This is a genomic window from Clostridium sp. 'White wine YQ', from assembly GCF_028728205.1.
Taxonomy (GTDB): Bacteria; Bacillota; Clostridia; order Clostridiales; family Clostridiaceae; genus Clostridium_T.
This window is the reverse complement of record NZ_JAQYUU010000009.1, coordinates 57,672-173,014: the sequence shown is the minus strand read 5'-3', so window position 1 is coordinate 173,014 and position 115,343 is coordinate 57,672. Positions and strand designations below refer to the sequence as shown.

At 30.6% G+C, this 115,343-nt stretch carries 115 protein-coding genes, 2 tRNA genes and 1 other RNA gene (2 of these 118 cut by a window edge); 35 read left to right on the top strand and 83 right to left on the bottom strand.

Annotated features, from left to right (window positions below; all coding sequences use genetic code 11):
- Positions 1-33 carry the 5' portion of a C40 family peptidase gene (locus PTZ02_RS18145; RefSeq protein WP_274229165.1) on the bottom strand. 1,305 nt of this gene lie to the left of the window's left edge, so 33 of the gene's 1,338 nt are visible here — the first part of the coding sequence; it begins with the start codon at positions 31-33; its stop codon lies off the left edge, out of view.
- Between the two features lie 414 nt (positions 34-447).
- On the opposite strand from PTZ02_RS18145, the gene PTZ02_RS18140 reads away from it, so the two are divergent.
- Complete coding sequence (locus PTZ02_RS18140; protein WP_274229164.1) at positions 448-582, top strand: hypothetical protein; 135 nt, start codon at positions 448-450, stop codon at positions 580-582.
- Positions 583-617: 35 nt separating this feature from the next.
- Here the strand turns inward: PTZ02_RS18140 and PTZ02_RS18135 are convergent, their stop codons facing one another.
- Positions 618-2,021, bottom strand: coding sequence for an MATE family efflux transporter (locus PTZ02_RS18135; RefSeq protein WP_274229163.1), 1,404 nt, complete (start codon positions 2,019-2,021; stop codon positions 618-620).
- 149 nt (positions 2,022-2,170) lie between these two features.
- Here PTZ02_RS18135 and PTZ02_RS18130 point away from each other — a divergent pair, with 149 nt between their 5' ends.
- Positions 2,171-2,602, top strand: coding sequence for a MarR family winged helix-turn-helix transcriptional regulator (locus PTZ02_RS18130; protein ID WP_274229162.1), 432 nt, complete (start codon positions 2,171-2,173; stop codon positions 2,600-2,602).
- Positions 2,603-2,643: 41 nt separating this feature from the next.
- Here the strand turns inward: PTZ02_RS18130 and PTZ02_RS18125 are convergent, their stop codons facing one another.
- From PTZ02_RS18125 to PTZ02_RS18100, 6 genes are all read right to left on the bottom strand, one after another.
- Positions 2,644-3,456 carry a MurR/RpiR family transcriptional regulator gene (locus tag PTZ02_RS18125; protein WP_274229161.1) on the bottom strand — a complete coding sequence of 271 codons (813 nt, stop codon included), beginning with the start codon at positions 3,454-3,456 and terminating at the stop codon, positions 2,644-2,646.
- 156 nt (positions 3,457-3,612) lie between these two features.
- Positions 3,613-5,046 carry a 6-phospho-beta-glucosidase gene (locus tag PTZ02_RS18120; protein ID WP_274229160.1) on the bottom strand — a complete coding sequence of 478 codons (1,434 nt, stop codon included), beginning with the start codon at positions 5,044-5,046 and terminating at the stop codon, positions 3,613-3,615.
- Positions 5,047-5,172: 126 nt separating this feature from the next.
- A complete protein-coding gene (locus PTZ02_RS18115) occupies positions 5,173-6,909 on the bottom strand; it encodes a methyl-accepting chemotaxis protein (RefSeq protein WP_274229159.1) in 1,737 nt (578 codons plus the stop codon).
- 62 nt (positions 6,910-6,971) lie between these two features.
- Entirely contained in the window at positions 6,972-9,197 is a 2,226-nt protein-coding gene (locus PTZ02_RS18110) for a glycosyltransferase family 39 protein (protein WP_274229158.1), read from the bottom strand.
- A gap of 26 nt (positions 9,198-9,223) precedes the next feature.
- Positions 9,224-10,204, bottom strand: coding sequence for a glycosyltransferase family 2 protein (locus PTZ02_RS18105; RefSeq protein ID WP_274229157.1), 981 nt, complete (start codon positions 10,202-10,204; stop codon positions 9,224-9,226).
- Positions 10,205-10,346: 142 nt separating this feature from the next.
- The gene (locus PTZ02_RS18100) at positions 10,347-11,360 is read right to left on the bottom strand and encodes an SDR family oxidoreductase (protein ID WP_274229156.1); all 1,014 of its coding nucleotides are present in this window, start codon (positions 11,358-11,360) and stop codon (positions 10,347-10,349) included.
- Positions 11,361-11,536: 176 nt separating this feature from the next.
- Between PTZ02_RS18100 and PTZ02_RS18095 the strand changes: the two genes are divergently transcribed.
- A complete protein-coding gene (locus PTZ02_RS18095) occupies positions 11,537-11,776 on the top strand; it encodes a DUF2164 domain-containing protein (protein WP_274229155.1) in 240 nt (79 codons plus the stop codon).
- Positions 11,777-11,817: 41 nt separating this feature from the next.
- On the opposite strand, the gene PTZ02_RS18090 is transcribed toward PTZ02_RS18095, so the two are convergent.
- The 3 genes from PTZ02_RS18090 to PTZ02_RS18080 all read right to left on the bottom strand — a co-directional run bounded on the left by PTZ02_RS18090 (position 11,818) and on the right by PTZ02_RS18080 (position 15,424).
- The gene (locus PTZ02_RS18090; RefSeq protein WP_274229154.1) at positions 11,818-13,206 is read right to left on the bottom strand and encodes a sensor histidine kinase; all 1,389 of its coding nucleotides are present in this window, start codon (positions 13,204-13,206) and stop codon (positions 11,818-11,820) included.
- The gene (locus PTZ02_RS18085) at positions 13,203-13,883 is read right to left on the bottom strand and encodes a response regulator transcription factor (protein ID WP_274229153.1); all 681 of its coding nucleotides are present in this window, start codon (positions 13,881-13,883) and stop codon (positions 13,203-13,205) included. Before PTZ02_RS18085 ends, PTZ02_RS18090 begins: the two co-directional genes overlap by 4 nt.
- Before the next feature lie 158 nt (positions 13,884-14,041).
- Positions 14,042-15,424 (bottom strand): amino acid permease, encoded by a 1,383-nt coding sequence (locus PTZ02_RS18080; RefSeq protein WP_274229152.1) that lies wholly within the window; start codon positions 15,422-15,424, stop codon positions 14,042-14,044.
- A gap of 405 nt (positions 15,425-15,829) precedes the next feature.
- Between PTZ02_RS18080 and PTZ02_RS18075 the strand changes: the two genes are divergently transcribed.
- The gene (locus PTZ02_RS18075; protein WP_274229151.1) at positions 15,830-16,210 is read left to right on the top strand and encodes a hypothetical protein; all 381 of its coding nucleotides are present in this window, start codon (positions 15,830-15,832) and stop codon (positions 16,208-16,210) included.
- 54 nt (positions 16,211-16,264) lie between these two features.
- Here PTZ02_RS18075 and PTZ02_RS18070 read toward each other — a convergent pair whose 3' ends face one another.
- From PTZ02_RS18070 to PTZ02_RS18025, 10 genes are all read right to left on the bottom strand, one after another.
- On the bottom strand, positions 16,265-17,617 hold the full coding sequence (locus tag PTZ02_RS18070) for a 6-phospho-beta-glucosidase (RefSeq protein WP_274229150.1): 1,353 nt from the start codon (positions 17,615-17,617) through the stop codon (positions 16,265-16,267).
- Positions 17,618-17,743: 126 nt separating this feature from the next.
- Positions 17,744-18,055: a PTS sugar transporter subunit IIB gene (locus PTZ02_RS18065; RefSeq protein ID WP_274229149.1), complete on the bottom strand. Its 312-nt coding sequence runs from the start codon at positions 18,053-18,055 to the stop codon at positions 17,744-17,746.
- A gap of 17 nt (positions 18,056-18,072) precedes the next feature.
- Positions 18,073-19,515: a glycoside hydrolase family 1 protein gene (locus PTZ02_RS18060; protein ID WP_274229148.1), complete on the bottom strand. Its 1,443-nt coding sequence runs from the start codon at positions 19,513-19,515 to the stop codon at positions 18,073-18,075.
- A 27-nt stretch (positions 19,516-19,542) separates the two neighbouring features.
- Positions 19,543-20,580, bottom strand: coding sequence for a mannonate dehydratase (uxuA, locus tag PTZ02_RS18055; protein ID WP_274229147.1), 1,038 nt, complete (start codon positions 20,578-20,580; stop codon positions 19,543-19,545).
- A 49-nt stretch (positions 20,581-20,629) separates the two neighbouring features.
- The gene (gene celB, locus PTZ02_RS18050) at positions 20,630-21,961 is read right to left on the bottom strand and encodes a PTS cellobiose transporter subunit IIC (protein WP_274229146.1); all 1,332 of its coding nucleotides are present in this window, start codon (positions 21,959-21,961) and stop codon (positions 20,630-20,632) included.
- Positions 21,962-21,989: 28 nt separating this feature from the next.
- The gene (ilvD, locus tag PTZ02_RS18045) at positions 21,990-23,702 is read right to left on the bottom strand and encodes a dihydroxy-acid dehydratase (protein WP_274229145.1); all 1,713 of its coding nucleotides are present in this window, start codon (positions 23,700-23,702) and stop codon (positions 21,990-21,992) included.
- A 13-nt stretch (positions 23,703-23,715) separates the two neighbouring features.
- Positions 23,716-24,717: a sugar kinase gene (locus PTZ02_RS18040; protein WP_274229144.1), complete on the bottom strand. Its 1,002-nt coding sequence runs from the start codon at positions 24,715-24,717 to the stop codon at positions 23,716-23,718.
- Between the two features lie 31 nt (positions 24,718-24,748).
- On the bottom strand, positions 24,749-25,369 hold the full coding sequence (locus PTZ02_RS18035; protein WP_274229143.1) for a bifunctional 4-hydroxy-2-oxoglutarate aldolase/2-dehydro-3-deoxy-phosphogluconate aldolase: 621 nt from the start codon (positions 25,367-25,369) through the stop codon (positions 24,749-24,751).
- 54 nt (positions 25,370-25,423) lie between these two features.
- The gene (locus PTZ02_RS18030; protein WP_202769170.1) at positions 25,424-25,756 is read right to left on the bottom strand and encodes a PTS lactose/cellobiose transporter subunit IIA; all 333 of its coding nucleotides are present in this window, start codon (positions 25,754-25,756) and stop codon (positions 25,424-25,426) included.
- A 136-nt stretch (positions 25,757-25,892) separates the two neighbouring features.
- Positions 25,893-28,556, bottom strand: a complete 2,664-nt coding sequence (locus PTZ02_RS18025; RefSeq protein ID WP_274229142.1) for a sigma-54-dependent transcriptional regulator — start codon at positions 28,554-28,556, stop codon at positions 25,893-25,895.
- 241 nt (positions 28,557-28,797) lie between these two features.
- On the opposite strand from PTZ02_RS18025, the gene PTZ02_RS18020 reads away from it, so the two are divergent.
- On the top strand, positions 28,798-31,308 hold the full coding sequence (locus tag PTZ02_RS18020; RefSeq protein ID WP_274229141.1) for a vitamin B12-dependent ribonucleotide reductase: 2,511 nt from the start codon (positions 28,798-28,800) through the stop codon (positions 31,306-31,308).
- A gap of 59 nt (positions 31,309-31,367) precedes the next feature.
- Here the strand turns inward: PTZ02_RS18020 and PTZ02_RS18015 are convergent, their stop codons facing one another.
- On the bottom strand, positions 31,368-31,973 hold the full coding sequence (locus PTZ02_RS18015; protein ID WP_274229140.1) for an HAD family hydrolase: 606 nt from the start codon (positions 31,971-31,973) through the stop codon (positions 31,368-31,370).
- Between the two features lie 81 nt (positions 31,974-32,054).
- Here PTZ02_RS18015 and PTZ02_RS18010 point away from each other — a divergent pair, with 81 nt between their 5' ends.
- Positions 32,055-32,744: an HD family phosphohydrolase gene (locus PTZ02_RS18010; protein WP_274229139.1), complete on the top strand. Its 690-nt coding sequence runs from the start codon at positions 32,055-32,057 to the stop codon at positions 32,742-32,744.
- A gap of 47 nt (positions 32,745-32,791) precedes the next feature.
- Here the strand turns inward: PTZ02_RS18010 and PTZ02_RS18005 are convergent, their stop codons facing one another.
- Positions 32,792-33,229 (bottom strand): hypothetical protein, encoded by a 438-nt coding sequence (locus PTZ02_RS18005; protein WP_274229138.1) that lies wholly within the window; start codon positions 33,227-33,229, stop codon positions 32,792-32,794.
- Between the two features lie 184 nt (positions 33,230-33,413).
- On the opposite strand from PTZ02_RS18005, the gene PTZ02_RS18000 reads away from it, so the two are divergent.
- The 4 genes from PTZ02_RS18000 to PTZ02_RS17985 are packed head-to-tail and all read left to right on the top strand — an operon-like array spanning position 33,414 to position 36,833.
- A complete protein-coding gene (locus PTZ02_RS18000) occupies positions 33,414-34,382 on the top strand; it encodes a CobW family GTP-binding protein (protein WP_274229137.1) in 969 nt (322 codons plus the stop codon).
- Between the two features lie 2 nt (positions 34,383-34,384).
- Entirely contained in the window at positions 34,385-35,029 is a 645-nt protein-coding gene (locus tag PTZ02_RS17995) for a GTP-binding protein (protein ID WP_274229136.1), read from the top strand.
- A 25-nt stretch (positions 35,030-35,054) separates the two neighbouring features.
- Positions 35,055-36,092: a permease gene (locus tag PTZ02_RS17990; protein WP_274229135.1), complete on the top strand. Its 1,038-nt coding sequence runs from the start codon at positions 35,055-35,057 to the stop codon at positions 36,090-36,092.
- Positions 36,093-36,833 (top strand): TIGR03943 family putative permease subunit, encoded by a 741-nt coding sequence (locus tag PTZ02_RS17985; RefSeq protein WP_274229134.1) that lies wholly within the window; start codon positions 36,093-36,095, stop codon positions 36,831-36,833.
- Positions 36,834-36,921: 88 nt separating this feature from the next.
- Here the strand turns inward: PTZ02_RS17985 and PTZ02_RS17980 are convergent, their stop codons facing one another.
- Positions 36,922-37,476, bottom strand: coding sequence for a rubrerythrin family protein (locus tag PTZ02_RS17980; protein ID WP_274229133.1), 555 nt, complete (start codon positions 37,474-37,476; stop codon positions 36,922-36,924).
- Between the two features lie 235 nt (positions 37,477-37,711).
- On the opposite strand from PTZ02_RS17980, the gene PTZ02_RS17975 reads away from it, so the two are divergent.
- Positions 37,712-38,827 carry a DUF4932 domain-containing protein gene (locus PTZ02_RS17975; RefSeq protein WP_274229132.1) on the top strand — a complete coding sequence of 372 codons (1,116 nt, stop codon included), beginning with the start codon at positions 37,712-37,714 and terminating at the stop codon, positions 38,825-38,827.
- Between the two features lie 9 nt (positions 38,828-38,836).
- On the opposite strand, the gene PTZ02_RS17970 is transcribed toward PTZ02_RS17975, so the two are convergent.
- From PTZ02_RS17970 to dnaX, 12 genes are all read right to left on the bottom strand, one after another.
- Entirely contained in the window at positions 38,837-39,904 is a 1,068-nt protein-coding gene (locus tag PTZ02_RS17970) for a DMT family transporter (RefSeq protein ID WP_274229131.1), read from the bottom strand.
- A 101-nt stretch (positions 39,905-40,005) separates the two neighbouring features.
- Positions 40,006-41,244 (bottom strand): DUF1015 domain-containing protein, encoded by a 1,239-nt coding sequence (locus tag PTZ02_RS17965; protein WP_274229130.1) that lies wholly within the window; start codon positions 41,242-41,244, stop codon positions 40,006-40,008.
- 58 nt (positions 41,245-41,302) lie between these two features.
- The gene (locus PTZ02_RS17960) at positions 41,303-42,466 is read right to left on the bottom strand and encodes a phosphoglycerate dehydrogenase (RefSeq protein ID WP_274229129.1); all 1,164 of its coding nucleotides are present in this window, start codon (positions 42,464-42,466) and stop codon (positions 41,303-41,305) included.
- Between the two features lie 20 nt (positions 42,467-42,486).
- Positions 42,487-43,569: a 3-phosphoserine/phosphohydroxythreonine transaminase gene (gene serC, locus PTZ02_RS17955; RefSeq protein ID WP_274229128.1), complete on the bottom strand. Its 1,083-nt coding sequence runs from the start codon at positions 43,567-43,569 to the stop codon at positions 42,487-42,489.
- Positions 43,570-43,941: 372 nt separating this feature from the next.
- Positions 43,942-44,127 (bottom strand): hypothetical protein, encoded by a 186-nt coding sequence (locus PTZ02_RS17950; RefSeq protein WP_274229127.1) that lies wholly within the window; start codon positions 44,125-44,127, stop codon positions 43,942-43,944.
- A gap of 255 nt (positions 44,128-44,382) precedes the next feature.
- Positions 44,383-45,894 carry a carboxypeptidase M32 gene (locus tag PTZ02_RS17945; protein WP_274229126.1) on the bottom strand — a complete coding sequence of 504 codons (1,512 nt, stop codon included), beginning with the start codon at positions 45,892-45,894 and terminating at the stop codon, positions 44,383-44,385.
- A 768-nt stretch (positions 45,895-46,662) separates the two neighbouring features.
- Positions 46,663-47,676 (bottom strand): hypothetical protein, encoded by a 1,014-nt coding sequence (locus PTZ02_RS17940; protein WP_274229125.1) that lies wholly within the window; start codon positions 47,674-47,676, stop codon positions 46,663-46,665.
- Between the two features lie 303 nt (positions 47,677-47,979).
- Positions 47,980-48,240, bottom strand: a complete 261-nt coding sequence (locus PTZ02_RS17935) for a pro-sigmaK processing inhibitor BofA family protein (protein ID WP_274229124.1) — start codon at positions 48,238-48,240, stop codon at positions 47,980-47,982.
- Between the two features lie 19 nt (positions 48,241-48,259).
- A complete protein-coding gene (locus tag PTZ02_RS17930; protein WP_274229123.1) occupies positions 48,260-48,532 on the bottom strand; it encodes a DUF2508 family protein in 273 nt (90 codons plus the stop codon).
- Between the two features lie 71 nt (positions 48,533-48,603).
- Positions 48,604-49,200: a recombination mediator RecR gene (gene recR, locus PTZ02_RS17925; RefSeq protein ID WP_202769148.1), complete on the bottom strand. Its 597-nt coding sequence runs from the start codon at positions 49,198-49,200 to the stop codon at positions 48,604-48,606.
- Between the two features lie 335 nt (positions 49,201-49,535).
- Positions 49,536-49,877 (bottom strand): YbaB/EbfC family nucleoid-associated protein, encoded by a 342-nt coding sequence (locus PTZ02_RS17920; RefSeq protein ID WP_202769147.1) that lies wholly within the window; start codon positions 49,875-49,877, stop codon positions 49,536-49,538.
- 428 nt (positions 49,878-50,305) lie between these two features.
- Positions 50,306-51,928 carry a DNA polymerase III subunit gamma/tau gene (gene dnaX, locus PTZ02_RS17915; RefSeq protein ID WP_274229122.1) on the bottom strand — a complete coding sequence of 541 codons (1,623 nt, stop codon included), beginning with the start codon at positions 51,926-51,928 and terminating at the stop codon, positions 50,306-50,308.
- A gap of 129 nt (positions 51,929-52,057) precedes the next feature.
- Between dnaX and PTZ02_RS17910 the strand changes: the two genes are divergently transcribed.
- Entirely contained in the window at positions 52,058-52,900 is an 843-nt protein-coding gene (locus tag PTZ02_RS17910) for a thymidylate synthase (protein WP_274229121.1), read from the top strand.
- A 140-nt stretch (positions 52,901-53,040) separates the two neighbouring features.
- Complete coding sequence (locus tag PTZ02_RS17905; RefSeq protein ID WP_274229120.1) at positions 53,041-53,526, top strand: dihydrofolate reductase; 486 nt, start codon at positions 53,041-53,043, stop codon at positions 53,524-53,526.
- A gap of 79 nt (positions 53,527-53,605) precedes the next feature.
- Here PTZ02_RS17905 and PTZ02_RS17900 read toward each other — a convergent pair whose 3' ends face one another.
- On the bottom strand, positions 53,606-54,205 hold the full coding sequence (locus PTZ02_RS17900) for a TetR/AcrR family transcriptional regulator (protein WP_274229119.1): 600 nt from the start codon (positions 54,203-54,205) through the stop codon (positions 53,606-53,608).
- Between the two features lie 192 nt (positions 54,206-54,397).
- On the opposite strand from PTZ02_RS17900, the gene PTZ02_RS17895 reads away from it, so the two are divergent.
- Both PTZ02_RS17895 and PTZ02_RS17890 read left to right on the top strand, forming a co-directional pair.
- Positions 54,398-55,096, top strand: coding sequence for an ABC transporter ATP-binding protein (locus PTZ02_RS17895; protein ID WP_274229118.1), 699 nt, complete (start codon positions 54,398-54,400; stop codon positions 55,094-55,096).
- Between the two features lie 14 nt (positions 55,097-55,110).
- Positions 55,111-56,190 carry an ABC transporter permease gene (locus PTZ02_RS17890; RefSeq protein ID WP_274229117.1) on the top strand — a complete coding sequence of 360 codons (1,080 nt, stop codon included), beginning with the start codon at positions 55,111-55,113 and terminating at the stop codon, positions 56,188-56,190.
- Positions 56,191-56,266: 76 nt separating this feature from the next.
- Here the strand turns inward: PTZ02_RS17890 and PTZ02_RS17885 are convergent, their stop codons facing one another.
- From PTZ02_RS17885 to PTZ02_RS17800, 18 genes are all read right to left on the bottom strand, one after another.
- Positions 56,267-57,343 (bottom strand): DUF4179 domain-containing protein, encoded by a 1,077-nt coding sequence (locus PTZ02_RS17885; protein WP_274229116.1) that lies wholly within the window; start codon positions 57,341-57,343, stop codon positions 56,267-56,269.
- Positions 57,333-57,869 (bottom strand): sigma-70 family RNA polymerase sigma factor, encoded by a 537-nt coding sequence (locus PTZ02_RS17880; RefSeq protein WP_274229115.1) that lies wholly within the window; start codon positions 57,867-57,869, stop codon positions 57,333-57,335. The genes PTZ02_RS17885 and PTZ02_RS17880 overlap by 11 nt, the downstream gene beginning before the upstream one ends.
- 369 nt (positions 57,870-58,238) lie before the next feature.
- On the bottom strand, positions 58,239-58,805 hold the full coding sequence (locus PTZ02_RS17875; RefSeq protein ID WP_274229114.1) for a glycerol-3-phosphate responsive antiterminator: 567 nt from the start codon (positions 58,803-58,805) through the stop codon (positions 58,239-58,241).
- Positions 58,806-58,923: 118 nt separating this feature from the next.
- Positions 58,924-60,420 carry a glycerol kinase GlpK gene (gene glpK / locus PTZ02_RS17870; protein WP_274229113.1) on the bottom strand — a complete coding sequence of 499 codons (1,497 nt, stop codon included), beginning with the start codon at positions 60,418-60,420 and terminating at the stop codon, positions 58,924-58,926.
- Positions 60,421-60,485: 65 nt separating this feature from the next.
- On the bottom strand, positions 60,486-61,190 hold the full coding sequence (locus PTZ02_RS17865) for an MIP/aquaporin family protein (protein WP_274229112.1): 705 nt from the start codon (positions 61,188-61,190) through the stop codon (positions 60,486-60,488).
- Between the two features lie 264 nt (positions 61,191-61,454).
- Positions 61,455-61,826, bottom strand: coding sequence for a DUF1667 domain-containing protein (locus tag PTZ02_RS17860; protein ID WP_274229111.1), 372 nt, complete (start codon positions 61,824-61,826; stop codon positions 61,455-61,457).
- A 5-nt stretch (positions 61,827-61,831) separates the two neighbouring features.
- Complete coding sequence (locus tag PTZ02_RS17855) at positions 61,832-63,091, bottom strand: NAD(P)/FAD-dependent oxidoreductase (RefSeq protein ID WP_274229110.1); 1,260 nt, start codon at positions 63,089-63,091, stop codon at positions 61,832-61,834.
- Positions 63,092-63,135: 44 nt separating this feature from the next.
- Complete coding sequence (locus PTZ02_RS17850; RefSeq protein WP_274229109.1) at positions 63,136-64,569, bottom strand: NAD(P)/FAD-dependent oxidoreductase; 1,434 nt, start codon at positions 64,567-64,569, stop codon at positions 63,136-63,138.
- A gap of 219 nt (positions 64,570-64,788) precedes the next feature.
- The gene (locus tag PTZ02_RS17845) at positions 64,789-65,595 is read right to left on the bottom strand and encodes a YitT family protein (protein WP_274229209.1); all 807 of its coding nucleotides are present in this window, start codon (positions 65,593-65,595) and stop codon (positions 64,789-64,791) included.
- A gap of 184 nt (positions 65,596-65,779) precedes the next feature.
- Complete coding sequence (locus PTZ02_RS17840; RefSeq protein WP_443112629.1) at positions 65,780-66,514, bottom strand: superoxide dismutase; 735 nt, start codon at positions 66,512-66,514, stop codon at positions 65,780-65,782.
- Positions 66,515-66,772: 258 nt separating this feature from the next.
- Positions 66,773-67,037: signal recognition particle sRNA large type (gene ffs / locus PTZ02_RS17835), an RNA gene on the bottom strand.
- Positions 67,038-67,040: 3 nt separating this feature from the next.
- Positions 67,041-67,130 (bottom strand) — tRNA-Ser (locus PTZ02_RS17830).
- A gap of 198 nt (positions 67,131-67,328) precedes the next feature.
- A complete protein-coding gene (locus tag PTZ02_RS17825; protein ID WP_274229108.1) occupies positions 67,329-68,366 on the bottom strand; it encodes a PocR ligand-binding domain-containing protein in 1,038 nt (345 codons plus the stop codon).
- A 209-nt stretch (positions 68,367-68,575) separates the two neighbouring features.
- Positions 68,576-69,352, bottom strand: coding sequence for a prolipoprotein diacylglyceryl transferase (lgt, locus tag PTZ02_RS17820; RefSeq protein ID WP_274229107.1), 777 nt, complete (start codon positions 69,350-69,352; stop codon positions 68,576-68,578).
- A 136-nt stretch (positions 69,353-69,488) separates the two neighbouring features.
- The gene (locus tag PTZ02_RS17815) at positions 69,489-70,202 is read right to left on the bottom strand and encodes a TIGR03943 family putative permease subunit (protein WP_274229106.1); all 714 of its coding nucleotides are present in this window, start codon (positions 70,200-70,202) and stop codon (positions 69,489-69,491) included.
- A gap of 11 nt (positions 70,203-70,213) precedes the next feature.
- The gene (locus tag PTZ02_RS17810) at positions 70,214-71,104 is read right to left on the bottom strand and encodes a permease (protein ID WP_274229105.1); all 891 of its coding nucleotides are present in this window, start codon (positions 71,102-71,104) and stop codon (positions 70,214-70,216) included.
- Positions 71,105-71,108: 4 nt separating this feature from the next.
- Positions 71,109-71,729, bottom strand: coding sequence for a GTP-binding protein (locus PTZ02_RS17805; protein ID WP_274229104.1), 621 nt, complete (start codon positions 71,727-71,729; stop codon positions 71,109-71,111).
- A 1-nt stretch (position 71,730) separates the two neighbouring features.
- Complete coding sequence (locus tag PTZ02_RS17800) at positions 71,731-72,696, bottom strand: CobW family GTP-binding protein (protein WP_274229103.1); 966 nt, start codon at positions 72,694-72,696, stop codon at positions 71,731-71,733.
- 174 nt (positions 72,697-72,870) lie between these two features.
- Between PTZ02_RS17800 and PTZ02_RS17795 the strand changes: the two genes are divergently transcribed.
- Positions 72,871-74,448 carry a hypothetical protein gene (locus PTZ02_RS17795; RefSeq protein WP_274229102.1) on the top strand — a complete coding sequence of 526 codons (1,578 nt, stop codon included), beginning with the start codon at positions 72,871-72,873 and terminating at the stop codon, positions 74,446-74,448.
- A gap of 59 nt (positions 74,449-74,507) precedes the next feature.
- On the opposite strand, the gene PTZ02_RS17790 is transcribed toward PTZ02_RS17795, so the two are convergent.
- Together PTZ02_RS17790 and PTZ02_RS17785 are read right to left on the bottom strand one after the other, a co-directional pair.
- Positions 74,508-75,650, bottom strand: coding sequence for an aminotransferase class V-fold PLP-dependent enzyme (locus PTZ02_RS17790; protein WP_274229101.1), 1,143 nt, complete (start codon positions 75,648-75,650; stop codon positions 74,508-74,510).
- An 11-nt stretch (positions 75,651-75,661) separates the two neighbouring features.
- Positions 75,662-75,925 (bottom strand): DUF3343 domain-containing protein, encoded by a 264-nt coding sequence (locus tag PTZ02_RS17785; protein WP_274229100.1) that lies wholly within the window; start codon positions 75,923-75,925, stop codon positions 75,662-75,664.
- 172 nt (positions 75,926-76,097) lie between these two features.
- On the opposite strand from PTZ02_RS17785, the gene PTZ02_RS17780 reads away from it, so the two are divergent.
- Entirely contained in the window at positions 76,098-76,694 is a 597-nt protein-coding gene (locus PTZ02_RS17780; RefSeq protein ID WP_274229099.1) for a hypothetical protein, read from the top strand.
- Positions 76,695-76,899: 205 nt separating this feature from the next.
- Here PTZ02_RS17780 and PTZ02_RS17775 read toward each other — a convergent pair whose 3' ends face one another.
- The gene (locus tag PTZ02_RS17775; protein WP_274229098.1) at positions 76,900-77,796 is read right to left on the bottom strand and encodes a hypothetical protein; all 897 of its coding nucleotides are present in this window, start codon (positions 77,794-77,796) and stop codon (positions 76,900-76,902) included.
- 121 nt (positions 77,797-77,917) lie between these two features.
- Positions 77,918-78,928 carry a homoserine dehydrogenase gene (locus tag PTZ02_RS17770; protein ID WP_274229097.1) on the bottom strand — a complete coding sequence of 337 codons (1,011 nt, stop codon included), beginning with the start codon at positions 78,926-78,928 and terminating at the stop codon, positions 77,918-77,920.
- Between the two features lie 162 nt (positions 78,929-79,090).
- Between PTZ02_RS17770 and PTZ02_RS17765 the strand changes: the two genes are divergently transcribed.
- A complete protein-coding gene (locus tag PTZ02_RS17765) occupies positions 79,091-79,633 on the top strand; it encodes a hypothetical protein (RefSeq protein ID WP_274229096.1) in 543 nt (180 codons plus the stop codon).
- Between the two features lie 48 nt (positions 79,634-79,681).
- On the opposite strand, the gene PTZ02_RS17760 is transcribed toward PTZ02_RS17765, so the two are convergent.
- Positions 79,682-80,122 (bottom strand): nucleoside deaminase, encoded by a 441-nt coding sequence (locus PTZ02_RS17760; RefSeq protein WP_274229095.1) that lies wholly within the window; start codon positions 80,120-80,122, stop codon positions 79,682-79,684.
- Positions 80,123-80,417: 295 nt separating this feature from the next.
- Here PTZ02_RS17760 and PTZ02_RS17755 point away from each other — a divergent pair, with 295 nt between their 5' ends.
- The 3 genes from PTZ02_RS17755 to PTZ02_RS17745 all read left to right on the top strand — a co-directional run bounded on the left by PTZ02_RS17755 (position 80,418) and on the right by PTZ02_RS17745 (position 84,497).
- Entirely contained in the window at positions 80,418-81,836 is a 1,419-nt protein-coding gene (locus PTZ02_RS17755) for an MATE family efflux transporter (RefSeq protein WP_274229094.1), read from the top strand.
- 239 nt (positions 81,837-82,075) lie between these two features.
- The gene (locus PTZ02_RS17750; protein WP_274229093.1) at positions 82,076-83,035 is read left to right on the top strand and encodes a glycosyltransferase family 2 protein; all 960 of its coding nucleotides are present in this window, start codon (positions 82,076-82,078) and stop codon (positions 83,033-83,035) included.
- 16 nt (positions 83,036-83,051) lie between these two features.
- On the top strand, positions 83,052-84,497 hold the full coding sequence (locus PTZ02_RS17745) for a hypothetical protein (RefSeq protein ID WP_274229092.1): 1,446 nt from the start codon (positions 83,052-83,054) through the stop codon (positions 84,495-84,497).
- A gap of 40 nt (positions 84,498-84,537) precedes the next feature.
- Here the strand turns inward: PTZ02_RS17745 and plsY are convergent, their stop codons facing one another.
- Positions 84,538-85,131 carry a glycerol-3-phosphate 1-O-acyltransferase PlsY gene (gene plsY / locus PTZ02_RS17740; protein WP_274229091.1) on the bottom strand — a complete coding sequence of 198 codons (594 nt, stop codon included), beginning with the start codon at positions 85,129-85,131 and terminating at the stop codon, positions 84,538-84,540.
- A gap of 203 nt (positions 85,132-85,334) precedes the next feature.
- Here plsY and PTZ02_RS17735 point away from each other — a divergent pair, with 203 nt between their 5' ends.
- Both PTZ02_RS17735 and PTZ02_RS17730 read left to right on the top strand, forming a co-directional pair.
- Positions 85,335-85,925, top strand: a complete 591-nt coding sequence (locus PTZ02_RS17735; RefSeq protein WP_274229090.1) for a hypothetical protein — start codon at positions 85,335-85,337, stop codon at positions 85,923-85,925.
- A 252-nt stretch (positions 85,926-86,177) separates the two neighbouring features.
- The gene (locus PTZ02_RS17730; protein ID WP_274229089.1) at positions 86,178-86,504 is read left to right on the top strand and encodes a YcxB family protein; all 327 of its coding nucleotides are present in this window, start codon (positions 86,178-86,180) and stop codon (positions 86,502-86,504) included.
- A gap of 17 nt (positions 86,505-86,521) precedes the next feature.
- Here the strand turns inward: PTZ02_RS17730 and PTZ02_RS17725 are convergent, their stop codons facing one another.
- Positions 86,522-87,547, bottom strand: a complete 1,026-nt coding sequence (locus PTZ02_RS17725) for a phosphodiester glycosidase family protein (protein ID WP_274229088.1) — start codon at positions 87,545-87,547, stop codon at positions 86,522-86,524.
- A gap of 147 nt (positions 87,548-87,694) precedes the next feature.
- Between PTZ02_RS17725 and PTZ02_RS17720 the strand changes: the two genes are divergently transcribed.
- Both PTZ02_RS17720 and PTZ02_RS17715 read left to right on the top strand, forming a co-directional pair.
- On the top strand, positions 87,695-88,222 hold the full coding sequence (locus PTZ02_RS17720) for a TetR/AcrR family transcriptional regulator (RefSeq protein WP_274229087.1): 528 nt from the start codon (positions 87,695-87,697) through the stop codon (positions 88,220-88,222).
- 55 nt (positions 88,223-88,277) lie between these two features.
- On the top strand, positions 88,278-90,011 hold the full coding sequence (locus PTZ02_RS17715; protein ID WP_274229086.1) for an MFS transporter: 1,734 nt from the start codon (positions 88,278-88,280) through the stop codon (positions 90,009-90,011).
- A 46-nt stretch (positions 90,012-90,057) separates the two neighbouring features.
- On the opposite strand, the gene PTZ02_RS17710 is transcribed toward PTZ02_RS17715, so the two are convergent.
- The 5 genes from PTZ02_RS17710 to PTZ02_RS17690 all read right to left on the bottom strand — a co-directional run bounded on the left by PTZ02_RS17710 (position 90,058) and on the right by PTZ02_RS17690 (position 95,310).
- Positions 90,058-90,333: an ArsR/SmtB family transcription factor gene (locus PTZ02_RS17710; protein ID WP_274229085.1), complete on the bottom strand. Its 276-nt coding sequence runs from the start codon at positions 90,331-90,333 to the stop codon at positions 90,058-90,060.
- Positions 90,334-90,353: 20 nt separating this feature from the next.
- Positions 90,354-92,696 (bottom strand): bifunctional glutamate--cysteine ligase GshA/glutathione synthetase GshB, encoded by a 2,343-nt coding sequence (gshAB, locus tag PTZ02_RS17705; RefSeq protein ID WP_274229084.1) that lies wholly within the window; start codon positions 92,694-92,696, stop codon positions 90,354-90,356.
- Entirely contained in the window at positions 92,683-94,053 is a 1,371-nt protein-coding gene (locus PTZ02_RS17700; RefSeq protein ID WP_274229083.1) for an MATE family efflux transporter, read from the bottom strand. Before PTZ02_RS17700 ends, gshAB begins: the two co-directional genes overlap by 14 nt.
- A 178-nt stretch (positions 94,054-94,231) precedes the next feature.
- Entirely contained in the window at positions 94,232-94,393 is a 162-nt protein-coding gene (locus tag PTZ02_RS17695) for a hypothetical protein (RefSeq protein WP_274229082.1), read from the bottom strand.
- 194 nt (positions 94,394-94,587) lie between these two features.
- On the bottom strand, positions 94,588-95,310 hold the full coding sequence (locus PTZ02_RS17690) for a LytR/AlgR family response regulator transcription factor (RefSeq protein WP_274229081.1): 723 nt from the start codon (positions 95,308-95,310) through the stop codon (positions 94,588-94,590).
- A gap of 301 nt (positions 95,311-95,611) precedes the next feature.
- Between PTZ02_RS17690 and PTZ02_RS17685 the strand changes: the two genes are divergently transcribed.
- Positions 95,612-96,031, top strand: a complete 420-nt coding sequence (locus PTZ02_RS17685) for a hypothetical protein (protein WP_274229080.1) — start codon at positions 95,612-95,614, stop codon at positions 96,029-96,031.
- Positions 96,032-96,269: 238 nt separating this feature from the next.
- Positions 96,270-96,980, top strand: coding sequence for a GntR family transcriptional regulator (locus PTZ02_RS17680; protein ID WP_274229079.1), 711 nt, complete (start codon positions 96,270-96,272; stop codon positions 96,978-96,980).
- Between the two features lie 57 nt (positions 96,981-97,037).
- Here PTZ02_RS17680 and PTZ02_RS17675 read toward each other — a convergent pair whose 3' ends face one another.
- Both PTZ02_RS17675 and PTZ02_RS17670 read right to left on the bottom strand, forming a co-directional pair.
- On the bottom strand, positions 97,038-98,426 hold the full coding sequence (locus PTZ02_RS17675) for a glycoside hydrolase family 1 protein (RefSeq protein WP_274229078.1): 1,389 nt from the start codon (positions 98,424-98,426) through the stop codon (positions 97,038-97,040).
- Positions 98,427-98,647: 221 nt separating this feature from the next.
- Positions 98,648-99,199 (bottom strand): hypothetical protein, encoded by a 552-nt coding sequence (locus PTZ02_RS17670; RefSeq protein ID WP_274229077.1) that lies wholly within the window; start codon positions 99,197-99,199, stop codon positions 98,648-98,650.
- 285 nt (positions 99,200-99,484) lie between these two features.
- On the opposite strand from PTZ02_RS17670, the gene PTZ02_RS17665 reads away from it, so the two are divergent.
- Entirely contained in the window at positions 99,485-99,742 is a 258-nt protein-coding gene (locus tag PTZ02_RS17665) for a DUF3949 domain-containing protein (protein WP_274229076.1), read from the top strand.
- A 15-nt stretch (positions 99,743-99,757) separates the two neighbouring features.
- Here the strand turns inward: PTZ02_RS17665 and PTZ02_RS17660 are convergent, their stop codons facing one another.
- On the bottom strand, positions 99,758-101,056 hold the full coding sequence (locus PTZ02_RS17660) for a sensor histidine kinase (protein WP_274229075.1): 1,299 nt from the start codon (positions 101,054-101,056) through the stop codon (positions 99,758-99,760).
- A gap of 239 nt (positions 101,057-101,295) precedes the next feature.
- Between PTZ02_RS17660 and PTZ02_RS17655 the strand changes: the two genes are divergently transcribed.
- From PTZ02_RS17655 to PTZ02_RS17635, 5 genes are read left to right on the top strand one after another with little or no spacing between them, the layout of a single operon-like run.
- Entirely contained in the window at positions 101,296-101,505 is a 210-nt protein-coding gene (locus PTZ02_RS17655; RefSeq protein ID WP_274229074.1) for a spore coat protein, read from the top strand.
- 14 nt (positions 101,506-101,519) lie between these two features.
- Complete coding sequence (locus PTZ02_RS17650; RefSeq protein ID WP_274229073.1) at positions 101,520-101,882, top strand: spore coat protein; 363 nt, start codon at positions 101,520-101,522, stop codon at positions 101,880-101,882.
- Between the two features lie 16 nt (positions 101,883-101,898).
- The gene (locus PTZ02_RS17645; RefSeq protein ID WP_274229072.1) at positions 101,899-103,035 is read left to right on the top strand and encodes a zinc-dependent alcohol dehydrogenase; all 1,137 of its coding nucleotides are present in this window, start codon (positions 101,899-101,901) and stop codon (positions 103,033-103,035) included.
- 37 nt (positions 103,036-103,072) lie between these two features.
- Positions 103,073-103,294 carry a spore coat protein gene (locus tag PTZ02_RS17640; RefSeq protein ID WP_274229071.1) on the top strand — a complete coding sequence of 74 codons (222 nt, stop codon included), beginning with the start codon at positions 103,073-103,075 and terminating at the stop codon, positions 103,292-103,294.
- Positions 103,295-103,324: 30 nt separating this feature from the next.
- Positions 103,325-103,624 carry a spore coat protein gene (locus tag PTZ02_RS17635; protein ID WP_274229070.1) on the top strand — a complete coding sequence of 100 codons (300 nt, stop codon included), beginning with the start codon at positions 103,325-103,327 and terminating at the stop codon, positions 103,622-103,624.
- A gap of 62 nt (positions 103,625-103,686) precedes the next feature.
- On the opposite strand, the gene PTZ02_RS17630 is transcribed toward PTZ02_RS17635, so the two are convergent.
- Positions 103,687-104,088, bottom strand: a complete 402-nt coding sequence (locus PTZ02_RS17630) for a pyridoxamine 5'-phosphate oxidase family protein (protein WP_274229069.1) — start codon at positions 104,086-104,088, stop codon at positions 103,687-103,689.
- A 131-nt stretch (positions 104,089-104,219) separates the two neighbouring features.
- On the opposite strand from PTZ02_RS17630, the gene PTZ02_RS17625 reads away from it, so the two are divergent.
- Both PTZ02_RS17625 and PTZ02_RS17620 read left to right on the top strand, forming a co-directional pair.
- The gene (locus PTZ02_RS17625; protein ID WP_337993000.1) at positions 104,220-104,612 is read left to right on the top strand and encodes a winged helix-turn-helix transcriptional regulator; all 393 of its coding nucleotides are present in this window, start codon (positions 104,220-104,222) and stop codon (positions 104,610-104,612) included.
- Positions 104,613-105,289: 677 nt separating this feature from the next.
- Positions 105,290-105,874, top strand: a complete 585-nt coding sequence (locus PTZ02_RS17620; protein WP_274229067.1) for a DJ-1/PfpI family protein — start codon at positions 105,290-105,292, stop codon at positions 105,872-105,874.
- Between the two features lie 88 nt (positions 105,875-105,962).
- On the opposite strand, the gene PTZ02_RS17615 is transcribed toward PTZ02_RS17620, so the two are convergent.
- The 12 genes from PTZ02_RS17615 to PTZ02_RS17560 form a co-directional block, all read right to left on the bottom strand.
- Positions 105,963-106,409: a hypothetical protein gene (locus PTZ02_RS17615; RefSeq protein WP_274229066.1), complete on the bottom strand. Its 447-nt coding sequence runs from the start codon at positions 106,407-106,409 to the stop codon at positions 105,963-105,965.
- 231 nt (positions 106,410-106,640) lie between these two features.
- Positions 106,641-107,024 (bottom strand): hypothetical protein, encoded by a 384-nt coding sequence (locus PTZ02_RS17610; RefSeq protein WP_274229065.1) that lies wholly within the window; start codon positions 107,022-107,024, stop codon positions 106,641-106,643.
- A 253-nt stretch (positions 107,025-107,277) separates the two neighbouring features.
- Positions 107,278-107,898 carry a hypothetical protein gene (locus PTZ02_RS17605; RefSeq protein ID WP_274229064.1) on the bottom strand — a complete coding sequence of 207 codons (621 nt, stop codon included), beginning with the start codon at positions 107,896-107,898 and terminating at the stop codon, positions 107,278-107,280.
- Between the two features lie 15 nt (positions 107,899-107,913).
- Positions 107,914-108,552, bottom strand: coding sequence for an ATP-binding cassette domain-containing protein (locus tag PTZ02_RS17600; RefSeq protein WP_274229063.1), 639 nt, complete (start codon positions 108,550-108,552; stop codon positions 107,914-107,916).
- 16 nt (positions 108,553-108,568) lie between these two features.
- A complete protein-coding gene (locus tag PTZ02_RS17595; protein WP_274229062.1) occupies positions 108,569-109,372 on the bottom strand; it encodes a hypothetical protein in 804 nt (267 codons plus the stop codon).
- Positions 109,359-110,222 carry a hypothetical protein gene (locus PTZ02_RS17590; RefSeq protein WP_274229061.1) on the bottom strand — a complete coding sequence of 288 codons (864 nt, stop codon included), beginning with the start codon at positions 110,220-110,222 and terminating at the stop codon, positions 109,359-109,361. The genes PTZ02_RS17595 and PTZ02_RS17590 overlap by 14 nt, the downstream gene beginning before the upstream one ends.
- Positions 110,212-111,012: a hypothetical protein gene (locus PTZ02_RS17585; protein ID WP_274229060.1), complete on the bottom strand. Its 801-nt coding sequence runs from the start codon at positions 111,010-111,012 to the stop codon at positions 110,212-110,214. Before PTZ02_RS17585 ends, PTZ02_RS17590 begins: the two co-directional genes overlap by 11 nt.
- A gap of 127 nt (positions 111,013-111,139) precedes the next feature.
- Positions 111,140-111,589: a hypothetical protein gene (locus PTZ02_RS17580; protein WP_274229059.1), complete on the bottom strand. Its 450-nt coding sequence runs from the start codon at positions 111,587-111,589 to the stop codon at positions 111,140-111,142.
- 431 nt (positions 111,590-112,020) lie between these two features.
- Positions 112,021-112,095, bottom strand: a tRNA-Arg gene (locus PTZ02_RS17575).
- Between the two features lie 214 nt (positions 112,096-112,309).
- Positions 112,310-113,170: a pyridoxamine kinase gene (locus PTZ02_RS17570; protein ID WP_274229058.1), complete on the bottom strand. Its 861-nt coding sequence runs from the start codon at positions 113,168-113,170 to the stop codon at positions 112,310-112,312.
- A gap of 90 nt (positions 113,171-113,260) precedes the next feature.
- The gene (locus tag PTZ02_RS17565; protein ID WP_274229057.1) at positions 113,261-114,871 is read right to left on the bottom strand and encodes a DUF2207 domain-containing protein; all 1,611 of its coding nucleotides are present in this window, start codon (positions 114,869-114,871) and stop codon (positions 113,261-113,263) included.
- An 18-nt stretch (positions 114,872-114,889) separates the two neighbouring features.
- Positions 114,890-115,343: the 3' portion of a DUF4003 family protein gene (locus PTZ02_RS17560; RefSeq protein ID WP_274229056.1), read on the bottom strand. The gene runs 530 nt beyond the window's last position; 454 of the gene's 984 nt are visible here — the last part of the coding sequence; its start codon lies beyond the right edge, outside the window — the gene reads right to left on this strand; its stop codon occupies positions 114,890-114,892.

Sequence of the window (115,343 nt, the reverse complement as noted above, 5' to 3'; positions counted from 1 at the left end):
CATAAGTAATTGAACTATTTTCTTTTTATCCACTTATATCCCCCCTTAAGTTCCTATAAAAAGCTATATCTTAACATAAACTTATACATTTTATTCCTCATATAGAATTTTCGACTGATTATGGGTTCTCATTACTAACCATTATACTACTTTCCATAATAAATTTATAAATTTTTTAAAAACATTTATTTATGACCTGAAAATACACTTAAAATATACCGTTTTTTATGCACCTAAAATTTATCAAAGCTTTTTGATATTTATTGATAATCTGTCAATAAACTCTACTATTACATAGTTTTCATTTATTAATTTATTAAAAAAATTCACAGTTTTTGGGCATGTTTTTAATTGACTATCATCATAGAATATATTATAAAGAAGATGTAGAGACAATTAATATTTCTAGAATTTATTAACAAATTAAATTCTAAGGAGATGATATAAATGATGAAAATACAGAACTTATTCAAGAAATTTATACAAGAAATGCACATTATAGACGAAGAACCACACCCAAGAAAATACAGTGATTTAGCACAAGAAACAAAATATAAATACGGTAGAATGCCATTAATGTAAAATAAAAGAGCCCTCTGGGCTCTTTTATTTTATAATTAAATATCTGCAACTTTAGCTTCTAAATCACCTTTAGTAAACTCTTCTTCCTTATCTTTTTGTTCAGACTTAGTAAGTATCTTCATTTCCCTATAAACAAACACACCTGTAACAACAGTTGTAACAAAGTCAGCTATAGGTTGAGCCATCCAAATACCATCTAATTTAAAGTAATTAGGTAGTATTATTATCAATGGTATTAAAAATAATACTTGTCTAAGTAGTCCTAGTATCATAGAAAGTTTTGCTTTCGCTATAGCTTGGAAATAATTAGTTCCAACTATAGTGAAGCCTACAATTGGTAACATTAATAAAAATATAGTAAGTCCTCTTGATCCCATATCTACTAGACCAACATCATCACTATTAAATACCTTTATTATTTGAACTGGGAAAAGTTCTACCATTATAAATCCGAATACTGTAATTGCTGTAGCTCCCATAACGGCATACTTAAGTGCCTTTTTAACTCTCTTGTAATTTTTTGCACCGTAATTGTATCCAATAATAGGCTGAACCCCTTGATTTATTCCGAATATAGGCATTAATATAAGCATATTAATGCTTGTTACTAGCGCCATAGCTCCTATAGCAATAGAACCACCGTAATTTTCTAAACTCTTGTTAAATGTAATGGTAACTACACTTGCGGCTAATTGCATTACAAAAGGAGACATACCAATTGCTATTATTTGCTTAATAATATGAGAATCTAATTTTAGGTTTTCTCTCTTAAGCTTCAATAGCCCCTTACCTTTTAGGAAGAACCAAAGTGTCCAAGTGGCAGTTATCATTTGTGAGATAACAGTTGATAAAGCTGACCCTCTTACTCCCAACTTAAATACAAATATAAATAAAGGATTAGCTATAAAATTTATAAAAGCTCCTAACAACATTGTAACCATTGCCGTTTTAGGATCACCTTGTGACCTAATAACTGAATTTAATCCAAAAGCAATATTTTGAAATATAACACCAAGGAAAATAATAAAAGAAAATTCTTTTGCATATAGCATTATATCTTCACTTGCCCCTAGTATCCTAAGTATAGGTTCAAGGAAAAGTATTCCTACGACAGTAATAAATACTGAGAATATAACAAGTAAAACGAATGCATTTCCTAAAATATGTTCTGCTTCTTCTTTTTTATTCTGACCTAGTTTTATAGAAATAACTGCACCTGCACCTATTCCTGCAAGCATACCAAATGCCATAATGACATTTGTTATTGGGAATGTTACTGCTACACCTGAAAGCGGTAGTGATCCTACCCCTCTTCCAACAAATATTCTATCTACAATACTATAGAGTACATTCACTAACATACCAATAATTGCTGGAATAGAAAATTTCAAAAGAAGTTTCCCTACACTTTCAGTGCCTAATTCATTTGTTGTATTCATAATTAAAACCTCCTTTAAAATTTAATATATGATTTTTATAATATATGTATTATAATAATAGTTGCACTGGCAACTATTATTATATTTCAAATAAGTTGCAATTGCAACTATATATTGAAATATAAATTATGCTATAGGAGGAAATAGCTTTGGAGAGTAGTGAATCCTTAGGTAAATGGATATCTATATTAAATAGGTATAATCAAAATTATATTAGCAAGAACTTAAAAGAATATAATATAGGCAGCGGTCAATACATATTCATCTTAAATTTATATTGTAATGATGGAATAAGCCAAGATAAGCTTTCTGATCTCCTAGCAATAGATAAGGGAACAACCGCAAAGGCTATAAAAAAACTTGAAGAAGCTGGCTATGTTAGACGAGAAGTTGATGAAACAGATCGTAGGGCCTATAAGCTTTATGTTACCCAAAAAGCACTTGATATAAAACCAATAATTACTAGGGTTCTTAATGAGTCCAGTTCATTTCTATCCTTTGATTTTACAGAGGGAGAAAAACTTCTAGCCTTAAAATTATTAAAGAAAATGTCTGATAATGCAATTAGATATTTAGAATAACAAAACTAAAATGAGGATTTTCAAGATAGAAAATCCTCACTTTAACTATTTCTATGATTATATAATTGTCCATATCTGTAATATAAAATATCCATAATACTTAATAAGGTATATCTACCTAAGACTATTGATTCCACACTTTTAATGTCTGGATTTCCAAAATTAATGACTAAATCAGCTTCTTTAAAACGTTCTATGTCAGGATCCTGCGTTATAACGGCTAGTTTAGCTCTCTTTCTTTTGATTTTTCTAATTATATCTGTTTTGGCTACTCTTCCTGCTACAGACAGCATTATAACTAGAGAATTTTCATCTAATTCTTCAATGTGTTTAAGCTGCTCTTGAAAATCCACAAAAGCAGTGGCTAGCTTACCTAATGCTATAAATTTGGCCTGTATTTCCATTGCTATGTACTGAGAAAACTGCATTCCGAAAAAAGCAATTTTATTATGAGTATAAATAAGTTCCAAGAGTTTATCTAAACTCCTCATATTAATATTCTTGCGGCTTTGTTCTAAGTTATCAATTAATAAGTCATAAAATTCATTTTCTATTGTACTTGGCTTAATGCTCTTATTATCAATTAATTTCAAGTTAAAAGATAACTGGTCATTGTAATATCTAATAGTATGTTCTAGTCTGTTTTTAAAATCTCCAAAGCTTTCATAATCTAATTTTTTAATAAACCTACTAATGGTAGCTGGAGATGTATAACACATGTCCGCTAATTGATTTATATTGAATTTAGGTACCTGGTTTATATTTTCAAGCATTGTCCATGCTATTGTGTAGTAAACATCTTTTTCCCTGCTAGAATTCACAAAAAATAATAAACGATAAATAACCTCTTCCATATTTCATCTCCTCTATCTGAGACTTTAAAAAATTGATGGCTCATAATTCTCTATTACATTATATTATATTAGTTTTAATTCCTCAAATTAATAAAGGTGATTCTTGAAAATATTACTTCAAGAATCACCTTTTTTTATTTTATTAAATTTAACTTTCTAAAGTTCTTGTCCATTTGTCTCTATAACTTTTTTATACCAATTAAAACTCTTCTTTTTAATTCTTCTAAGGGTTCCATTTCCTTCATTATCTCTATCAACATAAATGAACCCATATCTTTTCTTCATTTCTCCTGTCCCTGCACTTACTAGGTCTATTGGTCCCCAAGTAGTATATCCTATTAGTTCAACTCCATCTTCAATAGCTTCTCTCATTTCATAAATATGATCTCTTAGATAATTAATTCTATAGTCATCATTAATTACATCATCATCTTCTAATACGTCTACAGCTCCTAGTCCATTTTCTACTACGAATAGAGGTTTTTGATAACGATCATAATAATAATTCAATATATATCTAAAGCCCTTAGGATCTATTTGCCAACCCCAATCTGAAGCTTTTAAATATGGATTTCTAACCCCACTCATGAAGTTTCCTTCAGTTTTATCCTTATCCTCTGGTGCTGTGCTTACTACACCACTCATATAATAACTGAAAGCAACGTAATCCACTGTATTATTTCTAAGTATTTCTTCATCCCCATCTTCCATTTTAATAACAACATTATTTTCTCTAAAGAAGCGCTTAATATAGCTTGGATAATATCCTCTTGATTGTACATCTCCAAAGAAGAAGGACTCTCTATCCTTTTGCATTGATTCAAACACATCTTCTGGTTTACATGTATAAGGGTAACTGATTGATCCAGCAAGCATACATCCAATCTTTGCTTCAGGATCTATTTCATGACAAGCTTTAACAGCTAAAGCACTTGCCATAAATTGATGGTGAGCAGCTTGATAAATAGCTTGTTTTGCATTTTCTCCTTCTTTTATAATTACCCCTGCCCCTACAAATGGTGCATGAGCAGTTATATTTATTTCATTAAAGGTCATCCAATATTTAACCTTATCTTTATATCTATTAAATAAGGTTTTTGCATATCTAACATAGAATTCAATTACTTCTCGACTTCTCCATCCACCATATTTTTTTACTAATCCTAATGGCATTTCATAGTGGGAAATAGTTATTACAGGTTGAATATTATGCTTTAACAATTCATCAAATAATTCATCATAAAATTTAAGGCCTTCTTCATTTGGTGTTTCTTCATCACCATCTGGGAATATTCTAGTCCAGTTTATTGAGGTACGGAAGCACTTAAATCCCATCTCCCCAAGCAATGCAATATCTTCTTTATATCTGTGATAGAAGTCTATTGCTAGATGTGAGGGACGATACCCCTCCATATTATCAATGAATTCCTGTGGATTTGATATTGCTCTAAATCTTGCTTCCCCTCCAGCTGGTAATACATCAGAGGTAGAAAGACCTTTTCCATTCTCTAAGTATGCACCTTCTGCCTGATTTGCCGCTATTGCGCCTCCCCATAAAAAATTATCAGGGAACTTCTTAAAATTATCCATTAAAATCTCTCCTCCTTAAACTCTTATGTAATCATTTACTTAGAATATACCATTTAACATCTACATTAATTTTCAAAATATGAAAATAACCTAACATTAAATTAATGCTAGGTTACATAAAAAATCTTATACAGTAAACTCTGAAGTTATATTAGTTAATTTTTTTGCCATATCAGAAAGATTGGAAGTTGTTCTTTCTATTTCATTCATTGTACTTAATTGCTCTTGTATGCTTGCACTTATATTTTCTGTTCCCTGTGCTAAGTCATTGGAGGTTAACGATATACTTCCTATTGCTTTTTCAATTTCTTTAGTACTCTCAGCTTGCTGCTCATTTGCTTCATCAATATGTTCTACTTCTATAGTCATATCTTGAATGTTTTCAATTATGTTTTGTATACTTATTCCAACTTCAGATGCTTTTTCAACTCCATCTGATACTTTTCTCTCAACTTCACCTACAGATTCAACTGCTGATGCTGCCTTTAATTGATTTTCTTTTATTAATTCCGATATTTGTCTCGCTGCATTGTTACTTTCGTCAGCTAATTTTCTTATTTCATCTGCTACCACATTAAAGCCTCTACCTGCTTCTCCTGCTCTTGCTGCTTCTATTGCTGCATTTAGTGCTAATAAATTTGTTTGCTCTGAAATAGAACTTATGATTTCTATTATGTCTCCAATCTTCTTTGATGAGTGATCTAAATCATTAATCATATAAGATACATCTTTTGAAGAATTGGCTATATCTTTTATAGATTCAACTATTTCAGATATCTTACTTGCACCATCTTCTGCTTCTTTTCTAGCCTTCTTACTCTTTGCTGAAGTATTCTTGCTTGCGTTTGCTGTATTTTCTGAAAATGCAGATGCTTCATTAAGACTTGCCATTGTTTCTTCAGAAGCTGCTGCTGCATCTGCTGTAGCTGAAGCCATTCCTAAAACTGTATTTGAAATATCTTCTAAAGAAGTTGTACTTGCTGTAGTAGATTTGTTTAACTCTTCACTTGAGGACGATATTGTTTTAGCTGAAACTGATACTTCTTTAATTATTGATTGAAGCTTATCCATAAACAAATCAAAACTTTGACTTAGTTCACCTATCTCATCTTTACTCTTATAATCTATTCTTTGAGTTAAATCTCCGCCATTCTCAGATATTTCTTTAAGCTTTGTAGTAACTCTTTTCACGGGGGTAATAATTGATCTTGCTATTACAACTGACAAAATAACAGTTATTGCTGCACAAACTATAAGTAATCCTCCTAATAGCACTAGAGTTCTATTATAAAGTAACTTACTACTATCATATGTATTTTGAGCCTCTTTTACATGATTATTAATTATTTCATTAAGTGACACGACTAAAGCAACTTTAGTCTTATCAAAGTTAACCATATCTGTTGGTGGCCCTTGAGTTGCTCCGTTCATTTGTCCTTGTGTTTCGTTGTTTCTTTGCTGATTTCTCTCATTTGCTGCTAATAAAAAAGCATCCTTTGCTGCAGCATAATTATTATAGTTTTCCATAACTGCTTTAAAATTACTATCATCTTTATATTTTTCTAAAGCTGTATCAATTTCTTTCATAACAGTGGTTATGGTATCTAATGCCGACTTTTTAGTATCATCATCTGTGGCATCCATATACGAATTCCCAACAGTTCTCACTTCTTCAACATCAGTTTTTATATTTTCTAATTCTATAATAGGTACCATTCTTGTATTGTTTAGTTCATTAATTTTAGAATTTACATCTGAAATTTGAACTATTGCTGTTCCGCCTATAATTACAATGAAAATAAGAAAACTAATTGAAAGTGCCATTATTTTTTTTGTCAGTTTTATATCTCTAAATTTTATCATTTTGTTCCCCCGTCCCATAAGCTTAAGTTAAAATATTTTTCATTTATTATATGATTTAAAGCCTACTTAGCCTTTAAATCATATAATTCATTTGACATCCCATTTCTACTATTCTTTACATTTCCATCATCTGTATTTGAAGTACCAGTTTCACTATTTTGTGATTGTGAGTTGCTCCATTCACTTTGTGGAACTAATGTACCATTTTCTTTTACCCAATTCATAATTTCATTATTTCCACCGCCGCCTTGGCCGCCAGTTAGTACATATCTTATTTGTCCTTCACTTACTAAATTCTTAAATTCATCTAGTGTTAGAATTTTATCTGATCCGCTAAATCCTCCTAGTGTCATTACTGAACCACCAGTTTGAATTATTATGCTTGCTGCTGTTCCATTAGAGGATTGCACTGCTACCAAATATTTCTCGGTTGTTGTATTAGCTTTTAAATAATTTACAAGTTTTTGTGTACTGCTATCAGTTCCTGAACTTGATCCAAAACTGCCTCCCATACCTCTTCCATCCATTCCACCACTGCCTGTCATTAAACTTAATCCTGCAGATGGGAATGTTCCTGCCATCTTATAAAACATAGTTGTTCCTGACCAGATTGCAGGTGCAATTAGAAGTCCAACTAATGCTGTTGTTATTAAACCTTTTGTTATCTTAGATGTTTTATCATCAATATCATCTTTTTTCTTCTTTATTAAGTTAAATATTCCTAGTGCAATTGAAGAGGCTATGCTTAGTATAGTTATTGCTATCATTATAAACTTAGGTATACTTGATGAGTTATAGTAATAAGACAAGATTAATAATTGAACTCCTGCATTTATAATAAACGATGCTGGTAATAACCATGATTTCCATCCACCTTGTTTATATAGCTCCCACATTGAAGTTATTCCTATTCCTACTAATGCCGCAATTGGTGGTGCTAACATTGTTAAATAGTATGGGTGAAATAACCCAGTTGTAAAGCTGAAATACGTAAATACTGGTACTAACCAAGCTGCCCATAATACGATTCCTATCTGCTTTTCATTCTTTAGTGATAATCTTAATTTCTCTTTAATCGCTGCTGCTATAAATCCTATTACCGCAAGTGGTAATAACCAAATTATTTGATCTGATAAACTATTATTTGAAAATAATCTTGTTATCCCTGCTCCTTCAGAGCCTCCCATATTTCCTGTTTGTCCATTTGCATTTTGTCCCATTCTCCCACCAAAGTTACCTCCTGGTCCCATTCCTCCTGATGGAGGATTTCCTTGTATTCCTGATGGTGCTCCCGAAGGTGCATTACCTCCATCCTGAGAGTTTCCTTGAGCATTATTTTGTGCTTGTGTTGCACCTGAATTTGCATCTGGTGCTCCTTGTGAAGGCTGTCCATTATTAGTATTTTGACCATCTACATTACTTGTGTTTCCATCTGTTCCTTGTCTATTTCCTTGACCCATTCCCCCACCAAAGTTTCCGCCACCTCTGTTTGATGAGCTGCTAAGTCCAAGCCTCTCTAATCCATTATGTCCTACTATAAGTTCCATAACTGTATTATTAGTACTGCTTCCTACAAAAGGTCTATCTGAAGCTGGAACTAATCCTACTATAAAGGCCCAAGATAGAGATGTTATCAGTAATACCACTGTTCCTAATGCAAGATGTGCAATTCTTTTCTTAATAGATGCTGCAGATGATAATAAATATGTTATATATAGTGCAGGAACTATCATATATGCTTGAAGCATTTTTATGTTAAACCCTATACCCACAAAAACTAAGCTTAAAATTAAGTATTTTAGTTTTCCTTTTTCTGCAGCTTTTGAAAGGGCTAAGCACGCTAATAATAATGCTACTATTAATAAATTATCTATTGTATTATTTCTACTGTCTGCTACAAATATAGGTGTAACTGCAAGACATAGTGCTGAAATTAAACCTGCTATACTTCCAAAAGACCTCTTAACTATGTGATATATTAATCCGACTGATATAACTCCAGCTAAGGCTTCTGGTAATAGTATACTAAATCCACTAAATCCAAATATTTTAGCTGATATAGCTTGAATCATAAATCCTAATGGTGGTTTATCAATACTTACAAAACCCGCTGGATCAAATGATACAAAAAAGAAGTTTTTAAGGCTCATTGTCATACTTTTAACGCCAGCTGCGTAATATTCATTAGCATATCCTTCTATATTTAAATTTGTAAAATTAAGTACTGCTGAGATAATTAAAATAATCGTTAGTGCTATATTTTCTTTGGTCAGCTTTAATTTTTTCATCATTTTCCCTCCAAATATATTTCCTATTATTGATTGCTTATCTTTCTCAATTCATTATTTTCTTGTTCTTCTCTATATGATGTGATGCTTTCTACTATATATATAGGTCTTCCTTTGCTTTCGTCAAAAATTCTTCCTATATATTGTCCCATCATACCTAAGATACAAAAAATTAGTCCAAACATTATTAAGTTCATGGAAAACATTGTTTCTATATTTATCATGGATAAATTATCTACTATTGCTTTCACAATGTTTATAATCAGTGAAATTCCACCAAGGGTTAAGGTTATTCCCCCAAGATATCCGGCTAAAGCTAAGGGTTTATATGATAAGGAAGTAATTCCGTCTACTGCAAGCTTTATCATCTTCTTTAGTGGATATTTTGTTTCTCCTGCAAATCTTTCCTGTCTTACGAACTCTACAAAAGTTTGCTTGTATCCTACCCAACTTACAAGACCTCTTACATACCTATTCTTTTCTGGAAGTGATTTTAAGGAATCACAAACCTTTCTATCTATCAGTCTAAAATCTCCTGTATCTACTGGAATATCAACACTGGACATGCTTTTTAAGATTCTATAAAACATTTTCGCACTGAACTTCTTAAAAAATGTTTCTCCTTCTCTTTTTGCCCTTTTTCCATAAACAACCTCATATCCTTCTCTCCACTTTTCAATCATCTTAAGCATTACTTCTGGTGGATCTTGAAGGTCCGCATCTATAACTATAATTGCATCTCCTAATGCTATATCCATCCCAGCTGTTATGGCTGCTTGATGTCCAAAGTTTCTAGAAAAATTAATTAATTTTATGTTTTTATCTTTTTTACAAATTACATCTGCTATTAACTTAGTTCTATCTTTACTGCCATCATTTATAAATATAATTTCATACTTTTCATTTGTTGAATCCATAACTGCTTTTAATCTTCTGTAACTCTCATCAATAACTAATTCCTCATTATATAGAGGTACAATAACTGAGTGAATAATACCTTGAGACATTTTGCGCACTCCCTTTTTACTAGTTTCTTTGTTTAAATTATAAATAGGAAATGTAGTCGTAATATCAAATAATTATGTGAAATTCATGTGATAAAACACAAAGAGCAGAGGTCTATATAAAGACTCTGCTCTTTGTAGATTATTAATTCTTATATGAACTTATAATTTTTTCTTGAAGTTCAATTACCTTATCACAAAAGTTATCAAACTCTTCATCTTCAACTTGTAACTCGGGATTAGCTAACAAATATTCTATGCTAAGCTTCACACCCTCGTAGAACCTAGTAGTTGCTACGAAATCAGGTACTAATCTCTTAATTTTACTATTATCAAAAATTAAACTATTAGCCTTATCCCCTAATAAATCTCCTTCTAGTTCTGGCTTTAAAGCTACCAAAAGGTCACTTGCTACATGTACCTTTTTTACTTCTGCATTAAGTATATCTCCAATACAATTATAAACTTCATTCCAAGTTATAGCTTCATCAGAAGTAATATGCACTGCTTCACCTATAGCAGAACGATTTCCCATTAAACCTATAAATGCTTTTGCAAAATCTGTATTATGTGTTAATGTCCAAAATGATGTTCCATCTCCATGAATTATAACTGGCTTACCATTAATAATTCTGTTAATAACTGACCAAGCACCTTTGCCACTCTTAACTGCTAGCGGAATTTTTTCAATTCCATAAGTATGACTTGGTCTTACTATAGTAACTGGAAACTTATTTCGCCTAAAATCCTCCATCAATAGTTCTTCGCACTTAATCTTATCTCTAGAATACTGCCAATATGGATTATATAGCGGAGTACTTTCAGTAATAATATGATATGTTGAAGGCTTTTGATAAACAGACGCTGTACTTATAAAGATAAATTGTCTTGTTTTCTTAGAAAATAATCTTATATCTCTTTCAATTTGTTCTGGTTTAAATGCAATAAAGTCAGCTACAACATCAAAATCCATATCTTTAATAAGAGCTGAAACATCTTCTTCATTATTTATATCAGCTATTATAGCCTTAGCCCCTTCAGGAATTTTATCTAATCTGTTTCCGCGGTTTAGAAGATATAATTCCCACCCTTTTTCTATTACTAGCTTTGATATTTCTCCACTTATATTTCCGGTGCCACCAATAAATAAAACCTTCACTTAGATTCTCCCCCTACTCAAACAATAAATGTATATACTTATATATAATTATATTCATTCTTCTATCCTAATACAATTATAGCAATATATTAACAAAAAATAATTATCTCATTAGGAAGGATTTTATAAATTCCTAGTGAAATTATATACCATACTTAGTTAAATGGAGGTTTCGTATGAATAATGATAATAATGCAATTAAATTGTCCAAAGAAAAAAGAGAAGAAATGATTTCTGCTATAAAAAATTATTTCCTAAATGAGAGAGAAGAAGAACTTGGAGACCTTGCTTCAGGTATGATTTTGAAGTTTGTTATAGAAGAATTAGCACCTGAATTCTATAATCAAGGTGTTTACGATTCTTATAAATACATGAATAAAAGTATAGATGATTTATTATCAATTCAGAAATATTAGCACATATATATTAAAAATAAAGAATGGCTTATAGCCATTCTTTATATAGGATATTTAATTATAAAACTAACTCCATTTTCTCTATTTACCGCTTTGATTTCACCATTATAGAAATCAATAATCTTTTTAGTTATTGCTAATCCTAGTCCAAAATTACCAGTCTTATCTTTATATAAATTTTCAAATATATGATTTATACTTTTTTCTGGTATGTCAGGTCCATCATTATATATCTCAAGTATTGCTGATTCATCTTCATTTTTTAGCTTAACTTTAATTGTACTTTCTGCATATCTAAGTCCGTTTTCTAATATGTTCTCAATTGCAACTTTTATTTTATCTTTATTTCCGTTTATGCTGATTTTGTCTAAATCTAAATCCCACTCTATTTTACTATTAACAACTTCTAATCTACTTATAATATGTATAAGCAATTCATTTAAATTAAACTCAGAATCTTCATTGCCATTTCCTAAAACATAATCTAGAGTATTTAGATATAATAATTGTTTTATCTTCTTCTCTAAACTTATTGCTTCTTCTTTTATTATCTCCGCTGTTTTTTCAACAGAATCTATATATACTCCATCAATTATGGCCTCTGCATGACTCATAATTACCATTACCGGTGTTTTTAAATCATGTGAGATACTTTGAAGAAACATCTTTTCCTCTTGATCAGCTATCTTTAGTTCTTTTTGCATTCTATTCATAGCTTCAGCTAATCTTCCTATCTCATCTTCATTTTTAATTTTAATTGGTTCTTTCCAGTCTTTATGTGCAATTCTTACTGTATGATCCTCAAGTTCTTTAAGAGGTTTTGATATATAATTTGCAACCAACTTAGCCGTTAAGAATCCTATTGCTATAAATACTAGTCCAATTATAATTACTGTATATAAGATGGTGTTGTCTTGTGTGTTAGGAATAAAAGTAATTAAATATGCTTTACTGCCATCTTGAGATTCCATGGAACTTATGATGAATATAAACTTCATATTCCCATAAGACGCTTTATGTACCTCCTCATAAATGTTATCCCCATTTATATAGCTCGCCATCCACTCTTTAAGCTCCGCTCCATTTATATTGGGTGGCAAATGGCCATTGTCTCCCCCTGGTGGTGGATTGCCATCCTTTGCCTTAACAATATTCTTTACTTCAGTAGTATTATTACTTCCCTTTTTTACAATGAAATTCTCACTGCCTTTAAGATTTTTAAATTCATCAAACCTATTAGGTGCATTGAAGTTGTCTCCTTTTAATACCATATCATGTACAACTTTTAAATCTTGAATCTTTGCATTATCATTGTAGCTTCTGACTGCAACCAAGTACAAGAAAGAAATGCTACATATTATTATAAGGATTATAAGAGTAAAAGTAGTCCAGATTCTCATTGTTAATGACTTAAACTTAAAAAACTTCATGATTTATGTACCAACTTATATCCGTAGCCATATAAAGTTTCAATATTCAACTTATCTACCTTTTTGCGAAGTCTTCTAATTGTATCATCTACTACTCTATCTGAACCAAAATAATCTTCTCCCCAAACTCTTGTTAGAATCTGTTCCCTAGATATTACATTATTTTTATTTTCAGCTAAATAATTTAATAATTCAAACTCCATCTTAGTCAATTGGATTTCTGTGTCTCCTAAAAATACTGTTCTTTGTTTGTTACTAATCCTATATTCACCTATGCTAATCGTTTCATTATCCGTATCTTCTTCTTCATTACCATAAAGTCTTTCCATAAGCTTATTTGTTCTAATAATAAGTTCTCTAGGTAAAAAAGGTTTTGATAAATAGTCATCACTTCCTAATTCTAAGCCTACAACTCTATCTAGTTCTTCATTTCTAGCTGACATAAAGATAACAGGTGTATTTTTGTTATTCTCTTTCACAGCTTTTATTATTGAATAGCCATCAACACCAGGAAGCATTATATCTAGTATCCAAAGATCCGGTTCATCAGATATTCTTTCTAAGGCAGAAAGGCCATCTGAAAAGGTGGTTACATCGTAACCCTCTCTTTGAAGATATTTTTCTAATAAAATATTTAAACTCTTTTCATCCTCTACAAGGTATACACGTTTTGGCAAATTAATCACCTCAAATTTATTTTAGTTCTCTATTTTCTCTTATTTTAACATATAAATTTGTAAATATTTTAGATTAATTATGTGATTTTTATGTGTTTCAGTCCCCTTATTAATAAAAAAAGTGCCTCAAATCTTTGAGGCACTTTCCTATTCATATATTACTTATCTTCATTTTGTAGTACACTATGCTTTCTTCCATATGTGAAGTAAACAATCATACCAATAATAAGCCAAATTATAAATCCGATCCATGTTTTTAAATGTAATCTTGAAAGTAGATATATACAACAAATTATTGTTATAACTGGAGTAAATGGTACTCCTGGACATCTAAATATTCTTTTAAAGTTAGGCATCTTTATTCTAAGTGTTATTACTGCTAATGATACAACTATAAAACTTAATAATGTACCTATGCTTAAAAATTGAACTATCAAATCAAGAGGTAAGAAACCTGCAATGATTGCGGCTACTGTACCAGTTATTATTGTAGATATATATGGAGTCTTATGTGTCTTGTGAACTTTTGAGAACATCTTAGGTAAAAGTCCATCTCTTGACATAACCATAAATACTCTTACTTGACCATATAATACTGCTAATATAGTTGATATCATACCAATTATAGCTCCAGTTCCTACTAAAGCTGAACCCCAATTAATCCCTACTCTTGCAAGAGCACCTGGAACTGCATTTTCAGAAATAATTTCTTTAAATGGAACCATTCCTGTTAATACAAAGGCTACTGAAATGTATAAAAAGCTTACAACTACTAGGCACATAATTAAACCTAAAGGTATATCTCTCTTTGGGTTTTCAGCTTCTTCTGCTGCTGTTGATATAGCATCAAAACCTATATATGAGAAGAATATTGTTGCGGTTCCCGCAAATACACCCTTCCATCCAAATGGGATAAATGGTTTGTAGTTAGCTACATTTATATGTGAAGATCCTAAAATAACAAATAAAAGAATTATGCAAATTTTGATTCCTACCATTATATTATTTACTCTGGCACTTTCCTTCATTCCATAACATAACATTATAGTTATAACCGCTATTATAAGAATTGCTGGAAGGTCTACAATACCGCCTTTACTTGGAGATGCTGTTAATGCTGTTGGTAAAGTTATGCCCAAGTTGCTTAATATTCCAAGGAATGTTCCAGACCATCCTGATGCAACTGCACTACATGCAACTAGATATTCAGCAGTTAGACACCACCCGATTACCATAGCTATTATTTCCCCAAATGTTATATATGCATAAGAGTATGTACTTCCTGCAACTGGGAACATTGTTGAAAGTTCTGTATAAGAAAGCCCACATAGACATGCTACTATAGCTGCTATTATAAAAGATACTATAACAGCCGGTCCTGCTACATGTGCTCCCTCTCCTGTTGCTACGAATATACCAACTCCTACTACTGCCCCAATACCTAATGCTGCTATATCTCTAGCTTTTAAGTTTTTCTTAAGACCAGTTTTATTTGCACCCTCAAGTATTTGTTCGAGAGTTTTTTTCTTAAATATGTTCATTACGTCCTCCTCATAGGATCAAAATTAATTAAATTATCAATAATAAATTAATATATATGAAAATTTATCAGTACGGTTCACTATTATATACTAAATTATAATTTTTTCATAGATATTTCCCTATAATTACTCATATTTTTCTTTTATCCGGTTTATTTTTTTCAATTTATTAATTATTTATTTAATTTTTTAGTCAAAATATTAATTTATTAATTATGAATATACTACTTAAGTAAGTTTTGCCAACTAAACCTATTTTACTTATTAAATAAAAATGCAATAATATTTTAGGCTATTCTAGTACCTTACTTGTAAACAATTCTTAATTAGTAATTAATTTGAAAATTGAATATAATTTAAATATGATATTATGTACGACTATTATAAAAAATAGGAGGTGTGCCTTTGAAGAAAATAGCATTACTTATTATTTCATCAGTTATCTTTTTAGTACTACTTGTTGGTTGTTCATCCACCAAAAATTCATCAAATATAGCTAATGAAAATCAATCTAATACAGCAGCAAATAGTCAAGACATTAGGGAAACTGCATATAATCAACTACCTTCTAGGGATAAAGAGAAAATTAATGGAACTTGGAAGGATAGCAGACTAACCAAAATAACTTTAAATGAAGGAATGGGAATTATTTCAGACAAGTCTTACATTGGAAAAGAAGTCTATCTTGTAGACTTCCCAATAAAGACTAAAGCAATACCTAATAATATGGTTGTATATCTAAGCACAGATACTAACAAATTCTTAGGTTATGGATTAGTTGAATAACAAAAAAGTGCGAAGTTATTCTCCGCACTTTTTTATTTAAAATGAATTATATTTTTATCTATTTTCTATTTCTTTAATTTTCTCTGCAAATTGAGGTAAATGTTTTTTATGAGCAATAAGCATTTCATCTAATAATTCTTTTGCTATTTTTCCACTTGGAACTAATGGATTAATTGTAAATGCATGAAGTGCTTTATTATAATCTCCTGTTATAGCTGCCTCTATAGTAAGTTCCTCCATTGCCTTCATAATTTGTACCATTCCTCTAGCCCCTGGTTCAAACTTGCCCCAATTTAAAGGAATTGGACCACTTGCTGTTATTGTACTAGTAACTTCTACTATTGAATCGTATGGAAGATCATCAATGGCTCCATTATTTTTAGTACTTACAACCATATTGGTTTTCTTATCATTATATATTGATGCTATAAGCTCACACGCTGCATCACTATAATGAGTTCCACCTCTCTTGGTTAATTGTTCTGGTTTATAATCAAGCTTTGGATCTTTATAAAGTTCAAATAATTCTGCTTCAGTCTTTTTAACAACCTCAGCTCTAGTCTCTCCCTTACTAAAATCTTCAAGAGAATGGTTTAACATATCATCAGAAATATAATAATATCTATGATATGCACATGGTATTATTCCTAAGTCTAAAAGTTGTTCATAATTAAATGGAGTTTTCTTTATATTTTTTACTTCCTCTACTTCTATAGTAGAGTTTGGATCATATACCTTCTGTAATACTTCTTTAGTTCTTTCATTTCCTTCATTATCCCACACTCTATGCCAATGGAAATGATTTAGCCCTGCAAACTTGAATGTTAGCTCTTTTTCAGTAGCTCCTAAAACTTGCTCAGCAGTTCTCATTGCACCTATTGGCACATTACATAGTCCTACGGTTCTGTCCCAACCTCCATGTTTTATGGCTGCTTCTGTAACCATTCCTGATGGGTTTGTAAAGTTAACAAGCCAAGCATTAGGACATAACTCTTTCATATCTTTAATTATATCTAGAATTACAGGAATTGTTCTAAAAGCTTTAAACATTCCTCCTGCTCCATTAGTTTCTTGTCCTAATATTCCATGGCTTAAAGGAATTCTTTCATCCTTGATTCTAGCATCAAGAAGTCCTACTCTAAATTGAGTTGATACAAAATCTGCATCTTTTAATGCTTCTCTTCTATCCAATGTTAAATATACTTTCCAATCAAGCCCTGCTGCCTTAACCATTCTTTGGGCCATTGCACCAACAATCTCTAGCTTTTCTCTTCCATCCTCAATATCTACTAGCCAAATTTCTTTTATTGGAAGCTCGTCCTTTCTTTTGATATATCCTTCAATAAGTTCTGGAGTATAACTTGAGCCTCCTCCAATTGTCACTATTTTTAATTCTTTCTTTTTCATACCCTTCACCCCTTCTTCTAATTTGTTTTCCTTGCACAAACCAATTATAAACCTTTACATCGTTAACCAGTTTTCTAAATTTGAAAATTAAAGGCTACCATTTTTGGCAGCCTTTATAAATTAATACTATTTGTTTTCTTCTATCATTTTCATAGCTTTAGCTAAAACTTTAGGACCATTACACATACCATAATCTACAGAATCAATTACATCTACTGGAACTCCAATCTTTGCTCCTTTTTCTTTTAGAACTTTTAATTGGAATCTTATTTGTGGTCCAATTAATGCTACATCAGCTTTTGGAAGGTTTCTATCTACTGCATCAGTAGATACAGCCCAAATTTCTGCTTCTATTCCTTTTTCCTCTGCTGCTTTTTTCATTTTAGTTACTAATAGACTTGTTGACATACCAGCTGAACAAATTAATAATATATTCATATCAATCACCTCATATTTTATTTATATTCAAAGTTAAAATCATCAAATTCAAATTTTCTTTCTTCACTAAGTTTTTTATACCATTCACCAGATTTTTTAATCTTTCTGTTTCTGTTATCTTCTAAGTTTATCTCTACCAATCCATATCTATTTTTGAATGCATTTTGTGGAGATACATTATCAGTAAATGCCCAAAGCATATATCCTGTACAGTTTGACCCTTCTTCAATACCTTTTAGAAGCCATCTTAAGTGATCAGAAATAAATTCAATTCTATAATCATCTTGGATTACTCCAGCTTCATTCTTGTATCGATGTTCATTTTCTACTCCCATTCCATTTTCAGCAATGAACCATTCAATATTTCCGTATTCTTCTTTCATTCTAATTGCAAAATCATACATTACTTTAGGATATATTTCCCATCCTCTAAATGGATTCATCTTTCTTCCTTGAAGCTCATGTTTATCAAAGAAATATGATGGATGGAATGGAACATTAGGATTCCAAGCTTCATTTCTTGCCTTAACTCTTGTTGGTGCGTATATATTTACTCCTAATACATCAATAGTATTATTTTTAATAATTTTAAGTTCCTCTTCTGTATACTCAAAGCAACAGTTATGTTCCTTTAATATTGAAATTAACTCTGCTGGAACTTCTCCTTTAATTGAAGGATCTAAGAAAATTCTATTAAAGAATAAATCAAACTTATCAGCAGCTTCTACGTCATGCTTTGCTGAAGATCTAGGATAGCATACATCAGGATTTAAGATAACACCTATCTTTCCTCCATCCTTATTGTATCCACCTTCTTTAAAAACATTAATAACTTTTGCTGTAGCTAGTATTTTATTGTAGTTCCATTGCATAGCAGTTTGAGTATCTTGTTTAAATGGATATCTAATACTATCTAGGAATATTCTTGTTTGAACTACAATTGGTTCGTTAAAAGTAAACCATTTTTTAACCTTATGACTATATCTCTTAAACACTTCTTCTGCATACTTTACATATAGTTCAACAACGTGCTTTGATCCCCAACCACCGTGATTTAAAAACAATTGTGCTGGTAATTCATAATGCTCTAAGCAAATCATCGGTTCAATTCCGTTTGCAATTAATTCATCAATTAGATTATCATAATACTCAGCTGCTTCCTCGTTTACCTCAACAGTTTCATAATTAATTATAAACCTAGACCAATCTATAGATGTTCTAAAACTTTGCAATCCAACCTTCTTCATCAATTGAACATCTTCTTTGTATCTATTATAAAAATCTGTTGCGATTGTTGGACCATATCCATCATGCCATAACTCAGGTGTTGATTTATACCAAAGATCCATGTATGAATCTTGTCCATCTTTTTTTCCTGACCAGCCTTCTGTTTGCCAAGCTGATACTGCAGCTCCTACAAAGAAATCCTTTGGCAATTCATATACTTTTTTATTACTCATATTCTTCCTCCTTATAAATTACTATTTCTACTTCTTTATTGCTTCCCATATTCCTGTCAAATACATTGCTCCTAAAGCTCTGTCATATAGTCCATATCCTGCCTTGCCTGTTTCGCCCCATATCATTCTTCCATGGTCTGGTCTAATATATCCAGTAAAACCTCCTTCATAAAGAGCTTTTAATATCTCTGTCATATCAAGTGACCCACATTTTGATAAATGAGCTGATTCTTCGAAACTTCCGTCTTCTAATAGTTTAACATTTCTAGCATGTACAAAATGTACCTTTCCTAATGGTGTAAACTTCTCAATTATTTTAACTACATCATTATCTTTTGATGCTCCTAACGATCCTGTGCATATGGTCAATCCATTGCTAGGACTATCATATATCTTCACAAGCCTCTCTAGTGCTTTTTCGCCAGTTATTATCCTAGGCAATCCAAATATTGGCCAAGGTGGATCATCCGGATGTATTGCCATCTTTATACCATTTTGTTCTGCAACTGGTACTATTTGTTTTAAGAAATACTCAAGATTTTCCCATAACTTTTCTTCTGTAATATTTGAATACTTCTCAAACAAGTCTTGCAGCTCATCCAGTTTATATGAGGAATCCCACCCTGGCAGTGATAAGCTTCCATCTAAAGGGTTCATATCTTTGATTTGTTCTTTATAGTAAACAAGGGTTGTAGATTCATCATCCAAAACTTTATCTAATTGACTTCTAGTCCAATCAAACACCGGCATAAAATTATAACAAATAACCTTAATACCCATTTTAGATAAATTCCTAATTGTTTCCTTATAGTTCTCTATATACCTATCTCTAGTTGGTAATCCTAATTTAATATCCTCATGGACTGGCACACTTTCTATTACTTCAAAACCCAAGCCTTTACTTTCTACTCTTTTCTTAAGCTCTTCAATTTTACTCAGTGGCCAGGCTTCACCTACCTGCACGTTATATAGTGCACTTACAATTCCAGAAATACAAGGAACTTGTTTGATGTACTTAAGGGTTACAGGATCTTCTTCACCGTACCATCTAAATACCATCTTCATCTTACTCACCTCTTTTACTTTATACACTTTCTGCTCTTATCTTTGCTTCTTATACTGCTTCTGCTTCATCTAGCATATTTTCTTCGTGAACCTTTTGTTTATCCCAAACTTTTACGAATGGTAAGTATATTACAACTGATAATGCTATTGCTAATAATTGAAGAATTATTGCTCTCCAGTCACCATTTGTTGCTAGGAATCCAGATATCGGTGCTGGAATTGTCCAAGGAATAGCTATACCTGCTGGTCTGCTTACAAGATTTAATGCCATTGCTACATATGTTAATATTGCAATTGAAAGGTTTGATAATATAAATGGAATCATCATAATTGGGTTCATAACTATTGGAACACCAAATATTATTGGTTCTGATATATTAAATATTGCTGGTGCAAGTGCTAATTTACTTAATGTTTTTAGCTGTTTAGATCTTCCTACTATTAGTATCGCAATAACTAAACCTATAGCTGCTCCACATCCACCTATATTAACAAAGTTATCGTAGAATTGCTTTGTAATAATGTTTGGAAGATGTTGTCCTGCTTCTAATGCTGCTCTGTTTTGATCCATTGCTGGTAATAAAACTGAATCCATAACTCCGAAAACAACACGAGTACCATGTATACCTAATGACCAGAAGAACATATATAAGAATACTGTAACTATCATTCCTCCGAAGGATAATCCTACTTTTGATAATGGAGCTCCAACGAATTGAGTTATAAATGAAAATACTGTAGTGAACTTAGTAGCTTCAAATCCTAAACGAATTAAGAAGAATAATGTTATTATTATTAATCCTGGAGTAATTGCTGCGAAAGATTTTGCTACTGCTGGTGGAACTGATTCTGGCATTTTAACAACCCAGTTCTTTTTAATTACAAATACAAATATCTCTGTAGCTATAATAGCTGTGAATATTGCAACTAGTAAGCCGCCGGCTCCCATGTTAGCTGTTTGCCATGTTTTACCTAAGTTTAAAGCTGTACCATCACTTAATTTTGCATTAATATTTTGTACTGGAATTAGTAATAAAAATGCTGCAAGTGAAACTGCACCAGCTGAAAGACCATCTACATCCTGATCTTTTGCTATCTGATAAGATACAGAGAATACTGCAAGCATACCAACTATATCGAAAGTTACACGTGTAGGATATAGTAACTTAGCTGTAAACCCATTTCCGAATATATGATTTATAAAATCATTGAATGCAGGTACAGGTACGTTACCTAAAATCATGAATATTGATCCTATGATGATAAGTGGCATCGTTATTGCCAAACCATCACGTAATGCTCTAATATGTCTTTGATTAGCTATTACAGCTGCTATTGGCATTACTTTTTCTTCTAAAAAGTTAATAAATTTATTTCCCATTAATATTTCCCTCCTAATATTTCACTTATTAATAAATTGTTCCGCCTTCAATTCCTGAAGTGGCATTTGATGTATATAATCCTAAAACTCCATCTTTAAATTTTTGTTCATGTTTCTTTAAGTTTTTCATTCTATCATTAAATATTTCTACTACCTCTTCTTTAGATAGTATCTTTCCCTTAATACCAACAACATTAATTTTTCTTTCATCAATATTTATATCGACTATATCTCCATCTTCAACTACTGCTATTGGGCCTCCGCTTGCTGCTTCCGGAGACACATGTCCTATGGCTGGCCCTCTTGTTGCCCCTGAAAATCTTCCGTCAGTTATGAGAGCAACTGTTGAACTCAAATTTTCGTCAGAGGCTATTGCTTCTGTTGTATAAAACATTTCTGGCATACCACTTCCACGAGGTCCTTCATATCTAATGAATACCGCATCTCCTGGCTTAACACGTTTTTCTATTACAGCATTAAATGCATCTTCTTCACTGTCAAATACTCTAGCAGTTAATTGTACTTTCCACATAGATTTTGGTAATGCTGAGTGTTTTATTACACAACCTTCTGGCGCTACATTCCCCCTTAACACTGACACAGAGCCACTTTCATTAATTGGTGTGTCTACGCTTAAGATAACTTCATCACCTTTAATATTTTTGTTCATTGAAGTAAATACTTGATAACTTTTTTCTGCATTAAATTCCTCTAGATTTTCACCTAAGGTTTTTCCTGTAACCGTTATAACATCAAGGTTTAGATGTTTCTTTATCTTGTTCATAATGGCAGGTATTCCTCCACTATGATAAATATAATCTGCTGGCCAGTTTCCACTTGGTCTTACATTAAGTAAATATGGTACTTCTCTGTGAATTCTATCAAAATCATCTGCTGTTATTTCAATGCCTAATTGCTTTGCAATTGCTGGAATATGAAGCATCGCATTGGTTGATCCTCCAATTGCGGCATGAACAACTATTGCATTTTCAAAAGCCTCTTTTGTTAATATTTCCTTTGAGGTTATTCCTTTATCAATTAATGTCATCAATGCTTCTGAAGATCTTACTGCATATTCTTCAATAACTTTTGATCTTGCTGGAAGCAATGCTGCCCCAGGTAATGCAAGACCTAATGCTTCGGTCAACGTTTGCATTGTAGCTGCTGTTCCCATAAATGAACATGCACCACAACCCGGACATGCATTTTCCTTATAAAAGTTATATTTTTCTTCAGTAATTTCTCCTCTTTTAAACATTGCACTGTAGGTTCCAATTTGATTTAGAGTAAGAAGTTCTGGCCCTGATCCCATTATTCCGCCTGGCATTACTATCGCCGGAATTTTAAGCCTTGCGATTGCAACTAAATGTGCAGGTAGACCTTTGTCACAACTTGATATGAATAATCCACCATCAAAAGGAGTTGCTTTATAATGTATCTCAATTAAGTTGGCTATTATTTCTCTAGATACTAACGAATAATTCATTCCATCATGCCCTTGAGCCTGACCATCGCATATATCTGTTCCATAATAATCATAGGGTTCCACATCTAATTTATTAAAATTACTTTTTGCTACTTCAACTAATTTATTAAGGTGTACGCTTCCTGGATGACTTTTCCCGAAGGTACTTTCTATTAGCACTTGAGGTTTAGAAAGATCTTTTTTATTTATCCCCATTCCAATTCTTAATGAATCCATTTCTGGAGCTATTGATCTAACTTCTTGTGAATTCAACATTACCTAATCACCTCTATCTATTAATCGCTATCTTCATATTGCCTATCTCTTTTATGCTATTTTCCGAAACAATCATGTGATCTCCCTTGATAGTACATTTAAGAGCTGCGCTTGCTACCCCGAAATCTATTGTTTCTTTAAGTGAGTAATTATTAATTAATCCATAAATTATTCCTGATACAAATGCATCTCCACTTCCAACTCTCTCTATCATGTTAGTTTTAAGTGTTTTGGATTCATAGAGTTTATCAGAATATGCATAAGCTTTATATGAATTGCTATTTTCCGAGTCATTTTTTCTTTCTGTATGGAAAATATATTTGAATTTATATCTGTCTTTTAATAATTTCATTCTATCTTCGATGTCTTGTGTACTTGCTTCATCTCTATTAAATAAATCATAATCATCATCTGATCCCTTTATTGGTTCTATTCCAAAACAAATATCTACATATGGGGCTATTTCACTTAAGAAATCCTTCGCCTCTTTAATTCCCCACATCTTGGATCTATAATTTAAATCCATAGAGATAGTAATCTTATTATCTTTTGCCTTAAGTACTAATTTCTTTAGTATTTCTCTTACGCCTTCACTTACTGCTGCTGTTATTCCGCTGAAATGAAACCAGGTAATATCTTTTAGGACTTCTTGAGTATCTATTTCTTCTACTGTAAGTTTTGAGAAGGCTGAGTTTTTTCTGTCATATATAACAGAATCTCCTCTTACCCCTGTACCTCGTTCAGTAAAGTAGAAACCCATCTTTTCTCCATTTCTTAGTATATATTTCGTATTAACACCTAATCCTTTAAAATGTCTAACTATATCATCACACATATTGTTCTTTGGAATAGCTGATAATATTGATGTTTCAAGTCCAAGTCCTGAAAGTGTTGCTGCTATATTTGCTTCAGAACCCCCATAAAAGTATTCCACTAGATTTCCATTTGAATATATATTGTTATCTTTGTTGGTATATCTTATTAATACCTCTCCGAAAGCTAAGAATCTCTCCATTTCTTCACCTCATTTAAAACACATTGCTTAATTATTTAATCTTGTTACAGAAAGCTTTTGCTTTGTTTACTATGTTGTGGTATTCGAGATTCGTATTTTCAGTTAAAACACTTCCTATACCCAAGGCATCTGCTCCAGCCTTTATCCACTCTTCCATGTTTTCTAGATTTACCCCACCAGTAACCATGTATTTAATACTTGGAATAGGCGTTTTAATTGCTTTTATGAATTTGGGTCCTACCAAATCTCCTGGAAATATTTTTACCATTTTGCATTCATATTTTTGTGCTTTAATTATTTCACTAGGAGTAATACACCCTGGAATATATAATATTTCTTTATTATTACAGTATTCTGCTATTTCTTCATCGAAGTTTGGGCCAACTATAAATGTTGCTCCGCTTTCTATTGCTTCTTTTGCTATTTGAATATTAGTTACAGTTCCTGCTCCGACACATAAATTCTCATCCTTAATAAAATTTTTAATAAGTTCAGATGCATCTTTATTTGTATAAGTAATTTCAATTGATGTTATTCCTGCGTCCTTTGAGGCTGTGATAATATTTTTTCCTTCTTCTAAATTTTCACCTCTAACAACAGCTACAAGTTTTTTATTTAGAATTGAATTTAAAACTTCTTCTTGGGTTTTCACATACTCACCTCCTTTATGATGTGTGTTATTTATTTAAAAAACTGTGTTGTTATGCTAACACACATTTATTTTTTCTTTTAGTTCTAACACAACTTCATACACATCAATAATCTCTTGAGCTAAGTCTCTTACTGTCATTGCATTCATAAAATGATCTTGTGCATGTACCATAAGAAGAGTAACCTCTTTAGAATTTCCTGCTGCCTCATCCTGGATTAGACTTGTTTGAATATTGTGTGCTTTCTCTAATGCCTCACCACAGCTCTCCAAATGTTTTTTTGCTTCATCAATTTGTCCTTCTTTTGCTGCTCTTATGGCACTCATCGCATAACTTTTTGCATCTCCGCCACTAACTATAATTTGAAATACTATATCTTGATAGTCCATTTGCTTCACCCTTCCCTAAAACAATCTGTTTTGTGTTATTTATTTTCTCGATATTAATATAAGCAACTATCGTGCCAACACACATAAATTTACGAAAAAAAATCCTATTTGATTAATTCAAATAGGAATTTTGCTTTTATAGTTCATAGAAAAAGCTCATTATACGGCATATATCATCATCTGAAATTTTAATAGAATACTTTGTGTTAAGCATTGCACTGGTGCTTTTAATAGTTCTAAATATATCTTCTTTTCCCTTAATATATTTTTCTTTCTCCTTAAAAGGTTCAATTGCTCCACCTTCTTTTAATCTATCTATCATACAAGCTACATGAAAAGTTTCCCCAATCAATATATTTGTTGATATTTTTAATCCTAAAGATTCTATAATTGTGTCATTAAAATTCTTTATGCTTTCTAGCACTTCTATTCCACTAACATTCTTTAATTGCTTCTCCAAAGTTTGCCCCATTTTTATATAAGTAGTTTCTACATCAATTTCTCTCTGAATAGTTTCAGTGTCTTCGAGCTTCAACACACTTTCTAAACCAAACTGCATTATTTCAGTATTAATTTTAAATGGGCTTATAATACAAATTATCTTGTATTCTTTTGAAAGCTCCTTAATTTTCCTCTTAGTTTCTTTATTGTTGCTATACATAATAGGTAATATCTCTACTAACTTTTTATCAAAATGCAGATTCTCTGATAATATATTTTTAATTGTGACAGCTCCGCCTTCTCCAGTTGTGCAAACTGTAATAATAGCAAGCTTTTCATTTTTATTACCTATATCTTTTAACTTAACTGGCTCATCCTCTAATAATGTATTAACCCTCAAGGTTTCCTGATATACTTCCTCAAGTGAATACCCAAGCATAGCTCTTCTTGTAGCTTCAATTACGTGTAAAGTACTTACAAGTGGAAGTGTCTTAGTCCTTATTCCAAGCTCCTCCTGCAATTCCCCTCCAAAAGTTGTTAGCGAACCCATATCCACTAGGAAAAGAATATCGGATTCAATTTTAGATTGAATAATAAAGGTTTTAAGCCTATTGATAACTTTTTGCGGCTTTTCTTCTATAGGTGCATTTATTCCAATCGCATAATTTGCACCCAGAAGTTTATTAGTTGCATCCGCCATAGATGTTGCAGTTGATGCTCCATGTGCTACAACTATTACTTTTACTTCATTATCTTGCTTCTCAACATTTCTATCATCATAAACTAAAAACATAGCTAAAAATGCAGCTTCGTCTATAGGCATAGATACATCCATTACTCTATCAATTATTTTTAAACAATTTAACGCTATATTAAATTCCTTTTTATGCTCTGTTCTTACCGTATTTAATTGAGGGTTTACAATTTTTTGATTTTTTCTGATTCTCTCAATAGAATTTGCAATATGAACAGCCATTCCATAATAGATCTTCTCACTTAAGGTTCTATTTAAACCCTCTTCGCAGTATGATACAATTTGTTGAACTATATTAATTACTTCTTTATCGATAACACTTTCAAGGTTTGAAATATCTCTTTTCTTATTAACACTATAAATATAATTATTGAAGTACTCTTCTATATCTCTTCCCATCTCTTTTTCAAGTTCTTCACTATCTATTCCTCTGCTTTTTAATTCATGTACCCTTAAATCAATCATATCGTATATACTTACTTCACCTTGCTCCTCTTGGAAAAGCACTTGTTCACTATCATTATCAAATATGCAATATCTATTATTAATACCTATTAGCTTATTCCAAAGTTGTCTGTGCTCAACGGCAGAATACAAACCTTGCCTTATATATACAGGAAGCTCCATAGTATTTATCTTCATTTCTTTTTTCTTTCTAGAAACATAGTCAGCGTATGCTTTTGCACAAGCTAACTGCACATCTGTTTTAAGTTGCCCTATGTTATTAGGACAATTGTAACTAGATAGTGCTTTCATGGAATTTACTGATACCATGATGGTTTTATCAAGTCTGAAAGATTCTTCTCTAAGAAATTCGCATATTAAATTAAATCTTTCCTCAAGGCTTCTCTCATTTAAGCTAGGAATTCTTATAATCATTGGTATTCTTCTAGTAAAGGTCTTAAGTAAAGTTGATTCCGGATTCTCAGTAGTAGCTGAAATTATTAAAACATTAGCACTTCTTTCAGATTCTGTTTCACCTAGTCGTCTAAATGTTCCTTTATCCATAAATGTAAAGAACATCTCTTGCCCTTCTGGTGTAAGTCTATGTACTTCATCTAGAAACAATATTCCGCCATTAGCCTTTTCAATTAACCCCACCCTATCTGAGTCTGCCCCAGTATATGAGCCTTTTTTACTTCCAAATATTTGTCCAATAAGAAGTTGAGGGTTATTGGCATAATCTGCGCAGTTAAAGGTTATAAAAGGAGAATCCTTGCCCATACTTTCCATTTCTATTGCATACTTATGAATAAGTCCTGCAAACATGGATTTACCTACACCAGTCTCTCCTAAAATTAAAATATTCATTCCTTTCGGCGGATATAAGATCGCTGCTTTTGCTTGTTCTACTGCTGAAAAAAGGCTACCATTTTTGCTTGCAAATTTATCAAGACTGCTCTCTTCTTCGTTTGCTTCCTGAGGTGTAAAAAGTACTGGCTTGCCTTTAATTTTTATTATTTTACCTTCTTCACTTAATTTATTTAGATCACTACTTACATTGGCCCTATCAAGTCCTAGTGCCGAAGATATGTCACTAGCACTTACGCCTTCCCCGTCATATAGCTCTATTAACTTTTCATAAATTAGATCTATTCTTTTCAACTTTTCATCACCTCTATAAATGTTAACCTTATCATAGAACCTATTATATATTGTTAGATAATTTAAATCAATTTAAAAGATTATAATTTGAAAAACTTTAAATTAGTTAGAAAACAGTAAGATTATCTATTCTAGTTCAGGTTATTTTACCCATATATAGTATTTATATTATTGCATACCACAATATATTGTGTTTAGAATATATTTATAGGCTTATTGTTTTTTTAAAGGAGAGATTAAAATGAATCACTTATACAACCTTATTTCACGTTATTTTACTAAAGAGTTAGAGGGGACTAACAAAACCGTATATGATTTATTCAATTGGAAAACTGTTAAAGTTGAAATATTGGATTACAAAACAAATAAATTAATTTTTTCCAAAGATAATTTAGAATTTCCTGACTTCTATTCTCAAAATGCCTGCAATATCATAGCTAGTAAGTACTTTAGACAAAATGGTGTTCCTAATGGCAACGGATACGAAAGAAGTATGAAAGAAATAACCCATAGATTAGTTAATTTTTGGACTACATATGCTTTAGAACAAGGTTTAATAACTAAAGATAATTCTCAAATATTTTATGATGAACTTGCTTACGGAATATTAAGCCAAAGGTGGGCACCTAATTCTCCTCAGTGGTTTAATACTGGGTTAAAGCTATCTTATGGAATAGATAAAGATTCAGAAGGACACTTTTATTATGATGAAAAACTAGACAAAGTTATGCCATCTACTGATGCCTTTACTAGAACTCAAGGATCTGCTTGCTTTATTAATGGAATAGAAGATACGTTATTAGGACCACGCTCTATAACTGATTTAATTACTACTGAAACTAGACTTTTTAAGCAAGGTTCTGGTACAGGTACTAATTTTTCAAATATCAGAGCAATAGATGAACCTCTATCGGGAGGTGGAAAATCTTCTGGACTTATGTCATTCCTTAAGGTTCTTGATAGAAATGCAGGTGCTATAAAATCTGGTGGAACCACAAGACGTGCTGCCAAAATGGTATGCTTAGATTATGACCATCCTGAAATAATGGAGTTTATAACTTGGAAAGCTAGAGAAGAACAAAAAGTAAGAGATTTAGGTAAAATGGGATATGATATTGGTTTTGAAGGGGAAGCATATGAAACTGTTTCTGGTCAAAATGCTAATAACTCAATAAGATTCTCTGATGAATTTATGAAAAAAGTTATTTCTAAGAATGATGATACTATTTACCTTAAAGGAAGAAAAAGTGAGAGTGTAAATAAAGAGATTTCAGTCAATGAACTATGGAATACCTTTAACGAAAGTTCTTGGAGTTGTGCAGATCCAGCTCCTCAATTTGATGATATTATAAACGCATGGCACACTTGTCCTGCTGGAGAAGATGGGCTATATGGTGCAAAACATAACAGAATAAATGCTTCCAACCCATGCTCAGAGTATCATTTTCTTGATGACACAGCCTGTAACCTAGCAAGTATAAATATCAGAAAATTTTATGATGAACACACTAAGACTTTTGACCTAAAAGGATTAACACACTTAACAGCTTTAATTCAAATTGTACTAGATACCACTATATATCAAGGACAATTCCCAACAGCTGAAATTGCTAGAAAATCCTTTATGTTTAGAACTACAGGACTCGGTATTGCAAACACAGGCTCAACCCTTATGGCAATGGCCATTCCTTATGATAGTGAAGAAGGAAGAAATGTATCGGCTGCTATTATGGGAATAGTAACTGGATATTCATATTATGTTTCTTCTCTTATGGCAGAGAAAGTTGGAGCTTTTCCAAAGTTTGAAATAAATAAAGAATATATGTTAAGAGTTATAAGAAATCATTCTAGAGCAGCAGGTGCTATGCTGGATGACTTTGAAGGATTAGATTATTCACCAATAAAGGTAGATCATGACCTTCTAGATAAACTTTCTTTAGCAAATTTATCTAAGGCTTTAAAAAATTCTTGGGAACTTGCATACTCACATGGAAAAGAAGTTGGGTATAGAAATGCTCAAGTAACTGTAATCGCACCTACTGGAACAATTGCACTAGCAATGGATTGCGATACTACCTCTATCGAACCATTCTTCTCTCATATAGTATGGAAGAACTTAAGCGGTGGTGGCTATATGAAGTTAGTTAATACTACTATAAAAACTGCTTTAGAAACTTTGGGATACAATAAAGAAGAGATGGATTCTATTATCTCCTATATAGATGGTACTGGCAGAATTGAAGATGCTCCATTCTTAAAGGAAGCTCATTATTCAATATTTGATACAGCCAACAAATCTCATGGAGGCTACAGATTTATTTCTCCATTAGGTCATGTTAAGATGGTTGCTGCTTTAACTCCATTTGTTTCTGGAGCTATTTCTAAGACTGTAAACTTACCAAATGATGCTACAGTTGAAGATTTTAAAGCTGTTCATGAAGAATCTTGGAAGCTAGGTGTAAAATGTATTGCCTTATACAGAGATGGCTCAAAGGTTTCTCAACCTTTAAATGTATCTTTAGATTCTGGTGAGAAGAAGCTTGAATCCATGACTTATAAGGAATTAATTGATTATGCAAAATCCTTAGAAAACAAACTAAAAAACATTCCTGCAGAAGCTGCTATTTCTGAAGAAATCATCCCTGAGGGACATCATAAAGTTAAATGCGGCAACTGTGGAAGTCAGCAAATAGTCCCTAATGGAACCTGCTCCCTATGCTTGACATGTGGATCTACTAGCGGATGTAGCTAATTATAAGAAAGAAGAAGTCTAATTTGTACTGACTTCTTCTTTTTCTTTTCTAAAATATATTAAATATTTACTCCATACTTAGATAGCTCGTCTCTTAAATCCTCAGCTCCTTTAAACACTATTCCATTAATTCCAAGCTTGTTGGCTGCTTCAATATTAATTGCAGTATCATCTATAAATATGGTTTCTTCTGCCTTCATGTTATATCTATCAAGTACTAACTTATAAATTTCTTCTTCTGGCTTAAGAAGCTTTTCTTTAAATGAAAATACTCCTCCATCAAAATGTTCAAAAAAGTCATGTTTCTTAGTGACATTTTCATGAGCTACTAGGTGAAAATTTGATAATATATATGTTTTATATCCCGCACCCTTAACTGCTTTTAATATTTCTACTGATTCCTCTATTGGCGTAAGAATCTCATACCAATTGTCCATAGCGAGTCTTATTAAATCTTCGTTTTCTTTACTTCTTTTACATAATACCTCGATTGCTTCTTCTTCAGTGATTGTTCCCCTATCAAGCATTGCCCATTCTTCACTTAGAAATACTTGATTAATTAATTCCTTAACCTTACTTTTTTCTATTCCCTTATTCATTAAATATTCTACCGGATTATAATCTAATAAAACATTTCCTAAGTCAAATATTATGTTCTTAATCATGCTATTTACCTCATCCTTTCACATAGATATATCTTAATTTATATTATATACTATAGATAGATTTAACGGGAGGATTTAATAATGCATACACTTAAAGCTTTAAATCTGCATCTATCAACTGAAGATATTGCTATAATTCAGTCTTCAGTACCAGAAACTCTAATAGACTATTTATTTAATGAAGTTCTAAATAACTATCTATCTTTTGACAAAGGACATGGAATTAATCACATTGTGACTGTAATTAAGTCTTCATTAAAGCTTTCAAAGTTCCATTCTGTAAAAATTCCAATGGTTTTAACTGTTGCTATATATCATGATCTTGGACTTAAATTTGATAGAGCTAAGCATCAAATACACTCAAAAGAAATCCTTATCCAAGATAAAAAGCTTGAAACTTGGTTCTTACCTGAAGAAATATTTATAATGGGTGATGCTTGTGAAGACCATAGGGCTTCAAATAACTACAAACCTAGAAATATATATGGACTTATTATCTCTGATGCTGATAGAACTACAGATATTGATGACATGATTACACGTTGCTATAACTATTCCAAAAAGCACTTTCCTGACTTAGATGAAGAAGAAACATACAATAGAGTTAAAACACACTTAAGAGAAAAATATGGTGATGGCGGGTATGCTAAATTATATTTACCTGAAAGTGAGAAAATAATAATGGAACCTATATATAGCGCTAGAGAAATATTATCAGATGATGATGAGTTTTATAAAGCATACCATAAGAAAATCTTTGATGAACAATAAAGCAAAGCTTGCAATAGGATTACCTTTTGCAAGCTTTTATTTTTTTATTATCTTGTAGTAATATTACTTTCTAGACTTTTTACTATTTCATCTGATTGAGCTTGATTAATTACACCTTTTTCAACTAGTTCCTTGAAAAAATCTCCTCTAGTCTTATGATGCTCTTTTAGATACGCCTCTCTTTGTTCTTTGCTCATATCCTTTAGTTTTTCTCTCTCTTCCTTTCTAGCTGCCTTTTTTTCTTTTGCATATGCTAGAATCTTATCCTCTTGATCTTGAGTTATCTTTGATTCCTTAACCAATTTATCAAGATTTTCTTTTAACTTGCCATGATGTTTTTTATTTAATACAGTTATAGTCTTAGTTTTTGTGCTTTTATCTTGTGTTGAAGCAGTTGATGCATATGCCTTAGTTCCTATGGATAGGGATATTGTAGCAGCCGCTACCCCCAATAGAACTTTTCTTTTGATACTTACTTTGTTCATTTGTTCACTCTCCTTAGAAAATAAATACATCCATATTCTTACCTAAAATAGAAAATTTATTTATATTATTTGAAATCAAATTTGAACTAACTGTTAATTAACTTCAAATGCAAATTATTTGCATTGATTCACATTTCCCATTAGTTTAAAATGAACAATATAATATTTTTGCGAGGTATTAATTATGAGTATTAAAATAGATGTTTTCTCAGGATTCTTAGGCGCTGGTAAAACTATGCTTATTAAAAAGCTTATAGAAGAATCTCTTAATAAAGAAAAAATAGCAATAATAGAAAATGAGTTTGGAGAAATAGGTATAGATGGCTCCTTTCTTAGGAATTCAAAAATCGAAATTACAGAAATAAGTGCTGGATGTATTTGCTGTAGTGTTTATGGTGATTTTAAAAAAGGAATACTTGAAGTTATAGATAAATATTCCCCTGAAAGAATAATAGTAGAGCCTTCTGGAGTAGCAAAACTTTCCGAAATACTTTCAGTTTTTAAGGAGCCAGACATACAAGAAAAAGTTTCATTAAACATGCTTATAACTGTCCTTGATGTAACTAAGTATGATTTATATATAAATAATTTTGCTGACTTTTATAAGGACCAAATAGTCAATGCTAAAACTATCATATTAAGTAGAACTCAAAACATTTCTAAAGATGATGTTTTATCACTTACTGAAAAAATTAAAAAGTTAAACTCACATGCCAGCATAGTTACAACTCCTTGGAGTGATGTACCTGCATCTTCAATTATTGACATAGCAGAAAACACAGAGGAAGTTCCTTTACTAAATAAAATAAATATATTAAAGAAGGATTTGGGGAAAGGCATCTTAAAGACTTCCACGGTAGCTGGAACCAAAGAAGCTTTTGAATCAATTGGAATAGAAACCCCAGAAGTTTACTCAAGAAAAAGAATTGAATCTATATTAAGTAGCTTAACTGACAACTCAAAATATGGACTAGTTCTAAGAGCTAAGGGAATTATTGAGGCTGATGAGGATAACTGGTTAGAATTTGACTATGTTCCAGGAGAATATGAAATTAGGAATTCCAGTGCAGATTATTCTGGAAGAATATGCGTAATAGGAAATCATCTTAATATAAATGAAATTAAAAATCTATTTACCTGTAAGGAAATATAAATATGAAATTTAAAACTGATATCGAAATAGTAACAGGGTTTATCGGATCTGGAAAAACCTATTTTATAAATTCACTTGTTAAAAATACATTACTAAAAATAGAAAAAATATTAATAATTCAATGTGAACAAGGCAATAGCAAAATAAAAGAGGATTTAGTTAGCTTCAAGAACATCACTATTCTAAACTATGATCCCACGGAACCTCTAGATAAAGATATCCTTAAAGAAATTATCTTAAAGCATCAAGTTCACAGAATAATAATTGAGTATAATGGCACTAGAAATTTGGCTGATTTATTAGAGATTCTTAATGAAAGAGAACTAAAGAAAATATCTAACGTTACTTCTATTTTCTTTATAGCAGATTGTACTACATATACGATGTTTTTAAACAATATGCCTACTCTAATACTGCCTAACTTGTATCACTGTAATTTGGTTGTTTTTAATAATAGTTCCAAAATGCCTAAAGATGAATTTAAATCTATTGAAAGACACATTTTGTCACTTAATAGAGATACATTTATATTAAGTTCAACTTCGAAGGATAGTTTAGAAAAAGACTTAAATGAAGAAGATTTCTTAGATGGAGGAATGCTTAAGTTATCTAGAATACTTACCAAGACCCTCTTGTCTAAATTTTAGTGTACATTAAAAGGGAGATAAAAAATTGGAATATAACTATAGTAACAATAAAAATGTCCTCACTACATTATCTAAATTAGCCATAATTCCGCTAATAATTTTAATAATTATATTAATGGTGAAATTTAAGATAACTTTAAACACAAGAACCCTAGCAAACTTTTCTGCAATATTTATAAGTATTGTATTAGAAGCCATGCCTTTTATTTTTATAGGTTCTCTAATATCATCACTTATTCAGATTTTTGTTTCTGAACAAACAATTGCTAGAATACTTCCTAGAAATCCTTTTTTAGCACTACTATGTGCTTCCTTACTAGGTATTTTCTTACCCATATGCGAATGTGGCATTATTCCAATCGCTAAAAAATTAATAAAAAAAGGCGTTCCTGTAGGGGTTGCTACAACCTTTATGATTTCTACTCCAATTATTAATCCAATAGTTCTTTTATCAACCTACTATGCTTTTGGAGGCAACTTGAAAATATTATCTGCAAGAGCTATTTTAGGCATTATTGCTTCTATTATAATTGGTTCATTAATCACAATAATAAATAAATCAAAAACAGATATTCTAAAAGAAACAGATTTTAATGATGATGATTTTTGTGGATGCGGGGTTTCTCATAATACCAGCAAAAAGAATCAATCAAAAATATCTTTGCTATTAGATACACTAACATCAGAATTTCTTGATATAAGTAAATATCTTATATTTGGAGCTATGCTATCTGCAACTTTCCAGGTTCTTGTATCTAGGAGTAGTTTAAATTATCTTGCAAATAACCTATTCTTATCTGTAATTGCAATGGTATTTTTAGCTTTTATTCTCTCTGTATGCTCCGAAGCAGATGCCTTCATTGCTGCAAGTTTTATTGGACAATTTACCACTGGTTCTATATTAGCATTTTTGATATTTGGCCCTATGTTAGATATAAAAAATACACTTATGTTAATTGGGGGATATAAAAGAACTTACGTGATTCCCTTGATACTATGCATAGTTATAATTTGCTCATTAATAGGGTTTGGACTAAATTTAATAGGATTTAAGGTGATATAAATGAAAAGATTTAATACTAATGAATTTTTAAAATTTTTAATATTTTTATTTCTATCCTTATTTCTTTTTAATCTAACCTCTACAGGCAAAATAAAGCTTTTTATAGCACCTAGAATAATAGTGTATCTAAATATCTTTCAGGTATTCTTAAGCTTACTTACTGTATATCAGTTTGGAAAGATATTTACCACCATAAGCAACAGACCTTCAAGCAAAGTTATAATTTTATTTATCTTCACTATACTCATAGGCTTTGGAGCTTCTCATGCTGGTATTGATACCACTATCGTAGACACTAAAGGTGTTAAAGCTGTAAATAAACTAGCTAATATTGCCGGACAAATGACGCCTGAAGAAAGGAAACGAAATTTACCCTTAAGTATAAATGATAATAACTTTGTTAATACACTCTCTGATGTCTTTCAACATATAAATGATTATAATGGCAGAGCTATAACCATAAGTGGTTTTGTCCACAAACAAGATGGACTTAATAATAATGAATTCATTATTTCAAGGCTATATATGAGCTGTTGTGCTGCTGATGCTCAGATTATTGGTCCTATAGGAAGACTTAGAGATTCCACTGAACTAAAAGAGGGTCAATGGGTTACAGTACAAGGAAAACTTTCTGCGAAAAGCCAAGCTACTGATGGGCAATTAACTACAACTCCAGTAGTAGTCATAGACTCAATAAATACTATCCCTAAACCTAATAGCCCTTATGTATATAATAATTAACCTCGTCTCTCCTTAAGGATATTTATTCAAATTCAAAAACCTATTCTTTCATTAAAGAATAGGTTTTTGAATTACTTACTTGTATATATTAAAAAGATTGAAATCTATCTTTACTTACTCCACAAACTGGGCACTTCTCAACATTATCTCCTAATTCAGTAAATCCACACACTGGACAAACATAGATGGTTTCACTACCTATATCTTTTCCTGACTTAGCTGAATCTTGAGCATCTTGAAATAACTTAGCATGAATTTTTTCTGCCTCTAAAGCATAATGGAAAGATCTTTGAGCATCTTTTTCCTCTTGAAATTTTGCAGTTTCAAGATAAACAGGATACATTTGATTAATTTCATGTAATTCACCATCAATTGCACCTTGAAGATTCTCAACAATATTTGTATGACCAAATACAGCCCCTGCAGCAACAGTATTATCTCCAACTTGATCTTTTAATACAGTAAAATGATTTTTTGCATGACATAACTCTGCATAAGCAACCCCTTTGAAAAGTCTACCTATATTAGGATATCCATCTTTTTCTGCAGCTTCTCCCCATATAAGGTATCTCATATGAGCCATACTTTCTCCACCATATGCTGAACGTAAAAAATCAGCAGTCATTGCATTGTTTAATGACATTAACTACACATCCTCTCAAAAATATTTACATGTATATTATTGATAATTAACAATAATTTCATTCATTACTTTTCTCTGTAAGAATAGTGACAATTTAATTTTATGATAATATCTCAAAACTATGCATTTGTAATAAGCCTAATTAATCCTTCTCAATTGTTGTGATCACATGTATTTATATGGTATAATTCCATTATTATTCCAATTTACTTATTTTTAAAGGCGGGTGAGAACTATGAAGAAAGTCATGATATCTTTAATTTCTTTATTCTTTATTTTCAATCTTATTTCTTGCGATAAGAAAGATAGCCAAGCTACTGTTACAGCCACTGATTCTGCAGCTTATTCTATTAAAGAAAGTAGCACCTGTAATGTTAGCATTGAACCTAAAATAGAACTTCTTTCTATAGTTCAATACTTAGCTGATGATCCTACAATTATAAAAGAAAACTTAAGTAGTGATAATGACAAATATAGCAAAGATATTGCTAACTACTTCTCAAAGTATAATGATGAGCCTGTAGTAACTTTATATAAAAAAATGCTTAAAACTGGATTTTCCTATAGTACTCCACCACAAGCTATGCTATATGTTGATGATAATCTTAAACTTTTAACTAATCTTACTTTACCTAGTGACGTAATTTCTGCTGCTGGAAATAAAAAAACACTGATTAAGTTTTTTGACTTACTATCGGATTTTAGAAAGAAATCTAGTTTTGATGATTTTTATTTAAGTCATATTGATTTATACAAAAAATTAGTTTCAACAGTAAAAGAAAAAGTTGATAAGCTAGGTTGCATTGATAAACTTATTGATTATTATGGATATAAACAAAATAGCTATAATTTTATTATAGAACCTTTATCTATTGGGGGATATGCCGCTCGAATCCCTTCAAAAAATGATAAGTTTGATTTATATGATTTTATGGTAATACCCAATGATGATGCTGAATTCTTTCAAATGGTAATTCATGAGTTCGGACATTCCTATGTTAATCCATTAACTGAAAAAAACATAGATGAAGTAAATAAATATAGTAACCTATTTACTCCTATAAAAGATGCTATGACTAAAGAACAGTATGGTTCTTGGGACTTTTGCGTAAATGAGCATATAGTTAGAGCCGTGGCATATAGAAATTTAGATACCAATTTTAGCTCAGGTATAAGCAGACGTTACATTAATATGGATACTAATCGTAAATTTATTTATCTTGATGCATTATCTGAAAAACTAAAAGAGTATGAGAATAATCGTAATAAATACAAAACTTTTAACGACTTTTACCCTAAGCTATTAGAGACTCTTAAGGAATTTTCTGATTCAAGTTCAACTAAAAAGTAATTATAAAAACTAATGTGAATGCCTGTGGTGTATATCTGGAGTGTGAGGGTGCTCATGCTCCATTTCTTTGTGTTCATGAACATGAGAATGGTAACCATCCATAGGAACTTCACCAAGTACATGACTATGTTCATGATGGCTGTCTGAATGATTATGTCTATGTTCGTGAACAATATATTCGTGTCTGTGCTTGTGTGCATGATCTTCTTTAAACAAAAGAAGTGTTCCTACAATCATAATAGGCAAAGAAACAATAAACATAATACCAGGCGCTTCCCTAAATAAAACAAATGATAGAATTGCTCCAATGAACGGTGCAGTTCCAAAGAATGTACTAGTTCTTGCACTTCCTAAACTTCTCATTGCTAATACAAACAATACTAAGCTTACTCCATAACTAAAACAACCTAATATCATAGCCTTTATTATAGTAATTATATTGGGGAAAGGACTATGTATCATAAATCCAAGCAACAAGGAAAAAGAACCTGCACCTAATCCTTTAATTATTACAATGGTGAATGGATTTTTAGCTGATATGTTCCTAGTAAAATTATTATCTATACCCCAACAAACACATGCACCAATTATCCCTAATGCCCCATGTGATATTCCCCATTGATTACTAAAATCCCATGACAATAATATACTTGCACTTGTTATGCATAGTATTGCTATCCACATTCTTTTGGTAATCCCTTCTTTAAAAAACATAACTGCAATTAGAGTAGTTGCTATTCCTTCAAAATTCAATAATAGTGACGCTGTAGACGCAGGTGTAACCTTCAGGCTTGTCATTGAAATTATTGGTGCCATAACACCTCCAAAAACAACTGCCCCTATTAGCCATAAAATGTCCTTTTTTGATAATGGAGCTTCTTTCAAATCTTCATCTTTTCCCCTAAACATAATTGTTTGATATATAAACAAGCCTATTCCACTTCCTAAATATAAAAATGCTGCAAGTGGTACTGGAGCTACATCCCCTAAAAGTATTTTTGCAAAAGGTGAGCTTGCTCCGAATAATACTGCTGCTAACAATGCTTGAATTATTGGATATTTTTTTACATTGTCCATTGCTTAACTCCTTTAGCTATTCTAGTAAAATTAGGGTTATATAACTGCTTATCGCAATTATATAACCCTATTACCATTATACATCAATCTTAGAAATAAATTTAGCTTAATTCATGAATAAATAATCCACTTCTAAGTTTTGGTTCAAACCAAGTAGACTTAGGTGGCATTAACATCTCTGCGTCAGATACTGCAAAAAGTTCAGTTATTGATGTAGGATACATTGAAAAAGCTACCTTCATATCACTGTTTACTCTCTTCTCTAATTCCTTAAGTCCTCTTATTCCACCTACAAAGTCAATTCTCTTATCTGTTCTTATATCTTTTATGTTTAATATAGGATTTAATAGATTATTCTCAAGTATAGCAACATCTAATCCCATTACTGGATCCTTTGAAAGTAATTCTGCTTTTGCTGAAAGCTTATACCACTCATTCTCAAGATACATTCCAAATGTTCCTTTTTCTGTTGGTTTGTATGCTTCCACTCCTATTTTCTCAACAGTAAAAGCCTTTGAAATTTCATCTAGGAACTCATCTTTGGTATAGCCATTTAAATCTTTTACCACACGGTTATAGTCTAAAATCATTAATTGGTCATGAGGGAATAACACTGAAAGGAAGAAATTAAATTCTTCATCTCCAGTATATCCTGGATTTTCTTCTCTTCTTTTTAATCCAACCTTTACTGCTGAAGCAGTTCTATGATGACCATCTGCTATATATATGCTATCTATTTTTCCAAAAGCTTCAGAAATAATCTTTATATCTGCTTCTCCATCAATCTTCCAAACTGCATGTCTAATGCCATCTGGTGAAACAAAGTCATAAATAGCTTTTTCTTGTTTTATCTTATTTACAACATTATTTATTTCTTCTTGAGAACGGTAAGCTAAAAATATAGGACCTGTTTGTGCATTACATATATCTACATGATTTATTCTATCAAGTTCTTTATCTTCTCTAGTTTTTTCATGCTTTTTTATTGTGTTATCTAGATAATCATCAATTGATGCACATCCTACTAGACCTGTCTGAGAACGACCATTCATAGTAAGTTCATATACATAGTAACAGTTTTCCCCTTCTTCTACGAATATTCCATCTTCCTTCATTTCCTTAAGTATATCTCTTGCCTTCTCATATACTTTCTTATCATATGGATTAAAGTCTTTATCAAACTGTGTTTCTGCTCTATCAATTTTCAAAAAAGACAAGGGTTCCCTTACTACTTCTTCTAACGCCTCTTCACGATTATAAACATCATAAGGAAGTGCTGCTACCTTATCTGCCACATCTTCTCTAGGTCTTATACAATTAAATGGTTTAATAGTTGCCATCTTAAATCCTCCTAATAACTCAAGGGGAACAAAGTTACTTGTCCCCTTAGAATATAAACTATTTAATAATTCTTACTTTAACTACTCCGCCAATTTCTTGAATCTTCTTAGCTATTTCTACTGTAGCAGGTGATTCTATATCAAGCATGGTATATGCCCATTGACCTCTACTCTTATTAATCATATCTGAAATATTAATATTTTCATTTGCTAAAGTTGATGTGAATTGACTTAACATGTTCGGAATATTTTTATGATTTATTGCAATACGACCTGCTTGAGTACAAACTCCCATATCGCAATTTGGATAATTAACTGAATTTTTGATATTTCCATTTTCAAGATATTCCATTAATTCTTTAACCGCCATAACCGCACAGTTATCCTCTGACTCATTTGTAGAAGCTCCTAAGTGAGGAATAGCAATTACGCCTTGATTTCCAGCAACCTTTGGATTTGGGAAATCTGTTACATATCTATTTACTTTACCTGAATTTAATGCTTCTATCATATCATCATCATTTACTAAAGAGTCTCTCGAGAAGTTTAATATCTTAACTCCATCTTTCATGATTTCAAAAACTTCTTTATTAAACATTCCCTTAGTGGTATCTGTTAATGGAACATGCACAGTTATATAGTCACATTCTCTGTATATTTCTTCTAATGACTTACTATGCTTAATATCTCTTGAAAGATTCCAAGCTGCATCTACAGAAATAAATGGGTCGTAACCATATACCTCCATGCCTAGTCTATTAGCAGCATTTGCAACTAATACACCTATAGCTCCAAGTCCTATTACCCCAAGCCTTTTCCCTTGAATCTCTACTCCAGCAAACTTTGATTTATTCTTTTCTACTAATTTTGCTACTTCTGGCTCTTCTTTCACTGAACCAACCCAGTTTACTCCCCCGACTATATCTCTAGATGCTAGAAGAAGCCCTGCTATAACTAGTTCCTTTACTCCATTTGCATTAGCTCCAGGAGTATTAAATACTACAACTCCCTTTTCAGCACATTTATCTAGAGGAATATTGTTAACTCCTGCCCCTGCTCTAGCAATTGCTTCTAAGGATTCAGGTATATCTAAATCATGCATACTTGCACTTCTAACTAGTACTGCATCTGCTTCATTAAAATTATCAACCTTCTCATATTTATCTGAAAATATATCCAAACCAATATTAGCTATTGGATTTAAACAATTAATTTTAAACATTATAGCACCCCTTAATTCTTTTACTTATTTTCTTCTTCAAATTTCTTCATGAATTCAACCAACGCCTTAACACCTTCTATTGGCATAGCATTATATATACTTGCTCTCATTCCACCAACACTTCTATGTCCTTTTAAGTTCTCAAAGCCTGCAGCTTTAGCTTCTTTTACAAACTTAGCATCTAATTCATCTGAACCAGTTACAAAAGGAACATTCATTAATGAACGGTCTTTCTTCACAACTGTTCCCTTAAACATACTGCTTGAATCAAGGTAGTCATATAATATTGCAGCCTTTTCTTCATTAATTTTCTTCATTGCGTCTAGGCCGCCTTTATTTTTAATCCACTGAAATACCTTTCCGCATATATATATTCCATATGCAGGTGGAGTATTATAAAGTGAATTGTTATCTGCATGAATTTTGTATTTTAACATTGTTGGAGTTCCTGGTAATACATCATCTGTAATTAAATCTTCTCTAATTATTACAACAACAACTCCTGCTGGTCCTATATTTTTTTGAGCCCCAGCAAATATAAGTCCATATTTACTTACATCTACAGGTTCAGATAAAATATCTGATGACATATCCGCAACTAATATCTTATCTCCTGTATCTGGCAAATCATTATATTTAGTTCCATAGATTGTATTGTTATGGCATATATACACATAATCTGCATCATCAGAAATCTTTAAATCTTTTAAATCAGGTATATATGTGAATGTCTTGTCTTCAGAAGATGCTAGCACGTTGATTTTTCCATATAACTTTCCTTCGGATATAGCCTTCTTAGCCCATTGTCCTGTGTTAATATGATCTGCAACTCTGTTTTTCATGAGATTCATTGGAATCATTGCAAATTGTTGTGATGCACCACCTTGAAGGAATAATACCTTGTAATTATCAGGAATATTCATAAGTTCTCTTAATGTTTTTTCAGCATCCCCAATAATACCTTCAAACGCTTTCGAACGATGGCTCATTTCCATTACAGACATACCAGTTCCTTTGTAGTCTAACATCTCCTCAGCTGCTTCTTTAAGTACTTCTTCTGGTAATACAGCTGGACCCGCAGAAAAATTATATACTCTTGACATTTATAAAAGCCCCCTTTTATTTTTTACATTTTGCCTAGCAGCAAACCCCTCTATATTTCATAATATTTCAAGGTTTTATCCGTGCTTAAACACAAATGTTATTTTGAAAATTTAATATTTTATTTGTAATTCTACTACTTTTTATATTTTAAAACAATGGTTTTATTATTAAATTTATCTTAAATCGGTTCATTTAGTGATATTTTATAAATTGATATTTTACATTTCTAATTACCATAAATAACTATATTATTTTGTAAATTTCACAATAAAAATAGTGATTTAAAGGCTTATTATTTAATATTCCTTCAAATCACTATCAAACTAATAAAATCTTAAATTAATCTATAAGGATTTTAATATAAATAAAACTTAATTCTCATTTTGACTCATATCCTTATCACAACATTCCTTGTTACACTGACTACTTTCATAACTTTGACAATTTAAACAACTTAATCTTGAACTACAATAAGATACTGGCCCTAATTCTACTGGAGAATAATCATGACAGCTTCTAGCTACAGAGCTTAAGTCTTGAAATAAATCATAATTCATACTATCTTCTCCCTTCTAATTCCTATTAATAATAGTAATATAGGAGTAAGCATCCTTAAGGCAACTACCTTTTTCATATTCAATACAATTTTTACAAGTTGAATAAACTTCCCTCATGCTAATAGACGGCAAAATTGTATTCGGAAAAAAGTCAGGACATAACTCTCCACTTATTGAGGATAAATGAGATTTATTCATATCATCTCTCCTTACAAATTTATATTACCTCTATTATTTTGTGCAGTATCTTAACCTTTATACCTGATATATTTTGGAATATTTTTCATCTAAATAATCAATAAAGTATTTAGGATTCAGCTTTTCACCTGTTACCTTTAAAAGTAATTCCATCGGAGAATATACTGCTCCATGAGTATGAATTTTTTCTTTTAACCATTTTGTTATTGGTTTAATATCTCCTTTTTCTAATAGCTCTTTATAATTAGGAATATCTTTCTTCATTGTGTTTAGAAATTGAGCTCCATATAAGTTTCCTAATGCATAACTTGGAAAATATCCAAATGATCCATCTGACCAGTGCATATCCTGAAGAATTCCTTCTGAATCATTTGTCGGCTCTACACCTAAATATTCCTTATATTTCTCATTCCAAAGTCTAGGTAAATCACCTGTGTCTACCTCACCATTAAAAATAGCTTTTTCTATTTCATATCTTATAATCACATGTAATGAATAAGTCAACTCATCTGCTTCTGTTCTTATTAAAGATGGTTCAACCTTATTTACACATTTATAAAATGTTTCAAAATCCAAATTCTCTAGATTAGCAAAAGATTGTTTTATTTTATTTTCAAATAAAAAGTTTAAAAATTCTTTACTTCTTCCTACAATATTTTCATAAAATCTTGACTGAGATTCATGTACTCCCATTGATGCTCCTTGCGCTAACCAAGTTCCATTAAGCTCGTCACTTATACCTTGTTCGTATATTCCATGCCCACCTTCATGTATTGTTGAAAATAATGCTGATAGAAGTTCCTCTTCATAATAATGAGTAGTTAATCTAACATCTTTATTTGAAAAATTAGTTGTAAAAGGATGTACGCTTTCATCTAGTCTTCCTGCATTCATATCAAATCCAATTAAATCAAGCGAAAAAAGACTCAGCTCCTTTTGTAGCTCTCTTGGATAGGAATCTTTAATTACACTTGAATCTATCTTAATATTACTCTTTTTAATCTTTTTAAGTAAACCTACTAGTGCATCTCTAAGCTCTCCAAAAACTCCATCCAATACTTCCACTGTAATTCCCTTTTCATACTTATCTAAAAGTGTATTATATTTATGTTCTTTAAAACCCCAGTATCCTATGAACTCTTTTTGAAATTCAATTATTTTTTCTAGATATGGTTTGAATATTAAGAAATCATTCTTCTCCTTTGCTTCCTCCCAAGCAACTTCAGACTTGGATGCAAGAATTACAAATTCCTTATATCTTTCTACTGGAATTTTCTTTGTTTCTTCATATTCCTTCTTTAAGGTTTCAACCATACTTTTATTAACCTTATCAAGCTTTTCTAAAATAGGCTCAAAATAATCTATGAATTCTTTAAGTTTTTGGGACGTTTGAAGGTTAAATAACTGTTCAGAAAGATGTGCAACTACTTCTGATCTTCCTTCCACAGCCTTCTTTGGCATCATAACCATCTTATCCCAATAAATTAAATCTAATGCCTGCTTAGTATTTTCCATTACTTTTATATAATCTTTTAATTCTAATAACTTAAGTTCAATACCCTTTTCCATACCTTACTCCTCTATAGTCAATATTGACTCTGTTTCTCTACAATATTTCACACATAAACACTGTCCTAAATTTCTTGGACATTCATAGCATAGACACGTTGTATCTCCACTACATGTTCCTTTTTTGAACTCTGGACAATGTTCACAATTGAATCCGCTTCCTCTAGTCACAGAACCATTCCTTTCTCTTATAGATTTATAACCTAATTATATCACTTAAATGCTATTCAAAGAACTTTACATAAATAAAAATAGATACAGCAGTATATGGTTTTTCACGTTATATATGCCATCTCTATTTCTATAATTACCCTATAATTAAATTTTAGTCCGGACCATAAAAAGTTAAGGCAGCTATATTTATCTCACATATAAATATAGCTCCAAAGTTGTACAATCGCTTAAAAATAATTCGTATCAAATTTATATTCAATACCTCTTATTAAATTCTCAATTTAAATTTAACCAAAATAAATCTTTTCTAAATTATTTATCACAAGGTTGCCATGGCTTAACCAAGTGTACTTTATTCCTTTGGGGGCAGAATAAGTATATAATTTTTTCTGGATCCTTGTTTTTTTCCTCGAGGTAAACTAGAAAGAAAAAAGCGCTTAATAGAGTTATTGCTCTATCAAACGCCTTCGTTCAATCTGTTATACTTTTATTATATTGCCATTATAAAATAAATCAATCCCTTTTTTTATAATTATGTTTTTTTAAATTTAGTCTGTGTTTTTTTACTACCTTGTTAAAAATATCCACCTTTTTTTATTCTTTGTCTTTTAGATAACACCTTTTAAGTTGTAATCTATAAAATACTACAGAAGCAATAATCACAACAATATTTATTGGTAAATTCATGTTATTAAAACTATGTGGCGAGAGTACTAATACCAACAAATCGAAAATTACTAATAAAGAAAATGAGCCAACAAAAGCCATCATTAAGAAAACTATCTTTATAGTCCAGGAAAAATAAAAAAGATTTTTTATCTTTTCAGACTTTAGCTTTCCAAATATTAAGTAATCTACCCAAAACAAAAGTATGCCTGCTATAAAAAGTAGAAATACCGAAATTATTTGATTGCTGAAAGGTTGAAGCTCTATCCTCCAATCAAATGTTAAGGATAATGCAAAATAATCAACCATTATACTTCCTATCATATCTAGTAACCATTTTAATGGCCATAAATAACTACTCAATAACATTTTAAAAAGACCAAAAAATAAAAATAAACAGTATTCAATACATGGAACGAAAATTATTGCTAAAATCTTGTTTTTAACGAGCATAAAGGATAAAAAAATCCCTCCACAAGATACTATGGAAATTGCTAGTGCTAATAGAAAGAATATAAATATATTGTAACCATTAATACCTAATGACTGAAAGTCTTGTCTTTTCACCATATAAACTATTATCTTAAATAGAAATACAATTATTATACTTGTACTAGTAATACCTATCAAGGTACTTACTTTAGTGAAAAAGACTTCTTTCAAATTATACTTTTCTTCTTCTATGCTTGAGACTAAACTGTCCATATCTCTTAATATAAAACATGTTAAAAACCCATAAATTAAATATAGAATACAACTTTTAAAAGGTGCTAATGAAAAATATTGTTTTATTACCTCCTCTGAATTAGTACCATGGTTCTTGTATTGAATCATTTGGTGCATATTGGTTAAAAAAAGAAATACTATTGTCATTAAAATAACACCCCAAAGTATTATCTTCTTATCCTGATTCAACAACTTCTGGTTTATTAATTTTTTCATTAAATTCCTTCCGTCAATAATTGCTTCTATATATTGTATTAGCGTTATTAAATTTTTATTTATTTTTTGTAACACATTATTTGTATACACATATACTAATGTTATATAGGAATACTCTTTAATTCCTTACTTTACACCTCTAATATTTTTTGTTTTGAATACCTCAAGACTCCCATCTATAACATAAGGCGTGTAAAAAAATCGCAAAGATTTTTTTATGCGTCTTTGTTAGATTCGAAAGAATCACAAAAAAAGGTGAAATATCTCTCTAATATATTGAGATATTTCACCTTTTTATTAACTTTAAAAGAATAGTTTAAATACTATCATAACTATTACCCCTGGAATACCAAAGAAGCCTGCTACTAAAGCTGTTACAATATTCACTCCAATATTGATTCCAAATGGCCCTCCTATAAAATTAACTACTACTAGGAGTAAAACTCCTAATATGCCATTAATTATTAATTTTCCAAGCATCTTAATAGGCCATGCAAATACCTTAAATAATATTACTAATATTATTAAGCTTATTATTCCGTAAAAAATTTCTACTGGAAACATATCCCATACCCCCATTTATTTATTCAGCTAACCCTGAACTTTTCTCTACTACATAAGCATTATCTACTTTTGAATTGTTATCCTTTGCTTCTCTCAATAAGAAATCTAGTCTTTTTCTAGCAACTTCTTCAGAATAAATTGCAATTTCTATAAGTTTAGGATCACTTACACTTTCAAACATACTTTCTGCAACCTTAATATCCTTTACGGCTTGTTCAATATCTTTAATCAAAGAAACTTCATTGGTTACCTTCTTTTTCAATAATGATTCTAGAATAAATTTCCTATTCATATAACCCCTCCAATAATTTATATTCAAATTATTGACTGAATTTATATGAGATATTCATTTAAGTTGAAAATTTAGATTTCTTTTCTTCCCTCTAGTGCCTTAGATAAAGTTACCTCATCAGCATAATCTAAATCCCCACCTACTGGTATACCTGCAGCTATTCTTGTTACTTTAACATCCAACGGTTTAAGTATCTTGGATATGTACATCGCTGTAGCTTCACCTTCTATGTTAGGATTTGTAGCAACTATAACTTCTTTTACATCGGAATTCATTCTTGCAACTAATTCTCTAATTCTAATATCCTGCGGTCCTCTTCCTTGCATTGGAGATATATTGCCATGTAAAACATGATATACCCCATTAAACTCTTTAACCTTTTCCATAGTCATAATATCTTTTGGTTGCTCAACCACACATATAACTTGTTTCTCTCTGTTAGGATTTGAACATATGGCACAAGGATCTTTATCTGTGAAATTCCCACAAATAGAACAATATTTAATAGTTCCTCTTGCCTGTACTAATGCTCTAGCAAATTCTTTTACTTCCTCTTCAGGTAAGTTAAGTATATGTAACGTTAACCTTTGCGCGGTTTTTTGCCCTACGCTAGGCAACTTTGCAAACTCTTCAATAAGTTTCTCTATAGCAACTGGATAGAAATCCATAATTTCATAACTTCCTTTCTGTATTATTATAATCTAATATTTTAAATTAATTCTTTATATAAAAACTTTTTTATCACTCATAATGGAGAACTTTAAAGGATTATAAAAAAATCGTCAAGGCGATTGTGAGCCGTCGATTTTTTTCTCGCATCTGCCTTTCCAAACGCATGTGAGGAAAAATTGGCAGGCGACTAATTCTGTTTTTTACTCATTAGGAGATTCTAGTAAGCTTTTAAATTATAATTCAAGCTTATAATGTTATCCAGAATATTATAATTCTATAAATCCTAATGAGTAAAATAGGCATACAGATACACCTGTATGCCTATAGTTAATTAAAATAATCCTGGCATATTCATGCCACCAGTTAATTTTCCCATTTTACTACTTGTTTCTTCATCAGCTTTTTTCATCGCTTGATTTACAGCACTAAGTACTAAATCTTGAAGCATTTCTACATCATCTGGATCTACTACTTCTGGTTTTATCTCTATGTGAGTTACTTCCTTTTTACCATTAACTTTAACTAGAACGGCTCCCCCTCCAACTGTTGCTTCGAATTCAGCTACTTCTAATTCTTTTTGCATTTCTTCCATTTGTTGTTGAAGTTTTTGAGCTTGCTTCATTAAATTATTCATATTTCCAAGTCCGCCGCCTGGAAAACCACCTTTTGCCATGTGATACCCTCCTTAAATTTTATCTATTCATTATTATATATTATATTATTTGATTTTGCTATATATATATAATCTCTTAAAATTTCCTAATTGTCCGCTTTAAAAACATCTCTGCTTAATTGGTTCGACCCTAAGATGTTTTTAAGGAGGAGAATTAGCCGAAATCTTTAGATTATATATAATCTAGAGGTTTTTTTAATAAAACTTAATTTATAGGTATCATAAAATCGTGGCTCTTAACGATTTTATGGAATCTATAAATTTTAGTTGCTTTAAAAACCTCAAAAATTTCCTAATTGTCTAGAGTTTTTAGTTCAACTATCAATTTATACATGCCAGAATGAAAGTTGCCAGAAGCCGCAACTTTCTAATTGCCAGAAGCCGCAACTTTCAAACAAGTATAAATTGAGTTTCACAATTAAAACTCTCTATTCATCCAAAATCTCTAAAGCTTCTTCCCCTATCGTTTCTCTAAGTATATCTTCAGTATTTTTTTCTGTACTTTCCTTACTAATTATTGTGTAAACTACCTTAACTCCATCCTTTAGTATCTCACTAAACACTTCATTAACGATTTTAGAGTTTTCAAGCTGTTCAAGTCTTTTCTTGTTGAATGCATATTCATCATCATATAGAATTTCAACCACACCATTTTTACAAGCTACCGGTTTTCCTGTTGATAATGATGCATATATTACCATTGCTCTTCTAGCCTTAAATCTCTCTAGAATATCTCTCCAGTATCTTTTTACATCGTCTAAAGTAACTTTTGAATCTTCATTAAAGCTGTGAGTAATAGTTGCTTCTCTTTGAACTTCTTGCTTCCTCATAGTCTTTTGGTTTTTCTCCGGTTCTATCCCCTGAGTTTCATCCTGTGGTTTAGAAGCTACTGTAACCTTTCCAGATCTTAATGCTTCTTCTAATCTATTTATTCTTGCTAATAGAGTTTCCTTTGACATATCAAACTCTATTTTACACATTTTTATAGTTGCTAACTCAAGATATATTCTAGCTTGCTTACTAGCCTTAGAATTTTCCTCTGCTTCTTGAAGAATTCTGACATCCCTCATAATTTCTTCATATCTTAGTCTTTCTCCCTGCGCCTTTAGTAGCTCGATATTTTCTTCTGACATATCTAATATTTCTTCAGGATTATTTGTAACCTTTGTCATTAGAAGATTTCTAAAATGGCTAGTTAAGTCCTTAATAAAAAGTCCTATATCCTTACCTGAAAGTACTATTTCTTCAATAGTCCTCATAGACTTCTCTATATCTTTTTCAATAATTGAACTGGTGATTTTAAACAAATACTCATTGGTTACAAGACCAAGCATTGATACTAGCTGTTCATAATCGACCTTCCCATCCCCCATAGAGATAGCCTGATCTAATATACTTAATGAATCTCTCATTGCTCCATCCGAAACTCTAGTAATAAGGCTCAAACTCTTATCATCAGCAAAAACACCTTGTTCTTTAACAATCTTCCTAAGCCTAGCAATCATATGCTCATTAGAAATTCTTTTAAAATCAAATCTTTGACATCTAGAGAGAATTGTTATAGGTAACTTTTGTGGATCTGTTGTTGCCAAAATAAATATTACATTACTTGGGGGCTCTTCTAATGTTTTTAAAAATGCATTTACTGCACCAGTCGTTAACATGTGAGCTTCATCCATTATGTAAATCTTATATTTAGCTTCTTGTGGTGGATATTGAACTTCATCAATAATATCTCTAATATTCTCTACCTTATTTCTTGAAGCAGCATCCATTTCATTTATATCTATAGCTAAACCTGCATTTATTTTCTTACACATTTCACATTCATTGCAAGGCTCACCATCCACAAGGTTTAAACAATTTAAAGCCTTTGAAAATACCTTAGCAGTTGAAGTCTTACCTGTTCCTCTTGTCCCGCAAAATAAGTAAGCATGCGCTATTCTATTTGTTAATATCTGATTTTTTAGGGTAGTAGTTATATGCTCTTGCCCAACAACATCCTCAAATTTTTGTGGTCTCCACTCTCTATATAATGCTCTATAAGCCAAGGAACTCACCTCATCTTCTATTTAAACTACTTAATATTATATCATTTTTAGCTATTAAAATAACTATTTATTATAACTAAATATTTAACTATGCTATAATATTATTAAATCTTATTTAGAGGTGAATTTATGACGACACATTTTATATCTAAAACAGATAAATTATTTAAAGATACACTAAATGACATTATTACTAATGGAATAAGTACTCAAGGTCATAAAATAAGACCACAATATAAAGACGGTACGCCAGCACACACAATATACATAAACCAAGTTGTAGAAAAATATGATATATCTAAAGGAGATTTTCCCATAACCACACTTAGACCAATCGCTTGGAAGTCTAGCATCAAAGAGATTTTGTGGATATATCAAAAAGCTTCAAATGAACTTTCCGTATTAGAGGAAATGGGAATTACTTGGTGGGCCGATTGGGAAATCAATGGTACTAGAACTATTGGACAAAGGTATGGTGCTACTGTAAAAAAATATGACTTAATGAATAAACTTTTAAATGGCTTAGAAAATGAGCCTTATACTAGAAGACATATTATAGATTTATATCAGTATGCAGATTTTGAAGAAACTGCCGGCTTGTATCCTTGTGCATTCCTTACAGTTTGGTCTGTTAGAGGAGAGTATCTTGATGTAACTCTTCATCAAAGAAGTTCAGATTATTGCACTGCTGGTCATATAAATAAAATTCAATATGTTGCATTAATGATGATGGTAGCAAGACATGTTGGTTTAAAGCCTGGTGTGTTTATGCATGTTGTTGATAACCTACATATTTATGACAGACATATAGATCAGGCAAAAGAATTAATCGCTAGAACACCTAGTAGTAAACAACCTAAACTAATACTTAAAGAAGGTAAAACAAACTTCTATGACTTTACTATAGATGATTTTGAAATGCTTGACTACGAACCGGTTAAACCACAATTAAAGTTTGAATTAGGGATATAGCAATTAACATAATAAACTACAAATTAAGATTAAGTGTATACTAAGTTTCTTTAACAAAGGAATATTTATATAAACTTTAAAATATAAGAATACTAAGAAACTTAAGAATTTATTGAACCAATAGAAGGAGGTTTTATATCATGCTTTCCATAATAGTAGCAGTAGCTGAAAATAATGCTATTGGTAAAAATAATGACTTACTTTGGAGATTACCTAGTGATTTAAGAAGATTTAAGGAGATTACTTCTGGTAAAACTATCATTATGGGTAGAAAAACTTTTGAATCATTGCCTAAAGTTTTACCTAATAGACATCACGTAATTTTAACTAGAGATAATGATTTTTCTGTAGATGACCCTCAGGTAGAAGTTGTTAACTCCTTAGATGCTGTAGTTGAAAAATATCACCACTCAGAAGAAGAAGCTTTTATAATTGGCGGCGGAGAAATTTACTCAGCATTCTTACCTTATTCAAACAAGTTGTATCTTACAAAGGTATTTAAAGATTTCGGTGCAGATACTTTTTTCCCAAGTATAAACGAAAATGAGTGGACGCCAGTATTAGAGAGTAAAGTTTTTGAAGAAAATAATTTAACATATCAATTTACTGACTTAGTTAGAAAATAAACAATAGGAGGCGGGTGATGTTATCATCCGTCTCCTATTGTTATTAATATTAATTACTTTTAAAAATTTAATTTAATAACTATTTTATATCAACATTTGTCTTTAACACTCCATTATATATGGTATATACAACATCACTCACAAATACCGCTAATTCCTCTGGACTTTCTTCCATACCAGTTCTAAGCCATTTTTGTATAATACCTAACTGAGCTGATGCTGCAACAGCACCTATATATTTCAATTTAATTTCACCCACAAATTCTACTTCTACATTTTTTATCAACATACTTTCAATGAAGTTTTTAAGTTTCATCTGAAAATTTAAATCCCCATTAGCTCCTAATAAAACTTTCATGAAGTCAGAATTTTGCTTTATGTAAGCATACACAAAATTGAAAACCTGCAGTAAATTTTCTTTTTTTGAAAGCAACTTAAAATCCCTAGGATATTTTTTAGATATACTTTCTGCTAGATTAGTGAATTCTTTTAGGAATTCATCTTCTTTTTGCTCTAGCAGGTCATACTTATCTTTATAATGCAGGTAGAATGTCCCCCTATTAATATCTGCTTCTTCTGTTAAATCTTTTATGCTTATCTTATCAAAACCTTTTTCTATCATTAGCTTTATTAAAGCATCTTCTAACAGTTTTTTAGTTTTACTACTTCTTCTATCCATATAACTTCTCCTTAAAAGTAAGATAATGAACACATACATATTATTTGTCTATTAATGAACAATAGTATCTATGGTGATTATTGTTCTTTATCATAGCTTAATTATAATAGAAGTATGAGAAACTAATCAACACATTGTTAATTTATAGCGTTTTGGGTTACTTATATGAGACCCTACAATAGGAGGATAAAAATGGATGTTGTAAGAATTTCAAATTTAGTTAAGAAATATTCTAATATTACTGTTCTAAACAATATAAATCTTACCCTTAATGAGGGTGAAATTATTGGTTTCATTGGCCCTTCTGGTTCAGGAAAAACTACCCTTGTAAAATCCATAATAGGTATGGAAAAAGTAGATACTGGATCTATTGAGCTATTAGGCAAAAGAATTCCTAACTTAAAGGTTTTAAATGATATTGGCTATATGGCACAATCAGATGCTTTATATGAAGAGTTAACTGGAAAAGAAAACTTAGAATTTTTCTGTAAATTATACAGGCTATCTAAAAATCAAATTAAATCCCGAATAGAATATACTTCAAAGCTCGTTAATCTTGAAAATGAATTATCTAAAAAGGTAAGTAATTATTCAGGGGGTATGAAAAGAAGGCTCTCTCTAGCAATTTCTTTAATACAAGATCCTAGACTTCTTATATTAGATGAACCTACTGTTGGCATTGACCCCAAGTTAAGATTTAGTATATGGGAAGAATTAAAGGCTTTAAAATCAGAAGGCAAAACAATAATATTAACAACTCATGTTATAGATGAGGCTGAAAAATGCGATAAATTAGTTTTAATAAGAGAAGGAAATATTATTGCAACTGGAAGTGTGGACGAACTAAAGCAACAATTTAAAGTAAATACAGTAGAAGAAATATTTCTATAAAGGAGGCCATTTATATGATAATACTTGCATTAGTAAAAAGAATTATAATACAAACACTCAGAGATAAAAGAACCTTAGCCCTTATGATGATTGCTCCTTTAATTCTCTTAACCTTGGTAAACTTTTTATTTAATTCAAATAATAAATCCGTACTGAATGTTGGCGTATATGATACTAGCGAGAGCTTTAATAAAGATCTAGAGGCAGCTGATATAAAAATAATAAAATATGATGATAATGCAAATGTAAAAGATACAATAACTACCGATAATTTAAAAGCTTTTATTAGTAAGGATAATGACAAATTAAGTATAACTTACGAAAACAGCACTCCCTCTGATAGCGCGCAAATAAAAGCTAAAGTTCAAGGCACTCTTGCAAAGGAACAACTAGAAGTTTTGTCCTCTAAAGTAGCCCAAGTAAGTGGTAAGACTAACATGCAACAAAAGGCCATTTCAGTAGAAAATAGTTATGTGTATGGAGATGAAAATTTATCTTTCTTTGATACACTTAGTCCTATATTGATAGGTTTCTTTGTATTCTTCTTTGTATTTTTAATATCAGGAATATCTTTATTAAAAGAAAGAACTTCAAAAACTTTAGAAAAGTTGTTATCAACACCAATCAAAAGAAGTGATATAGTGTTTGGTTATTTATTAGGATATGGAATATTTGCAATCATTCAGACAGTTATAGTCGTACTCTTTTCTATATATGTACTAAACATAAGAATGGAAGGTAATATTTTTCTAGTACTGCTTACTAATATCATTATAGCTTTTGTTGCTCTATCTTTAGGAATATTGCTGTCAACCTTTGCTAATTCAGAATTTCAGATGATGCAATTTATTCCTATTGTGGTTATTCCTCAAATATTTTTCACTGGCTTAATACCTATAGAAACCATGTCAAATTGGCTTCAATATATTGCACATGTTATGCCATTATATTATGGGGCACAATCATTGCAGGGAATAATGATTAAAGCATATACTTTTAGTGATTTACAATTTTATTTATCAATTTTACTTTTGTTTGCTGTGGTATTTTCAATACTAAACATATTAGGTTTGAAGCGATATAGGAAGATTTAACTCTATGCTATTTATGGTCATTTAGAAAAAGTTTAGGGATAGGGGCCTATCGTGCCCTTATCCCTAAAATAATATATTACTTTTCTCTTTCTAAATCTACAACAATCTCTTTTTTAGTCTTTTTATCTGTATCATCACAATTAATATATAGTTTAAGATTATTTACATTATCAAACTTTGTTATACTATAGTTTGTACTCGCTATAGTGTACCCATCTTCATAACCTTCACTCAAGTCTCTGTCTATATGATAGACATGTCCTTTATCATCTTTAATATAAGAAAAGGCTATATTTTCATCTATTCTTCCATGCACCTTAAATTTAATATTCAATGATGTTGTGCCAGCTTCTGCCTTAAGTATTTCAACATCATTTACCTTTTTACTTACATTATACTTAACAGTTTTTACATCCCAGAACTTATCATCAATTTTAACATTTAGCTTCCAATCACCTGCTATATTATTTACAACTTTATTATCTTTAAATACCACTATATTTTTTATTTCAAACTTTAATGCTGATGTTTTAGTAATCATGCCTTCTGGTGATACTAGTAAAGTTTTTGCACTATATTTATCCCCCTCTTTATTAAAACTTCCATCTTCTTGGCTGCTTCCTATAATAGTGGTATAGTCATTAGGTACTTCTTGATTATCACTTAATGAATTATCTATTACTTTTCCTTCTGCATTTTTTATTATCCCTTGAAAACATATCTTATCTCCATCTTTTAGCATACTTTTGTCCTTAAATTCAGCTGAAACTCCATATGCTAATTTACTGTTATCAATAACAAGATTATCTATAGAAACTTTTATATTTTTATCTTCTACAACGCTTGAATTGTTTTGAACATAGTTATTATCTACAGCTCTTTCAATTCCTCTATCATTGATATTGAAAATGGCTTTTACAGCTGCAACTACAGGTCTGCAGAAACTTAGTCCTACTAATATAGTAATTGTAGCTGCTGCAACCAATGGTCTTCTCCAAGATTTTTTTATTGTTCTTTCTTGCTTTATTTCTGTATCTTTCATTTCTCTTATTTCATTAAATGCTAACTCCATTTTATCCAAAACACTTTTAGGCACACTATCTTCATAAAGTCTACTTAAATCATTTTTCATCTCAATATTACTATCCTTCATAGCATAGTCCTCCTTTTGAATCTTCTAGTAAGCTTTTAAGCTGACTTCTTCCTCTACTAAGCCAAGATTTAACCGTCCCCTCTGAGGCTTTGAGTGTATTTGCAATGTCTTTTACTGACATGTCTTCTAAGTAAAATAACACCAGTGCAATTCTATAGTTTTCTGGTAATCTACTTAGCATATCTTGAGCATCCACATTGTCATACCCCTCTTCATAAATACCCTTATCCATTATCTTTAATGTACTATCTACTAATACAGTCTTACTTTTAGCTCTAATTATATCTTTACATTTGTTTATTAAAATTCTTATAATCCAAGTTTTAAAATACTTGGGTTCTTTTAGCTTGTTTAAAGACTTAAATGCTTGAAGAATAGTTTCTTGTATAGCATCTCCTACTTCCTCATCATCCTTTAACATAGCTTTTGCTATCTTGTATAAATTACTATCAAGTTTTTTAATACAATTTATAAAAGCTTCTCTATCCCCATTTATGGCCTTTTCTATTTCACTTTCACTATTCATACTTCACCTCAAAATATTCCACGTGGATTGTTTCTTTCATATATTTGACGGTTATAGCTAATAAAAAGGTTGCACATATATAAAAAAATCGTCAAAGCGATTATGAGCTGTCGATTTTTTTCTCGCATCTGCCTTTCCGAACACAGGTGAGGAAAAATTGGCAGGCGACTAATTCTATTTTTACTCTTTAGGTGAACCTAGCCAATTCTTAAATTGTAATTCAAACTTTTAAGTTATCAGTGTACTTAAAATATTATAAGTTTCTAAAGAGTAAAAAAATATCATCTTAAAAAGATTATATCTTTTTAAGATGATATTTTATACGCGCTTTATCTATTTTAACTTATTATAATTTTCACTTTGTTTAACTTATATATACCAAATATCTTCCTTACTAGTAGAAATAGCAACTGCTCCTGCCTTAAGGCTTTGTATAACATCTTCTTTATCCATTATAAGACCGCCAGTTATAATTGGAACATTAGTTGTTTTACTAAATACTTTAGTAACCTTTGGCATTATTCCTGGTAATATTTCTATTGCATTAGGTCTTATCGCTTCAACAGAATGTACTCCAGTCTCTAAGGATAGATGATCTATTATAAAAAATCTTTGTATTACAAACATATTAAGACTTTTTGCCGCTTTTACCAAATTTGTTTTTGTAGTAATTATCCCATCTGGTTTAATATTTTCGTTAATGTACTTTAAAGCTAATGTATCTTTTGACAACCCATCTATTAAATCTACATGTACATATACCACTTTTCCTGAGTTTCTAACCCTATCCACAATTGACTTAACGTTAAATATATCTGACTTCAAAACAAATATAACTTCACAAGGAGATTTAATTGCTCTCTCTAACTGCTCACTTGTTTTTATGGCCGCTATTATGGGGTTCTCCTGTAGTCTATTATAAAATTCATTTTTCATGCACTCTCCACCCGTCTTAAGTAATTGTAATACCATTTTATCATAAATACGACTAAAATATTACATAGTAATGAACCCCTATAGATTTCCATAGAAGTTCATTACTATATTTAACTCATTATTTTTCCCAATCCCTAGATCTTCCAACGGCCTTATGCCACTTACTAACAATCTCTTCTCTATTTTGAGATTCCATATTTGGAACAAAAGTTCTTGGTGCTTTTATATTTGTACATATATCATCTAAGTCTTTCCAGTATCCTACTGCAAGACCTGCTAGATAAGCTGCTCCTAAAGCTGTAGTTTCTATAACTTCTGGTCTTTCAACTGGTGTATCTAAGATATCTGCTTGGAATTGCATTAAGAAATTATTAGCACATGCTCCTCCATCTACCTTTAATGCTTGTAACTTTATTCCTGAATCTTGTTCCATAGCTTTTAAAACATCATGAGTTTGATATGCCATAGATTCCACTGCTGCTCTTACAAAATGTTCTTTCTTAGTTCCTCTTGTAAGACCTACTATTGTTCCTCTTGCATATGGATCCCAATATGGTGCTCCTAGCCCAACAAATGCTGGAACTAGATATACTCCATTTGTATCATCAACTTCAGTTGCATATTTTTCAGAATCAGCTGCATTGTTTAGCATTCTAAGTTCATCTCTTAGCCACTGAATAACAGCCCCTCCTATAAAAATACTTCCTTCAAGTGCATATTCAGGTTTTCCATTATAACATGCAGCCATAGTTGTAAGTAATCCATTCTTAGATTCTACAGGCTTGTTTCCAGTGTTCATTAGTAGGAAACATCCAGTTCCATAGGTATTTTTAGCTGTACCTTCTTCACAACAAACTTGTCCAAATAATGCAGCTTGTTGATCTCCTGCGTCCCCTGCTATTGGAATAGGTGAACCAAAGATAAGCTCATCAGTTTCGCCATAAACTTCACTTGAAGCTTTTACTTCTGGAAGCATTGATTTTGGAATACCTAATTCTTCTAGAAGTTCGTCATCCCATTTTAATTCATGAATATTATACATCATTGTTCTTGATGCATTTGAGTAATCTGTTACGTGTACTCTTCCTTTAGTTAAGTTCCACATTAACCAAGTATCTATATTTCCAAAAAGCAATTCCCCTTTTTCAGCTTTTTCTCTAGCTCCAGGAACATTATCAAGTATCCATTTTACTTTTGTTCCTGAGAAATATGCATCTAGAATTAGTCCTGTTTTTTCTTTTACTTTTTTATCAAAACCTTTAGCTTTTAACTCATCACAATATTCAGCAGTTCTTCTACATTGCCATACGATTGCATTATATACAGGAATACCTGTCCTCTTATTCCATACCACTGTAGTTTCTCTTTGATTTGTTATTCCTATAGCTGCCACATCTGTTGCATCAAGACCAGCTTTTGCTAAAGCTTCTCCTGCCACTCCTATTTGAGTTCCCCAAATTTCCATAGCGTTATGCTCAACCCAGCCACCCTTTGGATAAATTTGTTCAAATTCCTTTTGTGAAACCGCAACCATCTCACCATGTTTATTAAAGATTATACATCTTGAACTTGTTGTACCTTGATCTAGTGCCATTATATACTTTTCTTTTTCCATTTTGCTTCTCCCCCTACATCTTTGAAATTTAAAGGTTTACATGTAATTTAAAAATATATTGTTATTTAAAAAACCATATTAAATACAAGTGCACCAAGTACTCCACCTATTATAGGTGCTACTACTGGTATCCATGCATATCCCCAATCAGAATCTCCCTTTCCTGCTATTGGAAGTATTGCATGTGCTATACGTGGTCCTAAGTCTCTTGCTGGATTTATAGCGTATCCTGTTGGTGCTCCTAAAGAAAGTCCTATTACTAAGATTAATAATCCTACAGCAAGTGTTCCGAGTCCGTCTGTCATTTTAACTTGTCCAAGTCCTAGTATACCAAATACTAATATAAATGTTCCTATGATTTCTGTTATTACATTACCTACAGTATTTCTAATAGCTGGTGCTGTACAAAATACTCCAAGTTTTGTAGCTTTGTCTTCTGTCTCTTTCCAATGTGGTAAATATGCTAGCCATACTAAAGTAGCTCCTGCCATAGCACCTAAAAATTGACAAGCTATATATCCTGGAACTAAAGACCAAGAAAACTTACCTATAACTGCTAGTGCTATTGTAAGTGCTGGATTAAAATGTGCTCCACTTGTTGCTCCAAATATCCATGCTGGTATTGCTACTGCTGTTGCCCATGCTGCTGTTACTACCATCCATCCTCCATTTTGTGCCTTACTTTTATTAAGAGCTACGCCTGCTACAACTCCATCTCCTAATAAAATCAAGATCATTGTGCCTAAAAATTCTGATAAATAAACGGACATAATAAATCCTCCCTATATAAATTAATACTTAATATATTTTAAATATATGTTATGTTACATATATTTAAGATCAAAAATGTTAACTAGAGTCTTGTCCTTTTCAGAAATCGTTTTCTACGTGCTCGAGGAAAAAAAATCCATCATTTATAAAAGGGATTTTGTCCCTTTTACAAATGATGGCTCTCATCTCTCCGCCAAATATTCTCTCTAAATTTTTATGCTTAACTATATCTAATTATTACTCATGATATAATTGTATATCGACTAGTTACCTTTTGCAATACCCTTTGTAGCTATTATATTTACTTTAGTTCCTGCTATATTTTTAACAATTATATCTCCTATATTTATAGGTGCGTCTACCACCACTCCTTTAAGTTCTTCTATGCATTCCATAATTTTATCCTTAGGAATATCAGCATCAGTTTTTACAGAAACTGCTCCTACTTCTCCATTTCTAACCTTCACTGAGGATGTTACAATTCTTGTAGGATTTGTACACTCTTTTTCTGCATAAACCTTACCCCTCATGCATGTGTTACCTTTAACATCAACCACTTTATTATCTTCTATACTTACTTCTAACATACAGCCCATAGGACATCCTATGCAAGTCAATTCTCTCTTTTCATTCATTACTATTACTCCCCTTCCACCTTAACAGTTATCTTCTTACAGCTAGGATGTTTTTCAAATAAAGCTTTTGTAAGCTTAACTGTTTCCATTTCTCCTGGAGAAAGTATTCTTTTCTTTATATGCATCTCTCTTACGTCATCAAAATAAACAGAAATATAACTTTCTTTATAAACATCTCCCACTCTAAACCTTACATCTAAAACTTTTTCTATATTTTTAGGATTAATAAACTTTGGAACCGTATATCTTACACCACTTGTTGCAACTAATTCTATTCCCTTCTCATTAAAGGTTTGTCCGTTAATATACTTTGCAGCATTTTTCCCTGCATTTACACTCTCTTCTGTAACAAAATCAACTAAGTCATGAACATGTAATACATTACCACATGCAAATATTCCCTCTACATTAGTTTGAAGACTTTCATTTACTATTGGTCCTCCTGTAACTTTAGATAATTCTACATTCGCCTTTGTAGATAACTCATTTTCAGGAACAAGCCCTACTGATAAAAGCAATGTATCACAAGAAATATATTCCTCTGTTCCTTTTATAGGCCTTCTATTTTCATCAACTTTTGCTATTGTAACCCCTTCAAGTCTATCCTTCCCTTTTATATCAGTTATAGTATGAGAAAGCTTTAATGGGATTCCAAAATCATCTAAGCATTGTACTATATTTCTTTTTAATCCACCTGAATATGGCATAAGTTCTATAACTGCCTTTACAGCTGCTCCCTCTAATGTCATTCTTCTTGCCATTATAAGACCTATATCTCCTGATCCAAGAATAACTACTTCCTTACCTGGCATATATCCATCTATATTTACAAACTTTTGTGCAGTTCCTGCTGAATATATTCCAGCACATCTGCTGCCAGGTATATTAATAGCTCCTCTTGGCCTCTCACGACAGCCCATGGCTAAAATAATTGCCTTAGCTTTAATCTCTAAAACGCCATCATTCTCATTAACTGCTGTAATTTTCTTATCTTCGCTTATATCTATAACCATTGTGTTTAACTTATATGGTATATTCATTTGATTAACCTTTTCAACGAATCTACCTGCATACTCTGGACCTGTAAGTTCTTCCTTAAATGTATGCAGTCCAAAGCCATTGTGAATACATTGATTTAATATACCCCCAATGCAGTTATCTCTCTCTATTATTAAAATATCCTCGATGCCCTCTTCTCTTGCACCTATTGCAGCTGCAAGACCTGCAGGTCCTCCACCAATTATCACCATATCATGCTCTATCATCTTTTAATCCTCCAAACCTAGATATATTGTTTTCAGTAAAGATATTAAATTTCCTTATTTTCACCTATTAAAAGCTTAGAATTTCCACCAAACTTAGTAATTTCATACTCAGGCACATTTAATTCTGTTGCTAGTATCTTAACTATCTTTGTTGAACAGAAACCAGCTTGACATCTTCCCATTCCTGCCCTTGTCCTTCTCTTAACTGAATCTAAATCCCTTGCTCCAAGAGGTCTTCTTATTGCATTTAAAATTTCACCTTCTGTAACGGTTTCGCATCTACAAACAATTCTTCCATAGGTTGAATCCTTCGCTATAAGTTCATTTCTCTCTTTATTATCCATTTCCCTAAACTTAGGAATTCCATGTCTTATTGGATCAAATTTATCATTTTTTGTTGGTGCTAATTTGTTCACTACTATTTCTTCAATCATTTCTGCAATAGCTGGTGTACTTGAAAGACCTGGTGACTCTACTCCTGCTACATTTATAAAGTTTTCTACATCCTCTGCTTCCCCTATTAGGAAATCATCTACAGTACTATGAGACCTAAGCCCTGAGAATGAGGTTATAACCTGCCTCATAGGAATTTCTTTAAATGTAACTTTTGCTCTTTCTAAAATATCATCTAATCCTTCTTGTGTTGTATCCATATTAGTTTTATCATCTAAATCTACTGCATTTGGTCCTATAAGCAAGTTACCATCTACTGTTGGTGTTACAAGTACTCCCTTACCCATCTTGGTTGGCAACTGGAAAAGTGTTCTGGTTGCCATTGCACCAGCTTCCTTGTCAAATAAACAATATTCACCTTTTCTCGCTATTATCTCTATTTTATTGCTACTTATCATATTATTTATATCATCAGAAAATAATCCAGCAGCATTTATAACCAATCTACCTTCAATATTCCCTTCATTTGTCTCTATAAGGAACTTATCTTCTAATTTTTTTATATTATCGACTTTAGTATTAAGCTTAAATTCAACTCCATTTGTATATGCATTTTCAGCATAAGCAATAGTCATTTCATAAGGGCAAACAATTCCACCCGTTGGAGCATATAATGCCGCAACTACATCTTCTTTTAGGTTGGGTTCTAATTCTAGCAAACGTTCTTTTCTTAATATTTGCAGATTAGGTACTCCATTATTTTCTCCTTGCACTTTAAGTTCCTCTAATTTATGTATTTCATTTTCATCAAAACACAAAACTAGAGAACCATTTCTTTTAAATGGAAAATCTAATTCTTTTGATAACTTATCAAACATAGCATTTCCTTTTGCATTTAGTTTTCCCTTAATAGTATTTGGTTTTGCATCAAAACCTGCGTGAACTATTCCACTGTTAGCTTTAGATGTTCCTGTAGCAACATCTGCATTCTTTTCTACCACACAAGTTTTTAAGTTGTACTTAGATAATTCCCTAGCTATTCCACTTCCAACAACTCCTGCCCCAATAATAATCACATCAAACATAATTACCCCTCCATTCAAAACAAAAGGCCATGACCTCAAAAGATAAGGTATTTAACTACACATATCTTTTAAAATCATGGCTCTCTATACTCCGCCTTATTTATTACATTTTACGTTTTGATTATAACACCATAAATTTTTGCCGTCAATAATATATTTAAACCTTTTCATTCTTCTATCATAAAAATGCCCAAAGTATACTTTGGGCATTTTTGCATTCTAATGTATAGCTCTCTTTTTGTACCTTTTTCCTGCAACTTCGACAGTTCCTATGGTTATAAGTGCATCTTCGTCAAACCCCAATACTATTGTCTTAACCTTTGCTATCTCTAGTCTAGATACTATAACATAAACAACACTTGTTTCTATACCTTTATATGCTCCTTTTCCATCAAGTAAAGTCACTCCTCTACCTAGCCTGTCCATAACAGCTTCTGCAATATCTTGATATTTATCCGAAATGATTGTTACAGCCTTTGATTCATCAAATCCTTCTACTACTATATCAATCATTTTAAAAGCTATAAAATAAGCTATAAGTGAATACATTGCTTTATCAAAACCAAATAAAAAACCTGATGCACCTAGTATAAACAGATTAAAAAACATAACAATTTCTCCTATGGAGAAGCTTATCCTCTTGTCCAATATAATAGCTGCTATTTCTGTTCCATCTAAAGAACCACCATTTCTTATTATAAGTCCAACACCAGCCCCCATAATTATTCCACCAAAAACAGTGCCTAATAAAACATCATGAGTTATACCTGGAACAGGATGAAGAACACTAACACCTACTGATAAACAAATAACTGAAAATATGGTTGATAAGGTAAAAGTCTTTCCAATGTGTTTATACCCTAATATAAAAAATGGAATATTTAATATAAACGTGAATGCTCCAAGGGGAAGATTAGTTAAATGGCTAGCCATGATTGATATTCCAACTACCCCGCCATCTATTAAGTTATTGGGCAATAAGAATATCTCTAACCCTATTGAAACTAATGCACATCCTAGCATCATAGAAATGAACTTTGTTATTAGATTTAATTTCTTGTTTTTAGCCAATACTCTTCCTCCTAACTAATTTTTTTCATTATATTATAATAATATATTATTTTATTAATATTAGTCAAGGAAGACAGCCTTTTGTTGACAAAATTAAAGTTGGAAGCCTATTTTTTTAACAAACTTCCAACTTTAATTTTTAGCTATTTGCCAATACTTCTGCTCTATCCCAATCAACCACATTCCACCAATTATCAATATATTCAGCTCTCTTATTTTGATATTTTAAGTAATAGGCATGTTCCCATACATCTATTGCTATTATAGGTTTAACTCCTAATGCTAGCGGAGTATCCTGATTGGCTGTAGATATAATTTTCAAGTTCCCTTGCTGATCCTTAACTAGCCAAGCCCAACCTGAACCAAATCTCTCTAATGCAGCCTTTTTAAATTGCTCTTTAAATTTATCAAAAGATCCATAGGTTTTATCAATTTTGTTCTTTAACTCACCCTTGGCTTCTCCCCCTTTGTTAGGAGCCATAACTTGCCAAAAGAAACTGTGATTAAAATGTCCTCCCCCGTTATTTCTTATAGCCTCTCTTACCTCTTGAGGAATCTTTTCTATATTTGAAAGTATCTCTTTTAATGTTTTGGCTTGAAGTTCAGGATATTTTTCTAAAGCTTTATTTAAATTATCTACATATGCTTTATGATGTTTATCATGATGAAGCATCATTGTTGCTTCATCTATATACGGTTCTAAAGCATTATATTTATACTTTAGTGCTGGCACTTCATACGGGTACTTTAAGTTATATAATTCTGATAATAGTTCATAGGACATATCCTCTTTGAAAGCTTCCGTTGCTCTAACATTTATAGTTGAACTCATAATTAAAATAAATCCTAAAAAGATTAATACTAATTTCTTCATAAAAAAACCTCCTTTTATAGAAAATATTATCTTCCATAAAAGGAGGTTTTATTAATGTAATGTTTGCCAATAACTTATTAACTTTTTTATATAGAATTCTTTAAAGTTATCCACATCTTTATGTTTTTTCCCATGATATTGTGTATATTATCAACATTATGCACAATATGTTGTTGATAACTTTTTTCAATTATATTTCTAACTTTCATTTACAACAAAAAAACTCAGCTTTCGCTGAGTTTTATCTTTTAACATAAACCGTGCACCTGGCATCGATAGTAGCTTATAGGCGTTACCTAAGCAGTAAGCTCAGACCAGATTAATCCACGGCACATGCAAGACACCGCTTATCGCTGCTTCCTTCCGGACCTGACGAGATTCACGGGCTTACATTGCGTGGGACCCAGCCCTCAACACCACTTACTTAGGGCAGACCCTACAGGCTAAAACCTAAACCAGGACTTCGACCCTGCTATAGCGGATTGCAGGTTACAGGGCACCGCTGACTCCCCATCTAGCACGGCGTTGGCGGAGAGAGGGGGATTCGAACCCCCGGTAGAGTTTCCCCTACACCCGCTTTCCAGGCGAGCTCCTTCGACCACTCAGACATCTCTCCATACAATGTACGCCACACTTTATATAAGCTTGTATTCAAACTTTTAACAGTTACTTGCTCACTAAAGTGTCACGAACTTTATTATATATGTTTAATGATACTTAGTCAATACGGAAAATCAATCCTTAATTATTAAAAAATTCTTTTTAAAAAATGTAGCTCACTTAATGGAGCTACACTTCTTTTCATATGTACTATTTATTTGCCATGATTTCTTAAATCTTCAGCTAAAGATGTTACTTCTTGTAAACTTGCAGCCACTTCTTCTATAGCAGCAGTTTGTTGTTCTGTAGTTTCTAATGTTTCATTGGATGTTTCAATCGTCTTAGCTACAGATTCTTGTATAAGACCTGTTAACTGCATAACCTTTATCGCTGTTTCCTTTGAATTATTAGATAGTGTTCTTATCTCACTTGCAACAACACCAAACCCTCTGCCTACTTCCCCAGCTCTTGCTGCTTCTATAGCTGCATTTAAACCAAGCATTCTTGTTTGGTCTGCTATACTCTTTATTGAATCTAATATGGAGTTTATTTCTACAGATATTTGTTGAATATTAGCTATTTCTGCATTTAAATTATGTTGATTATTGCTTACATTCACTGCTGAAGCGCTAAGCTCTTCCATGCTAGCTGATATTTGTCCAAAATTATCTGCTAAAACTTCAGACATACTGTTTAATCTTAGTTGTTCATAGCCCGAATTAGAAAGTGCATTTGCAACAATGAATAAAACTTCTGCTGCTGCTTTTACATTTTTTTCATTTGTTCTATAAACATTTCTTGCGGCCTCAGCATAATCTTCTTCATCTACTCCTATTTCATTTGCTGTTTTCTTAAATTTTAATTCTTGAGGATCTTCTGTTAGTACTTGTCCTCCAAGAATTGTTCCTATAAGATGTCCTTCAACTAATATCGGAGCTGCAAAATCTATTAACCCTGCATGACACGTATATATATATGGTCTCCCTAGTCTTACAGCTTCTTGGCCACCTTTTCTATGGGATTCTGCGCATCTTCCTTCTCCAGTTTTTGTAGACTGAGTTAATCCTTTGCAAAATCTTGTATAAGAACTTGGATTGGTTACCGGCGTTCCATCTTTATCAACTGTTACACTTGCAATGTTCATTCCAATAGCAAAATTATCTTGGAAAGTTTGAAGCAACTTAATATCAATTAAGTCTTTTATTTCTAGAACTCCTAGGTCTAATTCTCCATTTTGTAGCTTCCTTATCATATTAACTCCTCCATCATTTGTGTACTTTAATATAACCTTAGTAACAACACATACTCTATTAATCGTACCTCTCTATCTTTCCTTTATATACTTTTGTTTTGTCAATACTTTATTATTATTTTTTTACATGAAAGTTCTTCACTTCTTGGATAGAATATTATCCTTATTTAAGCTTCTAATATATAAAATAAAGGAGGGGTATCCCTCCTTTAAAATGCACTTTTTCTATCTCGATAAGTGACTATTGCAATATATATAATTCCGCCAATTATTCCAATTAAACTCACTAGTTGAGCTACTCTTAGTCCCATGAAATACAAGCTATCAGTTCTCATTCCTTCAATAAAGAATCTTCCGATTGAGTATAAGATTACATATGCAAAAAATAATCTTCCTTTTAGATCTCTATTATAATTTCTATATATCCATACTAGTATTATGCATATAAGTATGTTCCAAATAGATTCATATAAAAATGTTGGTTGATAGTAATTGCCATCTATGAACATACCTTTTTGTATAAATGCAGGAAACTTACTTATAAACTCTTTAGAAACTACATCTCCATGAGCCTCTCCATTAAAGAAATTTCCCCACCTTCCAAAGCCTTGTGCTAGGATTATTGATGGAGCTACCAAATCTGCATATTCCATCATGCGTATCTTTTTCCATCTAGTATATATGAATGCTCCTAGCATCGCTCCTAGTATTCCACCATGGATAGCTAGCCCACCTTGTCTGATATTAATTATCTCACTTGTATGCTGACTATAATAATTCCACTCAAATATAACATAATATCCTCTCGCACCAATTATCGCAAGCGGAAAAGATACTATAAAAATATCAATTAATTTCTCAAAATCTACCTTCCTTTTTGGAGCGTTGTAATATGCTAATATAAATGCTGCTATTATTCCCAATGATATAAGTACACCATACCATCTAATCTCTAGTCCAAACAATTCAAATGCTATTGGGTTCATTTTTTGTCCTCCCATAAGTTAATAAAGGCCTATTCTTACGTTACTCATAAACTTCAAAAAAAATCTATAGCCTAACTCAAAGCCTTATTCTTATATTATCACAAACCCAACACTATTTTAATATAAAAATTTATATTCATTCTTCGTTAACATTTTTATAACTATTAACCTTAATAATAGGAATTTTAATTATATTATTTTTATAATTGAAGCTTCCAATTTCAATCTTTCCTGACACCTCTACCCACTGCCCTTTTTGCGGAAGCTTTTTCTCTTTAATATTACATATAATTACAACATTTTGAGAATCAGCAATACAACAACTTATTACATTTCTCCCTATATAAAAAGTATTTTCGTCTCCTTGTACTTGATAAACTACACCACTTATTACGGCTTCTCTTCCTACATACTTTTGAGGATTTTCTTGAAGCTGCTCAACATAAGAATATAAATTTTCTTTTGTGAGACTTATTTTCCCTTCATTAGGTATAGTTTCTTCTCCACTATGACTATGTTCAAAGGGGGTATTATTTATAACTACAGTTACTCCTTTAAATTGCAATGTATCAATTTCTTTAATGCCCTTTGAATTAATCATTAATATAAAAGCTATTATAAAGATTAAATATCCTTTTCTTAGTTTTTCTCTAGTAGGGATTGTGAATATCTTAAAAAACTGAAAGATTGCTACAAATGCCAGTATAACTATTGCACTCCAAATATAATATTCTGTTTTATTGCTAACATAATCAAAGATTTTTCTTGTAGAAATTAAATAATATAAATATATATCTATAAATACTAAAATTAAAAACCAAATAAATTCATTTATATTAAATCGCTTCACTTTAATCCCTCCTATATCAAACAAGCTGCTAAAAAGGTAAGTGAAAATACAACAAACATCATTTTAAACACAAAGCTTTTTTTGTACACAGAAAATAGCATCAGATTATTTTTTAAATCCAACATTGGTCCTAATATTAAGAAAGCCATAACTGCCCCTAGTGAAAATTGCCCTAAGAAACTTCTAGCTACAAAGGCATCAGCCTCGGAACATATTGACAATAAGTATGCTAAAGCCATCATTATTATGATACCTAAAGCTTTATTTACAGATAATATATCTAAAATCTCTCTTGGCAGAAGAACTTGAAATAATGAAGCTAAAATAGATCCTATTATTAGAAACTTACCAATGGTATAGAATTCCTGAGAGATATGATATATAAGCATCTTTAAACTTTTATCTTTTTTTAAGTCTTCACATCCACAATCACAAATTATCTCATTATCATAGCTACTAAGAATAGCTTGTCCATCGCTCAAAGCTTCCATCAAAAATCCTATTGCTATAGATAATACAAACCCGATTATAACTCTTAACAATAAAATCTTTATGTTTTCTCCAAAAGCCTCATAGGTAGAAAGCATAACAATCGGATTTATTATCGGTGCTGCCATCATAAATGTTATTGCAATATTTATTGGTACTCCTTTTTTAACAAGTCCTCTAGTAACTGGAACTGTAGCACATTCACATAAGGGAAAGAACAGCCCTAAAAGTGCTGCTCCAATTGCCCCTGCAAACTTGTTTTTAGGTAAAACTTTTTTAATAATGTCCTCAGTTAAGAATGTGGTTATTACTCCAGCTACTAAAGAACCTAATAAAACAAAGGGTAGTGCCTCAATAAAAATGCTTATAAAAATCCCCGAAAAGCTATTTAATAAGACTTGAAGCTCCCTCATTTTTCTACCCCCTGTTTATAAAATCTATTATTTTTTTATATAGCCCTTTATTTATTACCCTACTTGAACTAAGAATTCTATAGAAATCTTTACTTGATGAACTTTGTTCAATATATGCTTCTTTATTAAGCTGCCCTAACAAAACCTTGAGCTCCCTATTCTTTTCATAGGAGATATATTCACAGTTATTAATAATTATCATATTTGCCATATGAATTAGTGGAAGCATTATAACTCCCATACTTCTTATAAAAATATCAACAGTTTTTCCATCTAAAATAGCAAAAACTGCTCCTAGTCTTCCTCTAGATTTATGAATTTCCCTAATTATATAATCTACCGATTGCACCCCATTAGCCTCAATGATTATCCTATTAGGATTATTAAAATTAATTATTCTATTTAACGCTCTCTCAGTTATTTCATCATTATTCTTAAATTGCTTTAAGATAACTTTATCTTCATTTAAAAATTCCTCATTGATATTTGAATTGCCTTTTTCACACTGTATTATCACTAAAACTTCTTCACTAGATCTAGTAACTTCAAGATAACTATTTATAAAAGATGTTTTACCCCAAGATAAAAAACCCCCTACAATTTCAACGGAACAAATCTTTTTCATTTTATTCCTCGCTACTAAAAAGCTTTTGAAGCTTATCTATCCTTAAGTCTTTCCCAATTACGCATATTCTTCCATTATAATCCGGTGAAATGTTTCTTACTTCAACCTCACCAGGAACATAGTCAAAGGCAATCCACTTATTTTCAGAAGATCGAACTATTCCTTTAGCTCTTAATACATATCCATATTCCCCTAAGCCTAATTTTCTCAGTATCCCTTTTAGGTTCTCTTTATCAAATATCTCTGGAGTCTCCTGTCCCCAAGTCTCAAATACATCTTTAGCAACTAATCCTTCACTTCTTATTTGAGCTCTTGCATATGCATTATTTAAAGGTTTCTTTATAAATTGAATCTCCTTTAAGCTTGACTCTCTTCTATCCTCTAAAACCTCAAGTATATTTTCTCCACTTAGTTTATCCCAAGGTGTTATTATGACTGAGCATCCAGGATTCACCTTTTTTATACCTTTAAGTACCTGCAAAATATGCTTATTATCTACATCCTGTGTTCTGCTCAAAACAACAGTTTTCGCGTTCCTTATTTGATCAATATAGAACTCTCCGAAATTTGTCATATAGACTTCAAATTGTTTGACATCTATCACCGTAATTATTGAGTTAATTTTTCCTCTTTCTCTATGCTTTTTTAATGTAGCAATTATTTGAGAAAGTTTTGCCACTCCTGAAGGCTCTATTATTATTCTCATTGGATTATATTTATCTACAATTTCTTCAATTGCACTCTCAAAACTTCCAGAAATGCTACAACATATACACCCTGAAGTTATTTCTTTTACTTGAATAGACTCTTCCCTTAAAATATCTCCATCTATCCCTATTTCACCATATTCATTTTCTATGATAGCTACTTTTTCATTAAATAATGCTTCTTTTATAAGTTTCTTAATAAGGGTTGTTTTCCCTGCACCTAAAAAACCAGAAATAATGTCAATCTTTATTTGTCTCACCCCTTAGAATTAATTTATACTATCTAACCTGCAATTTACCTTAATATGTATATGTATATACTTTTTTATTTATTACTTTATTGTTTGTATTGCTTAAAAATCATTGATTTATAGTATAATTGCAGTTTAAATTCATATTTTATATTGATATAAATTTTTTAGTTAGGAGGTTCTATGATTTCATATAAAAATAATGAGTACCTACTTTATATAAAAGATGAATTATGGAAGTTTTTTAAAAATGACGAGGGATCAATTTGTTATAGTATTTTAAAAGATAATTCTTGGAGTCAAGAAATTGAGCTTGTAGATAGCTGTGATAAACTTCTTTCTGTTATATTAAGTGCAAATGGATCAATCTATATACTTTCTATTTCCTCATCAAAATCACTAGTTTTATATACTTATAAAGAAAATTATTTTTCCGAAAATATATTACTTAATTTTTCTTTTGAAGTTGATCACATTCAAGTAATCTCCCTAAATAATGCTTTGAATTTGATTTATACTAAGTATGATAACAATACTTACTGTCTCTATCACAGAATAATAACCTCTAACCTTACAATTACGCCTCCAATAATGCTTGATATAGTTGAGAAGCTAGAAGGGTTTCCTTTTATAGCATACGTTCAGAAGAAGGAAATAATTACTTTGTATGTAAAAAAGCTAAAGACCTATTACATAGGTTATAGAACCTACTCTCCTCAACAGAACTTTTGGGGTAAATATGTTTCCATTGATAAAACACCCGCAAAACCATACGACTATTCCTTTGCCATTGATGAAAATAATGTGATTGCTATTAGTTATTCAATTAAGGATTCCTCATCCTCCTTATTAAAATATGGCTTCTTAATAGATAACAATTTTTCAGCAAAGGCTTTAAAATCCAATGAGAGTATAAATACTTATTCAAGCCTAATATATAAAAACAATGTTTATTATTTAATATATAACTTTAAAAATACTATTTTTATAACGTCTTTATTTGTTAATGGAGATTTAGATGTGGTGGAAAGAATTCCATATAGTTCAAGCTCTATTATAGAAAAATATATTCTACAATCTGATAGCCTAACTTTAAACTCTTTTTCAAGCTTCATAGTAATAGATAAAGATAATATACAATTCTCGCCACTTTCAATTTTAAATATGACTCTAATTAGGCCAGAAAAAGATGATGATAAAAAATCTAATGAATCTATTTCTACTTATTATGAAAAACAAATTATTTCTAAAAACAAAACTATACAGAAGTTGTTAGATCAGGTGAATTCTCTTCAATCACATATAAAGAAACTAGAAACTGTTGCTACTATAAACAATACTATTGAGAGAGAAGCTCAAAACTTAAAAAAAGAAATAGTATCAAAAGAATCTAACATTCATGTAACTAATAAGTTATTAGCTGATTATGAAAGTAAATATCAAGACACCAAACTAGTAATTGATAATCTTAAAACTCAAGTATCCGTATTAGAAAATAAGCTGCAAACTTATGAAGGTTCTATAAATATGCTGACAGTAAAAAACAAAGAACTTACTGATGCACTTACTCTAGCTCAAGAAAGTAAGATTGATACCACAAATTTTACGCTTATATTACAAGATAAAGATAAGGATATTTCTAACCTTAGATACTTAAATTCTTCTCTCCAAATACAAATTGAGAGGTTGACCCAAGAACTTGATATGTTGGTAGCAGAAAAGGATAACAAAGTCTCCTTTGTTAAACGTCTTTTTAAATAATAATGGCGATTAAAAAGTTTGCATATAAACTTTTTAATCGTCACTTTTAATTTAAGCTATTAAATTTTTTCTTTATAAATTTCTTTTAAAGAAAATATAAGCTCATCTAAATCTTCCTTTGAATTAAAATATCCTATACTTACCCTAACTGTACCTCTATTTTCAGTTCCTATTAGTTTATGAACTAATGGACAGCAATGATATCCCGTCCTCACATATATATCTCTATCATTCAAAGCTCTTCCTACTTCAGAACTTTCCATTCCTTTTAAATTAAAAGATATTATTGAGGTTTTTTCCTTCTCATCTAAAGGACCATAACATTCGACAAAATCTAAGATTCTTAGTTTTTGAATTAAATAGTTAGTAAGTTGAATTTCTTTTTCTTTTATATTTTCTAACCCTACCCTATTAATAAACTCAATTCCTTTAGATAAACCTACAATTCCTGGGGTGTTTAAGGTACCACTCTCAAATTTATCAGGAAGAAAATCTGGTTGCTCCATACTGCTTGATTGACTTCCAGTCCCTCCATATTTTAAAGCTTCAAAACTCATTTTATTCCTAATACATAAAGCACCTGTTCCTTGTGGCCCAAGTAACCCTTTATGTCCAGGTACTGCTAGAAAATCAATATTATATTTCTCCATATCAATTTCTATCTTTCCAGAAGTTTGTGCTCCATCTACTATAAATAAAATTCCCTTCTCTTTCGCTAAGGTTCCAATCTTCTCAATATCTTGTATTGTTCCAATAACATTAGATCCATGATTTAATATTATTGCTTTCGTATTTGGTTTTATTTCTCTTTCAATATCTTCAGTTGAAAGCTTTCCATTTTTATCTCCTTTTATTAAGGATAATTCTGTTCCCTGCTTTTCCTTATGCCTTAAGGGTCTTAATACTGAATTATGCTCAAGGTAAGATGAAATTACATGATCTTTTTCCTTAATTACTCCGTTTATAACTATATTTAAAGCATCTGTAGTATTGGAGGTAAATATCACATTTAGAGGATTTTTTACATTAAACAGCTTGGATATATTTTCTCTGCACTGCATTATTTTAAAATCACACTCTATTGACATATTGTGAGCTCCTCTTCCAGGATTAGCACAATACTCCTTTAGACATTTTTCAACCTCTCCACATACTTCTTTAGGTTTAGGAAACGATGTTGCTCCATTATCTAGATATATCATAATTCATACCCCTATATCATAACTTGAATATATTTATAGCGTTTGCCTTCTAGAACTTTTTCATATACAGATTTTATTTCTATTCCACTATCTTTTATCTCTTTAACAATAATATCAAAATCTTGTTTTCTAAATTCTATAGCCCTAGTGCAGCTTGATGAAACAGAACATGGTGTTGCTATTATATTAACCTTATACCTTTTATCTTTTAATATCTTAAATAATTGTAAACTCGCACTTGAGGAATAGAACACAATTATACAAACATTATCCATAGAATCACTCCTCATGTTTATCCTTTTTATTAATATATTCATTACAACTTCTTAAATCTACATTTTTATAAAACAATAATTTAAATATTAACTTTCTTATTAAATTTCTACACACTATTCCCATATAAAACATATTATGTACTGAAATACAAAACTAAGGAGGATTTTCATTATGGCATGTTGTGTTGATAGATGCACTAAACCCTTAACTATGCTTACAAAATTACCTAATTATACTTCAGATAAATTATTCAATGGTTTAAATACTGGTACAGATATTACCGCTGCAACTACAAGACCTACCTCTGTACTAATTAATCATTTATCTTTAATTAGAAACTTCCCTGGTAGTGATGTCCTTGTAGAAGGAGTTGTTCAGATTGATATTTCTGGATTAGCTATTGCTGGAGCTACTTCAGGTACTCTTTCTGTAGTACTAGATGTTTATCGTAATGGTACAACTACAGCAGACGCTGATAGAATATATTCTGTTTCAAAGAATATATTAGATTTACTCGGAGTAACTGTTAGTGTACCTGCTTTAACTGATGAAATAGCATTCCAATTCACAGATAACGAAACTACTACTAATTATGCAGCTGTTCCAGCTTCTTTACCATTACCTGATACCTTAAATCCTGCTGAATATTTCGTAAGAGCAAGTATCGTAACTACTGGTGGATTAGTTGCTTTAATCATCCCTGCAAACATTACAATTCGTGTAACTAGATCTGATACTTCAGCTTCTGAAGAAGTTGTTTATGTATAATATAACTTTTTAAATTTAGCTATTTAAAGTTAATAATATATATTAAAGATATTCCTTGCCTTTTATAAATAAAAGAGAGATGGGTTAAATCCATCTCTTCTCTTATTTAAATATGTTATACATATAATTACATTCTTTTTAATTAAGAAATTGTTAAAAAGTGGCTCCAAGTTATTAAAGGAGCCACTTTCAACAGGCTTTTTTACTAGCAACAATCCCCATGTGATGGTGGATCAAATTCGTCAAAAGGAAATGGTAATGTGTTAAAGTATTCGCATGGATCATCTGGTAATATATTAGCACAAGTTGGTATATCACAATCGCCTGAAGACTGAACATTTAGATTAACAAATCTGTAAAGTTTAATAATTGTAAATAGACCAATAGTTACGTCTGCACGATATTCTATTGTAGGCACATTGTTTACTAATACTGTATAGGTTCCAGGTACTGCTGTTAATGGATTTCCAGTAGCTTGAATATATACCTGTGGAGTATTTCCATTGCAGTATGTTGTCGCTGGGCTATAAATTGAATCAAAAGTAGAAACTATCTTATTACCAACACATCCGCCATATAGAGATACCTTCTTTTCCCATGTTGTGAAAGCAGGTATATCTGTAGTAGTTGTTGGAGTTGGTGAATTTACAGTAACTGACAATGCGTTTCCAGCTGCATCTAATAGATTTAAGATGAAATTAAAAGTATAGGTTATACTTACATCAAAGAAACCTTCTTGTCCAAAGCAACTTGGTTCAATGTTTGTAACAGCAATATTTCCAACGCTAAAGTCACAACAATCTACTCTAAGACTCCTTACTGCATTAGTAAATGCAATAACTTCATTTACAGCAATTGTAGTATCTGTAGCTGGGCCAGGAAGATGGCTGATTAAAAATGGAGCTGTGATACTATATTTTCCTCCAAGAGAAGCTGAGTCTATTTTTATAACTGTCTTTCCAGGTGGAATCACTGTAACATCATCAACAGGAGTTAAGCAATCTTGTTGTCTACACCTACCATATACTTTTTTAGCGATTATACATTCTTCTTTTAGTTCAATATGCTGAGCTGTACTATTTACTTCAAAATTGTCTTGCATATTTATCCTCCTCTTACATTCTTAGGATATTTAACTTATTTCATTAATATAATATGGAGGATGCATGCTAAGTGTTCGTTATGGTTAAAAAAAAGTTAAATATGTATACTAGATTTATTTACTAAAATTTATATCCGTTATGAATATTTATTATATCTCTAAGTATTGATGCAGCCGCATTTGTAGTTCCTGATGCACCACCTATTACAGCGACTTCTCCTAATGTATCAGTATAATACTTAACTCCTTTATTTCTGCCATTTATGTTAAATAACATATCTTCTTTTTCTATACGCATTGGTGAAACCTCTATATTAACTTCATTCCCCTTACATTCGATTCTGCCTACTAATTTATATCTTTTGCCTTCATTTTTTGCTTTCAATATATCTTCCTTTGAAACTGCTGTAATTCCCTTAATTTTCACTTCATTAATATTTATATTCTTTTTAAGCACTACTTTTGAAAGAATTAACATCTTAATTGCTGTATCATGTCCTTCAATGTCTAAGGTTGGATCTTTCTCCGCTATTCCCAATCTTTGTGCTTTTTCAAGCCCCTCATTAAAACTTAATCCACTTTCCATCTCTTCTAAAATAAAATTGCTGGTTCCATTTAATATTCCCTCAACTTTTTCAATATTTGCACCAGCTAAGTCCATTAACCCGCAATTTAAGCTAGGTAAAGCTCCTCCTGTAGTACAACCAACCCCAAGGGCTACCCCTTTTTCTTCACTAATTCTCTTTAATCCTTCATAATCAACTAATATTGGCCCCTTATTTCCAGTAACTACATTAATATTATTTTCTAACGCATATTTTATGTGAGTAAGACCTGGCTCCCCAGTTTCTTTATTGGTTTGAGTCAGTTCAACCATTAAATCACATTTCTCTTTCGTTAATACATCTCTATAATTAATTCCCGCTCTCCAATTTTTGTTGTTTTCTAATGAACCTGCATTTAAAACTTCCATTAGGTCTAGTGGATTACTGCTTAACACCCCACCTTTAGAATTTAATATTCCTCTAACTTTTATATCTAATCCTTCACTTTTAAGCTTTTCATGCTTATCTTTCAATAGCTTTATAAATGCTTTTCCTACTCCTCCATAACCTATTAATACTAGATTCATCCTTACCTCCTAATAATTAAGTTTTTCTTAAGAAAATATTTAAAAAATTCAAATTTCTTTTTATATCATATTGATATATAATTATATTATTGTGTTTTATGTTGAGAATCACCATGTGTTTAAGTTATATTTTAAAATTGTGGACAAGGAGTTGATGGGATAGTGAAAGAAATATATATATTGCTTACTTCTACAAATACTATTTATGCTAGAGCTATTAGACTATATACAAAAAAATCCTATACCCATTCATCAATTGCTCTTGATGATTCTTTAAATCATATGTACAGCATGACTAGAAAATATTATCGTAACCCCTTCTTAGGAGTTTTCAAAAAAGAAGAGATCGATAAAGGAGTCTTCTCCTTTTATCCAGAGTGTCCTGCTGTAGTTATTAAACTTAAAGTAAATGCTGAACAACATAATAAAATTCGCCAAATGATTTGGGATTTTAATAAACAGAAAATTAAGTACAACCTTAGAGGTATATTTTTTAGAGTGATAAAAAAAGAATATCGTGCAAAGAATAGGTTTTTCTGTTCAGAATTGATAGCCTATATTTTAAAAGAAACTGATGTATTTGACTTTGAAAAACCACTTAACTTTGTAGAGCCTTCTGACCTACTTACTATTCCAGATGCTGAGGTTATATATCAAGGTCCTTTGGCTAACTATTCTATCGACAATCTTCAATTTATGAATTAAAGAATTGGCTTGCAAAAATTAGATTTATTCTATCTTTGCAAGCCATTATTATTTATTTCTTCTATCTTTAAAGAAATCTATCAACACTTTACTACATTCCTCATTATATTCCCAACTTACTTCTACAAAGCTATCTAAATATGGATGATTCAAAATATCTGCAGCAGTTCCGCAGGCTCCTGCCTTAGGATCAAAGGTTCCTATATGTACTTTACTTATCCTACTTTGAATAATAGCCCCTGCACACATAACGCAAGGTTCTAAAGTAACATATAATTCACAGCCACTTAATCTCCAATCCCCTATAATTTTACTAGCCTTATCTATTGCTAATATTTCTGCATGAGCTAATGGAGATTTCAATGTCTCTCTTAGATTATGCGCCTTTGCTATGATTTTTCCTTCTTTGACTATCACTGCCCCAACTGGAACTTCAAGCTTTTCTTTTGCCTTATAAGCCTCTTTAAGCGCTTCCTCCATAAAACTCATATTTCTCTTTACCTTTCTAAAAATATGCACATAATACATACAACAAGTACGTTTTTTTAATAATATTATAGCATATATTTATATTTACTTTATTTTTAGTATGCTTTTTGAGTAAAAAAAGTACTATTACTGGGTCGTTTATATATTTTTAAGTGCTAATCTGCTATTTTTGTGTTTTTTAAAATAATGCAATACCCCATATTAATACCTTAAACACCTCCTTTAAGTCACTGAGAATTACTATATTTAACAAATATAATAGTATTATAGGAAAAATTTTTAGGAGGTGACGATTATGGGTGTTAATGACAAGATATTTTCCCAAGGAAATATAAGCAAAACTCTATTAAAGTTTGCTATCCCAGCAATGATTTCTCTATTAGTTGTTGAGCTGTATAACATGGTTGATACCATATATGTTGGAAGATATATTGGTTCCAATGCCATAGGCGCATTAACCATAGCCTTTCCTGTACAAAGGTTTATGACTGCCATAGGTATGTTAATATCCGTAGGAACATCTACCTTTGTAGCCAGAAATCTTGGAGAGAAAAACTATACTGGAATAAAAAAAACCATAATTAACAGTATTTTAATTACATTTTTAACATTAGGCTTATTATCCATATTAATATATGTTTTCCGTAAACCTATTATCATGAATCTTGGTGCAAGTGAAACTTTATATCCATTAGCTAAAACTTATATTTCAATAATATTAATAGGTACCTTATTCCAAGGTCTATCTATTGTTTTAGGATACATTATGACCTCACTTGGGGACACAAGAATTAATTTATATGGAAATTCAATCGGTGCTTTAGCAAACATCATAATAAACTATATTCTTATTGATATGATAGGCTTTGGTATAGAAGGGGCTGCAATAGCTACAATTGTTTCACAATTTCTTGCCTTCGCGTTTATAGTTTATAAATTCATAAAGATAAGAGATTTTATTAATCTATCTCTTTCTTCTTCAAATATACTTAAGAGCTTTTCACCTGAATTAATAAGAGATATATTTACAGTTGGTTTCTCAACCTTTGTTATAGAAATATCTGATGCAGTAGTTTCAGTTATACTAAATAACTTGTTATTATCAAAAGGTGGAGATGCATCAATAGTTATGATTGGTGTTATTACAAAAATATCTATGTTTATGTTTGTAACTATAATAGGTATAAGTTCCTCAATGCAGCCAATTGTTGGTTTTAACTATGGAGCTGGTAACAAAGAAAGAATGTTTAAAACCCTTAAAACTTCAATAAAATGGGTTACTATTTTCTCTTTAGCTATCTGGAGCGTTCTTATGATATTCACTCCTAATATAATAGGGGTTTTCCTAGAGGATTCTACCCTATTATCTCAAACTGTTACAGCCTTTAGAATATGTATATGTATATTGCCTACAGTAGGACTTTACTATATAGCAATCTATTATTATCAAGCAATTGATGATGCAAGAACCTCATTTTTGTTTTCAATTTACAGACAAATAGTTGTGTTTATTCCAATAGCTTTAATACTTATTAATGCTTTTGGTGTCATTGGTGCATGGATAGCATTCCCTCTATCAGATGGAATATCTGCAATAACTTCAATTTACTTTATGAAGAAAACTCTTAAACCTGAGCCTAGTAAAGATCTTAAAGTTAAAAGTGCAGATTTCAATATTAAGAGTACTAGTGTTAGAGTTCAAGGGAGAGCTTAAACCACCAATTAATAATTAGTATACAAAGGACTAAGAAAACATCTATTGTTATCTTAGCCCTTTTTTATTGTACTAATATTATTTCCACAAAATGCAATAATATATAATGTATCAGTTTTTTAAGAAATTATAATTTTACATTTTAAGGTTTTAATTTTACGCAAATATTGTATAATATTATGGTAAATAATAGACAAATTTTTCTATAGACTAATTAAATTTATATACGAGGTAATATAATGAAGAATTCAATCTTATCTATCGTTGTCCCATGCTTTAATGAGGAAGAAGTTTTACCAACAACCCATCATGAACTATCTAAGCTTTTAGATAAATTAATTAAAAATGAAAAAATAAGCAATAAAAGTGCAATTATCTATGTTGATGATGGTAGCAAGGACAAAACCTGGCACTTAATATCTGAACTTAATAGTTCTGCAGCCTATGCTTGTGGAATAAAGCTTGCTAAAAATGCAGGTCATCAAAATGCAGTAATGGCAGGATTGATGGAAGCTGCTAAAACGTCTGATATGATAGTTTCAATAGATGCTGACTTGCAGGATGATGTTAATGTGATAGAAGAAATGGTAGATAAATATCATGAAGGCTTTGATATTGTTTATGGAGTTCGCTCTTCTCGAGAAAGTGATACCTTTTTTAAGAGGAATACTGCATTAGCATTTTACAAATTAATGCATGTTATGGGAGTTAAAACTGTTTATAACCATGCAGATTTTCGTCTAATGAGCAAAAGAGCTGTAGAAGAATTAGACAATTATAAAGAAAGAAATCTTTTTTTAAGGGGAATTGTTCCTTTGATTGGTTATAACTCAACCTCTGTCTATTATGAAAGACATGAGCGTTTTGCTGGAGAATCTAAGTATCCATTAAAAAAAATGCTAAATTTTGCACTTGAAGGAATCACATCTTTTAGTGTTACACCAATAAGATTTATTACCTCTATAGGATTTATAATTGCTTTTGTTAGTATTTTTGCAGCAATATATTCTCTTGTATCATATTTTACAGGTAATGTTACTTCTGGATGGACATCATTAATCTTATCTATATGGTTTATTGGCGGAGTTCAATTATTATCAATTGGACTAGTGGGAGAATATATTGGAAAAATTTATACAGAAGTTAAAAGAAGACCAAGATATAATATAGAAACTATCTTAAATAAAGATTTAGAATAAAAAATGAGGGCTAATTATGATTTTTTTTAAAGAAAACAAATTTTTTAATATACTAGGTAACATAATTATTTTTTTCGTTAGCTTATTTTTACTATTTGTCATATTAGGCTTTTTTAGTATTTCAGTTAATGCTTTAAATATAAATATATTTTTTAAAATTCTTTTAGTTATTATTGGTTTTGCTATAATGACAGCTCTGCTTATTTTAATATCAAAACCAATAATATGGTTGACTAATAAATTAACCAGTAAACAATATATAGTATTTTTAATAATATTAACTCTAGCTACAAGAATTATATGGGTACTATTAATCAAATCCCCTATAACTTCTGATTTTAAGATTATGTACGAAACTGCTACTAAATTAATAAGCGGCGATTATTCAACAATTGATAGAAGCTATTTCAACCTATGGGTTTACCAATTTGGGTTTAGTGGTTATGAGGCATTGGTTATGAGTTTATTCCACACAACTAACCCATTAATAATCAAATTATTAAATATATTTTATTGCTTAGGAACTACTCTGTTGGTTTATAAAATAGGTAGTAAAATCTTTAACGAAACTTCAGGAAGAGTAAGTGGTTTTTTCTACTCAATTTACATATCCAGCCTAGTTATGACCTCTGCTCTTACAAATGAACATATTGCGACTTTTTTATTCTTATTAGGCATTTATGTCTATTTATGTAGCAACTTATCTTTTCCTGTTAGAGCAATTATCTTAGGTATTTTAGTTGCTCTTGGAAATATAAATAGACCTTTAGGTTCACTTATTTTATTAGCAATAATTATTTATTTAATTTTAATGCTTATAAAAGATTTTAACTTTGTTAACATAAAGCATACTTTTTCAAGCCTAGGTTTAATCATTTTATCCTACTTAGTTATAATGAACTTAGCTAGTTATATATTTATTGCAAAAGGAATTACTCCTTATAAATTAACTAATAGGGACCCTCTTTGGAAATTTGTAACTGGACTTAATTATGATACCAAAGGCCAATACTCTGAAAAAGATGATAGCTATTTATATAATATAAAAGATCCTGAAGAACGCAAAAAGTTAGAAATTCCGCTAATTAAGGAAAGAGTGTCTAATGTACCTAAATTAGCATCTTTAATAAAAGATAAGGTTCTTGTTATGTGGTCAGGCCCCGATGACTCAACCTACTGGACATGTCAGTATTTAAATAAACGAATTTTAAATATCTCTATTATAGGTACTGAGCGAATAGAGTTCATTGCAATGGCCTTCTATTCAATAATAGCAGCATTATTTTTATTTAAAGAAAAGAAGTATAATAAAAACATGTTAATCCTTCTTTTAATCGCTGGCTATGCATCTGTTCATTTCTTTATTGAGATTCAAACAAGGTATAAATATTTTATGATTCCTCTTCTAACAATTGTTCAGGGGTATGGAGTCTATATTTCAAGCAAATACTTAAAGAGATAAAAATAGGGACTATTTCGTATACGAAATAGTCCCTTATATATTATTTTTCTTCCTTTTTTATCATTCTAACAATATTAGCCTTATGTCTATATATCATTATCACACTGGCACATATAGTTGCAATTATTATTGGACGCGGTTCTTTTAAAATAATACATATTATAGGAATCGTCGCTCCAAGTGAAATTGATCTAATTGATACTATCTTAGTAGTAGCTCTTAAAATAAAATAAACTACCACCCCTGATAAGGTTGCAATTGGTGCTAATAGTATAAAGGCTCCCATGGTTGTATTAACTCCTTTACCTCCATTAAACCCTAAAAAAGGAGTATAATCATGACCCAATATTACAACTACCGCAATAATAGAAAGATATACATCTGTAGAAATAGGTAGTTCATATAGCTTTGAAGCAACTATTCCTAAAGCTACTGCCACAACTCCTTTAACAATATCTCCTACCTGAGTTGCAATTGATATCTTCGTTCCTACTATCCTTTTTACATTGGTTGATCCAATATTTCCACTCCCTTGAGTTCTTATATCAATCCCACAAAAATGCTTTACTAGCAAATATCCTGTAGGTATAGATCCTAACATAAAAGCAATTAAAATGGTTATAAGAATAATCATTTTTTCCTCCTAAATATATACTTTTATATATACTAATCTTTACTGCATTATATATTATATACCACATATACTTTACTTACAATCAAGCTTAAAAATCTTAATATTTAGCACCTCCTTACTATAGTTGTCTGTTTTGTAATAATATGGGTTGTATGGTATAATTGTTTTAAATTTATTAACATAAATTATAAGGAGAATAATTAATGCAGATAAACTTTGAAATTTCAAAAAATGACTTTATAAGAGCACAATGTGACTATATATTTAATTCATCAAGCTATATTTTTTCAAAAGTATCATTTATAACTATACTACCTTTTTTAGCAGCACTCATAGTGTATATTGGTGATTTAAAAATAGGCCTAATAGGTTTTGCCATTTGCCTTATTGTGATTTATACAATCTTTATACCTATTGGACCCATTATATTTAAATATATTATTACTAGGACAGTAAATAAAAAATATATATTCTTAGAACGCTCTATAAAGATTTCTGTATTATTGAATCCTGAAGCTATCAAAGTAACCTATAATAATGCTAATTTAGAATTTGATTGGTCCTCAATTCTAAAAGTAGTAGAAACTTACCGTTACTTTCACTTTTATACAACTACCATAGTAAATGAGCGTCTATTCATACCTAGAAATAATGAAAATAGACAAGCTATTATAGATATACTTAAAAATAATCTACCTGATGATAAATTCAGTTCTATTAAAGAAAAACAAAATATCTTTAGTGCCGCAGAGGATTATAAAAAATACAAAAAACTATTTAATAACTTTAAATAGAAAGGAGACTTGCTAATGCAAATAGACTGTAATTTTTCAAAATCGGAGTATGTAGAAGCTCAATGTGATAATTATTTTAATACAAATGACTACTTATTAAGAGAATTTTTTAGCCTATACTTTATTCCATTTATCTTATGCGGCATGATATATTTAGTGTTTAACCATAACTTCCTTATGTTTATCCTTTCTATTATCTTTTTTTACCTACTTGTTATAACTGTTGGCTCAAAATTTTGCAGGTTTCTTTTTATGAAAACCATAGAAATGAGGTATCTAAAATCAGGCAAAAATTATATGGTTTCAATATTACTAACTAATGAATCAATTAAAGCTATTAGCACATATTCTACCGTGATTTATAATTGGTCTTCAGTAAACAAGGTATTAGAAAACAACTTATATTTTCATATCTATATTGGGGTAAATGGTCGTGTCTTCATACCTAAAAATATACAAAACAAGCAAATGCTTATAGATGCCCTTAAAGATAATATACCTGAACATAAATTTACTTTTATTAAAAAGCAACGAAATATATTTGATGTGTTTAAAGACATAAAAAAAGAAGGTAAATAACCTTCTTTTTACATATCCTATTTTATTATAAATGCTGAAGGTAAATACCTTCCTGTCTCTGAGCTTGATGGTTTATTTACTATCTTATCCTTATAATACATTATAGTAGACGCTCCCCCATCTAGATTTGTTGCATTATAAACATCATATTTTAAAAGAATATCTTGGACTTCTTTTAATGTTGCTCCAGGGCTTAAAATCTGTCTACCATCTATTACTAACATAACTATGGACCCGTCTTTTCTTTGTCCAATAGCTGTTCTAGGCGCAATTCCCCAACCACCATTTCCACTTTTAATTGTAGGTTCTCCATCTACTATTAAATAAGGGAAAAATGTTATCGCTTCTTTTATCTTAAGATCTCTCATTTCATTTAAGGTGTAGTTGCCTAGTACCAGAATACCATCTTCATTAAATCCAACCATTTCATACTTTTTATTTTCCTTACCATATAAGACTTTCCCATTATGAATTACAACCCCCAAGGGCGTCCCACCGTTACCTACTCCGTTATCATCTTGGAAGCCACCTGCATTTATACCTGCAATTGCTCCTTCTTGCTTAATGATATCTTCTAGCTTCTTTCCACTTCTTCCAATGGTGTCAGGTATCCCTAGTGTCACTCTTTTAGGATCTTTTATGATTAAGACATAACCTTTATATTTACCGTTTGAAATATCTATAAGTTCAGTTCCGTCATAAGGCTGGCTAACAGCTTCACTCATAGCAGGTTTATATTCATCAACTGAAATATCATTAACTGTTGAATTCTTGTCATCCTCAATCTTATTTTTTGCCATAACTTTATCTATTTCATCTTGGCTAAATAGCATTGTTGCTAAATATTTATGACTAAGAGTTGTCATTGCCGTAGTTATATAATATTCTCTAATGTTTTCAAGAGGGCCATAAACCACTAAAGGTATACTTATACACATAGTAATTATTATATTAGCTAAAATAAATGCACCTATGTGAAATAACCCCTTCTTCACCTTTGATTTCTTTTTGTAGCGATCCATTCGTTTAACTTTTTTCTCCATATTACCTCACTTATAAATTATATTCATATGATTATTTTACTTTATATTTGATTACCCCATCAATAAAAAAAATCTTAAATATATTGAACAAATTAGTAACAAATTGTATAATATGAACAAGGTTCATTTTAAAAATGGAGGATAAGGATGCCAAAGATTATAGAGAACTTAAGAGATAAAATACTAGATGAGGGGAAAAAAGCTTTAATTGAACAAGGATATAAAAATGCAAGCATTAGAGATATTACAAAAGCTTGTGGAATAGGAACTGGAACCTTTTATAACTATTTTAATAATAAAGGCGAACTTGCTATAGAGGTTTTTGAAAGAGATTGGTCTATGATAATTACTTCTATTCAAGCTATTGTAAATGCTGACATCTCACTTAAAGATAAACTTTTTCAAATATTTCTATATGTAGATGGTTTTCTAAAAAATCATATTAGTGTTTTTGTAGAAATGTCTAAAGAAGATTATACCTATAATGAAGTGGATGTAATGGCCCCTCTTTACGAAGCTATAGAGAATATCCTTCTATTCCATAAAAATAAAGGTGATATAACCTCATCAATAGAATTAGCTAAACTAACTAAGTTCTTAGTTTATAACTTAACGAATATATCAAAACAAAAGTTTATGACCTTTGACGAATTTTATGCACTTTTAAACTTATGATAATTAGTGCATTTTTTTAAATTTTATATGAACAAGGTTCAGAAAGGAGTTTTATATGAAAAAATCAAACAAAAACATAATGTTACTATTATTTTTACTGGGCATATTTATAGGAGCTTTAGATTCAGGTATTGTTTCTCCAGCTAGAACTGTAATAGCAAATTCGTTTAACATATCTGCTAGCAGCTCCATATGGATGATTACAATATATACCTTAGCTTATGCTGTTGCCATGCCAATAGCCGGAAAACTATCTGATAGGTTTGGGAAGAAAAAAATATATGTTATTAGCATTTTATTATTTGGAATAGGTTCAATGCTATGCGGAATCTCAGATTTTTATGGTGGATTTACCCTTTTACTAATATCAAGAGTAATTCAAGCTATAGGCGGTGGTGGAATAATGCCAATAGCTACAGCATATATAGGTGAAAGCTTTCCTCCTGAGAAAAAAGGTGCTGCCTTAGGTATGGTTGGAGGAATCTATGGTATAGCAACGACCTTGGGTCCTACAATTGGTTCAGGCATATTAAACTTAGTTGGTTCATCAAACTGGGGATTTTTATTCTTTATAAATGTTCCAATATGTATAATAATTTTAATACTTTCTACCATGACTCCAAAGGATGATAGAGTTACTGTACCAGGAAAAATTGACATATGGGGAAGTATAGTTATAAGCTTAACCATCCTTTCACTAATGTACGGCTTAACTAACTTAAAATTCTATGAATTCTCTAGCAGTATTAAATCTAACGATGTATGGCCTTTCTTATTAGCATTTATAATACTTTTACCAGTATTAATTTTCATAGAAAAAAGAGCTGAGGATCCTGTGCTCAATTTAAAATACTTCACTAATAGAGAAATAACTTTAGCATTAATAATAGGCTTTATTGTTGGTGCTGGCATGATGGGAGTAGTTTTTGTACCTCAATTTGGAGAAAATGTTTTAAAAATCAAATCTGGTTCTGGAGGATATATCGTAACAATCATGGCTATTTTTGCTGGAGTAGGTGCTCCTATAAGTGGAAGACTTATAGATAAATTCTCAGCAAAATTAGTTTTAATAGTAGGGTTTATATTATCTGGTATTGGAACATTGACTCTAGCTTTATATACTGCAAATCATCCAAGTTTCTTAAGTTTAGTAATAGGCTTGATATTTGTTGGACTTGGGATGGGCTGTACTATGGGTGCTCCGCTCAACTACATAGTTCAGACTAATGTAAGTGCTAATGAAACTGCAACAGCCCAATCAACTCTTTCTTTAGTAAGATCTATAGGAGTTGCAATTTCTCCAAATATACTCATAGGGTTTATATCTGAAGCAGGTAAAAATATGTCTACTAAACTAATGGATGTTATTCCAAAAGCACAAGCTCCACAGATTCCTGGAATGTCATCAGCCCCTTCTGGAAGCATGTCTATGAGTTCAGGGGGAATATCTCCAGATCAATTGCAGACTTTACAAAACTCAGATGTTACAACAATTGTAGATTCTATTAAAAAGTTTAGTGAATCAATGATAAATGATAAGGTTGCCCCAGCACTTAATGGAATAACCTCTGCTCCTAATTATAGAGGACCAAAAGCTGATGTTTTATTAGCAACTATAAAAGAAGGTTATTTAAAACAAATCGAAGATGCTAGAGTAACTATAGAAAATGTATTCCAAAGCACTTTAAACTCCGGATATTCAAAACTATTTATAGGTGCTGCTATTATTGCATTATTAGGCTTAATATTCTCATTAATGCTTTCTAAGAATAAAAAAGATTTAGCATAAAAAATTTACCCCAAAATAGAATTTCTCATTCTACTTTGGGGTAATCTTATTCTTTTTCGTAGTATAATTCTTCAGTTAATCTAATTAACTCTTTTATTTTCTCACTCTTAATGCTGTAATACATGAACATACCGCATTTTTTTGCATTAACCACTTTAGCATCCTTTAGTATCTTTAGATGTTGTGAGAGATTTGCTTGACTGAATTCTATATCTTCATTCATTTCACAAACACACATCTCTCCTGTAGAAAGTCTTTTTGCAATTTTAAGTCTCACAGGATGAGCTAAAGCTTTAAAGATATTCACTTGAAATTCATCCATTAAAACTTCACCCCTATTTCTTATTTTCCAAATAGTACGTCTAGTACCTTATCTCCAGCTCCTCTATTTTTTCCTATATAAGGATAGCAGTGAATGTGTATAGCAGGATTAAAATTAAGCTCTATTATCCCATAATTGCTTTCATTTAATGGAACCTTTATATCCTGTATCATCATATCAACTCCACAAATAGTTGCTCTAGCTGCCTTGGCAGATTTTGTAGCCATAGCTTTATAGCTCTCATGCATCTCATCAGTAAAATCAATGCTATCTCCACCTGTACTTATATTAGAATTTTCTCTTAAATAAACAATTTCGCCTTCCTTAGGTACATAATCAAAATTCTTTCCTTGAGCTTTAAGGAACATTTCTTCAATTTCTCCTAAAGATATTTTTTCAAGAGGAGTTTTATAACCCTTTCCTCTTAATGGATGTTTATTTTTCTCCTTAACTAATTCAGTTATAGTTCTAGCTCCATCTCCTTGAACATTTGCAGGAACCCTATGAAGTATTCCCACAACTTCATCTGCTATTACTAAAAATCTATATTCCTTACCACTTATAAATTCCTCTACTAGTGCAGTTTTATCATTTTCAAAAGCTATCTCTAAAGCTCTAATATAATCCTCCTTAGAGAATTCTTCTTTAAAAATAGATATTCCTATTCCAAAATTAGTTGATTTAGGCTTTATTACTATTTGTTTATTCTTAAACAATTCATAGTCAGCCTTTGCTTCTTTAATACTGTTATAGTTTTTTCCTGATGGAACTCTTACTCCATTTTCTTTTAGTACTTCCTTTGTTACTACCTTATTTTCCATAACAAGTACAGTACTATAAGAATCTTTTGAAGTCTTAGTTGCTTGCTTTACATATTCAACTTTGTTATCTTTCTTTAACCTTACAAAGTTTTCTTCTCTATCTAAAACCTCAACTGATATTCCTCTTTTTATTGCATTCTTAAGTAATATTTGAGTTGAAAGTTCTAAGTCTTCATATCCTATTAAGCTAAAATCCTGCCTTTTACTTTCTTCATAGTAATCTTTTGCCTTAGCTAAATGAAAACTTACATAACTACTATCTATTATTTCCTTAGTAATAACAGCCGCATAAGTCTTACTTACGTCTAAAACTTTTTCTCTTGCTGCTTCTATAACCTTTCTTAGATAATCAGTTTTATAATCTAACTTGTTAACTATCTCTGTTAAGTTATCTATTATTTTTAGGGCTTCTTCTTTGAATGAAGCTTTTTCTCCATCCTTATTATAGATAAAGCTATCCTCTCTTCTTCCTGCCATGGTTGCAACTTTATGATTTATATTGGCAATTTTTTGCTCAGCTTCTGTTAATGTACTTTCTTTCATGAACAACATATATATCATAAATAAATGCACTAAATATAAATCTTCTATAAATATTCCATTTTTATTAAGTGGGTTTAAATCCAAGATTCTTATCTCTAGATATTCAATTCCATCCTTCATAAGTTTCTCTTGAGAACATCTTTTACAAGTACTTTTTAACCTAACAGGACCATAAAACTCACTAGCATTATCTAATTTCCCATCATTAATAAGTTTTTGAATACTTCCGATGTACTGCTCTAGTGAATCATAATTAACTAAATAATCTTCTTTATTTTTATATCCCCATTTACTATTTCTTAGTGATATCATATTTTTAAAGTAACAGCTTCTATCTGCTAACTCCTGAATATCATCTGTACATCTATCTAAATAAGTCTCGTGGAATACCGGACTAGCTCCTGTTAAATAAATCAAAAACCATCTATATTTTATAAAGTTTCTTGTTATCTTAAGGTAAACTTTATTTTTAAATTCTTTTAAACTTTCTCCCTTTCCAAGGCTTTTATATAAACTATTTATAAACTCTTCTTTAAATGAAAAGTTGTAGTGAATACCTGATAGAAGTTGTTTCTTTCTACCATACTTTTCTGAAAGTTTCTCCCTATATAACCTCTCTTCCTTACCTTCTTCGGAAAAAACAGCTATCGGTATTTCCTCATTACTTGGTAAGATAGGCGGATTACTTTGTGGCCATAAATATTCTTCTCCAATGGATAGAGAAACTATATTTTGAAGATTTTCTATATAATCATAAAGTTCTTCTATGCTATTACAAACTGGTGTAATTACCTCTACTTGGCTTTCTGAAAAATCAGTTTTAATATATGGATTCTTTAACTTATCTCCAAATATGGCTGGGTGTGGAGTTAGTGACAGTTTACCATCCTTACTAACCCTTACATTTTCCTTTTCAAGTCCAAAATTTCCTTTAAATAATTTTGTTACTATATCTTCAGTTAAGATCGATTCTAATAATTCATTGTCAACACTTTCCATTACACTGTTCTCTCCTATCTACTACAAAGGTTTTTCTTAAAAATATAATAAACCAAGTAACTAATATTATTCCTTTTATTAAACTACTTAAACTTATACTTGCCCATATTCCATTAAGTCCGAGTATATTATCCTTTGATAATATCATTGCCATAGGTATTCTTAAAGCTGTAAAGGTAATACTTATAATCGGTGGAACATAAGTTTTTCCAACTCCATTAAAAGCACCTACCGTAAGAAGTTCCATACACATAAACACTTGGGAAAACCCTAAAATTCGCATATAATTAGTACCTAAATCCACTGCTGCTTGTTCTTGAATAAAAATACTAAACAATTCCTTTGGGAATAAAATAAAAATAATTGAAATTAAAAGTCCAAATATTATTGTGGTAGTTAAAGCACTAAAATAGCCTTTTTCTATTCTCTTGTATTTCTTAGCTCCATAGTTTTGACCTACATAAGCTGCTATGGCTCCTTGTATTCCCCCTATTGCCATATATGATACAGATTCTAGTTGCACGCCTACCTTTTGAACTGCTATGGCTGTGGCTCCAAAGCTTGTAATTAGTCTTGCAATAATTATTGATATTCCTATAAAACTAACTCTTTGAAGTGAAACCGGCATACCCATCTTTAATACTTCTTTAGCTTTAATAAAATCAAACTTTACAGAAACCCCCTTGAAACTAAAATACTCCTTTGCTGTAAAGATAAAAATAATAAATACTATAATTCTTGAGAGATTTGTAGCTATAGCTGCTCCTGCAACGCCCATTCCAGCTACTGGTCCTACTCCAAAAATAAGTATCGGATCTAGTATTATATTCGCTATAAAGCCAATTGTATTTGCCTTAAAAGGCAGCTTACTATTTCCAAAGCTATTTAATATAGTGCTTTGTATTGAATTAAAATACATAAAAATAACGCCTACAGCTGAATAAACTAAAAAATCTTTTGCCATTTTTTCTATTTCGATATCATTCAGTTGAAAAAAGCCTATAAGCTTATTTTTAAGTACTACTATTAATATTGAATATACCACTGCCAAAATTACTGATAATATAAAACTATTTTTTATATATATTAATGTTTCTTCTTTTTTGTTCGCCCCAACACTCTGGGCTATCTTAACTCCGCTCCCTATCATGATAATTGCAAACAAAGCTAATGCTAGATTTATAAAAAAGCTTGCTGTCCCCACTGCTGCTACTGCCTTACTTCCAATCTTACCTACCCATATCATATCAACCATCCCATAGGCTGTTTGAATAAAGTTTGTGGCTATAATAGGTAATGCTAGTTTAATAAGACCTGTTGTTATTTTTCCTTCTGTTAAATTTATATTATCTTTCATTTTAATCCCCCAGTACGAAATAATTATATTAGAATATCCTTATATAGTCAATAAGCTTAACTCTCATTTTTTATAATTTATTACTTCCTCATATCTTACTTACTTCATAAAGGGATTTTATTTAAAGTCTTTTAACTCAATTAATAATAAATATATTTTCTTACTTGTATAAGTTATTTTAATCATAGTTTTTAACATGATTTCTTACAAATAAAACCACGGTACTTAATATCGCACAAATCATTGCTGCCATTAAATAGTTTTTTATTAATCTTCCAGTAAAATGTACAATTAGAAAAAAGGAAACGAATAAAATAATATTTTCAATTATCCTTCTCATGATATTCCTCCTAATTACAAAAATTTCGACTAATTGTGTACTAAAATATTGTTTATTTTATTATACAAGAAGAGTGTTTTGAAATATTATTTATGTAATGAAAAGTAGTTTTTTTGTAATAACCGTTATGATTTAGATTTTAATTAAATAAAAAGATACTTAAAGGTATAAGTAACCTTAAGTATCTTTATCATTTATTTAACTAATCCTTTAATATATCTACTTGAAATGTAGCATTCTTCTCCATTTACCATATAGGCTATTCTATTTTTTAAATCTATTTCTTTTATATTTGTCTTATTAACTATGTAAGATTTATGACATCTATAAAAATTATTATCTAGCATTTCTTCAAGTTCTTTCATCTTCGAATAAAATTCAATCTGCCTGTCCATTCCATGGAGAATAATTTTATGTATAACATTAGAAGTTTCAAAAAATAGGATTTTATTAAATTCAATGTTTATAACCTTATCACCTATTTTAATATAGAACCTCTTCTCGTCAGCAGTTTTAATGTGAAATCTTTTATCTGCTTCTTTTATACATTCATGAATTTTATTTTTTAAGTTTTCAAAATCATCTTTTATAATATAATCCATTGCCTCAATCTTATATTGGAATGTTAAGTAGCTAAGCTCTCCATGGGTAGTTACAAAAACTATATACCCATTAGGATCCTGTTTTCTTATTTCAACAGCTAAATCGATACCATTTATGTCTGAACTTAAGTCTACATCTAAGAAGTATAAACCTCTTCCGTTATGATTGCATACGTACTCTATCAATTCATTTGGACTTCCAGTCTCTAATGCTAAACACATATCAAAATCTTCTATTGTAATTATGTTATCTACTATTCTCTTAAAATTTTCCCTTTGACTTGCATCATCTTCACAAATAAATACATTGAGCAAGACTTACTCCCCCCCATCATGATTGCAGCACAACTTTATTATACCATATGTTTTCCATATAATTTCAAGAAGAATATAATGTTTGGTGATTTGAGCGTATATAAAGACTTTTTTGCACTAGGTCTTTATAAATAAACTTCTCTATATATGCTATTTTATTTGCATATATATATAAATTTAGAACGGTTATTACAAAAAAAACATCACTTATTACTTTTTTGAAACAAGCTATAATATTCTTGCTATAATTCACATAAGGAGTAAATAAAATAGGCTTTGCAAAAAGAGGTGAAAAATAAGTATGGAAAGTTACGAAGATAAAACCCTAGGTGGTGGCATAATAGCTGTTGTTGTAATCCAATTATTTTTCAGCGCCTTATCAATAATTTTACTAACATCTACTTATTTACTTAAAGATCAAATCGACCAAATTGCAGGAGCAGAGCAAGTTGCCAAAATCACTTTTGGACAAGTATCTTTAACTGCCATATTAGTTTTAGTCATAATAACCGGTATTATTTTTATATTATTTAAAAAAGCTATAGGCATTTTCCTTTACTTTGCTTCAGTAACACTCAACACTATATACTCATTAATTTTAAATGGGTTTAATTTAAGCATATTAATATCTTTAATTCTGCCAATTCTTATGGGTGTATTTATAAACCAGAAAAAAGAACTTTTTGGTATAGGGGTTAAGGGTAACAATATAAATATTTAATTAAGTCTACACTGTTGATTAAATATAATTTTTCTCCCAAATTGAAAAGGGTACTTTTAGGTTAAAATTCTTGGGGAAGGATTTTATCTTTGAGGTACTCTTTTTGTTTTGTTTATAAATAAGTATGGTGAGTTTTGCTAATATTAATAAATATAGGTATATGTTCTAGGTATATTGTGATATTATATAAGTATATACCTATTTGTTTATATAATATTTATATTATGGGGTGATTGCTATGACAAAATATACACAAATTGCAAATGATATTAGAACTCAGATTGTTAAAGGTGTGCTTCAAGCCAATGAGCAATTACCTTTTGAAAAAGATTTATGCATAAAGTATGATGCAAGCAAAATGACAGTAAAAAAGGCTTTAGATATTTTAGTATCTGAAGGGCTAATTGTTAAAAGAAGAGGTTCTGGCACATTCGTTAAAAGCATTAGTAATATAGATATGAATAGACTTTTGGTTGCTAACCAATTTAGAGGTCTTACTGCTTTATATAGTGACCACAAAGTAACTAGCGATCTTATTACATTTGATGTTGTTGCAAGTAACGAAGAAGTTACACAAAAGCTTAACTTAGAAAGTGAAGAATTTGTATACAATCTATTAAGAGTAAGATATGTTGATGAAGAACCTTATGTTATTGAACATACATTTATGCCTATAAACCTAATTCCTGGTCTTAAGAAACAGCATACTAAGTCATCTATTTATTCTTATATTGAAGAAGATCTTGGCCTTAAAGTTCAAAGTTCTCACAGAACTATTAGAGTTAGAAAGTCAAGTGAACTTGAACAAAAGTATTTAAACCTAAAAGCAGATGACCCTGTAGCAGTTGTTGAACAAGTTGCTTATTTAGAAAATGGTACTGCCTTTGAATATTCTATATCAGTACATAGATATGATCGTTTTGCTTTTGAAACCGTAATAGTAAGATAACTAACAAAAAACGAGAGAATTAATCTTAAATTCTCTCGTTTTCATTTTATAACTTATTTAAAACCCATTATTTTCAGAAACTTCTTTAAACCAGTATCCAGACTTTTTAATAGTCTTTTTCTGAGTTTTTAAATCTAAAGAAATAAACCCATATCTATTTCTATATGCATTTATCCATGACCAGCAATCTATAGGTGTCCATAGATGATATCCAAAACAATTACTTCCTTCTTCTATTCCTTTATTCAAAAACTGTAGATGTTCAGTTATAAATTCTATTCTGTAGTCATCTTCAATGACTCCTTCAGAGTTTAAGAATCTTTCTTCACCATATACACCCATTCCATTTTCAGAAATATACCAAGGGATATTCCCGTAATTATCTCTAATATTTATCGCTATATCATACATAGCTTCAGGATATATCTCCCAACCCCTATGGGGGTTCATTCTTCTTCCTGGCATTTCGTATGCTTCAAAATATTTATCTGGGAACCATCCATTAGCATAATTAAATTCACTTTCTCTAGCTTTTACTCTAATAGGTTGGTAGTAATTAACTCCTAAGAAATCAACTTTATTGTTTTTTATTATATTTAATTCCTCACTAGTAGCTTCCCATAACACTCCATCATTTTTAAGCGTCTCCTCTATTCCATCAGGAAACTTACCTAAAACTGCTGGGTCAAGGAACAACTCATTATGGAACTTATTTGCATAGTCAGCTGCAAGTAAATCTTCTTTTGAATTAGCTCTTGGGTATGCTGGAGTAAGATTAAGTATTATTCCAATCTTTCCATCCTTGTTGTGTTCTACTTTTCTAAATTCTTCAATGGCTCTAGCTGATGCAAGATTTAAATTAAAAGCTACCTGCATAGCTTTTTTACCATCAACTATCTTTGGATAATGAAATTCTCCAATATATTGCCCTTGTACTATAACTATTGGTTCGTTAAATGTTGTCCAATACTTTACTCTATCCCCAAAAAGCTCAAATGCCTTTCTTGCAAATTTCGCAAAAAGCTCCACAACATATTTTGATTCCCATCCACTATATTTTTCATATAGTTCAATAGGCAAGTCAAAATGATGTATATTCATTACTGGTGTCATTCCATTTTTTATACATTCATCAATTACAGCATTATAAAACTTAACGCCATCATGATCAACTTCTACTGTTTCAAAATCTTTTATTAGTCTAGTCCACTGAATTGATGTTCTAAAAGAATTAAAGCCAATACTTTTCATCATCTCTAAGTCTGATTTATAACTATTATAAAAGTTAGATGCTATATTGGGTCCAACCTCTTCAAAAAATTCACTAGGTTCTATGTCATACCAATAATCAAATACATTTCTATGCTTCTTGTTAAATGTTCCTTCTGATTGCGGTCCTGAAGTAGCAGCCCCCCACCAAAAGTTTTCAGGAAATTTGTATTTCAATCTCTAACCCTCCATTCTTTAATAAGTATTAACTTCTATTTTATGTTATTAACACCTTTATTATATGAATTTATTTTTTAAATGTCTATACCTTTATTGGGTATATATAATCATATTATTTGTTTCATATACCTATTGTGCTTAAGAAGAACTAAATAAAAAAGATGGGATAATCCCATCTCTCTTATTGAATATTTTATTTGAACTTTTGAATAAAGTTTTTATCTAACTAAGAACTTTAGCTCATTTATTAAAATAGCTGAAAACAATATTAGTAGCATTGTTGCCAATATTAAGAAAGGTATTTTTATAATATCCCATCTTTTTTTTAGATATTCAGGAAACTCTAACCTATTCGTTTCCTCTTTCCATACTGAGTTTTTATTATCTGTACTCACATTAATTAAAAAACCCTCTGCATTAGATGCGAAGTATATTCTATTTTTATCTAACTTTATATTTAAATCTGTATCTCCATCTAATATAAGAACCCCTTCACAAACTGCTCTAAATACTCCTATCGCATCGCCTTTTCTCGCATATATTCCTGCCTTTGACACCATATCCTTCATAAACCCTAAAAGCCCTTTAATAATCCAATTATCATAATCACATACATGCTTTTTTATAACCTTTATTCTACATCTATCTTTATTTATTTCTAGGACTTCATAACTATTTTTATTCTGTAATTTAACCATTCTTTCATTTATGTATATATCAAATTCATCTTTCTTTGACTCTGGTGTATTAATTGTCAACCTGGCCACCATTATATTCCCCCATATATTCTCTCTAATCTATACCATAAAATTGAAATTATAGATTCCGCTCTTATTTTAACACCTATTTGATACCATTTATCCTATTTGTAGTAAAAGACTAATTTATAGTAATAAACGTAAAAACAAATATTAATTTGTACATAATGCCTTATCTTTTTAATAATCTTATTATCTTAAGATTGTCTTAATTTTGATTAATATCCTAAACTTAGGAAGATATGTGGTATAATATAACTTATAAAGGGTTATATTTAAAAGTATGGAGGTATAATTATGAGTCCAGTTTTTGTTTATATTCTTATTGGAATATTTGCACTCTATTTAATCTTGATGATACCACTTCAATATCACTATTTAGTTTCTTTATATGAAAGGGAACTAAAAGCAGGTTCTCAGTCAAAACTATACGATAATATGTCTTTTGAAGAACTTAATATTCACGCTAACACTCAGAGTATAAACATTATTCCAAACTTCATAGCTTATATAATTTTTAAGTTCAAATACAAAAACAAACATCCAATGATTTAATTGTAAAAGCTCACTCTAACTTAGAGTGAGCTTTTGTATAAATTCCGTATCTTTTGTATTAGTTTCTAAAAAAACATTATCATATTTATCTATTATTTCTCTTAAATTACTAAGTCCTAGTCCTCTATTTTTCCCCTTAGTTGAAAATCCTTTTCTATTTATTTCAAATACTTTAGGCACGCTTACACAATTGTTTTTAATTACAATAAGTAAGGTTTCATATACCCTGACAAAGCCTATATCCAATTTGGGTTTTTCACACTCTTGGGCTGCTTCTATGGCATTATCTAATAATATACCTAGTGCTCTAGTTGCGTCTTCTACATTTATTTTGATGTCATCTATTTTATCAGCTATATCTATATTTACATCTATGCCTATTTCCTGCGCTCTAACGAGTTTAGAAGATAGTAAGCCTTTAACTTCTGGTATTTCGATATTCTTTAAATGACCTATTTTAAAATTATTATTTTCCATACCTGAACTTAAAGGAATAATATTATCATAAAAATGTCTCTTTAAGCTTTCCATATCATTATTATCCATATGTCCTATCATTGAAGATATTATATTTATATAATCATGTCTAAAAGCTCTCATCTCTGAATATAATCGTTCAAGATTTGCCGTATATTCTTGTAGATTTTGCATCTGTGTTTGCTTATTTTTAATTTCTAAATCTTTAGTTACTCCCCTAAGCAGTACATACATTATTGCTATAATAATTCCAAAATATATTAGAAATAATATTACATTTATCTGAGCTGCCCTATTAGTCGCTTCACTATTATCCTCTATTATTAAATTTATATAAAAAATTATAAGTGTGAAAATTAACATAGTAGCAATTAAATATAGAGGTCTATTTTTAAATTTTAGAGCTTGTTCAACATTTTTTCTGTTTATTATCATTCCAATAACACTGCTTATTACAATTATCAGCGGAAAGATTAAAACTGTTAAAACATAATAAATATGTGTTTCTCTAAAGTTTTTTCCGATATTAATCTTAAAAACAAACATAGTTATAAAAATTAAAATATAGGTTGCCACGACACATATTATTGTAGCTGCTAATGGCAATATTATACTAACTCCAATATTGTGTGTTTTTTTATATAAACAAAATATTAAAATCAAATTCATAGGAATTATCGATAAATATGGGCTTATATATCCAAAAGGAAATGATCCTAATATTGCTACAGAAGTAAATATTAGAACTTCTTTCTTAGTGAACTTAATAGTAACTAAGTTCATTATAGAGATAAAAATGCATACAATGCTTATAAAGATATTGATAAAATTCTCCATAAAAACCCCTCATATTCCAAATTTAGATATAATATTACTTCCTGCACCTTTTATTATATAACTATTACTGCTAATAACAACCATATTATTAAAGCTTTGTTTATAAAACATATAATCCTTATAATATCACCTCTAGAGATTTATCCCAGCAGTACTATTACTTTGCTATTAACTTCACAGTATAAGCCTGCATTATATAAGAAAAACTAAATTGAGTAAAAGAAATAGGAGGTGAAGAAATGGAGGTTTTAAAACTAGCACCTAATGAAACTATGCAAGTACATGAAATGCTAAACTTTAAGACTGTTTGTATGACTACATCAAAATTAATGGAAGGTGTAGTTTTTGATCAAGACTTAAAAAAATTGCTTGAAAAAGATGTACGGCAATCGATGACTGCAATAACAGATTTACAGAACTTATTGTCAAAAGCTCCAAATATAAGATAGGAGGTTTAAGATAGATGATTACTGATTACTTAGAAGTAAGAAATGCTGAGGGAATGCCCAAATTAATAGATGAGACCATGTCTCTTACCTTTTTACTTAATGCAAAAAGTGGTGTTAGGAACTGTGCTATTGCACTAACAGAAGCAACTTCTCCATCTGTAAGATCCGTTCTTAAAAGACAATTAGACGATGCATTAAACTTACATGCAGAAATATCTGATCTAATGCTAAGTAAAGGTTGGTTTCATCCAGTTGACTTAGAAAAACAATTTAGAATGGATATAGAATCCTCAGAAACAGCAACACAAATAGCTAACTTAGATTTATTCCCTGGAAACACAAATAGACTAGGAAATTTTGCAACTCCAGAAAAGTAATTAAGGAGGTAACATAATGAAGGCTGTAACATTTCAAGGAATTAAAAGAGTTGAAGTTAAAGATGTTCCGGATCCCACTATAGTTAAACCTGATGACATAATAGTCAAAATCACAAATACTGCAATATGTGGATCAGATTTGCATCTTATTCATGATATGGTTCCAAATTTACATCAAGATTATATTATAGGACATGAGCCTATGGGCATTGTTGAAGAGGTAGGTAAGGAAGTTAAAAATCTTAAAAAAGGAGACAAAGTTGTTGTTCCTTTTAACGTAAGCTGTGGTGAATGTTTTTATTGTAAGCATGACTTAACCTGTATGTGCGATAACTCAAATCCTAATGGAGAAAATGGAGGATTTTTTGGATATACTGATACCTTTGGTGGATACCCTGGTGGTCAGGCAGAATATTTAAGAGTTCCATACGGAAACTTTACCCCTTTTAAGGTTCCTGATGATTGTGAAATTAAAGATGAAAACTTGCTATTAATGGCAGATGCTATGGGAACTGCTTATTGGAGCGTGGAGAATGCTGGAGTTAAAAGTGGAAATACAGTTATTATATTAGGCTGCGGTCCAGTAGGACTTTTAGCTCAAAAATTTGCATGGCTTCATGGTGCAGAAAGAGTAATTGCAGTAGATTACATAGATTATCGTTTAGAACATGCTAAAAAATATAACAATGTAGAAACAATAAATTTTGAAAGACATGATAACACCGGAGAATACTTAAGAGAAATAACTCATGGTGGTGCGGATATCGTTATAGACTGTGTCGGTATGGATGGAAAAATGACCCCTCTAGAATTTGTTGGTACTGGCGCAAAGCTTCAAAGTGGTGCCTTAGGAGGATTTATAACTGCAACTCAAGCAGTTAGAAAAGGTGGAATGATTCAAGTAACTGGAGTATACGGAGGAAGGTATAATGGATTTCCTTTTGGCGACATAATTAATAGAAATATTAATATAAGAACTGGTCAAGCACCTGTAATTCCTTATATGCCTACATTATACACCTTGATGCAAGAAGGAAAAGTTGACCCAAGTGACATTATTACCCATAGGCTTCCACTAGAAGATGCTGCACATGGCTACGAAGCTTTTGACACAAAAACAGAAGATTGTATAAAAGTAGTTCTTAAACCATAATGTTTTTAAATAGTTCTAATAAGGAGGCTTAAAATAAATGGAAGATAAATATATTACGCCAAATGAAACCATTCAAATACATGAGCTTTTAACCCTAAAAAATCTTTCATTAACTAAATGTGTCACTATGTCACCATTAGTTTCTGATGATGAATTAAAGAGGATTTTAAAAGATGATATAGCTACTGGAAAACAACATATAAAAGAACTAAGTAATCTTATGGAAAAATCAACAATCGCACAATCACAAGGCCTATAGGCTTCATTACATATAAAAGAAGGTGATTTTATGAATGGAATAATAGAAAGCATTACTGGAATGAATAAGTTAACTGATCAAGTAATAGCTACAGACTTTTTAGTAGCAGCTAAAAGTGCAGTAAGAAATTACTCAATAGCTCTAACAGAAACTACTTCACCTGAAGTAAGGCAAACCTTAAGAAATCAATTAAACCATGCTATTGCTACTCATGAAAAAATATTTAGATATATGGAAAAAAAAGGCTATTATAATGCCCATGACTTAAAGGAACAATTTAAAGTTGATATGAAAACTACTGAAACTGCCTTAAGTCTGGCGGGAAGATAAAAATTTGTAGATTGATTAATAAATCAAGTGAGGACTTTACATTTTCCTCACTATTTTTTATTCTAAAATTCTATTTTCTTTGGGGGATTTCCTGAAAAATCTGCAATAGTTGCAGTTCCATGTTCAATATAAAAGACCTTTAATATAGGATTATCCGCAGTCTTATATCCCTTTTTTATAGGTTCAAATACATTAAGTATCTTCTCTTTCATATCTAAGTCTTCAGTGAATCTTATTCTTCCACTTACTCTAAGAGTTATCATATCCTTTGACATAACTGAGTATTCTACATAAGGTACTTCTAATAGCTGCTTATAGACTTCTTTCAAGCTATTTGTACAGAAATATAACTTTCCTTCCTCCTCTAATATAAAACCAAAAGGTCTTACTCTAGGTTTTCCACTATCCACTGTTGCTAAAAATCCATTAGGATTTTCTTTTAATAACTTTAATACTTCTTCCATTTTAATTACCTCATTAATTTAAATATTTATTATAAGTATTATGGTAAAATCAAAGTAATCATATTACAAGTACGCAGGTTTATATGACATAGTCATGTAAATAAGACTATTAAGGAAGGATGCGGTTTTTCTTGGATAATAATTCTGATCTTTGTCCAGTTACAGTAACTCAAAATATTCTTATGGGGAAGTGGAAACTAACAATCTTATGGATTTTACATAATAAGACAAGAAGATTTAATGAACTTCAAAGACTTATACCGACAATCTCAAGGGGAGTTCTTACTCAGCAGTTAAGAGAACTTGAACATGATAGACTTATTCATAGAGAAGTTTATAGAGAAGTGCCTCCAAAGGTTGAATACTCCTTAACGGCTATAGGTGTAAGCTTTATCCCAGTAATGTCTCATATTATGGAATGGGGAGTTGGGTATATAAAAAAGACTTCCACATGTAATATTGATGTTTGTATGGAAAATGATTTTCCCTGCAATAAATGTCACGAAATGCTGAAAACAAAATAAATGTAATTTAATGAAAAAATTAAGAGTAGTATCTATATAAAGATATCTACTCTTTTTTTCATAAAACTACAAAAGAGAAATTATATGTAGAATAATAAAAATTATAGGGAAAATGATAAAAATCCAATTATTAAATCGTCTGTTTCTAATAAAATAAAAAATTACAAAAACAAACAAAATAAAAGTTATGATAACATCTAAGGAATATTTAAAATCACCCTTTGAATTATATATAAAATAAGAAAGCCATGAATAATTCTTAAAAGAAGTTCTTGAAAGATATTCATGCCTTAAATAATCAAAAATAAGTACTGTTATATAAGTTAAAGAAAATAAAGAAAGTTTTAAACTTAGTTTTTTGTTCATAACTACCCCACTACATTAAAAACTTGTATATTTTAATTATATAAATCTCTAATGTAAAAATATAGTACTTTATTAATAAGTCCCAAGTATAAATACCATTAATGCTATATCCATTAAAGCTAAAACCAAGAGAAGTATAAACGCAACTGAAAAAACTACTAATGCACTTAATGATTCTTCATCCATTATCATCACCTCGTTATGATTATGGACAAACAGTAAATATTTAATACAAGGAAAATAGTGCTTTTTATAAAAATTAATAATTATGTTAAAATATACTAATAAGTTCGAGATAAAGGGGGATATTTATGAAAAAAGTATTATTGCTTCTTGCTAATGGGTTTGAAGCTGTAGAAGCAAGTGTTTTTACAGATGTTATTGGTTGGAATGAAACAGATGGGGATAGATCAACTAGATTGGTAACTGTTGGACTAAGAGAAAAGTTAAAGTGTACTTTTAACTTTACAGTAATTCCAGAAATGCTTATAAATGAAGTTAATATTGATAAGTTTGATGCACTTGCTATACCAGGAGGCTTTGAGGAAGCTGGCTTTTATGAAGATGCCTATAGTGAAGACTTCTTAAATATAATTAGAGAATTTGATAAAGCTGGAAAGATAATAGCTTCTATTTGTGTTGGGGCATTACCCCTAGGCAAAAGTGGAGTTTTAGTTAATAGAAATGCCACAACCTATAATTTAAATAACGGCATAAGACAAAAAGAGTTAGCAGAATTTAAGGTTAATGTTATCCCTAATAAACCGATTGTAGTAGATAAAAATATAATTACTTCTTATAATCCTTCAACAGCTTTCCCAGTTGCTTTTAAGCTATTAGAACTGCTTACTTCTGAAGAAAACTGTAATAAGGTGAAAAGTAAGATGGGTTTTTAAAGTACTAAGAGTCTGTTAAAGAAAAGTGTTGATTAATACAAATTTTAGGGAAGTCTACTTAATTTAGACTTCCCTTTTTTAATAATATTTACTTAGCATTCTTTAATTCAATGGTTTGAATCTTTCCATCTATATTTATATCAACTTTTATTATTTCATCTTCTCTCTCAATTGCCGATCCCGTGCTACTTGTTTTAATGGTGTACGTCTTTTGCTTTGGAGTGTTATCATCAAAACTTTGATTAGATTTTCCACCTGTGGCACTGCTTTCATATGATATTTCTAAACTCTTCATTGAAGCTAATTCTGATACATCCTTTTTATAGGTTACTATTAATGAATTATTATAGTCACTATTATATTCGCTTTTATCCTTCTTCTCTGTAATTGTTTTAGTTCCATTAACTTTATATTCAGCCGTCCAAAGGTCATTTTCTCCTTTATAGGTATAGCTGACTTTAGTAACTTTTTGGTTTGTACAACCTGTAAGTATTAATAGCATGATTAGAATTAAAATACCAGATAATTTCTTCAATATTATCCCCCCAATAAGATATTTAATTATATTATCATGTTGTAATAAATTGCCTTTGCTTAATTATATCTGGTATTAATTCTACTTTCAAATATTTTACAAAACGAAAAAAGCTTAATACAATGATTAAGCTTTTTATATATTAATGTTTAGTCTAATGGTTAATAAGTTTCTTATCTATATGTTTATCAATCATAATTCATTAAGTTCATATTTACTAAGTATTAAGCTTTAGTATGGATAATATGGATAGTATGGGTATGGTGGATAGTAGTAAGGATAACGGAATAAGGATAAGGCTGCTAAAGTACCAAAAGGAAAACGTCTGCGTCTAAAGCGTCTATGTCTTCTTCTAGGACGTCCATAACCGTATCCTCCGTACTGCTGTCTGTGATGATCATAGTCATCATCATCATCATCGTCTTCCATTATATCTTCTGGAATGAGCATAATAACGTTATCGTCATCCATGTCTTCAATGATTCCATCAAGCATCTTTCCATCTTTCATTTTTAAAATAGCATGATAATACATATATTTTTTACACTTATCATGCAAAGACTTTCCATCTCTTTCATCTTCCCCTATTTGATATTCCATTATTGGATATTCCATTTTTATACATCTCCTTTCCTATATCATGATATTCATTTATAGGAAAGGTGGGACAGTTTTATTTGATAAAACTAGGGATTTGATATTATATATATTACAAGCATAATATATATAACTAAGTTTAATATTAAGGAGGACTTTAAGTTTTGGGTAATATCAAAAAACTTAATCTTAGAAGTTAATCTTCTTACTTAAACCTTCGTAAAAATTTGTCCACTTATATAAATTCAGTATTATATTTGATAATATTTGTTTAAGATAAATCATAATCCCTTCTAATTTCAAAATTAAATTCTTGTTCGTTATTCTCTCTTTTTATAAAAGTTTCAACTTTAATATTATATTCACCAATCTTTTCATTAACTACCTCACCTTTACCTACTGTCTTACAGTTTTTAATTGCATCCTTCATTTTCTCATTAAAACTTGTATAGTCATAACTTTTTTCTTCAGTTATACTATTAATTAAAACTGTTATAAACTTATAATTTTTAATATCAAAGTTTTTACCATCTTTCAAATCAAATATAATCCTACCTAATTCTCCGGTTTTATTTTCATCAATAATATTTAAAAAGAATCTAAAAATCAAATTATCTACTGGTAATTTATTTTCTGTTGAGACTATATATGTTTGTCCTTCTACTTTTTCATAATCACAAGTTATAGTATTTTCTTTCGCTACCTTGTTAATCTCATTAATCTTAGAATCTAATCTCTCCATCCACTCTTTAGTGCTTTCAGTAATATTAATTTTCACTGGTTCTATTTTTTTAGCACCTTGGTTTATTGGCTTTATAATAACTTTTAACGAAACCAATATAGCTATTACTGTTACAATTATAATTATATTTTTTCTTTTTATTCTGTTCATTCATTTTCTCCTATATCAATTTTGTATTTGCCCTTTATCAATTTCATAAACTTTATCACATAATAACTGTATATCTTCAGAATTGTGGCTGGCTAATATTATTGTTTTATTTTTGTTTTTCAATTCTAGTATAAGTTTTCTAACTTTTTTCACTCCATCATTATCTAATCCATTCATAGGTTCATCAAGTACAATAATTTCAGGATCTTCCATAATAGCTTGCGCAATACCTAATCTCTGCTTCATCCCAAGAGAATATTTTTTTACACTTCTTTTATCTTTATAGTCTAGTTCTACTAAATCTAAGGCATTAATTATGTCTTTCTCATCAATTTTATTTTGAATCTCTGCTAAATACTTCAGGTTATCATATCCACTTAAGTGCTCTAAAAATCCTGGGTGTTCAATTAAAATTCCAATATTCTCTGGAAAATCAACTTCCTTTCCTATTTCTTTTCCATTAACCTTTACCTTACCTTCAGATGCCTTAATTAAACCACATAAAGCTTTAAATAACATTGATTTTCCAGAACCATTTCTTCCAATAATGCCGTAGATGTTACCTTTCTCTAATTGCAAATTTATATTATCTAATATAGTTGACCCCTTTATATTCTTAGTGTATTTTTCAAAGCTAATAACAATCTCTTTCATCATATCCTCCACTCAGTTATATTTCTATATTTCTTCTATATAGAAGATGCCCTAAAATTAAGCTAACAATTATTATAAAAATAAATACTTCTATTGAATGCGTAAATGTTATATTCTTGTTCCCCGTAATAAAACTAGAATTTTGTCTCATCATCGCCAAATTTCCTATAAGAAATTTTCCAATAGATCCATTAACAATGAAACTAGTTAAATATGTTATTGTTATTATTATCAATGTAGCTATTTTAATATTTTTTGTTATAAGATAAGTACTAATTGTAAGTAAGACAATAGCTGAGATAAATAGATAGTTTAACAAAAATATACTTATAATTAACTTATTAAGAGGCATTGATGTCTTAAGACTATTAAATTCATCAGCCTTTACTATACCATCAAATCCCATAAATATAGATGCAATTATAAATACTACTCCATATATTAATATTAGATATAAAAACACCTTAAGTAATGAATTCATTATATTTGAATAATACCAGTACTTATATTTTTTAATTCTATAAAAGGCAAATAGCTTTTTTTCTGAAATCTCTTTTGATATAAATGCTATAATTGGATAATATAAAATTATAATAAATCCAAGCCATGTTGAATAACTAATTATTGAATTTTTTTTATATTCAATACCTCCAAATAGAAGTAAAAAGACATCCCCAAAGCAAACACTGATTTCTTTTGAATTATTATGAAAATAACTTACCACATATAAACCAAATAATATTGCTATAAACAACTCATACACTATCATTTTCTTATTTAAATATTTTATATTAAGAAAAAACACTCTATAGGTTTTCAACTTCACTCCTCCTAAAGCTAGCAATTGCTATTATAAATAACATAATAATCATTATTGTCAATAATACATTAGAAAAAGCAACCGTTGACAGCTTGTATGAATTGGGGAATGAGTTTTCAACAAGTTTATTCCCATTAAACTCATGGCACCAAAGTGTACCTAATTCACCTATTGAAAAATATCTAAGAGTTGTTACATCTCTATAATTAATAAGTAAGTAAATAAAACATATTATTATTGCAAGTATATAATTTTTGAAAATATATATTATCAAGTCCCTCAACAATACAATTAAATAAGTTGTCCCTATAAATTTTAAAACTGATAAAATAGCTGCTTCTATTGGTTTATAAAATTCTATAAAATTATTGAAAAACAAATACTTTTTGGCAACCTCAATATTTTTTTCATTTAATATTGCGTTACTCCACCCAAGTCCAAACCTACTGTAATAAATACCTAGAGAAAATATTAAGATACTAATGATTACTATACTTCCTGATATAATTGCTAAATTTGCTATTTGCTTAGAAATTATAATTTTATATTTATTTAGTGCTCTTATGTAAATATATTTATTTTCACTATTTACGTTAGAAATTGGAGCTGTTATGAAGAAAATTAACGGAATTATTAACCACACTAAAACAAATGGATTAGAAAATATTCTAAAGAAATAATCCCATTGATTTACCTCCTTTCCAGTTGTATTGTAATATTCAGTAACCTTACTCATATAAACTTTGCAGGTAATTAGGGTAATTATAAAACTTCCCATAACTAAGTTCTTATTGTAACATTTCATCAAGTTATACTTTATTAAGCTAACCATACTTATATCAGTTCTCATATATATATTCCTTCCTAGAAAAATAGAAAAATGCTATTCCAAAAATTAATGTGATAAATATGAATTGCATGATTAATTGATACCCATTTATACCACCTGCTAATAAAACAAAATCTGTAGTTACTTTTGTTTTAAATTGTAATGGTAATCTTAAAGTTTCTGTTACATAATTAGTCACATAGAAAAATATCCCGGGAGCTAACAAAACTATAATTTCATTATTTACTATCGTTGAAACTGCCAGTGCTATAGTGGAATATGTAAACCCAATAACAAATTCAACTACAAAAAAAAGCAAAACATATATATATGGCTGTGACATCAATATATCGTTAAAAATCCCGCCTACTGCAGTTGTTGTATCTTTAATACTTCCTCCTATAAAGACATTAAGAATGTAAAATAGAACTGTGCTTGGTAACGTTACACTTAATCCTCCAACTATACCACCTGCCAAAAACTTACTTATGCAATACCTTTTATTAGATATTCTTACATTAATAAATTTATTAAACCCCTTTTTTCTATCCTGTAAAAAAGAAATTCCAAATACAAAAGAGCATACAATTGGAATGAAATTCATATATATAGAACTTGTTTGTGTAAAGATTGTAAACTCATTGAAATATCCATAATTAATGGCTTCTTGCAATGACAAAGAAGCTACTGAATAAGGTATAATCTCAGGTATGTTCCTATATATTCCATACAGGTTAACTGTAATCATCGCTATTATAAAAAAAACAAAACTTTTCCTACTAATAGCCCTTTTAATCTCATCTATTACCATATTCTTCTCCTCTACCAATCAATGTAATATTTGTAGCAACAAAGTTTTCTATAGTATCCTTATTGCTACAAATAAAAACAAAAAATCTATGCTTTATATTTATAACTAGATATAAGCTAACTTACTTTTAGTACCACCCAAAAGTACCACTTGCATTTCTATAGTCTGTAGTACTATTTATATTCTTAAGTGCAAGATAATAAGTGCTTCCTAAACTCATTTTTTTCCCACTATACCCTTCTGGAATCGGAACATTCCCAGATCCTTGTTTTGCTAATACTGTTGATGAATATATATTACTTGCTGCATTTAGATCTGCATATGGGCTAGCTACAGCTCTAGCTTGTACATAATATGAATCCACATCATATATCGTTGCTAAGTTAATGTATCCACTTGAGTAACTTAAATAATCCTTTGAATCTCTTGTATCATCTGCATCAACTGCTCTAAAGCTTGAATATGGAGCCAACGCCATATAAAATGCCTTAGATTGAGCTATGTTATCCTTCCCAAAAATAAATGCGCATAACAATAAACCTAACATCACCTTTACTACCTTTTTTGTATTAATCACTTGATCCTCTCCTTCTAATATTCTACATTTTTAACAATCTGTGCACACATTGTCCAATAAATAATATCATATTATGTTTGTTATAATTTGTAATTTTTTGAAAATAATATAACATTTTGTAACACAATTTAATCTAATATTTTACATATTAATCATTATTTTGTTTCATTTCCATTACGTTCTAATTATCTTTATCTAAATTTTGAATTGTTTTTAAATTTTATAAATAAAAAACTTAATATGCTAATTATATTTGTCAAATTCCAATAATTTAATTTCACTTGATACGATATCTTTCTCAATATATATAACGCTCAAAACATACAATAAATTACATATTGTAAAAAAATAAATGAGTCAACTATTTTAGTTAATCCATTTCAATGAACAAAAAAAAGCTTAACCATAACGGCTAAGCTTTTTTAAACAACTGGTACCCCCGGCGGGAATCGAACCCACAACGGTCCCTTAGGAGGGGACTGTTATATCCATTTAACTACGAAGGCCTATAATTTAGTTATGAAACTTAATTTATACTTGTTTGAAAATTGTGGTTTCAAACAATTTTCTGGCACGTATAAATTATAGTTGAATCTAAATTATATAATTTGAATGTGAAACTCAAATTATATGTAAGATTTACATAGCATATTTATAGAATACACCATGGAAATCACTATTAAATTTTAATATATTAGGGTTTTACTGTCAACTTACAAATTATATCTCAGAAAGCTCTAATAACTCAAATTCCTCCATAATTAGCTCTCTCATGAAGCTTTCTAGTGGTAAGCCTTCTCTTATATCCTTAACCTTGCCATTGCTCTCAGTTATCATCTTATATATAAAGCTGCAGGACTTTCGTAAACTTTCCTTAAACCCTTCTTCCTTAAGCATATATCCAACCACAAGTGAAGCAAAGGTGTCTCCTGTTCCTGGGAATGATACATCTACATGAGGATTTTCTATTTTATAGAATCTTTCCTCTTCTCCATCATAAGCCAAGGTTAATACCTTATCATTACCCTCTTCTTTTGCAGAAGTTAATACTACTTTTTTTGCTCCTAGCTTTGATAGCTTTATTAATATTTCCTTCCACTCAGCTATATTTCTACAGCCTTTATATTCTATATTCAGCAGCATTTGAGCCTCTGTAACATTTGGTGTTATTATGTCACCATGAGCTATAAGCTCTCTCATTTCTCTAACCATATCCTCAGTTATTGAAGGATAAAGCTCTCCATCGTCCCCCATTACGGGATCAATTAACACCAAGTTATCTTTTCTTTCAAAATACTCTATAAAATCCTTTATAAGTTCTACTTGTTTATAAGAACCTAAATATCCTGTATATATACAATCAAAATCTAAGTTAAGCTTTTTCCAATGTTCTATATGTTTCCCCATATATTCTGTTAAATCCTCAAAGGCAAAACCTTCATATCCACCAGTATGAGTTGATAAAACTGCTGTAGGTAATGCACACACCTGAACTCCCATAGAGGATAATATAGGAACTATTGTATTTAAAGAAGCTTTTCCAAAGCCACATAGATCATGTACTGCTGCTACTCTTTTCATAAATTATTCCCCCAAATAAAAAGTGAGCTTTTTATTATATAAGCCCACTATTTAAATTTCTATATTAAATTATATCACAGTTAATGATTTTTAGAAGGCACTACTTCCTCCACCTCCACCAAATCCACCGCCTCCGTCTCCCCCTGTGAAGCTGGAGCTTGAACTTGTATTAGGAGCACTTTGACTAAATTGATCATTAAAGTTATCCTGATAAGACATTGTATAGAAATATAAGAATCCATAATTACACATAGGATTATATGCATCATTATATCCTGGAGTTCTTCTTATATGCTCTGATATCATCTCAAATATATCTAATGAAATAGCGTAAGGGAGTATTCTTTGCCATACATCTAGTTTCTTTAGTCCTTCCTTATCATCTAGGTCTACTAAATATCTCTTAAAGGCTTTCCATTTAAGTCTTTCATTTTCATATTCATTGGTTAATCTATCTTTTCCTGCTAAGTGGACATACATATTAAGGTCATAAGCATCCTCATTTACTCTGCTAACCCATTCATTATATCTATCCCTAAAGCTTTTCTCACTTGCATCTTCCATTAGTGTAGAAAAATCTACTCTACCATTTTGTGATAATTTATTTAACCAGTATAATAAATACTTTTCACTCTTTAATAAATAAGATTTATCTACCCCATTTACTAGATTAAATGCAACTTCCTCATAATTATCTTCATCTATCTTTTCTTCAAACTTAATAAATCCTTTATTAGCTAAATATAATATACTTGCTAAGAAATCCTTCATTTCAACATTATTATCAAGTAAGACAGTTACTAAGGCTGGAGTCATATCTGATGGTATATCCTCATAATGATCTCCATTAAAGAATATATAGTCTTCTCTATATTTTGCTATTTCTTTTTTTCTCTTATTACTAACAGCATAAATTGAGCCACCTATTAATATCATTCCTAGGGTTATCCCTACCATTATTGCTATGTTTGTTTTATTATTTTCTTTAAGTGATTCGTTCTTATATTCATCATAGTTTTTATCTATAGTTTTTGAAGTATTTACCCAAGCTACTGGAAAGTGTACAGTTGCCCCTATTACTTCATTCTCTTCCATATTACTTAAGCTTAGTTTAATAAACTTATTATCAATATTACCTGCTACTCCTCTACTAGGCCCTTCACCAGTGAAGCTAACATCACTTGTAATACCCTTTGGTAAGGTAATATAAACATTTATACTATCTGTTTTAACGTTATCTTCATTTTTATAAAAAACCCACTTAAGTTCAGATAAATCATTATATTTTGTAACTACATTTTTAACTGTATAGCTAATATTAAATACCTTTTCCTCGTCTTGGCTCTTACTAAAGATTTTAACCTCTTCACTATTTCCTGATTCACTTAACTTATAGGTATTGTCCTCTTCACTATTGCTTTGGTTAACATCTTCTTTGTCATTAATATTAACCTTAACATTTTCTATCCCATCTGAGCCATTAGTTTTTATATTTCTCTTTATTCCATTAAAGCTTCCCGTAAAGTTATATTTATAAGTTTCCTTAACCTGCATATTTCCTTTATCATCTACTGTTGCGTTAATATCAATATTAGATATATAATATTCCTTCGATGCCCCAAAGGCATGAATTGGATTTATAAACAAAATGCATATAAAACTTATTGCTAAAACTTTAAACACCTTACCTGCTTTTCTCATATTCTCCCCCTATATATTTTAAGAACTTGATGCTGCAGAAGAAGCTGCCGCTGCTGAGGCTGCTGCCATCATAGCTTGCTGCTGCGCTACTGCTATTAGCTGCATTGATAATCCTGTAGATATGTCTGCCATCTTATTTTCTCCTTCAGTATACATGCTTGTAGCTAATATACAACTAAACATGGTTTTTATATAACCTTCAACTCCATACTTATATCCCTTCATACGTTTAAGCTCCTCATATATTTCAGAAACTTCACTGCATATAAGATTTGCATCATCAGTTATTAATGACATTAACGCTATTGATGGAAGTGTATAAGTTCTAACCTTAACCTTCTTTTCCTCTAATTCTGATACCATATGATCAAATAAACTTATTCTATAGTCAAAATCCTCACTTAAAGCTAAAATATGTGAGACAGTTTGAAGTCCGTTGCTTTTGCTATACTTCATTTTACTTAATTTATTG

Bases quoted from the DNA above. Each gene is read 5' to 3' on its own strand.
- PTZ02_RS17685 (WP_274229080.1), top strand. From the start codon at position 95,612: ATGGAAAGTTACGAAGATAAAACCCTAGGTGGTGGCATAATAGCTGTT.
- PTZ02_RS17605 (WP_274229064.1), bottom strand. From the start codon at position 107,898: ATGAACAGAATAAAAAGAAAAAATATAATTATAATTGTAACAGTAATA.
- PTZ02_RS17620 (WP_274229067.1), top strand. From the start codon at position 105,290: ATGAAAAAAGTATTATTGCTTCTTGCTAATGGGTTTGAAGCTGTAGAA.
- PTZ02_RS17680 (WP_274229079.1), top strand. From the start codon at position 96,270: ATGACAAAATATACACAAATTGCAAATGATATTAGAACTCAGATTGTT.
- PTZ02_RS17935 (WP_274229124.1), bottom strand. From the start codon at position 48,240: ATGTTTCCAGTAGAAATTTTTTACGGAATAATAAGCTTAATAATATTA.
- PTZ02_RS17850 (WP_274229109.1), bottom strand. From the start codon at position 64,569: ATGTTTGATGTGATTATTATTGGGGCAGGAGTTGTTGGAAGTGGAATA.
- lgt (WP_274229107.1), bottom strand. From the start codon at position 69,352: ATGAACCCAATAGCATTTGAATTGTTTGGACTAGAGATTAGATGGTAT.
- PTZ02_RS18070 (WP_274229150.1), bottom strand. From the start codon at position 17,617: ATGAAAAAGAAAGAATTAAAAATAGTGACAATTGGAGGAGGCTCAAGT.
- PTZ02_RS17930 (WP_274229123.1), bottom strand. From the start codon at position 48,532: ATGAATAGGAAATTTATTCTAGAATCATTATTGAAAAAGAAGGTAACC.
- gshAB (WP_274229084.1), bottom strand. From the start codon at position 92,696: ATGGAAAGTGTTGACAATGAATTATTAGAATCGATCTTAACTGAAGAT.
- PTZ02_RS17760 (WP_274229095.1), bottom strand. From the start codon at position 80,122: ATGAGTTTTATGGAGGAAGCGCTTAAAGAGGCTTATAAGGCAAAAGAA.
- PTZ02_RS17940 (WP_274229125.1), bottom strand. From the start codon at position 47,676: ATGAAAAAATTAATAAACCAGAAGTTGTTGAATCAGGATAAGAAGATA.
- PTZ02_RS17655 (WP_274229074.1), top strand. From the start codon at position 101,296: ATGGAGGTTTTAAAACTAGCACCTAATGAAACTATGCAAGTACATGAA.
- PTZ02_RS17880 (WP_274229115.1), bottom strand. From the start codon at position 57,869: ATGAATAGTGAAAGTGAAATAGAAAAGGCCATAAATGGGGATAGAGAA.
- PTZ02_RS18110 (WP_274229158.1), bottom strand. From the start codon at position 9,197: ATGAAAAAATTAAAGCTGACCAAAGAAAATATAGCACTAACGATTATT.
- PTZ02_RS17725 (WP_274229088.1), bottom strand. From the start codon at position 87,547: ATGGAGAAAAAAGTTAAACGAATGGATCGCTACAAAAAGAAATCAAAG.
- PTZ02_RS17895 (WP_274229118.1), top strand. From the start codon at position 54,398: ATGGATGTTGTAAGAATTTCAAATTTAGTTAAGAAATATTCTAATATT.
- PTZ02_RS17920 (WP_202769147.1), bottom strand. From the start codon at position 49,877: ATGGCAAAAGGTGGTTTTCCAGGCGGCGGACTTGGAAATATGAATAAT.
- PTZ02_RS17745 (WP_274229092.1), top strand. From the start codon at position 83,052: ATGATTTTTTTTAAAGAAAACAAATTTTTTAATATACTAGGTAACATA.
- PTZ02_RS17995 (WP_274229136.1), top strand. From the start codon at position 34,385: ATGAAATTTAAAACTGATATCGAAATAGTAACAGGGTTTATCGGATCT.
- PTZ02_RS18080 (WP_274229152.1), bottom strand. From the start codon at position 15,424: ATGAACATATTTAAGAAAAAAACTCTCGAACAAATACTTGAGGGTGCA.
- glpK (WP_274229113.1), bottom strand. From the start codon at position 60,420: ATGGAAAAAGAAAAGTATATAATGGCACTAGATCAAGGTACAACAAGT.
- PTZ02_RS17860 (WP_274229111.1), bottom strand. From the start codon at position 61,826: ATGAATGAAAAGAGAGAATTGACTTGCATAGGATGTCCTATGGGCTGT.
- celB (WP_274229146.1), bottom strand. From the start codon at position 21,961: ATGGGAAATAAATTTATTAACTTTTTAGAAGAAAAAGTAATGCCAATA.
- PTZ02_RS18065 (WP_274229149.1), bottom strand. From the start codon at position 18,055: ATGAATATATTATTAATTTGTTCAGCTGGTATGTCAACAAGTCTATTA.
- uxuA (WP_274229147.1), bottom strand. From the start codon at position 20,580: ATGAAGATGGTATTTAGATGGTACGGTGAAGAAGATCCTGTAACCCTT.
- PTZ02_RS17960 (WP_274229129.1), bottom strand. From the start codon at position 42,466: ATGTTTAAAATTAATTGTTTAAATCCAATAGCTAATATTGGTTTGGAT.
- PTZ02_RS17630 (WP_274229069.1), bottom strand. From the start codon at position 104,088: ATGGAAGAAGTATTAAAGTTATTAAAAGAAAATCCTAATGGATTTTTA.
- PTZ02_RS17905 (WP_274229120.1), top strand. From the start codon at position 53,041: ATGCTTTCCATAATAGTAGCAGTAGCTGAAAATAATGCTATTGGTAAA.
- PTZ02_RS17965 (WP_274229130.1), bottom strand. From the start codon at position 41,244: ATGGCAACTATTAAACCATTTAATTGTATAAGACCTAGAGAAGATGTG.
- PTZ02_RS18040 (WP_274229144.1), bottom strand. From the start codon at position 24,717: ATGGAGAGATTCTTAGCTTTCGGAGAGGTATTAATAAGATATACCAAC.
- PTZ02_RS17650 (WP_274229073.1), top strand. From the start codon at position 101,520: ATGATTACTGATTACTTAGAAGTAAGAAATGCTGAGGGAATGCCCAAA.
- PTZ02_RS18020 (WP_274229141.1), top strand. From the start codon at position 28,798: ATGAATCACTTATACAACCTTATTTCACGTTATTTTACTAAAGAGTTA.
- PTZ02_RS17755 (WP_274229094.1), top strand. From the start codon at position 80,418: ATGGGTGTTAATGACAAGATATTTTCCCAAGGAAATATAAGCAAAACT.
- PTZ02_RS17695 (WP_274229082.1), bottom strand. From the start codon at position 94,393: ATGAGAAGGATAATTGAAAATATTATTTTATTCGTTTCCTTTTTTCTA.
- PTZ02_RS17730 (WP_274229089.1), top strand. From the start codon at position 86,178: ATGAAAACCATAGAAATGAGGTATCTAAAATCAGGCAAAAATTATATG.
- PTZ02_RS18010 (WP_274229139.1), top strand. From the start codon at position 32,055: ATGCATACACTTAAAGCTTTAAATCTGCATCTATCAACTGAAGATATT.
- PTZ02_RS17780 (WP_274229099.1), top strand. From the start codon at position 76,098: ATGGCATGTTGTGTTGATAGATGCACTAAACCCTTAACTATGCTTACA.
- PTZ02_RS17900 (WP_274229119.1), bottom strand. From the start codon at position 54,205: ATGGATAGAAGAAGTAGTAAAACTAAAAAACTGTTAGAAGATGCTTTA.
- PTZ02_RS17635 (WP_274229070.1), top strand. From the start codon at position 103,325: ATGAATGGAATAATAGAAAGCATTACTGGAATGAATAAGTTAACTGAT.
- PTZ02_RS18060 (WP_274229148.1), bottom strand. From the start codon at position 19,515: ATGAGTAATAAAAAAGTATATGAATTGCCAAAGGATTTCTTTGTAGGA.
- PTZ02_RS17875 (WP_274229114.1), bottom strand. From the start codon at position 58,805: ATGAAAAATGAATTTTATAATAGACTACAGGAGAACCCCATAATAGCG.
- PTZ02_RS17720 (WP_274229087.1), top strand. From the start codon at position 87,695: ATGCCAAAGATTATAGAGAACTTAAGAGATAAAATACTAGATGAGGGG.
- PTZ02_RS18015 (WP_274229140.1), bottom strand. From the start codon at position 31,973: ATGATTAAGAACATAATATTTGACTTAGGAAATGTTTTATTAGATTAT.
- PTZ02_RS18120 (WP_274229160.1), bottom strand. From the start codon at position 5,046: ATGGATAATTTTAAGAAGTTCCCTGATAATTTTTTATGGGGAGGCGCA.
- PTZ02_RS17840 (WP_443112629.1), bottom strand. From the start codon at position 66,514: ATGAAGAAATTAGTATTAATCTTTTTAGGATTTATTTTAATTATGAGT.
- PTZ02_RS17710 (WP_274229085.1), bottom strand. From the start codon at position 90,333: ATGGATGAATTTCAAGTGAATATCTTTAAAGCTTTAGCTCATCCTGTG.
- PTZ02_RS18125 (WP_274229161.1), bottom strand. From the start codon at position 3,456: ATGGAAGAGGTTATTTATCGTTTATTATTTTTTGTGAATTCTAGCAGG.
- PTZ02_RS17565 (WP_274229057.1), bottom strand. From the start codon at position 114,871: ATGAGAAAAGCAGGTAAGGTGTTTAAAGTTTTAGCAATAAGTTTTATA.
- PTZ02_RS17810 (WP_274229105.1), bottom strand. From the start codon at position 71,104: ATGAGGGAGCTTCAAGTCTTATTAAATAGCTTTTCGGGGATTTTTATA.
- PTZ02_RS17590 (WP_274229061.1), bottom strand. From the start codon at position 110,222: ATGAGAACTGATATAAGTATGGTTAGCTTAATAAAGTATAACTTGATG.
- PTZ02_RS17610 (WP_274229065.1), bottom strand. From the start codon at position 107,024: ATGGAATATCCAATAATGGAATATCAAATAGGGGAAGATGAAAGAGAT.
- PTZ02_RS17910 (WP_274229121.1), top strand. From the start codon at position 52,058: ATGACGACACATTTTATATCTAAAACAGATAAATTATTTAAAGATACA.
- PTZ02_RS17700 (WP_274229083.1), bottom strand. From the start codon at position 94,053: ATGAAAGATAATATAAATTTAACAGAAGGAAAAATAACAACAGGTCTT.
- PTZ02_RS17585 (WP_274229060.1), bottom strand. From the start codon at position 111,012: ATGGTAATAGATGAGATTAAAAGGGCTATTAGTAGGAAAAGTTTTGTT.
- plsY (WP_274229091.1), bottom strand. From the start codon at position 85,131: ATGATTATTCTTATAACCATTTTAATTGCTTTTATGTTAGGATCTATA.
- PTZ02_RS17970 (WP_274229131.1), bottom strand. From the start codon at position 39,904: ATGGACAATGTAAAAAAATATCCAATAATTCAAGCATTGTTAGCAGCA.
- PTZ02_RS17985 (WP_274229134.1), top strand. From the start codon at position 36,093: ATGAAAAGATTTAATACTAATGAATTTTTAAAATTTTTAATATTTTTA.
- PTZ02_RS17785 (WP_274229100.1), bottom strand. From the start codon at position 75,925: ATGGATAATGTTTGTATAATTGTGTTCTATTCCTCAAGTGCGAGTTTA.
- PTZ02_RS18115 (WP_274229159.1), bottom strand. From the start codon at position 6,909: ATGATAAAATTTAGAGATATAAAACTGACAAAAAAAATAATGGCACTT.
- PTZ02_RS17890 (WP_274229117.1), top strand. From the start codon at position 55,111: ATGATAATACTTGCATTAGTAAAAAGAATTATAATACAAACACTCAGA.
- PTZ02_RS17570 (WP_274229058.1), bottom strand. From the start codon at position 113,170: ATGAAAAGAGTAGCAGCAGTACATGATCTATGTGGCTTTGGAAAAGCT.
- recR (WP_202769148.1), bottom strand. From the start codon at position 49,200: ATGGATTTCTATCCAGTTGCTATAGAGAAACTTATTGAAGAGTTTGCA.
- PTZ02_RS17950 (WP_274229127.1), bottom strand. From the start codon at position 44,127: ATGAATTATGATTTATTTCAAGACTTAAGCTCTGTAGCTAGAAGCTGT.
- PTZ02_RS17790 (WP_274229101.1), bottom strand. From the start codon at position 75,650: ATGATATATCTAGATAATGGAGCAACATCGTTTCCTAAACCTAAAGAA.
- PTZ02_RS18000 (WP_274229137.1), top strand. From the start codon at position 33,414: ATGAGTATTAAAATAGATGTTTTCTCAGGATTCTTAGGCGCTGGTAAA.
- PTZ02_RS18135 (WP_274229163.1), bottom strand. From the start codon at position 2,021: ATGAATACAACAAATGAATTAGGCACTGAAAGTGTAGGGAAACTTCTT.
- ilvD (WP_274229145.1), bottom strand. From the start codon at position 23,702: ATGTTGAATTCACAAGAAGTTAGATCAATAGCTCCAGAAATGGATTCA.
- PTZ02_RS17975 (WP_274229132.1), top strand. From the start codon at position 37,712: ATGAAGAAAGTCATGATATCTTTAATTTCTTTATTCTTTATTTTCAAT.
- PTZ02_RS17770 (WP_274229097.1), bottom strand. From the start codon at position 78,928: ATGAATCTAGTATTAATAGGTTATGGAGGAGTAGGAAAAGCATTTATA.
- PTZ02_RS17795 (WP_274229102.1), top strand. From the start codon at position 72,871: ATGATTTCATATAAAAATAATGAGTACCTACTTTATATAAAAGATGAA.
- PTZ02_RS17750 (WP_274229093.1), top strand. From the start codon at position 82,076: ATGAAGAATTCAATCTTATCTATCGTTGTCCCATGCTTTAATGAGGAA.
- PTZ02_RS17865 (WP_274229112.1), bottom strand. From the start codon at position 61,190: ATGTCCGTTTATTTATCAGAATTTTTAGGCACAATGATCTTGATTTTA.
- PTZ02_RS17665 (WP_274229076.1), top strand. From the start codon at position 99,485: ATGAGTCCAGTTTTTGTTTATATTCTTATTGGAATATTTGCACTCTAT.
- PTZ02_RS18005 (WP_274229138.1), bottom strand. From the start codon at position 33,229: ATGAACAAAGTAAGTATCAAAAGAAAAGTTCTATTGGGGGTAGCGGCT.
- PTZ02_RS17645 (WP_274229072.1), top strand. From the start codon at position 101,899: ATGAAGGCTGTAACATTTCAAGGAATTAAAAGAGTTGAAGTTAAAGAT.
- PTZ02_RS17640 (WP_274229071.1), top strand. From the start codon at position 103,073: ATGGAAGATAAATATATTACGCCAAATGAAACCATTCAAATACATGAG.
- PTZ02_RS17805 (WP_274229104.1), bottom strand. From the start codon at position 71,729: ATGAAAAAGATTTGTTCCGTTGAAATTGTAGGGGGTTTTTTATCTTGG.
- PTZ02_RS17980 (WP_274229133.1), bottom strand. From the start codon at position 37,476: ATGTCATTAAACAATGCAATGACTGCTGATTTTTTACGTTCAGCATAT.
- PTZ02_RS18030 (WP_202769170.1), bottom strand. From the start codon at position 25,756: ATGGACTATCAAGATATAGTATTTCAAATTATAGTTAGTGGCGGAGAT.
- serC (WP_274229128.1), bottom strand. From the start codon at position 43,569: ATGTCAAGAGTATATAATTTTTCTGCGGGTCCAGCTGTATTACCAGAA.
- PTZ02_RS17670 (WP_274229077.1), bottom strand. From the start codon at position 99,199: ATGGTGGCCAGGTTGACAATTAATACACCAGAGTCAAAGAAAGATGAA.
- PTZ02_RS18090 (WP_274229154.1), bottom strand. From the start codon at position 13,206: ATGAAGTTTTTTAAGTTTAAGTCATTAACAATGAGAATCTGGACTACT.
- PTZ02_RS17660 (WP_274229075.1), bottom strand. From the start codon at position 101,056: ATGGAGAATTTTATCAATATCTTTATAAGCATTGTATGCATTTTTATC.
- PTZ02_RS18105 (WP_274229157.1), bottom strand. From the start codon at position 10,204: ATGTCTCAAGGTATTATTCACTCAGTTATTGTACCTCTATATAATGAG.
- PTZ02_RS17845 (WP_274229209.1), bottom strand. From the start codon at position 65,595: ATGATGCTAGGATGTGCATTAGTTTCAATAGGGTTAGAGATATTCTTA.
- PTZ02_RS17600 (WP_274229063.1), bottom strand. From the start codon at position 108,552: ATGAAAGAGATTGTTATTAGCTTTGAAAAATACACTAAGAATATAAAG.
- PTZ02_RS17715 (WP_274229086.1), top strand. From the start codon at position 88,278: ATGAAAAAATCAAACAAAAACATAATGTTACTATTATTTTTACTGGGC.
- PTZ02_RS18140 (WP_274229164.1), top strand. From the start codon at position 448: ATGATGAAAATACAGAACTTATTCAAGAAATTTATACAAGAAATGCAC.
- PTZ02_RS17735 (WP_274229090.1), top strand. From the start codon at position 85,335: ATGCAGATAAACTTTGAAATTTCAAAAAATGACTTTATAAGAGCACAA.
- PTZ02_RS17945 (WP_274229126.1), bottom strand. From the start codon at position 45,894: ATGGAAAAGGGTATTGAACTTAAGTTATTAGAATTAAAAGATTATATA.
- PTZ02_RS17825 (WP_274229108.1), bottom strand. From the start codon at position 68,366: ATGATAAGGAAGCTACAAAATGGAGAATTAGACCTAGGAGTTCTAGAA.
- PTZ02_RS17855 (WP_274229110.1), bottom strand. From the start codon at position 63,091: ATGATAGAGCATGATATGGTGATAATTGGTGGAGGACCTGCAGGTCTT.
- PTZ02_RS18095 (WP_274229155.1), top strand. From the start codon at position 11,537: ATGAATAATGATAATAATGCAATTAAATTGTCCAAAGAAAAAAGAGAA.
- PTZ02_RS17775 (WP_274229098.1), bottom strand. From the start codon at position 77,796: ATGCAAGACAATTTTGAAGTAAATAGTACAGCTCAGCATATTGAACTA.
- PTZ02_RS17885 (WP_274229116.1), bottom strand. From the start codon at position 57,343: ATGAAGGATAGTAATATTGAGATGAAAAATGATTTAAGTAGACTTTAT.